Source organism: Pseudonocardia oroxyli (assembly GCF_900102195.1).
GTDB lineage: Bacteria > Actinomycetota > Actinomycetes > Mycobacteriales > Pseudonocardiaceae > Pseudonocardia > Pseudonocardia oroxyli.
This window is the reverse complement of sequence record NZ_FNBE01000021.1, coordinates 1-111,476: the sequence shown is the minus strand read 5'-3', so window position 1 is coordinate 111,476 and position 111,476 is coordinate 1. Positions and strand designations below refer to the sequence as shown.

The window sequence follows — 111,476 nt, the reverse complement described above, 5'->3', positions numbered from 1 at the left end:
GAGCTTCCACTGACCTTCGCCGCGCTTGCGCTTCGGCTGCGCGGCAGGTGTCGCGGCAGGTGTCTCCGTAGACATGGTGGGGGAGCTCCTGAGGGCTCTCGAGGCACGGTGGCGCGACGTTCGGGAGTCGGCCCGGGCCGGGTGACGACGAGGGGCGGTGGGGGACTGCTACCGCCGACAGAGGGCGCTGTTCACCCGGTGCAGGTCCACATGGCGCCGGGCCACGAGGCGCAGGGTGAGCGCAGACATGCCGTTCAGGGTGCCACGCTGTCCGGACGACCCACCACCCCGTGCCCGCATGCTGGGAGTGGATTCACACCCCGGCCCGGCGCGGGTGCTCGTCGCCCCGGTGACCGACGAGGGCTTCGGCAGGCAGCAGCAGCTCCGCGCACCGGGCGGCCCGCTGGTCAAGGTGAACGAACTGGACCCCGGGCTCTTCGGCTGACGGGTTCCGCCCACTCCGAGCGCCCCCGAAGAGCGGAGTGCGCTGGTCCGATCGCTGTGTCAGGGTCTGCCCGACAGGGTGAACGCAGCAGCGGACGGAGCGGCATGGCGCGGCACACACCGGGAGGCGGACGCACGCCCGTCGCCGCGTTGCTGCAGGCCACCGGCGAGCGCGGGACCGCGCGGCGCGGGCTGCTGACCGTGCTCGCGCTCGTGGGGATCCTCGGGATCGGCGGGGCGGCGGGATGGGCGATCGTGGCGCACGAGCGCACCGAACGGCCTGCTGCGGTGGCGCTGCCCGCCGAGCCGACGGCGTCGCCGGTGATCCCCGTGCCGACGATCACGCCCGCCCCCGTACCGCCCGCCCCGGCGCCGGAAGGCGACTCCGAGCTCTCCGGCGGTTCGGCAGGGCACGGTCCGGGACCGGTCGCGTCGCACGCCGCGAGCGCCGCCGCGGCGACCGGGTCCGGGGGTGTCGGCCCGGCCGCCGACCCGCCCGCACCACCGCAGGCGGCGCCCCCCGCCGCGCAGGCCCCGGCGGCCGTGCCGGCCCCGCAGGCCGCACCGACCGCACCGACCGCACCGACCGCACCGACCGCACCGACCGAGCCGCCTGCGCCGCTGCAGGAGCCGGCCGTGGTCGATCCGCGTGCGCTCGGGCCGCAGATCCGGGCCGAGGTGCGTCGTGAGGTGGCGCAGGTCAGGGCCGAGGCGGACCGCCGCCGTCAGGATGCCCGGGACCTGGCCGCGCAGGCGCGCGCCCGCGCGGGGGCGCTCGGCCGCTGACCGGCCCGCTGCGGGCGGCCGCGGTTCCGTAGCCTGGTGGGGTGAGCAGGCCACCGTTCGGGATCTACGTGCACGTGCCGTTCTGCGCGTCCCGGTGCGGCTACTGCGACTTCAACACCTACACCGCCTCCGAGCTGCAGGGATCCGGGTCCTCGCCGGACACGTGGCTGGAGGCGGTCCGCCGCGAGCTCACCCGGGCCCGCGCCACCGTGGGCGACCGCGCCGTCGACACCGTGTTCGTCGGCGGCGGCACGCCGTCGCTGATCGGCGCCGAACGCCTCGGTGCGGTGCTCGCCACGATCCGGTCCGAGTTCGGCCTCGCGCCGGGCGCCGAGGTCACCACCGAGTCCAACCCGGAGTCGACCTCGCCCGAGTTCTTCGCCGGGCTCGTCGAGGCCGGGTACACACGCGTGTCGCTGGGCATGCAGTCGGCGGCCCCGCACGTGCTCCGGATCCTCGACCGCCGGCACACACCCGGCCGCGCCGTCGACGCCGCGCGCGAGGCCCGCGCCGCCGGGATCGCGCACGTCAACCTCGACCTGATCTACGCCACACCCGGGGAGACCACGGCGGACCTGCGCGGGTCGGTCGAGGCGGTGCTGTCGGCGGGCGTGGACCACGTGTCGGCGTACTCGCTGATCGTGGAGGACGGCACGGCCATGGCGCGCAAGGTCGCGCGCGGTGAGCTCCCGGCCCCGGACGACGACGTCGCCGCCGAGCGCTACGAGCTCATCGACGACCTGCTCTCCGCGGCGGGCCTGCAGTGGTACGAGGTCTCGAACTGGGCGAGCTCGGCCGGGGCCCGGTGTCGGCACAACCTCGGCTACTGGCTCGACGGGGACTGGTGGGGCGTCGGTCCCGGCGCCCACTCCCACCTGGCCGGGCGCCGCTGGTGGAACGTCAAGCACCCCGCCCGGTACGCCGCCGCCCTGGCCGAGTCCGCCGACCCCGAGGCCGACCACGAGGTGCTCACCCCCACCGAGCAGCACACCGAGCGCGTGATGCTCCGGCTGCGCCTGGCCGAGGGCCTCGACCTGGACCTGCTCGACGCGCCCGCCCGCGCCGAGGCCGACCGCGCCGCCGCCGCGGACCTGCTGGAGCTGCGCGGGGGCCGCGCGATCCTCACCCGCCGCGGCCGCCTGCTGGCCGATCGGGTGGTCCAGGACCTGCTCCTCGCGAGCGAGACCGCCCCCGCGTGAGCGGGCTGCGCCGCACCCGACCTCGGGGGGACCGATGAGTCCGCGGCGGCGGATGCTGGCGGCGGTCCTCGCCGGGCTCGTGGTGCTCGCGGCCGTCGTCCTCGGGGTGCGGCTGCTCCCGGGCGGCCCGGCCGTCGACCCGGACTCGCGGCCCGCGCCGGACCGGCCCGGCACCGTGCTCCTGGTGCCCGGCTACGGCGGCGGCCGCGACGGGCTGCTGCGGCTCGCGGCCCGGATCGAGGCGACCGGGCGCACCGCCGAGGTGCTGACCCTCGTCGGCGACGGCACCGGCGACCTCGGCGCCCAGGTCCGGGTACTCGACGACGCCGCGGACGCGGCGATCGCGGCGGGTGCACCCTCTGTCGACGTCGTCGGGTACAGCGCCGGGGGCGTTGTCGCCGGCCTGTGGGTGGCGAGGGACGACGGCGCGGCGAAGGCCCGCCGCGTCGTCACCCTGGGCTCCCCGCTGGGCGGCACCACCCTCGCCGCGCAGGCCGCGACCCAGGCGCCCGACGCGTGCCCGCAGGCCTGCCGCCAGCTGGCGCCCGGCTCGGCGGAGCTGCGCGAGATCGCGGGCGTGGGGGCGGACCTGCCCTGGTTGTCGATCTACACCGCGGACGACGAGACGTCCACCCCGCCGGAGACCGCGGTGTTCGCGGGGGCGACGAACGTCGAGGTCCAGCAGGTCTGCCCCGGCGCGCGCGTGACCCACTCCCAGCTGCCGACGGACCCCACGGTCGCGGGCCTGGTCCTGCGCGGCCTCGACCGGGCCCCCACCGACCTGACCGGGGCCGGCTGCGTCACGTCGTGACGTCCTTGGTGGAGAAGTTGGCCCAGGCCGCGCCGAACGCGACGACGACGTACCCCAGCTGCACGAGCGCGCCCTCGCGGACGTCCGCCCAGAGGATCGGGTCGCGGAAGAGGTCGATCCAGGCCAGCCAGTGGGCGGTCGGCAGGAAGGGCTCGATCGCCGCGGCGGCGTCCAGCGGTTGCACCGCGGCACTCGCCACGACCAGCGCCAACACCCCCAGCGCGGCCGCCAGCGGGGAGTCGGTGAGGGTGGAGAACAGCAGCCCGACGGCGCCCAGCGCCAGCATGCACAGCGCCAGGTAGCCGACGGTGGTGGCGGTCCGGAACACGACGTCCGCCGGGCTCAGCTCCACCCCGGACAGCGACGGGATCGCGCCGCCCCCGCCCAGCGACGCGTCGGGCCCGAAGCCGAAGGCCACGACGCCGACGGCATAGGACACGACCGTCACGAACAGCACCGCGAGCAGCACGAACACCGCGACCGACACGAGCTTCGCGACCAGCAGGCGCAGCCGCCCGACGGGGCGCACCAGCAGATAGCGCAGGGTCCCCGCCGAGGACTCGCCGGCGATGGTGTCGCCGGCCACGATGGCGACCGTGATCGGCAGGAACACCGGCACGACCAGCGCCAACGCCGCCGCCGGGAAGATCTGCCCGTTGCTCACCACGGCGGACAGGAACGCGCCGCCGCGGCCCGGGGGAGGCGCCAGCCGGGTGGTCGCGAGCAGGACCGCGACCAGCGTCGGCAGCGCGCACAGCAGCAGCCAACACAGCCACACCCGCCGCTTGCGCAGCATCAACCGCAGCTCGACGAGGATCATCGCGGCCCCTCCGAGCGAGCCCGGTCCACCCGGTCGCTGCCCGCGCCGGTGATCTCCAGCACCACCTGTTCGAGGCTGCGCTGCTCCAGCACCAGCCCGCTGACCGGCACCCCGCGCGCCACCAGCTGTGCGTTGACCGCCACCGGGTCCGTCCCCCGCACGGTGACGAGCTCACCCGCGCGGCCGAGGACCTGCCCGTCGAGCACGCCGACGACGCCCGCCGGGTCGGGCGTCCGGACGAGGATCCGGCCGGTCGGGGCGCGGAGCGCGTCGAGCGAGGAGGTCAGGGCGAGCCGCCCGCGGTCCATGACGCCGACGTCCGTGCACAGCGCCTCCACCTCGGTCAGCAGGTGCGAGGACAGGACGACCGTGGTGCCCGCTGCGTTGAGGTCGGTGAGCAGGGCGCGCATCTCCTGGATGCCCCGGGGGTCGAGGCCGTTGGTGGGTTCGTCGAGGAGCAGCAGCTCGGGCTCGCGCAGGATGGCCGCGGCGATGCCGAGGCGCTGGCGCATGCCGAGCGAGTAGGCGCGGACCGGGCGGCGGTCCACGCCGCCGAGCCCCACCCGGTCCAGGGCCTCGTCGACCCGGTCGGCCCGGCGACGTCCGGCCCGGCCCCTCCCGGCCGCGTCGAGCAGGCGGAGGTTGGCGCGGCCCGAGAGGTGTCCCCAGGCGGCCGGACCCTCCACCAGCGCGCCGACCCGCGGGAGGACCGTCGCCGCCCGCTTCGGCATGGGCTCGCCCAGCACCTCGATGTGGCCCGACGTCGCGTGCACCAGCCCGAGCAGCATCCGCACCAGCGTGGTCTTGCCGGACCCGTTGGGCCCCAACAGCCCGAACCGGACGCCGCGCGGGACCTCCAGGGACACCCCGGACACGGCCACGACCCGGCCGAACCGCTTGGTGAGGTCACGGGTGGCCAGGATCACGGTCGCCGCCCCGGGAGCTCGCGCAGCGCCTGGTCCAGCACCGCGGGCGCGACGGTGCCCGCCACCAGCACCCCGCCCCGCCGGATCCCGCCGCGCGCGGCGACCGACAGCAACGGGGTGGTGAGGATCGCGGCCCGCCCGACCGGCACGTCGACCACGGTCCCGCCTGCGGCGGGCGCCCCGTCGATCACCCGGTCCGCGATCCCGCGCGAGGCCGGGACCAGCACGAACCCCGACACTCCCGCGCCGTAGACGCCGACGCCGGGCAGGCCCCCCGCGAGCGGGACGAGGTCGCGGCCCGCGAGCCGCGGCGGGGGCGGGGCGGCGTCGAGCTGGCGGAGCGCACCGGCGAGGTCCGCGGCCTCGGCGGTCACCTCGCCCGCGCCCGGCGGCGCCGTGGGGACGGTGATCTCGGGCGTGCTCAGGGAGACCTCCCGGAACTCGGTGAACAGCAGGGCCTGGTCCGCGCCGCGTGCGGCGACCTCCACCCGCAGGGGCAGGGCCGACGCGGGGTCGCACCACACGTCGATGCGGCCGACGGTGGTGTCCGGGTCGGCCGGGGTGATCCGGAGGCCCGCGGCGTCGAACCCCGCGACCCGACGCGCGGGGAGCGCGGAGACGGGGTCGGCGCGGGTCAGGCTCGTGAGCCTGCGGGCCAGCTCGGAGGGCACGAGGTCCGCGGCGCGCGGCAACCGGACGGGCGTCTCCCCGGAGACGACGGTGAGCTGGTTCGCCCCGAAGTCCCAGACGTACTCCCGCCCGCCCAGCCGGTAGGTGTCGCGTTCGCCGGCCGGGGTCAGCTCGTCGACCCGCCAGGCCTCCGGCCCGGCGTAGCGGGTACGCAGCCGCGTCACACTCGTGAACAGCGCTGTGACCTGCTCCAACGCGGCGATCTCCGGCAACCCGAGCCGCCCGGTGCTCTCCGCGTACCCGACGTGGGGTGGGAGCCCGGCCAGGATGCGTGTGCGGAGGTCCTCCGGGTCCGCCGAGGCCGTCGCCGGCAGGGTCACCGCGGCCGCCCCGAGCAGTACCGCCGTCCCGGCACCCACCAGCACCCACCGCCGCGTCACCCGGGAGTCGCCCATCTCGCGGCCCAGCCTGGCGGGCGAGAGGTGAAACGCCGGTGTGCCGAGAGGGCGGGTGGGAGGTGAACGGCGGTGCTTCGGGAGAGCGCGTGGGAGGTCAACGGTGGTGCGGGGGGAGGGCGGGTGGGAGGTGGAACGGCGGTGCTTCGGGAGAACGGGTGTGCCCCCGCCCGCCCTTTGCAGTGACAGCGGATCCGCACGTGCGGCGCGCGGCGCGCGCGTGCGGATGCGCGGGTAGAGCCGCTCTGTCGGCGGATGCGCACTTCGGAGGGTGTGCGGATGCGCGGGCAGAGCGGCTCTGTCGGCGGATGCGCACTTCGGAGAGGGGTGCGGATGCGCTGGCACTGCAAAGGGCGGGCGTGCGTACGTACCGGCCCGGCACTGCAAGCGCGGCCGTGCGTATCGGCCGGCAGTGCAAGGGCAAGGGTGCAGATCCCCTGGCAGTGCCAGAGCGAGCGTGCAGATCCGCTGGCAGTGCAAGAGCAAACGTGCGGATCCGCTGACACTGCAAAGGGCGCGCGCTCAGGCACCTCCCCGCAGGTAGGACTCGCCGCGCGGGGACAGCCGGTACCCGACCTCCAGTGACTCGGTCAGGCCCAGCTCCTTCAGCTTCCGCACGTCCCGCTTGAACGGCAGGGTCTCCCGACCCAGCTCGGCGGCCAGGTCGGGCGCCCGCACGCCGGGTCTGGCGTCGATGAGGGCCAGCGTCGCCGCGGTCCACGGCGTCACCCGGTCCATCCGCGCCAGCCGCGCGGCGACCGAGTCCCGCTCGTCGGGGGTCAGCGGCTGCGCGCGCAGGGCGACCCGCGGGTCCTCGCCCGCCGCGACCAGCTCGATCCGCCACACCGGGCCGGTCCCGCGGGCGAGCAGCGCGCGCAGGTCCTTCAGCGTCTGGCCCGCCGCGGCCGCGTCGGCCGCCCGCAGCGCGGACACACCCACCCGCGACACCCCCGTCACCTCGACGAGGCCGATGCGGGTCCGCATCCGCGTCCCCGGCACCACCCGGGGGCGCTCCCACCGCCGGAAGGCACAGGTGATCCGGCCTGCGGCGATCCCGTCGAGCGTCTCCTGGCGCAGCAGCACCGGCCCACCTCACCGGGCGCACGGTCGACTGCGCAAGCTCCGTCCCAACCTTGAGCCGACCCGACGCAAGAGTCACAAGCGCGCTCGCGACCCGAGCACCTAGACTGGAAAACCGACGACCGGGAGGAGCCGCGATGAATGCCGACGAACGCCGCTTCGCGGTCCTGCAGGCCATCGTGGCCGACTACGTCTCGACCCAGGAGCCGGTGGGCTCCAAGGCGATCGTGGATCGGCACAACCTCGGCGTCTCCTCCGCGACGGTCCGCAACGACATGGCCGCGCTGGAGGAGGAGGGGCTGATCGCCCAGCCGCACACCAGCGCGGGCCGGATCCCCACGGACAAGGGCTACCGGCTCTTCGTGGACCGGGTCGCGCAGGTCAAGCCGCTGAGCAAGGCCGAGCGCCAGGCCGTGCAGAGCTTCCTCGAAGGCGCCACCGACCTGGACGACGTGCTGCGCCGCAGTGTCCGGCTGCTCGCGCAGCTGACCCGGCAGGTCGCCGTCGTGCAGTACCCCACGCTGACCCGTTCCACGGTCCGGCACCTGGAGGTCGTCCAGCTGACCCCCGCGCGGCTGATGCTGGTGCTGATCACCGACTCCGGCCGGGTGGACCAGCGGATGGTGGACCTCGGCCAGGTGGTGACCGACGAGGACACCGCCCGGCTGCGCAGCATGATCAACGGCGCGTTGGTGGGGCAGCGGCTGGCCGAGGCCTCGGCCCGGGTGGCGGAGCTCCCGAACTCCGCGCCCGCGGAGCTGCGGGACGTCGTGCTGACCCTGTCCACGGTGCTGATCGAGACGCTCGTCGAGCATCCCGAGGAGCGCCTGGTCCTGGGCGGCACGGCCAACCTCACGCGCAGCACGGCGGACTTCCCGGGGTCGCTGCGGCAGGTGCTGGAGGCGCTGGAGGAGCAGGTCGTGGTCCTCAAGCTGTTGGCCGCCGCGCGCGAGCCGGGGCTGGTCACGGTGCGGATCGGCGAGGAGAACGAGTCCGCGGACCTGCACACCGCGTCGGTCGTGTCGATCGGCTACGGGCCGGGCACGGTCGTCGGTGGGATGGGCGTCGTCGGGCCGACGCGGATGGACTACCCGGGCACCATGGCGGCGGTGCACGCCGTCGCCCGATACGTCGGTGAGATCCTGGCGGGACGCTAGGTGGGCACACGAGCAGAAGGATTCATGGGGAACCAGCAGGTGGCACGCGACTACTACGGCATCTTGGGCGTCGAGCAGGGCGCGGACGCCGCCGAACTGAAGCGGGCCTACCGTCGGCTCGCCCGGGAGTTGCACCCGGACGTCAACCCCGATCCGGCGGCGCAGGAGCGCTTCGCCGAGATCAGCACGGCGTACGAGGTGCTGACCGACCCGGAGAAGCGCCGGATCGTCGATCTGGGCGGCGACCCGTTGGACAACGGCCGCGGCGGCGGTGGCGGAGCGGGCGACCCGTTCTCCGCCTTCGGTTTCGGCGACATCATGGACGCCTTCTTCGGCGGTGCGGGCGGCGGGCGCGGGCGCGGTCCGCGCAGCCGCGTGCAGCCCGGGGCGGATGCGCTCATCCGGATGCAGCTCACGCTCGAGGAGTGCGCCACGGGGGTGCAGCGCGAGCTGACCGTGGACACGGCGGTGCTGTGCGACCAGTGCGGCGGGAACGGCTGCGCCCCGGGGACCTCCCCGCAGGGCTGCCCGACGTGTGGGGGCCGCGGCGAGGTGCAGAGCGTGCAGCGCTCGTTCCTGGGCCAGGTCGTCACCTCGCGACCCTGCCCCGAGTGCCGCGGGCTCGGCGAGATCATCCCGGACCCGTGCCGGCAGTGCGCGGGCGACGGGCGGGTGCGCGCGCGGCGCAGCGTCGGCGTCCGGATCCCGGCGGGCGTGGCGGACGGCATGCGCGTCCGGCTGGCCGGGCAGGGCGAGGTCGGTTCGGGGGGCGGTCCGGCCGGAGACCTCTACGTCGAGGTCGAGGAGATCCCGCACGAGGTCTTCCAGCGGGAGGGTGCGGACCTGCACGTCCGGCTGCCGCTGCCGATGACCGCGGCGGCCCTCGGCGCGACCCTGCCGCTGCCGATGCTCGACGGGACCACCGAGGACCTGCACATCGAGCCGGGCACCCAGAGCGGCACGCTGCGCACGCTGCGGGCCAAGGGGATGCCGCGGCTGCGCTCGACCGGCCGGATCGACGGCCAGGGCGACCTGGTCGTGCACGTCGAGGTCACGGTGCCGACGAAGCTCGACAAGGAGCAGACCGACCTGTTGCGCCAGCTCGCGAAGCTGCGCGGCGAGGAGCAGCCGGACCTGGCCCAGAAGAACGGGCACGGGCTGTTCGGTCGGCTGTTCCGGCAGTGAGGCCGATGACCGAGCCCCCGAACGGCTCCGCGACCCCGTGACCGAGGCGCTGTGACCGAGGCGTTGTTCCTGGTCGACGAGCTGGGCGAGCGGGTCCTCCTCGACGGGCCGGAGGGCAGGCACGCGGCCGCGGTCAAGCGGATCCGGGTGGGCGAGACCGTCCGGCTGTCCGACGGCCGGGGCGCGCTGGCCCGGGCCGAGGCGGTGGCCGTCGGCAGGGACACCGTGGAGTTCGCGGTGCTCTCCCGCGAGCACCACCCCGCGCCGCCGCTGCGGATCACGCTGGCCCAGGCGCTCGTCAAGGGCGACCGCGGCGAGCTCGCCGTGGAGACCGCCACCGAGGCGGGGGTCGACGCGATCCTGCCGTGGCGGGCGGCCCGCTGCGTCGCGAAGTGGGAGCAGGGCCCGCGCGGCGACAAGGCGCTCGCCCGGTGGCGGGCGACCGTGCGCGAGGCCGCCAAGCAGGCGCGGCGGCCGTGGGTGCCCGCGGTGGGCGAGCCGGTCGACACCCGGCGACTCGCCCGGCACGACGGTCCGATCCTGGTGCTGCACGAGTCCGCCACGGACGTGCTGGCGGCCACGGACCTGCCGGTCTCCGGGGACGTGCTGCTGGTCGTGGGCCCCGAGGGCGGGGTGTCGGACGACGAGCTGGACCTGCTGGTCGCGGCGGGTGCGAAGGCCGTCCGGCTGGGTCCGGAGGTGCTGCGGGCCTCGACCGCGGCGGCGGTGGCCCTCGGCGCGATCGGAGCCCTGTCCGCACGGTGGTGTGACCGGGCCCACGCAGCACCGCCTTCGTGACTGCGCAAACATCTGAGCTAGGGTCAGCACCGGCTCACCCACCCCCCTGGTGAGCACGGGATCCCCGGGCTCCGCTCGGGGACGCCGCCGGGTTCGCCCGCGGCCGCGTCGCGGTGGCCATCCCCCCGGTCGCCGCGGCGCGTTCCTCGTCGGCGCGGAGGCGGTTACTCGCGTGTCTTCTGTCGGTGGGCGGCGGTAACATCCGGGCGGAATCACCGCAGAGCCCCCTCGGTTCGCGAACGACAGGAAGCAGGCGACCAGAGCACGTGACCCAGCCGGACCCCGTCCAGTCCCGCATGGCAGTCCCGGACACCGCGCTGCTCGCGCTGCTCGGCTCGCGTGACGAGTCGCTGCGCACCGCCGAGGAGCTCCTGTCCGCGGACGTGCACGTGCGCGGCAACGAGCTCACCCTCACCGGCGACCCGGCGGACGTCGCGTTCGCGGAGCGGGTCTTCGCCGAGCTGATCACCCTCGCCTCGCGGGGGCAGCAGGTCGGCGCGGACACCGTGCGCCGCACCGTCGAGATGCTCGGCGAGGCGGACCCGGCGGTCGCCGCGCTGCAGGGGGAGACCCCCGCCGAGGTGCTGTCGCTGGACATCGTGTCCCGGCGCGGGAAGACGATCCGCCCGAAGACGCTGAACCAGAAGCGGTACGTCGACGCGATCGACGCGCACACCATCGTCTTCGGCATCGGCCCCGCCGGTACGGGCAAGACGTACCTCGCCATGGCGAAGGCCGTGCAGGCGTTGCAGGCCAAGCAGGTCAACCGGATCATCCTGACCCGGCCCGCGGTCGAGGCGGGGGAGCGGCTCGGGTACCTGCCCGGCACGCTCTACGAGAAGATCGACCCGTACCTGCGCCCGCTGTACGACGCGCTGCACGACATGATCGACCCCGAGTCCATCCCGAAGCTGATCGCGGCGGGCACGATCGAGGTCGCGCCGCTCGCCTACATGCGCGGCCGCACGCTGAACGACGCGTTCATCATCCTGGACGAGGCGCAGAACACCACGCCCGAGCAGATGAAGATGTTCCTGACCCGGCTCGGTTTCGGCTCGAAGATCGTCGTGACGGGTGACGTCACGCAGGTCGACCTGCCGGGCAACACCCGCTCCGGCCTCAAGGTCGTCCAGGAGATCCTGTTCGGCGTCGACGACGTGGCGTTCCCCGAGCTGACCAGCCAGGACGTGGTGCGCCACCGCCTGGTCGGCGAGATCGTGGACGCCTACGCCCGGTTCGACGCGGACCAGCAGAACCGCCCCCAGCTGCGCAGCGCACCCCGCACCGGCCCGCCCCAGAACCGCGCGGCCCGCCGCTCACAGCGCTGAGCGGCGCCGCCGGAGTTCAGGCCGTCGCGGACTCCTCGGCGAACCGGGGCGGCCAGCTGCTCGCGCCCAGCTCCCGGCTGATCCCGCGGGCGGCGCGGCGCAGCGCGTCGAGCGTGGCGGGGGCCGGGGGCCACGCGCCCGCGGGCACGACCAGCCCGACCGCCCCGCACACCTCGTCGGCGGTCGCCACGGGTGAGGCCGCGCCGCACTCGCCGAGGACGGCCTCCTCGACCTCGTTCGCGAGACCTGTCCGGCGCACCGTGCCCAGGTCCCGCGGGGGGAGCTGGGTCTCGCCGGTCATCGGACGCGGGTCCGTCACGGTGCACATCCCGTACGCCAGCAGGACCTTGCCCAGCGCGCAGGCGTGCGCCGGGACCACGATCCCCACCTCGTCGGGGGTCGGCGCGGCGGCGACCACCACGACGTCTCCCCCGAGCGGGACGGCCACCCGCACCCCGCACCCCGTCTGCGCCGCGAGGTCGGCGATCCACGGTTGCGCGTGCGCCCGCAGCTCGAGGTTGTCCAGGTAGACGTTGCCGAGCTTGAGCGTCGCGGGGCCCAGGCGGTAGAGGCCGGTGTCGCGTTCCTGCACGACCATGCCGTGCGCGAGCAGCGTCCGGACGATGCCGTGCACCGTCGACGGGGCGAGGCCCATGGCCGCCGCGATCTCGCCGAGGCTGCGCCGCCGCGCACCCTGCAGGACCGCCAGCACGCGCAGCGCACGGTCGACGGACTGGATCACGGCGCACTCCTTGTGGTGTGAGTCGGGTCATACTAGCGTTCGGCATCGCCGAATGGTCTTCGAAGGCGGAGCCTGCGGAGCCGACCCTCAGTGCCGATGGGGAGGGCCCATGAAGAAGCTCATCAACGATCCGGATTCCGTCGTCGCCGAGGCGCTGCGCGGGATGGCCCTCGCGCACCCGGAGCTGCGGGTGGACCACGAGAACCGGATCGTCTTCCGAGGCGACGCGCCGGTCCGCGGCAAGGTCGGGCTCGTCTCCGGTGGCGGGTCGGGGCACGAGCCGATGCACGGCGGTTTCGTCGGCCCCGGAATGCTGGACGCGGCGTGCGCGGGCGAGGTGTTCACCTCACCGGTCCCCGACCAGATGGTCGCGGCGACCCAGGGGGTGGACGGCGGCGCGGGCGTCCTGCACATCGTGAAGAACTACACCGGCGACGTCATGAACTTCGAGATGGCCGCCGAGCTGGTCGAGACCGAGGTGGCGACGGTCGTCGTGGACGACGACGTCGCCGTCCAGGACTCCCTCTACACCGCGGGCAGGCGGGGCGTCGGCACCACGGTGCTGCTGGAGAAGATCGTCGGCGCGGCCGCGGAGCAGGGGCGCCCGTTGGCCGAGGTGGCGGACCTGGCCCGGAAGGTGAACGACCGCGGCCGCAGCATGGGCATGGCGCTGACCTCGTGCACCGTGCCGGCGGCGGGGCAGCCGACCTTCGACCTCCCCGAGGACGAGATGGAGATCGGGATCGGCATCCACGGCGAGCCCGGGCGGCGTCGGGTCCCGCTGGCGCCCGCCCGCGAGATCGCGGAGATGCTGGTCGAGCCGGTGCTCTCGGACCTCGACTTCACGTCCGCGCCGGTGATCTGCTTCGTCAACGGGATGGGCGCGTCGCCCCTGCTGGAGCTGTACCTGATGTACGGGGAGGTCGCGGCGCTGCTGGAGAAGGCGGGCGTGCGGGTCGCGCGGTCGCTGGTGGGGCCCTACATCACGTCCCTGGACATGGCGGGCTGCTCGGTGACGTTGCTCCGCGCGGACGACGACCTGCTCGCCCTCTGGGACGCCCCGGTGCGCACCCCCGGCCTCCGGTGGGGCGCATGACGTCGCTCGACTCGCTCGTCTCCTGGCTCCGGGCCTTCGCGGCGTCGGTCGAGGAGCAGAAGGACGCGCTCACCGCGCTGGACTCCGCGATCGGGGACGCCGACCACGGCGCCAACATGGCGCGCGGCATGGCGGCGGTGGTCGCGGCACTCGACGCCCAGTCGTTCGACTCGGTCGGCGCGCTGTTCAAGAAGGTCGGGATGACGCTGGTCAGCACGGTCGGCGGGGCGAGCGGCCCGCTCTACGGCACGCTCTTCCTGCGGTTCGGCACCAGTGCCGGGGAGGTCTCCGAGCTCGACCCGCAGGCGCTCGCGAAGGCGCTGCGGGCAGGCCTGGAGGGCGTGGTCGCCCGCGGCAGGCCGGAGGCGGGCGACAAGACGATGTTCGACGCCCTGTCCCCGGCCCTCGACGCCCTGGACGCCGCCCTGTCGAGCGGCGCGTCCCTGGCGGACGCCCTGACCGCCGCCTCGCGGGCCGCCGACGCCGGCCGGGACGCCACCGTCCCGATGCTCGCGCGGAAGGGGCGCGCCAGCTACCTGGGCGAACGCAGCGTGGGCCACCAGGATCCCGGCGCCACCTCCACCGCGCTGCTGGTCGCGGCGGCGGCGCGCACCCTGGCCTGATCGGTGTCGGACACGGTCGGGCTGGTCGTCGTCTCGCACAGCCGGGCGCTGGGCGAGGCGGCGGCGGAGCTGGCCCGGGAGATGGTGCCGGGGGACGCGGTCCGCATCGAGGTGGCCGCGGGCCTCGACGAGCACACCCTCGGCACCGACGCCACCGCCATCGCCGAGGCGCTGACCAGGGCGGACGGCGGGGCGGGCGTCGTCGTGCTGATGGACCTGGGCAGTGCCGTGCTCTCCGCCGAGCTGGCGCTGGAGTTCCACGACGACCCGGACTCGGTGCTGCTCTGTCCGGCGCCCCTGGTGGAGGGTCTGGTCGCGGCCGCGGTCGCGGCGGCGGGCGGTGCCGATCGCGTGACCGTCGCCGCCGAGGCCGGCCAGGGCACCGCCGCCAAGCGCGCCCAGCTCGGCGAGGAGCCGGTGGCGCCGAGCGGCCCCGTGGCGTCCCGGCCGGACCGGGTGGAGCGGTTCACGGTGACCCCGCCGCACGGCCTGCACGCCCGGCCCGCCGCGCTGCTCGTCCGCGCGGTCGCCGGGTTCGACGCCCGCGTCGAGCTCGTCGACCTCACGACCGGGCGCGGGCCGGTCTCGGCGGCGGGACTCACCGGGGTGGCCGCGCTCGGGGCGGCGTCGGGGGACGAGATCGAGGTGCGGGCGACGGGTTTGCAGGCAGGCGACGCGGTGGCGGCGCTGCTCGACCTCGCGGCCGGGGGGTTCGGCGAGGGGGGCTCCGCCGCCCGTGCGGACGCCGATGATCCACCCGTGGGGAGCGATGCGGTCGCCGAGCGACCGCCGCCCTCCCCGCTCGTGGATCACGGTCCGGTGGCCGGGTCGCCGGGGATCGCGCTCGGCCCGGCCCGCGTGCTCCGGCCCACCGCGCTCGCGGTGCCCGCCGAGCCCGCGGGCACGCCGGCCGCCGAGCGCGCCCGGCTCGCCGCGGCGGTCGCGGCGGCCAGGGCGTCGATCACCGCGGTCCGCGACGCCACGCCCGGCGCGGAGGCGGCGATCTTCGACGCCCATCTCCTGATGCTCGACGACCCGGCCCTCGTCGACGTCGCGAACGCCGGCATCGACGCAGGTCGCAGCGCTGCCGCGGCGTGGGCGTCGGCCGCCCGGGACGCCGCGGCGCAGCTCGCCGCCCTGCCGGGCGAGTACCTCCGCGCCCGCGCCGCGGACGTCCGGGCCGTGGGGGACGATGTCCTGCGCGCCCTCGCCCACGCAGACCGCGAACCCGACGGTGCGGAGAGCGCGGTGCTCCTCGCGGCCGACCTGACGCCCGCCGAGGCCGCCACCCTCCCGGCCGCCGGCGTGGTCCTGGCCGGCGGGAGCCCCACCGCGCACGCCGTGATCATCCTGCGCGCGCGGGGGATCCCCGCGGTGCTCGGGGCGGGGAAGGAGGTCCTCGACACCCCCGACGGCACCCTCGTCGCCCTCGACGGCGACACCGGCGAGCTGCAGGTCGACCCGCCGGACCCGGACCGCTTCCGGGCGCGACGGGCCCGGGCGCGTGCCCGGGAGCGGGCCGCGGAGGACCGTCGGCACGAACCGGCCGTCACGCCGGACGGCACCCGCGTGCTCGTCGGCGTCAACCTCGGGGCGGAGCCGGCTTCCGAGCCGGGCGCCCCCGACCCCGCCCCGGGCGCCGACCTCGCGGGCCTGGTCCGCACCGAGTTCCTGTTCCTCGACCGGGGCCGCGCCCCGTCGGTCGACGAGCAGGAGGCCGCCTACCGAGCCGTGGCGCGAGCCATGGGCGGGCGCCGGGTGGTGCTGCGCACGCTCGACGTCGGGGGCGACAAGCCCCTGCCGTACCTGCCGCAGCCGCCGGAGGCCAACCCGTTCCTCGGTGTCCGCGGCCTGCGGCTCGCCCTGGCGCGGCCCGACCTGCTCGACGACCAGCTGCGCGCGATCGTCCGGGTGGCCCGCGACCATCCCGTCAGCGTGCTGTTCCCGATGGTCACCGTGCCCGCCGAGCTCGACGCCGCCCGCGCCGCGCTCGCCCGCGCCCAGGAGCGGGAGGGGCCCGCCGCGCTGCAGGTCGGGATCATGGTCGAGGTCCCCGCCGCGGCGCTCACGGCGGCCCGGTTCGCCGCGGGCGTCGACTTCTTCAGCATCGGCACCAACGACCTGACCCAGTACACCCTCGCCGCGGAGCGCGGGAACCCGCGGCTGGCCCCGCTCGGCGACGCCCTGCACCCGGCGGTCCTGCGGCTGGTCCGGGAGGTCTGCGACACCGGCGTGCCGACCGCGGTGTGCGGGGAGCTGGCGGCGGACCCGCGGGCCGTCGGGCTGCTCGTCGGGCTGGGGGTGCGGGAGCTGAGCGTGGCGCCGCCCGCCGTGGCGCGCGTCAAGCAGGCGGTCCGCGAATCGGCGGGCTTGCCGCCCGACCTGTGGACAACTCGGGACGCGGAGGCGGTCCGCGCACTGCTCCCGGAAGGCTGACGACTACCCTCGACGCCACCGACATCCGAGGGGAAAGCGTGAGCATCGAGGTCGTCAACGAGTCCGGCGTCGCCGTCGACGAGTCACTGATCGTGTCCGTCGCGCGCTATGCGCTGGACAGGATGCGGGTCAGCCCCGCCGTCGAGCTCGCGATCACCGCCGTGACCCTGGACGCCATGTCCGAGCTGCACGAACGGTGGATGGACGAGCCCGGCCCCACGGACGTCATGGCCTTCCCGATGGACGACCTGGCCGAGGACACCCGCCGTCCGGACGCACCCGACATCGGGCCCGCGCTGCTCGGGGACATCGTGCTGTGCCCGGCGTTCGCCAAGGACCAGGCGGTCAAGGCGGGCCACACGATGGACGACGAGCTGCACCTGCTCACCGTGCACGGCTGCCTGCACCTGCTGGGCTACGACCACCACGAGCCGGAGGAGGAGCGCGAGATGTTCGCGCTGCAGAACCGGCTGCTGCACGACTGGCGGACCGAGCGCGCCGAGAGCGCGGCGCGGGAGGCCCAGCGCCGCAGCGACGCGAAGCTCCTCGGGACCGTGGGGTTGGACGCCGAGGAATGAACGCCGTCGGGCTGCTCGTCATCGCGATCGTGCTGATCCCGGTCGCAGGCGTCTGCGCCGCGGCGGACGCCGCGTTCACCTCGGTGTCCAGCGCGCGGGTCGCGGACCTGGTGCGGGCCGGGCGCCCGGGCGCGCGCGCCCTGGCCCGGGTCGTCGAGGACCGGGCGCGCTACCTCAACCTGCTCATCCTGCTCCGGCTCATGGGCGAGACCGTGGCCACCGTGCTGCTCACGATCGCCCTCGCGAGCTGGATCGACCCGCCCTGGCTCGGGGTGCTGCTCGCCGCCGCGATCATGGTGGTGGTCAGCTACGTGCTGATCGGGGTCGGACCGCGCACCCTGGGCCGCCAGCACCCCTACGCCCTGGGCATGGCCGTGGCGGCCCCGATCCGCGTGATCGCCACGCTGCTCGGCCCGATCACCTCGCTGCTGATCCTGGTCGGCAACGCGATCACCCCGGGCCGCGGCTTCCGCGAGGGCCCGTTCTCGTCCGAGGTCGAGCTGCGCGAGCTCGTCGACATGGCGGGCACGGCGGGCGTCGTGGACGAGGGCGAGCGCAAGATGATCCACTCGGTGTTCGAGCTGGGGGACACCATCGTCCGGGACGTCATGCAGCCCCGGCCGGACGTGGTGTGGGCCGAGCGGGACACCCCCGTCCAGAAGGTCGTGCGGCTGGCGCTGAAGAGCGGCTACTCGCGCATCCCGGTGCTGGGGGAGGACATCGACGACATCGTCGGGATCGCCTACCTCAAGGATCTGGTCGGGGTCACCTGGGACCGGCCGTCGGCCACGCTGGTCGAGGTGGTGCGCCCGCCGGTGTTCGTGCCGGACTCCAAGCGGATCGACGAGCTGCTCAGCGACATGCAGCGCACCCGCAACCACATGGCGATCGTGGTGGACGAGTACGGCGGCACCGCGGGCCTGGTCACGATCGAGGACATCCTCGAGGAGATCGTCGGGGACATCTCGGACGAGTACGACACCGCCGAGGTGCCCGAGGTCCAGCGGCTCGACGGTGGCACCCTACGGCTCGCGGCCCGGCTGCCCGTCGAGGACCTGCAGGAGCTGTTCGCGGGGGAGTTCACCGGCACCGAGCGCGAGGAGGAGCTCCGCGAGGCGATCGAGGAGGCGGACGTCGACACCATCGGCGGCCTGCTCGCCCAGCGGCTCGGCAAGGTCCCGCTGCCCGGGGCGGAGGCCGAGGTCGAGGGGCTGCTGCACCTGAAGGGCGAGGGCGGCAAGGACGCCCGCGGGCGCGTGCGCATCACGTCGGTGCTGGTCACACCCCTCACGCGGCCCGAACCCGAGGACGAGAACGAGCACCAGGCGGAGCGCGAGCCCGTGCCCGCCGCACAGGAGGAGACCGATGTCCGGCAGTGAGACCCCGCCCCTCGGCGCCGAGGACGCCAAGATCGTGACGTTGGCGCGGTCCTCGCGCGCCCGCACGGGCGCGGCCGAGGGCGCCGCGGTGCGGGACACGGACGGGCGCACCTACGCCGCGGCCGCCGTGGACCTGCCGTCGCTGCGGCTCACGGCCCTGCAGGCCGCCGTCGCCGCCGCGGTCTCCAGCGGCGCGGAGGGCATCGAGGCCGCCGCGGTGGTCCTCGACGGCGAGCCGGACGAGGCCTCCGTGGCCGCGGTCCGGGACCTCACCGCGAGCGCGCCGGTGATCGTCGCGAACGCGAAGGGCGAGGTCGTCTCGGTCCTGGTGCCCGCCTGATGAGCACCCCGACGTACGACGTCGTGGTGGTCGGCGGCGGGATCGTCGGCCTGGCCACCGCGCACGCGGTCGTCCGCAGCGGCCGCACGGTCGCCGTGGTCGAGCGGGAGCCGCGGCTGGCGGACCACCAGACCGGCCGCAACTCGAACGTGATCCACTCCGGGCTCTACTACGCCCCGGGCGGCTACAAGGCGCGCCTGGCCGTGGCGGGCTGCGCGGAGACCGTCGCGTTCTGCCGCGCGCACGACCTGCCGCACCGGGTGTCGGGCAAGCTCGTCGTGGCCACCGAGCAGGAGGAGCTCCCCCGGCTCGCGGAGCTGGAGCGCCGGGGCCGGGCGAACGGCGTCGAGACCCACCGGCTCGATGCGGCGGGCATGCGGGAGCGGGAGCCGCACGTCCGCGGCCTCGACGCGCTGTGGGTGCCGTCGACCGGGATCTGCGACTACCGCGCCGTCGCCGAGAAGATCGGCGAGCTGCTGGTCAAGGAGGGCGGCGAGATCCACCTCGGCCGCACCGTCACCGGGCTCGCGCCGCGGGACTCGGACGTGGTCGTCCGCACGGGCTCCGGCGACCTGCTGGGCGCGCAGGCGGTCGTCTGCGGCGGCCTGCGCAGCGACGAGCTGGCCCGCGCCTCGGGTGTCGATCCCGGGGTCCGGATCATCCCCTTCCGCGGCGAGTACTCGGGCTTCACCGAGGAGGCCGCGGAGCTGGTCAAGGGCCTGATCTACCCCGTGCCGGACCCGGCCTTCCCGTTCCTCGGCGTGCACGCCACGCGGGGGGTCGACGGGCACGTGCACGCCGGACCGAACGCGGTGCTCGCGCTGGCCCGCGAGGGCTACGACTGGACCACGGTCAAGCCGAAGGAGCTCCTCGGGAGCCTGCTGTACCCGGGCATGGTCCACGTGGCGCGCACGCACTGGCGCTACGGGCTCGGCGAGGTGCGCCGCTCGCTGTCGAAGGCCGCGATGGTGACCCAGATCCAGCGGATGCTGCCCGAGGTCCGGGCGCACCACCTCGTGCCTGCGGGCGCGGGCGTGCGGGCCCAGGCGGTCACCCCGGACGGCACGCTGGTGGACGACTTCCTGTTCCGGCAGCAGGGCCGCATCCTGCACGTGCTCAACGCGCCCTCGCCCGCGGCCACGGCCGCATTCCCGATCGGGCGCGAGATCCTTCAGAAGCTCACCGGCGAGACCCTGGGGCCCCTGTGAACACCTGGCCGGACGACTTCCGTTCCGGGTTCGCCTGCTTCGTCGGCAGGCCGAACGCCGGCAAGTCCACCCTGACCAACGCGCTGATCGGGCAGAAGATCGCGATCACCTCGTCGCGCCCGCAGACCACGCGGCACGCGATCCGCGGGATCGTGCACCGGCCGGACGCCCAGCTGATCGTCGTGGACACCCCCGGCCTGCACAAGCCGCGCACCCTGCTGGGCTCCCGGCTGAACGACGTGGTCCGCGAGACCTGGGCGGAGGTGGACGTCGTGGGGTTCTGCGTGCCGGCGGACCAGCCCGTGGGCCGCGGGGACGAGTTCATCGCGGGGGAGCTGAAGTCCGTCGCGGGGCGCACCCCGGTGCTCGGGATCGTCACGAAGACGGACAAGGCACGCCCGGAGCAGATCGCGGAGCGGCTCACCCAGATGTCCGAGCTGATGGAGTTCGCGGACATCGTGCCGTGCTCGGCGAAGTCCGGCGACCAGGTCGGGCTGCTCGCGGACCTGCTCGTCGACAAGCTGCCGGAGGGCCCGCCGCTCTACCCGGACGGCGAGCTGACCGACGAGCCGGAGGAGACGCTGGTCGCCGAGCTGGTCCGCGAGGCGGCCCTCGAGGGCGTCCGGGACGAGCTGCCGCACTCCATCGCGGTCACCGTCCAGGAGATGATCGAGCGCGAGGACCGTCCGGCGGACGATCCGATGCTGGACGTCCACGCCACCATCTTCGTGGAGCGGCAGAGCCAGAAGGGCATCGTGATCGGCCGCGGCGGCGAGCGGCTGCGCCAGGTCGGTACGGACGCCCGTCGCCAGATCGAGGCGCTCCTGGGCGTGAAGGTCTACCTGGACCTGCACGTCACGGTGGCGAAGGACTGGCAACGGGATCCTCGACAGCTGCGGAAGCTGGGGTTCTAGGCCGGGGGCTGCTCCCGATCAGCGCGTTCGCCCAGTGTGCCCGGGGGTCGACGTCGACGAGCAGGACCTTGGCCAGCAGGGTCAGCGGGGTGGCGAGGACGGCGCCGATCGGGCCGAGCAGCCACCCCCAGAACACCAGGCCGACGAGCACGACCGTCACGCTCAGGCCCACGGCGTCGCCGATGAAGCGTGGCTGGATCAGCGAGGTCAGCACGAAGTTGACCACCAGGTAGATCGCGACCACGGTCACCGTCAGCGGCCACCCGCCGACCAGCAGCGCGAGGACCATCGGCGGCACCAGCCCGACCCAGAACCCGACGTACGGGATGTAGTTGGTGATGAACGCCAGCAGCCCCCACAACAGCGCGAGCGGCACCCCGAGCAGTGCGAGCGCGATCGCGTCGACGGCCCCGACGAGCAGGCCGAACACCGTGTTCACGGCCATGTAGCGGCGGGTGCCGCTCGCGAACCGGGTCAGGGCGGCGGCGGCCTCGGCGTGGTCTTCGGCCAGCAGGGCCCGCCTGCGGTCGACCCCGGCGGCCTCGAAGGACAGGAACAGCAGCAGCGACAGCAGGAAGACGAGGTTGCCGAGCAGCCCCGTCAGGCCGAGGAGCAGCCCGCTGACCAGCCCGACCAGCCGCGAGGTGTCCAGCGAGGCGGCGAGCGCGCGCAGCTGCTCGGGCCCCACGCCGAACTCCGCGAGCCGGCCGAGCGCACCGCTGAGCAGCCCGTTCGCCTCGGCGGCGTACCCGGGCAGGACGGTCGCGAGCCGGGCCGCCGACACCACGATGGTCCCGGCGAGCACCAGCAGCACGCCGTAGACGCACAGCAACAACACCCCGGACGCGGCCCAGCCGGGCAACCCGAGCCGCACCAGCCTGCCGTGCACCGGGTGCACGGTGATCACGATGACCAGGGCCAGGAAGAGCGGGCCGACCAGCCAGGCGACGCCCGCGATCCCGGCCACGACGATGACCACCGACGCCGCGGCCAGCAGCACCACGAGCGCCCGCGGCAACCCGCCCTCCGCAGCCCGGGCGGCACTCTCGGGACCCGACTCGTGCCGCTCGGGGCTCGCGAGGGGGGCGTCCGCCTCCATCAGGCGGACGTGGCCAGCGACCGGACCCGGAAGGCGAGCACGGCCAGCACGATCCCGCCCGCGAGCGCGAAGATCCCGACCAGCCAGAGCAGCGCGAGGATGCCGGACGCCGGCCAGACCAGCAGCAGGACACCGAAGATCACGTCGAGGGCGCCCTTGGCGAGGGTCCAGCCCCAGCGGTCGTCCGTGCGGCGGGACCGGATGCCCTCGGCGATGGTGCTGACACCCAGCACGATCGCCCAGAACGCCACCACGAACAGCAGCGAGAGCGCGGTGGCCGCGGGCCAGACGAGCGCGATGATGCCCGCCAGCACCGAGATCACGCCCTGCGCCACGATCCAGCCCCAGGAGGGCTCGGTCCCGCGGGCCTTGATCCCCAGGTAGACGGCCGTGACGCCGTCCATGATCGCGTAGACACCGAAGACGATGATCAGCGCCTGCAGGGCGATGCCGGGTGCCGCGAGCACCAGGACGCCCCAGATCACCAGAAGCACGGCGCGCAGCAGCACCAGCCACCAGGCCGTCTTCGCCATGTCCTTCAGCTCGCTCGCGATCGGCGAGTCCCCGGGCGGGGTGTCGGCGGGCGGTGTCGCGGACGTCTCGGTCATGGGTCTCCTCGTTCGATGCCTGATCAGCGCACGGGTCCGAGCCGCAGCTCGGACACGCGCCCGTCGATGAAGTCGGCCTCGGCGCGCCCGAGGCCGTCGCGCAGCCGCAGTGTCCACATCGCACGATCACCGGCGACGTGCTTGCGGGTGGGGTCGATCTGTGTCCCACCTGCGAGAACCGTACTCAGATGTGCGCGCAGCGGAACCCCGGCGCGTGGCCGGAACGGGTGGTCCGAGTGGAGCACCGCGTCCTCGGTGGTCGCGGCGCGCAGCGCCTCGGCGTCACCGCCGCGCACCGCGCGCTCGAACGCGAGCGCGCCCAGGAACCGGTCGGCCTGGTCCCGGCCGCGGCGCTGCAGGCCGTCGAGGAACCGCACGTCGCGATTGAGCTTCGACGCCGATCCCAGCACCCGCGACCGCCACGAGCCGGGCATCTCGATCACCCGCACGGTGACGTGCTTGTACCCCCGGTCCGCCCGCAGGTCGCCCGCCGCGAGCATCCGGTCGACGGTCTCGATGAACCCGAGCTCCTGGTGCAGCGAGAGGTTGCCGGCCAGCCCGTTGCGCCGGTCGGCGATCTCGACCGGGGTGCGGGGCTCGCGGTCGACGGCGGGGGCGTTGATCTGGATGACCCAGAGCTCGTCCGGCGCGGTGGCGAGCAGGTCGTGGACGGGTGGGTTCTGCGAGAACAGGCCGTCCCAGTACGTCCCGCCGTGGGTCCGCACGGCGCGGAACAGGGTGGGGATCGCCGCCGAGGCGAGCACACAGTCGGCGGTGATCCGGTCCGTGCGGCTGTCGAAGGCGCGGAACTCGCCGGTGAGCACGTCCACCGCGCCGAGCAGCAGCATCGGCGCGTCGGGATCGGCGGTGATCCCGGCGAAGTCGACGTGCCTGCTCAGCAGGGAGGTGAACTGGTCGACGCCGCTGAGGAACCGGGGGAGGGCGTAGGGCGTCCCCGCGGGCAGGAGCCCGAGGCCCTGCAGCGCACCGGCGCCGACCATGCCGACGTTCTGCAGCCGGGTGAGCGGGTTGCGGGCGGAGTTGTCCCGCCAGAACGCCTCGAGCAGCTGCGCGGCCCGCTCGCGATCCTCGGCGCGCAGCCCCTCCCAGGCCAGCAGCGCGCAGATGGCGCCACCGGAGGTCCCCGACAGGCCGACGATCTCGTGTCCCGCCAGCTCGGGGGCACGCAACAGGCGGGCGAGCACACCGGCGGTGAAGGCCGTGTGGCTGCCGCCCCCCTGGCAGGCGATCGCGATTCGACTCATGATCGCAGGACGCTAGCCGTCCACACCGGATCGGATCAGGGCCGAACGGCTCGCCGCCGTCCGGGTGCCGGGGCGCGCCGGGTCGTGCGTCGCGGGGTCGTGACGCGACCGTCCGGGTGTCGCGGCGCCCGCGGGGCCCGCAGGTCGTAGGCTCATCGGGTGAGCACCCTGTACCGCGACACCGGCGTGGTGCTGCGCGTGCAGAAGCTGGGCGAGGCGGACCGCATCGTGACGTTGCTGACCCGGCGCTGCGGCAAGATCCGCGCGGTGGCGAAGGGCGTGCGGCGCACCCGCTCGCGGTGGGGGGCACGGCTCGAGCCGTTCAACCACGTCGACGTCCAGTGCTACACCGGGCGCAGCCTCGACGTGATCACCCAGTGCCAGACGCTCGACGCGTTCGGCTCCGGCGTCGTCTCCGACTACGCCCGGTACACGGCGGGGTGCGCCATCCTGGAGACCGCGGACCGGCTGGTGTCCGAGGAGGGGCACGGCGACTCGTTGCGGGTCTACCTGCTGCTCGTCGGGGCCGTGCGGGCGTTGGCGGGCCGCGAGCGGGATGCCTCGCTGATCCTGGACGCCTTCCTGCTGCGGGCGATGAGCCACGCCGGGTGGGCCCCGTCGATCACGGAGTGTGCCAAGTGCGCGGCGCCCGGGCCGCACCGCGCGTTCAGCGTGCAGGGCGGCGGCGCGGTCTGCGACGTCTGCCGTCCCCCGGGTTCGGTCCTCCCCGGTCCGGAGACCTTCGCCCTGCTCGACGCGCTGCTCCACGGCGACTGGCCGGTCGCGGACGCCGCGGACGCCCCCACCCGCCGCGACACCTCCGGCCTGGTCGCCGCGCACCTGCAGTGGCACATGGAGCGGCAGCTGCGATCGCTCCCGCTGGTGGAGCGCGTCAGCCGCCCGTGAGGATCGCGCGAGTGATCCACGATCGGGGAGCAGGCGGGTCGGAGATCGACCGCCTCGCTCCCGAGGAGTGGATCACGGGGCCGGAAGCCGTCGCCGAGTCCGGCCCGTCCTACGCTGCGGCGTGCGCACCCGCCTGATCCGTCCCCTCGACCTCGCAGGCACCGCGCTGTTCGCGCTGCAGGGCGGGGCCACCGCGGCGGCCGCGGGCCTGGACGTGTTCGGGGTGCTCGTCATCGCGTTCGTGACGGCGGTGGGCGGCGGCATCGTCCGGGACGTCCTGCTCGGGGCCACCCCGCCCGCGGTGTTCAGCGACCTCGCGTACCCCGTCGCGGCCTTCGGGGGCGGGCTCGTGGTGGTCCTGGTCTACCGGCTGGTCCGGGCGGTCCCGCCGGAGGTGCTGCTCCCGCTCGACGCGGCCGCGCTCGCGCTGTTCGCGGTCGTCGGGGCGGCGAAGGCGGTGGACCACGGGATGTCGCCGCTGCTCGCGGCGCTGTTGGGCGCGGTGTCGGGGACGGGTGGCGGGGTGATCCGAGACGTCATGCTGGGCCGGGTGCCCCTGATCCTGCGGTCGGACGTCTACGCCGTGGCCGCGCTCGCGGGCGCCGCCGTCGTCGCGGTGGGCCTGCGCTACGGCCGCCGCCGCGCCCTGGTCCTCGCGGCGGGCTTCGTGGTCTGCTTCCTGGTCCGCATGCTCGCCGTCTGGCAGGGCTGGAACCTCCCGCGAGTAGCCGGGTGACCCGCACTGGGGAGCCACAACCGTCGGATCGGGGCCCCGAAACGACAGTTGTGGCTCCATGATGCGTGGCGGGGTCGGGTTCAGGCCGCGGCGTGCGCGCGGGCTGCCTCCGCGGCGCGGTCGGTCGCGGCCTCGTGGGCGGCCTGGGCGGCCGCGGTCGCCGCGTTCACGGTGTCGGGGTCGAAATGGCCTGCGATGGCCTCCTGGACGGCGATCTTCGCCCGGATCACCGGCTTGCGGTAGGTCTTCTCGCGGTAGACCGCCTTGGCCATCTTCTTCGGACGGGTGGCGTAGCGCCACCGCGCCCACGGCGAGTGCGGGCGCCCCAGTCGCACCGCCGTGACCAGCAGCAACGGCCCGAAGAACAGCCCGACGAGCCCGCTCCACACCTTCCCCTTCGCCAGCGTGACCACCGCCAGCAGCAGCTGCAGGACGAAGAAGGCCACGACCAGCACGACCTCGACCGCGTCCGCCTGGGAGAGCCCGTCGAAGTCGCCCTGGAACCCCAGCGGATGGATGCCCAGCAGGAAGAACGACGTGATCGTGAAGGCGACGAACACGGCGTCGATCGAGGAGCGGCCCTCCTGCGTCCAGTACACGTCGGACAGGTGCAGGAGCAGGGCCCACTCGTCGAGCACCAGCGCGGTGCCGATGCCGAACAGCACGGCGCACAGGATGTTCGGCACCGGCGTGTCGAACGAGGCCAGCGCGATCAGCACGAAGCCGGCGATCAGCATCATGACCAGGCCGAACACCATGTGGTGGATGTGCAGCCCGCCCGGGGTGACGTTGCCCGGCCACCACCGCACCTGCGCGCGGATCATCCGCACCGAGAACCGGATGAACAGGAACGCGACGAGGAAGGCGCAGAGGAACGAGAACAGCGGCAGCCTGCCCGTGTCGACGATGGTCTCGGTGAACCACATGAGCAGTGACTACTCCGTAGGGGCGCGCTCGTCCAGGCACGTAGGCTCCCGGACCGTGCCTTTCGAGAGTCCCGCGCCGCACCCGTCGGGAGCCCGGCCGCCGGTGATCCCGGCGGAGCTGGTCCCCCGCCACGTCGCGCTCGTCATGGACGGCAACGGCCGCTGGGCCAACGCGCGCGGGCTGCCCCGGATCGAGGGGCACCGCCGCGGCGAGGCGTCCCTGATGGACGTGGCCCGCGGGTGCATCGACATCGGCGTGAAGTGGCTGTCCGCCTACGCCTTCTCCACCGAGAACTGGAAGCGCAGCCCGGACGAGGTGCGGTTCCTGATGGGCTTCAACCGGGACGTGATCCGGCGCCGGGTGGACGAGATGCACGCCATGGGCGTGCGGGTCCGGTGGGCGGGGCGGCGGCCGCGGCTGTGGCGCTCGGTGATCAAGGAGCTCGAGGTCGCCGAGGAGAAGACCCGGCACAACGACGTCCTCACCCTGACCATGTGCGTGAACTACGGCGGGCGGGCGGAGATCGCCGACGCCGTGCAGCAGATCGCCCGGCTGGTCCAGGAGGGCCGGATCAAGCCGGAGAAGATCGACGAGCGCACCATCGCGAAGTACCTCGACGAGCCGGACATGCCGGACGTCGACCTGTTCGTCCGGTCCTCCGGCGAGCAGCGGACGTCGAACTTCCTGTTGTGGCAGAGCGCCTACGCCGAGATGGTCTTCCTGGACACGCTGTTCCCGGACTTCGACCGCAGGCACATCTGGGAGGCGATCGAGATCTACGCCCGGCGGGACCGCCGGTTCGGGGGAGCGGTGGACAAGGCATGAGTCTCGAGATCGCGCGCAAGGCGCTGGAGCGCTACCACGACGTCGAGGTGGACGCGGACGGCGCGCTGACCTTCGCCCACGGCGGCGTGCTCTGCGTGGTGCAGGGGACGGAGCTGGAGGAGGGCCTGCCGGTCCTCAACCTGACCTGCGTGGTCGCCTGGGACCTGACCGCCGAGGACATCCCCGCCCGGGTCGCGCTCGGGGTGGGGGAGGGCCTGTTCGGCACCCCGCGGGTGATCAAGGGGGAGCGCGGGTGGGACGTGACCCTGCGCTACGCCTTCCCCGCCGTCGGCCTGGAGGAGGGGCCGATGGGCACCCTGCTGATGCTGGTGGTGAGCAGCGCGTCGAGCATGCGGGCCGAACTGGTCCCGTGAGTGGCGATAGTCGCTCTGGCGACTATCGCCACTCACGGGTTCGTCAGGCGGGGACGGGCACGACCGGAGGCTCGACGGCGACGGGGGTGGGCCGCCGCCCCGGCAGGAAGAGCGCCCCGACTGCCCCCACCGCCACCACACCGGCGGCGATCCACACCGCGGGCACCAGGCCGTCGACGAACGCCTGGCCGCCCGCGTAGCTGCCGTTCGCCGTGAACACCGCGGTCAGCACCGCGACGCCGAGCGCCACGCCGAGCTCGCGCAGCGTGGAGTTGGCGCCGGAGGCCTTGCCGTGGTCGGCGTCCGATACGCCGGTGATCACCGCGGTGGCGATCGGCGCGAAGGTCAGGCCCATGCCGACCCCGGCCAGCAGGAACGGCGGCACGAGGGTCCCGTAGGACACGTCGACGGTGGTGACCGCGGCCAGCCAGGCGAGCGCGCCCGCCTGCAGCACCATGCCGGCGGCGACCAGCGGACGGGGTCCGACCCGCCCGGTGAGGATCCCCGCGATCGGCGCCACGACCATCGGCGCGAGGGTCCAGGGCATGGTCCGCAGGCCCGCCTCGAACGGCGAGAGACCCTGCACCACCTGCAGGAACTGGGCGAGCAGGAACACCGCGCCGAACATCCCGAACGAGAACCCGACGGCGGTCGCGTTGGCCGCCGAGAAGCCGCGGGACCGGAACAGCCGCAACGGGAGCAGGGGCGCCGCCGCCCGCCGCTGCCAGGCCGTGAACCCGACCAGGAGGGCCGCGCCGAGGACCAGGCCGCCGATCGTGCGGGCCGAACCCCAGCCTTCGGCGTCGGCCCGGACCACGGTGTAGACCACGGCGAGCACCCCGACGGCGGAGAGCAGCAGGCCGAGCGGGTCGAGCCTGCGGTCCGGGCCCCGCGACTCGCGCAGCACGACGAGCGCCAGCGGCACCGCCAGCACCCCGAACGGCACGTTCAGCCAGAAGATCCACTGCCAGGCCAGTCCGTCGACCACCGCGCCGCCGACCAGCGGCCCGACCGCGACCCCGAGGCCGGACACCCCACCCCAGATCCCGATCGCGAGGGCGCGCCGGGCGGGCGGGACCGCCGCGGCCAGCAGGGTCAGCGACAGCGGCATGACCGCCGCCGCACCGACGCCCTGGACCGCGCGGGCGAGGATGAGCGTGGTCGCGTCGGTCGAGAGGGCCGCCGCGGCGGACGCCGCCGTGAACAGCACGATCCCGCCCACGAAGACCCGCCGCCTGCCGATCCGGTCGCCGAGGCCGGACGCGGTGAGCAGGAGCGTGGCGAAGGCGAGGGTGTAGGCGTTCACGACCCACTGGAGGGTCTCCAGCGAGCCGCCGAGCTCGGTGCGGATCACCGGCAGCGCGCCGGTGACCACGAGGTTGTCGAGGGTCGCCATGAACATGGGCAGCGCCGTGGCGAGCACGACGAGCCAGACGGGACGGGGACGCATGGGCTGCTCCGGAGAAGGCATCGACTGATTACTAGCGACCGTAAGGCATCGACTGATAACTTGGCAACGTGCCGCCCAGGATGTCCGCCGAAGACCGTCGCGACCAGGTGCTCGACGCGGCGGTCGCCGCCTTCGCCGAGGGCGGCTACACGGGGACCACCACCGACCAGGTGGCGCGGCGGGCGGGGGTGTCCCAGCCGTACGTCGTGCGGATGTTCGGCACCAAGCAGGCGCTGTTCCTCGCCGCCCACGAGCGCGTGATGGCGCGGCTCGGCGAGGCGTTCGCCGAGGTGGCGCGTGCGGGGGGCGACCAGACCGCGCACGAGCTGGCCACGGCCTACGTGCAGCTGATCAAGGACCAGGACCTGCTGCGGGTGATGCAGCACGGGTTCAGCCTCGGCGCCGACCCCGACCTCGGGCCCGCCGTGCGCGCGTCGTTCCTGCGGGTCGTGCGCCAGATCCGTGAGCTCACCGGGGCCACGGTGGAGGAGACCCGGGACTTCCTCGCGCAGGGCATGCTGATCAACGTGCTCGTGGCGCTGCAGCTGCCCGAACACGCGGGCGACGACCCCGACGCCGCCGCCCTGATCTCCTGCGTGCTGGAGAAGAAGGGCTTCTAGGGCGAAGTCCTAGTGTCCCACCGGCTCCTCGGACAGGTGCACGATCGGCAGCTCGGCCAGCTGCGCCGGGGTCATCGAGCGCGCCGCCTCCAGGACCCGGGCCTGGGACTCCTGCATCCGGCCGTCGATCAGCCCGGACAGGGCGTAGGAGATCCGGCCGAGCACGCGCACCGTGGTGTCGTCCACACCCGGGCGCGGGGTCGAGACGATCGCGACGCCCGTCGGGTGCCCGTCGTTCGCCTGCGCGATCCCGATGGTGAACGCCTCGCGCGGGTTCACGTGCCGGGACGCGTAGTGGTCCCGCAGGGTCGAGAAGTTCTTGTGGAAGGCCTTGACCTCGTCCTCGAGCTCGAGGCCCTCGACGTCGGTGTCGGTGAGGATCTTCGTGCGGCCGGAGAAGCAGCGCACGTAGCCGACGACCGCGCCGGTCCACAACGCCTCGACCAGCACCGGGTCCGGGCGCGGCACCGCCAGGGCGTTGACCAGGTTCTCACAGCACCGGAGCACGTACTGGAGGTCCTCGAACACCGCCGAGAGCTGCGCGAGCTCGCCCGACTCGGGGGTGTCCAGTCTGCGTACGGCGGAGACCTGCTGCTCGTCGGACATGGCGCGACAGTAACGTCGGTCACAGAGCCCGTGAATCTCGATCTGAGACACAATGCAGATGCATCACCGTTGCTGCGGAAGGAGCGTTCATGGACATCACGGGTGCGTCGGCGATCGTCACCGGCGGGGCGTCGGGGCTGGGCGAGGCCACGGCGCGGCTGCTGGCGCAGCGCGGCGCGAAGGTCGTGGTGCTGGACCTGAACACCGAGCGGGGCGAGAAGGTCGCCGCCGAGGTCGGCGGGGTGTTCGCGAAGGCGGACGTCGCCGACGAGGTGCAGGTCAAGGAGGCCGTCGAGGCGGCGTCGGAGCTCGGACCGCTGCGGATCCTGGTCAACAGCGCGGGCCTGGGCAAGGCGGGCCGGGTGATCGGGCGCGACCTCGAGCCCATCCCGCTGGAGACGTTCGAGTTCGTGATCCGCGTGAACCTGACCGGCACGTACAACTGCACGCGGCTCGCGGCCTCGGCGATGGCCAAGACCGACCCGCTCGCCGACGGGACCTCGCGCGGCGCGATCCTCAACACGGCGTCCGCCGCGGCGTTCGACGGGCAGATCGGCCAGACCCCGTACTCGGCCTCCAAGGGCGGCATCGTGGGCCTGACCCTGCCGCTGGCCCGCGACCTCGCCCGCCACGGGATCCGGGTCAACACCATCGCCCCCGGCCTGATCGACACCCCGATCTACGGCAGCGGCCCCGAGGCCGAGGCGCGCAAGGCGGGGCTGGGGCAGAGCGTGGTCTACCCGAACCGGCTCGGGAGGGCGGAGGAGTACGCGAGCATGGCGGTCGAGGTGCTCACCAACGACTACATGAACGGCGAGACCATCCGGCTCGACGGCGCGATCCGGATGCCGCCGAGCTCGCCGCGCTGAGGGTGGGGGCGCTCGGGGCGCTCGGGGCGCCGCGGGTGGGCCGGCTGACGCTTGGGACGCCCAAGCGTCGCCGGGTGGTGCTTGGGACGCCCAAGCGTCGGGTGAGCGCGTGCTGGAGTGACGCTTGGGACGCCCAAGCGTCGCCGGGTGGTGCTTGGGACGCCCAAGCGTCGGGTGAGCGGGTGAGGGGCTGACGCTTGGGAGGCCCAAGCGTCGCTGAGCGGTGCTTGGGACGCCCAAGCGTCAGTCGGCGCGCGTCAGCAGGCGAGCGTCCCGCTCGCGAGAGTCAGGCTGCGGTGCAGGCCCGGCACACGCCGAAGATCTCCACCGTGTGCGTGATCTCGGTGAACCCGTGCCGCTCCGCCATCTCCCCGGCCCACTGCTCCACGGCGGGCGCGTCGATCTCCTCCGCGGCCCCGCACCGCCTGCACACCAGGTGGTGGTGGTGCTCCGCAGACTCGCAGCGCCGGTAGACCGCCTCGCCGCCCGCGCTGCGCAGCACGTCCACCTCGCCGCCGTCGGCCAGGTTCTGCAGGGTGCGGTAGACCGTCGTCAGGCCGATGCCCTCGCCGCGGCGGCGCAGCTCCTCGTGGATCTCCTGGGCCGAGCGGAAGTCCGGCAGTCGGTCCAGCAGCTCGGAGACGGCGGCGCGCTGTTTCGTCGCCCGGACCGCCTTGGTCATGCGTCCTCCTGCACGTGCTCCACCGCGTCGACGACGATGTGGGCGAGATGGTCGTCCACGAGGGAGTACATCACCTCGCGGCCCCTGCGCTCGCCCTCCACCACCCCCGCGGACTTCAGGACGCGCAGGTGCTGGCTGATCAGGGGCTGGGTGACGCCCAGGGCGTCGACCAGGTCGTGGACGCAGCGCGGGGAGTCCCGCAGCTGCATCACGATCGCGATCCGGACGGGGGCGGCGAGCGCCCGCAGCAGGTCCCCGGCCGCGGTCAGCGTGCGCGGGGGGAGCGGCGGGGTGGGCTCGGCGACGGGGCACAGCACCCCGGCGTGCTCGCGGGTCGCGGTCATGCGCCCATGATAGTGGTTTTCATGTAGCACCGGTCGGAACCCGCCGGCCCCCGCTCGATACCCTCTTATGCGCCGCCCCGCATCCGGCGGGGATCACCCGTTTCCCAGGAGTACCCCCGTGGCAAGCAAGCCGACCTCTGCCAAGATCGAGACCATCGTCGCGCTGGCCAAGCGCCGCGGATTCGTCTTCGCGTCGGGGGAGATCTACGGCGGTACCCGCTCGGCGTGGGACTACGGGCCCCTGGGCGTGGAGCTCAAGGAGAACATCAAGCGGCAGTGGTGGAAGACCATGGTCACCGGCCGGGAGGACGTCGTCGGGCTGGACTCGTCGGTCATCCTGCCGCGCCAGGTGTGGGTCGCCTCCGGCCACGTCGGGGTGTTCAACGACCCGCTGGTCGAGTGCCTGTCCTGTCACAAGCGGTTCCGCGCGGACCAGCTGGCGGAGGAGTACGTCGAGCGCACGGGCAAGGCGGCGACCGAGGACGACCTGTCGGACGTGCCCTGCCCGAACTGCGGCACCCGCGGCCAGTACACCGCCCCGCAGGACTTCAACATGATGCTCGAGACCCACCTCGGCCCGGTGAAGACCGAGGAGGGCCTCGCCTACCTGCGCCCGGAGACGGCGCAGGGCATCTTCGTGAACTTCCTGAACGTGCAGACCACCGCGCGCAAGAAGCCGCCCTTCGGCATCGGCCAGATGGGCAAGAGCTTCCGCAACGAGATCACGCCGGGCAACTTCATCTTCCGCACGCGCGAGTTCGAGCAGATGGAGATGGAGTACTTCGTCGAGCCGGGCACCGACGAGGAGCTGCACCAGTACTGGATCGACGAGCGCACGCGCTGGTACACCGACCTGGGCATCTCGGCCGAGAACCTGCGGCACTACGAGCACCCCAAGGAGAAGCTCTCCCACTACTCGAAGCGGACCGTGGACATCGAGTACCGCTTCCAGTTCACCGGCCAGGAGTGGGGCGAGCTCGAGGGCATCGCCAACCGCACGGACTTCGACCTGACGACGCACTCCAACCACTCGGGCGTCGACCTGTCCTTCTACGACCAGAACACCAAGGAGCGCTACCGCCCCTACGTGATCGAGCCCGCCGCCGGTGTGGGCCGCTCGATGATGGCCTTCCTCATCGAGGCCTACCACGAGGAGGAGGCGCCGAACGCCAAGGGCGGCACCGACAAGCGCGTCGTGCTGCGGCTCGACCGGCGCCTCGCCCCGGTCAAGGCGGCCGTGCTCCCGTTGTCCCGCAACGCCGACCTCTCGCCCAAGGCGCGCGAGCTCGCGGCGGCGCTGCGCAAGCACTGGAACATCGAGTTCGACGACGCGGGCGCCATCGGCCGCCGCTACCGCCGTCAGGACGAGATCGGCACGCCCTTCTGCATCACCGTCGACTTCGACACCCTGACCGACGACGCGGTGACCATCCGCGAGCGGGACAGCATGAGCCAGGAGCGAATCCCGCTGGCCGAGGTGGAGAGCTACCTGGCGACCCGCCTGCTGGGCTGCTAGGTCGCCGGCGCCCTGACCGCCGTCTGTGGCGGTCAGGGCACCGAAGCATGTTCAGGCGGGCAACAGCCGGTCCACGACGTCCTGCATCGTGACCAGACCCAGGAGGGTGCCCCCCGAGGTGACCAGCGCGAGCTGGCCGCGCTTCTCGCGCATCGTGCCGAGCGCCGCGAAGACGGGGGTCTCCGCGTCGAACGAGAGCACCTCCCGCAGCAGGTCGCGCGCGGTCGTGGTCTCGGGCCTGCCCAGGGTGTCCCGGACGTGCACGAACCCGACGACCTCGGCGCCGTTCCACACCACCAGCCGCAGGTGGCCCGACCGGCGGGACACCTCCCGCACGGTCTCGACGGTGTCGGTGCACTGCACCCCGGCGGGGTCGCCGTGCACCAGCGACGAGATCGGCGCCCGGTCCAGCTCCAGTGCCGTGACGAGCTGGGCGCGCCGCTCCTCGTCGAGCGCACCGGCCCGCGCGGAGTGGTCGACCAGCTGGCGCAGGTCGTCCGGGTTGCGGCCGCCCGCCATCTCGTCGACCGGCTCCACGCCCACGCGGTGCAGGCACCAGTTCGCCATGCCGTTGAGCGTCACCAGCAGTGGCCGGGTCACGAACATGAACGCGCGCATGGGCAGCGCCAACAGCGTGGCGGACTGCTCGGGGTGCGCGATCGCCCAGGACTTCGGGGCCATCTCCCCGACGACGAGGTGCAGGAACGTGACGAACACCAGGGACAGCACGAAGGACGCCACCCCGGCGGCCGCGGCGGGGATGCCCCAGCCCAGCAGGACCGGCTCCAGCGCGTAGTCCACGGCGGGCTTGGTGATCGCACCGAGCGCCAGCACGCAGAGCGTGATGCCGAGCTGCGACCCGGCCAGCAGCAGCGAGATGTCCTTCGCGCTGCGCAGCGCCGCCCGGGCCGAGGCGGACGTGTCCGCCATCTCCTCCAGCCGGTACCGGCGTGCCGCGACCAGGGCGAACTCGATGGCCACGAAGAACGCGGACGCCGCGATCAACGCGATCGAGACGACGATCTCCACCCAGCTCACGACTGCTCCTCCAGGACCGCCGGGCGGATCCGCACCTGCTCCGGCACCCGCCGCTCCACGGCCAGCACCTCGATGTCGACGGCCCGGTCGGGCTCGTCGTCCTCCGCGCCGGCGTGCCGGGGAAGGACCACCCGCACGGTGTCGCCGGGCTCGGGCAGCCGCTGCAGCTCGGCGATCACCAGGCCGCTGATGGTCTCGTACTCACCCTCCGGGAGGTCGGCGTCCAGCAGCCTGCCGACCTCGTCGACGTGCATGGTGCCGGGCACGCGCCACCCGTCCGCCACGTCGAGCGGCTGGTCGGTGAGCGCCGGGTCGTGCTCGTCGGTGATCTCGCCGACGAGCTCCTCGGCGATGTCCTCCAGCGTGACGACGCCCGCCAGGCCGCCGTACTCGTCGACGACGGCGGCGAACTCGTCGTCCGCCTCGCGCAGCGCCTGGACGACGGCGGGCAGCGGCAGCGACGCCGGGACGACCACGGCCCGCCGCATCACCGCCGAGACCGGGGTGGTCGACGTGTCGCCGGTGAGGGCCAGCAGGTCCCGCAGGCAGATCACGCCCACGACCTCCTCGCCCGACTCGTCGAGCACCGGGTAGCGGGAGTGGCCCGCGGCCATGGCGTCCGCCAGCTCGGGGATGAGCAGGTCGGACTTGACCGAGGTGACCCGCGGCCGCGGGATCATCGCCGCCCGCACCGGGCGGTCGGAGAAGTCCAGCACCCGGTCGAGCATGATCGACAGGTCGGAGCGCAGGTCGCCGCTGTCCCGGGACTCGTCGATGATCGCCTCGAGGTCGCGCGGGGTGGCCGCGTGCTCGACGTCGTGCACCGGCTCGATCCGCAGCAGCTTGAGCAGCAGGTTGGACGCGGCGTCGAACACCGTGACCAACCAGCCGAACACGGCCAGGTAGAGGTTGGTGGGCACGGCCAGCCTGCGGGCGACGGGCTCGGGCCGGGCGATGGCGAGGTTCTTCGGGAACAGCTCGCCGAACACCATCTGCACGCCGGTGGAGATCAGCAGCGCGAGCACGGTGCCGAGCGCGACCGCCCAGCCCGCGCCGCCGAGCAGCTCGCCGACGCCCGCGCCGATCAGCGGTTCGGCGACGTAACCGACCAGGAGGCCGGTCACGGTGATGCCGAGCTGGGCGCCCGAGAGCATGAAGGAGGTGCGGTCGGTGACCGTCAGGGCGCGTTCGGCGCCCTTGTCACCCTGTGCCGCCCGGGCTTTGAGCCGCGAGCGGTCCACCGCCATGTACGCGAACTCCTGGGCGACGAAGAAGCCGGTCAGCGCGGTGATCGCGACGACGACCAGCAGGCCGAGGAGGATGCCGAGAACTGTCATCAGCATGGGGTCCGTCCGTGCGGGACGGTGCCGGTACTACAGGAGGGGTCCATGGCTCCGGGTATGTGAAGAAGGTCCGTTTCTCGAACGGCTCAACGGCGATGATGCCGAATCCGTTCCCGAAACGCATCCTGATGTCGGTCACCGGTCCCTCGAGGCGGGACGGTTCACCCGGCAGGGGGCCCGATCGACCGCGGTCGAGGATACGGGAGGCGCGCCGCCGGGCGTGTGCCGGTGCCCGCCGGGCGACGCGGCGGGCTCGCGGGTCCGCGGTCCGCGCACCTGTCGGTGGGCGTGGCTACCCTGACGCCATGAGCACCGATCCGCGTCGTGAGCTGGGCGCCGCGCTGCGGCGGTGGGTCCGCGAGGGGGTCGGCTCCGTCGGGGTCGTGCGAGTGCTGGACCGACACGGGTTCGGCACCGTCGAGTCGGGCCAGCTGGTCGCCGCCGCGGGGGGTGAGACCGCGGGGCTGCTCTACCGAGGCGCCCTGGACCCGGCCGCGCTGCCGCTCGCGGCCGCCGCGGCGCAGACCCCCGAGACCCGCAAGGCGCATGTCGCGGAGCCGGACGCGCTGAGCGCCGGGCTCGCCTGCGCCGGCGGTGCCACCCTGCTCGGGCACCCGCTGCCCGCGGCACTCGCCGAGGTCCTGGGCGCGGCGCTGGAGCAGGCCCGCCCGGCCGCGCTGCTGAGCACCGTCGACGGGTCGGCCACCGCCGTGCTGACCGGCCCGGACCTGCAGGAGCAGGTCGGGGACCCGGTGGCCGAGGAGGCCGTCGAGGCCGCCCGCGGATGGCTGCGGCGCGGCGCCACCCACACCGAGACCGTCGCGGACGTGCTGGTCGACCTGTGGGTCCCGGTGCCGTCGGTCCTGGTCGTGGGCGCGGGCGCGATCGGCGAGGCGCTGCTCGCGCAGGGGGCGCTGCTGGGCTGGACCGGTCGCACCGTCACCGAGCTCGACGAGGCGGTCGCGGCGGTGGAGGCGTTCACGGATGCGGACGTCGTCGTCCTGCTCGACCACGCCCCCCGGTTCGACGCGATGCTGCTGGCCGGGCTGCGGCACGGCCGCGGGTTCCTCGGCGCGCTCGGCTCCCGCCGCACCCAGGCCGCCCGCCGCGAGCGGCTGCTGGCCGCCGGGGTCACCGAGGACGAGCTCGCCGCGATCCACGGGCCCGTCGGGCTCGATCTGGGCGCCCGCACCCCGGCGGAGACGGCGGTGTCCATCGTCGCCGAGGTCCTCGCGGCCCGGTCCGGGCGCGCCCCCGCCGCACTGGCCGCGTCGGGCGGGCGGATCGGCGGGTGAGCGTCCCCACGCGGCGCCCGCCCGAGCCGCCGACCGAACCGCTCCGCCGGGAGCCCCGCCGCCGCGCGCGCACCGGGCTGGGGTGGGTCGCCCGCGCCGTCGTGGGCACGCTCCTGGTCGGGGCGATCATCCTGGGCGGCACGCTGTTCCGGGTGTGGCAGACCGCGCGGGTGGACGGGGACCGCCCGGTCGACGCGGTGATCGTCCTGGGCGCCGCGCAGTACGACGGGCAGCCCAGCCCGATCTTCGCCTGGCGCCTCGAGCACGCTGCGCAGCTGTACAAGGAGGGTCTGGCCCCGCGCGTCGTCACGGTCGGCGGCTCCCGGGTGGGGGACGAGTACACCGAGGCCGAGGCCGGCACCCGCTACCTGGTCCGGCAGGGCGTCCCCGCGAGCGCGATCACCACGGTCGCCGAGGGCCGGGACACACTCGGCAGCCTGCAGGCCGTGGCCGCCCGGGCGCAGCGGGACGGGTGGGAGACCGCGCTGATCGTCAGCGACCCGTGGCACTCGCTGCGGGCCCGCACCATGGCCCGGGACTCGGGGCTGGAGGCCTGGACGTCGCCGACCCGCAGCGGCCCGGTCGTCCAGACGCGGGAGACGCAGGCGAAGTACATCCTCCGCGAGACCGCCGCGCTGCTCTACTACCGGGTGACCCACGCCTCGGCGGAGACCACGGACACCGGACTGGGATGAGCTACTCGGACCACGACCGGGAACGGCTGCGGCCCGAGCCGCCGAAGGGATCCGGGATCGGGCGGCGCAGCGCGTTCTCCCGCGACCGCGCCCGGGTGCTGCACTCCGCCGCGCTGCGCAGGCTGGCCGGGAAGACGCAGGTCGTGGGGCCGGGGGAGGCCGCGGACATCACCGGCATCCCGCGCACCCGGCTCACCCACTCCCTGGAGGTCGCGCAGATCGGGCGGGGCATCGCCGAGGAGCTGGGCTGCGACCCGGACGTCGTCGACACCGCGGGGCTGGCCCACGACATCGGGCACCCGCCCTTCGGGCACAACGGCGAACGCGCGCTGGACGAGATCGGCGCGGCCTGCGGCGGATTCGAGGGCAACGCGCAGACGCTGCGGATCCTCACCCGGCTCGAGCCCAAGGAGACCGACGGGGGCCTCAACCTCACCCGCGCCACCCTCGACGCCAGCTGCAAGTACCCCTGGCTGCGCCGCGGGGACACCCGCAAGTTCGGCGCCTACGCCGAGGACGCGGAGGTGTTCGCCTGGGTCCGGGAGGGGGCGCCCGCCGAGCACCGCTGCCTCGAGGCGCAGGTCATGGACTGGTCGGACGACGTCGCCTACTCCGTGCACGACGTCGAGGACGGGATCCTCTCCGGCCGGATCGACCTCGCCGCCCTGGGCTCCCCGGAGGAGCGGGCGATGCTCGCCCAGCTCGCGGGCACCCACTTCGGCGCCGATCCCGCGGCGTGCGAGACCGCGGCGGAGGTGCTCGCCAAGCTGCCGGTCGTCGAGGCGGTCATGGGGTTCGAGACGGCGTCGGCGGCGGTCCAGGCCCACGTCGCGCTGAAGCGGCTGACCAGCGAGCTGGTGGGCCGGTTCGTCCGGGCGGCCACCGACGCCACGCTGCACGCCGTCGGCGGCGGCCCCGTCCCGATGGCCGACTCCGCACGCTCCGTCTCGGTACGCCGCTACACCGCCGACCTGATCGTGCCCGCGGACTCCGCCGCCGAGGTCGCGCTGCTCAAGGCGGTCGCGCTGCGCTACGTCATGCAGGACCCGGAGCGCCGCGCCATGCAGACCCGGCAGCGCGACCTGCTCACCGAGCTCGCCGAGGCCCTCCTGGCGGGCGCCCCCGGCACCCTGGACCCGGTGCGGGCGGGGGAGTGGGCCGCCGCCCCGGACGACCGCGCCCGCCTGCGCGTCGTCGTCGACCAGATCTCGGTGCTGACGGACGCCGGCGCCGTCGCCTGGCACCGCCGCTTCGCGGCCCGTGCGCGGTAAGTGGTGCCAGAGCACCACTTACCGCGCACGACCGCCGGAGGCGCGGATCACCTCACGTTTCCGGCGGCCGCGTCGTCTCCCGGGTGAGCGACGCTCCCCGAGCGTCACCGAGTGGGCGCCGGCCCGTCCCGTGCGCCCGAGGAGGAGCCATGGCCCGGATCCCCGCCGTCCCCGAGAGCGAGGCCGGTGTGCTCGGCCGGTTCGTGTACCGCCTGGCGCGCAAGCGGTTCGGGCTGGTGCCCGAACCCGTCGCGATCGCCCGACACCACCGCGGGCTGTTCTGGTCGGGGCTGGTCGCCGAGCTGGCGCTGGAGAAGGCGGCGACGCGCCTGCCCGCCCGGGTGCGGGAGATCGCCGTCTACCGGACGGCGACCGTCGTCGGCTGCGCGTGGTGCGTGGACTTCGGCACCATGCTGCAGCGGCTGGAGGGCCTCGACGTCGAGCGGCTGCGGCGCATCGCCGACTTCGCGACCGACCCGACCTACACCGACGCCGAGCGCCTCGCCATCCGCTACGCGGACGCCATGACGGCCACACCCACCACCGTGACCGACGCGCAGGTCGCGGAGCTGGAGGCGGAGTTCGGCCGGGCCGGGCTGCTGGAGCTGACGCAGGTGATCGCGGTCGAGAACCAGCGGGCGCGGGCCAACCACGCCCTCGGCATCGTGGACCAGGGCTTCGACGCCGCCTGCGCCGTCCGCTAGGGCGGCGTCGTCGGGTGAGGCGGCGTCGTCGGGTGGGGCGGTGTCATTCGCTGGGGCAGTACGCCGCGGTCGCGGCCTCGACGAGCAGCCGGGCGTCCCGGGTGGTGAAGCCGGCCGAGACCGCGTCCGACACCAGCTCGCTCCGGGACGACCCGTCCGCCAGGGCCGCGCAGACGCCGTGGCCCAGGTCGATCAGGACGTCCTCGGGGATCGCGTCGAACGACGGGCGCGCGGCCAGCGTGCCGAGGAAGACCCGGTCCCCGGTCGTGGCGGCCGTCGGGTCGGAGCGGGCGTCCGGCCGGGCCGCCGAGAGCGCCGCCGCGCCCACCCCGACGATCCCCGCACCGGACAGCACGATCACCGCGCACAGCGTGGCGGGCAGCACCCAGGCGGGCACCCGGGTGCGTGGTACGTCCGGCATCGGCGGGAGGTACGGCGGCGGGGGTCGGAGCGCGTGTCGCGGTCCGACGACCGGCGTCGGGTGACCCGTCGGCCCCCCGACCTGCGCGGGCCCCCGCTCGACGGGTGGGCGCGGGCCCGGGATCGGCGGGACCGGTGCGGCGTGCCGGGGACCCGGCACCCACGGATCACCCGCGGTGTGGCCCGGCCGCGGCGACCGGGCGGGCGGCGCGGCCCGGTGTCGCGGCGCTCCCGCCGCGGGCGGCCCCTCGTGCTCGGTCATCGTGTCCCCCCGGACCTCGTTCCCCACCCGACTCATCGCCCCCCGGCGGTCGGGTCTTACGCCCCGGTCGAGTGAACCCCGGGGATCCCGTCCGCGTCCACCGGGAGCGGCTCGCCCGGGCAGCCTGCCAACACGCGGGCGACGGCGTCGTGCTCGGCCTGGGTGACCCAGAGCGCGTACTTGGCCTTCACCGCGACCTGCCGGGCGACGTACGCGCACCGGTAGTCACGGTTCGGCGGCAGCCAGGTGGCGGCGTCCCCGTCGCCCTTGCCGTTGTTGGTCGGCCCGTCGACGGCGAGCAGGTTGAGCGGGTCGTTGCCCAGCCGCTCCCGGGCGTCCGGGTCGAGCTGCTGGGCGCCCTTCTGCCAGGCGTCCGACAACGCGACGACGTGGTCGATCTGCACCGCCGAGCTCGTGTCGGCGCCGCGGGTGAACAGTAGGTTCCTACCGGTGTAGGGGTCCGCGAGCAGGCCAGTCAGCACCACGCAGTCCCGTGTGCCCGGCTTGAAGGTCTCGTCGGTCATGTCCCGGGCGAGGACGTCGTTGCGCTGGTCGCAGCCGTTGCGGTCGACGTCCGCCCAGCGCTGGCCGAACTCGTCGCGGTCGTAGCCCGTCTTGGGCGCGCGCCCCTTGACCGGCAGCGTGGCGAGGGCGTCGGCGGCGGAGCCGACCGGCTGCGCCTCGGGCAGCGCGAGGTACCGGTCGGCCAGGGAGCCGCAGCCGGACAGCAGGAACAGGGAGAGCAGGAGGGGGACGAGAACGCGCACCGGACGATCCAACCCGCTGCGCCACGTGTCACCACGCTGACACGCCGTCACCACCAGGGGCGAAGCTTGTCCGGGTTCATCACCTGCCGCGCGGCCGTGATCCGGCCGTCCGCGTCCACGGTGAAGGCGGTCACCGACGCGGCGACCCCGTCCGCGGCCGGCGTCGCGAGGCCGGGCTCGCCGTTGACCAGCACGGTCGTCCAGCCGCTCACGTCGAAGGAGTACTTCGCGGACAGCCCGGCGAGGAAGCGGCCGACCTTGTCCGCTCCCGCCAGGGGGCGCAGGGCCGTCGCGACCCGGCCGCCACCGTCGCTGGTGAACGTGATGTCCGGGTGCAGGAGGCTCACCACCGCCTGCCAGTCGCCCCGGGCCAGCGCCGCACCGAACTCGGCCAGCACCCGCTGCTCGGTCGCGGCCGGGGCCCGGGCGGGCACGGGAGCCGAGGCGAGCGAGCGCCGGGCCGCGGCGGCGTGCTGTCGCGCCGCGTCCGCCGAGCAGCCCAGCACCTCGCCGATCTCGGCGTACCGCGTGCCCAGCGCCTCGTGCAGCACGAACGCCACCCGCTGGGCGGGGGTCAACCGGTCCAGCAGCAGCACCGCGGCGAGGCGCACGTCCTCGCCGCGGACGACGGCGGCGAGCGGCCCGTCGTCGTCCGGCGCGGTCACCAGCGGCTCGGGCAGCCACGGCCCCACATAGGTCTCCCGGCGCGCGGAGGCGGACGTCAGCCGGTCCAGGCAGATCCGGGCCACCACCGTCGTCAGCCACGCCCGGGGCTCCCGCACGTCCGAGGCCCGCGACCACCGGAACCAGGCCTCCTGGACCGCGTCCTCGGCGTCGGCCAGGCTGCCGGTGATCCGGTAGCCGACCCGCAACAGATGGGAGCGGTGTTCCTCGAAGTCCGTCGCCACAGCGGGTCACCTTGTCACTCGTCCGAATGACGGAGAACTTCTTACCCCCGTCCGATGTAACGCTCAGGTCCGCGGAGGAGATTCGTGAGGCATGAACATCCTCTCGGACGTGGTGACCGTCGCCGGTGTCAGCGCCGGGATCGTGCTGCTCCTCGCGCTCGCCGTCGCCCCGTGGCTGACCGAGCTGCCCGCCCCGCGCAAGCGGGACCTGCCGACCGACGCGCAGGGCTCGCTGCCGCGCACCGAGACCGCGGAGCCGCAGGTCGCGCTCCCCGCCCAGGGTGCGGCGCGCGGCACGGTGGCCGTGCGCGAGGCGCAGATCGTCCTCCCCGTGCAGCGCACCGCCGTCGCGATCGCCCTCCCCGGCCAGCGGGCCGCCACCCACCTGAGCTGACGGCCTAGACTCGCCCCCATGGCGGGGCGGATCCGGGACAGCGACATCGCGGAGGTCCGTGACCGCACCCGGATCGAGGACGTGATCGGCGACTACGTCGCCCTCCGGCCTGCGGGTGCGGGCTCGCTGAAGGGCCTGTGTCCCTTCCACGACGAGAAGACCCCGTCGTTCAACGTCCGTCCCGGGCGGGGCATGTTCCACTGCTTCGGCTGCGGCGAGGGCGGCGGCGCGATCGACTTCGTGATGAAGATCGAGCACGTCGGGTTCGTCGAGGCCGTCGAGCGGCTCGCGGACAAGTGCGGCGTCCAGCTGGTCTATGAGGGCGGCGGCGCGAGCGTCCAGAAGGACCGCGGCACCCGCTCCCGGCTCCTCGAGGCGAACAAGAAGGCCGCGGAGTTCTACGCCGCGCAGCTGCGCACCCCCGAGGCCGCGCAGGCCATGCAGTTCCTCACCCAGCGCGGGTTCTCCTCCGCCGCGGCCGAGCAGTTCGGCAACGGCTACGCGCCCTCGGGCTGGGACACGCTCACCAAGCACCTGCTGGCCCAGGGCTTCTCGCTCGACGAGCTGGAGAAGGCGGGCCTGTCCAAGCCCGGTCAGCGCGGGCACATCGACCGCTTCCACCGCAGGCTGCTCTGGCCGATCCGGGACCTCGGGGGTGACGTCGTCGGGTTCGGGGCCCGCAGGCTGTTCGACGACGACCGCATCGAGGCCAAGTACCTCAACACCTCCGACACGCCGGTCTACAAGAAGTCCAGCGTGCTGTTCGGCCTGGACCTGGCCAAGCGCGAGATCGCCAAGCGCCGCCAGGTCGTGGTGGTCGAGGGCTACACCGACGTGATGGCGATGCACCTGGCGGGCGTGCCCACCGCCGTCGCGTCCTGTGGCACGGCCTTCGGCACCGAGCACGTGAGCGTGCTGCGCAGGCTCATGGGGGACGACTCGTTCGACCGGGGCGAGGTCATCTTCACCTTCGACGGGGACGCGGCCGGGCAGGCCGCCGCGATGAAGGCCTTCGAGGGCGACCAGGCCTTCGTCGCGCAGACCTTCGTCTGTATCGCACCGGACGGGCAGGACCCCTGCGAGCTGCGCCAGGCCCACGGCGACACCGCCGTGCGGGACCTGGTGGCGCGCCGCGAGCCGATCATCGAGTTCGCGATCCGGACCAAGCTCAAGGCCTTCGACCTGGACACCCCGGAGGGCCGGATCAAGGCGCTGCAGGACATCGTGCCGGACGTCGCGAAGATCAAGCGCGAGGACCTGCGGGACGACTACGCGCGCCGGCTGGCGGGCTGGGTCGGCTGGGACGACATCGCCATGGTCGTGCGCCGCGTGCGCGAGGAGGCCGGGGGAGGGGCGCCGCGCCGGCGCCGGGCCGCCCCCGCCGCCCCCCGGCGGGACGATCCCCGCCTGCACCTGCAGCGCGAGGCGCTCAAGGCCGCCCTGCAGATCCCCGCGATCGCGGGCGAGGCGTACGACGAGCTGCCCGAGCAGGTCTTCACCCACCCGGCGTTCGCGTCCCTGCACATCGCGATCACCAAGGCGGGCGGGGTGTGCGCGGGCATGGACGGGGGAGAGGGCGGCGCGTGGGTCGAGGCCGTCGGCGCGGAGTGCACGCCGGAGGAGCGCAAGCTGCTCTCGGAGCTGGCGGTCGAGCCGCTCGAGCTGCCCCGCAAGCTCGGGGACGAGGTCCGCTACGTCGCCTCGGTGCTGGCCGGGGTGAAGCTCGCGCTGGTCGAGGCGCAGATCGCCGAGGTCAAGTCGCGGCTGCAGCGCACCAACCCCACCGAGGACCCCGAGCTGTACCACGAGCTGTTCGGCGACCTGGTGCCCCTGGAGCAGTACAAGATCGCGCTGCGGGAGCAGGCGAGCGGGGCGCACCGATGAGGTGGGCCTTCTGGCGGGAGGCGCTCCCGGAGGGGTTCGAGGGCGAGCTCGATCCCGAGGAGCACGTCGTCGCCACCGCGGACGTCCGGTCCGGGGGGCACCTCGTCGTCACCAACCGGGGGGTGTGGTTCCCCGGGGCGGACGAGCGCGTGGGCTGGCACCTGGTGTCCAAGGCCACCTGGACGGACGGCGCGATGATCTTCGTCGTCGCGACCGAGGAGGACCTCGGCCGGGCCTTCCTCCTGCACGACGGTCCGCCCCGCCGCTACGTGCTCGGCGAGCCCGGCAAGGTGCCCAAGGCGGTGCACGACCGCGTCACGCAGTCGATCGTGTCCCGGGAACGCGCCCGCATGGCGGACGGTCGCGAGGCCTGGATGCTTGAGCGGCGCATCGCCGGGCGGGACGGCACCGTCCGCCAGATCCGACCCGACCACCCCCTGTGAGCGGCGATGAGGGCTCTGGCGACCATCCCCGCTCACGACCGCTGAGCTGGGAGGACGCGTGACCACCACCTGGGACCCGGCGCTCTACCTGGACTTCGACGACCTCCGTGCCCGGCCCTTCCGGGACCTCGTCGCCCGGATCCGGGCCGAGGACCCGCGCCGGGTCGTCGACCTGGGCTGCGGGCCCGGGAACATGACGGCCACGCTGGCCGCCCGCTGGCCCGAGGCGATCATCGACGCGATCGACTCGTCGGCCGAGATGGTGGCCGCCGCCCGCGCGAACGGCGTCCCCGCCGAGCGTCGGGCCGTCGAGGACTGGACGCCCGCGCCGGACACCGACGTCGTCGTGACGAACGCGGTGCTGCAGTGGGTGCCCACTCACCGGGAGCTCATCCCGCGCTGGCTCGCCGCGCTGCCGCCCGGCGCGACCTTCGCCTTCCAGGTGCCCGGCAACGGTGCCGCCCCCTCGCACGCGCTCACCCGCGCGCTCGCCGCGCAGCGCGGCGTCACGGTGCGCGGCGAGCCGGACGTCGCCGCGCCCGCCGAGTACGCCGAGCTGATGTCCGCTCCCGACCTCGCCGCCGAGGTCGACGTCTGGGAGACCACCTACCTGCAGCGGCTCACCGGCGAGGACCCCGTGCTGCACTGGCTCGGCAGCACCACCCTGCGCCCGGTCCGGGACGCGTTGTCGGCCGAGGACTACGCGGACTTCACCGCCGAGCTCGCCCCGCAGCTGCGGGCGGCCTACCCGCCGAGCGCGGACGGCACCACCTGGTTCCCCTTCCGGCGGATCTTCGGAGTGGCCCGCCTGCCCAGGTGAGCTCGGAGCACCTGGTGATCATGCCGCGTGGTGATCAGCAGGCGCTGAGGGTCGGATGATCACGACAACTCAACCCTGAGCGCCTGATGATCACCCCCGCAGCATGATCATCAGGCGCTGAGGGCTCTCGCCTCCGCCGCCCGGTGCGCCCGCAGGCCCGTCTCGCCCGGCGCGACGTGCGGGTGCAGCTCGAGCGCCGCGTAGTCCTGCCGTTCGGGGCGGTAGGGGATCGGCGGATCCGACGCCACGCCGGCCAGCCGCGCGACCAACGCGTCACCGGCGGCGTCCGCGTCCGCGGCGGAGTACCGGTCCGCGCCGGCCACGAGGTGCGGCGCGAGCACCGTGGCCCCGGCGTAGAAGAGCGTGCCGTGCAGGATCGGGAAGAGCACCTCCTCCAGCTCCCCGTTCACCCCGCGGGGCCCGAACGCGGCGGCGGGCCCGCCCGCGGAGGTCACGACGAGGGCCCGCTTCCCGGCCAGGATCCCGTCGCCGTAGCGGCGGGTCCGCCCGTCCGGCCCGCGCACGCCGTACCCGAAGCCGCTCACGAACACCCGGTCGACCCAGCCCTTGAGGATCGCGGGCATCCCGAACCACCACAGCGGGAAGTGCAGCACCAGCAGCTCGGCCCGGCGGATCTTGTCCTGTTCCGCCCGCACATCTGCCGGCAGTGTGCCCGCCGCGTACGCCGCACCCGCCGCCTCCGACACGAACAGCCGGTCGGAGACGCCGTAGTCGGCGGCCGTGACCACCGGGTCCCACCCCATGGCAGGCAGGTCCGACACCTCCACAGCGTGTCCGGACGACCGCAGCGCGGCGACCCCACGGGCGGCGAGGGTGGCGGTCAGCGACTGCGGATCCGGCGGGGCGACGACCCAGAGAACGTCCATGTCGTCGATCCTGCGCACCCCGTCCACGCCGGACAATGGCCTGACGGACAGCATGTGCGAACATCGGGCCATGACCCACCGCGTGGCCGTCTTCGTGCGCGACGGCGCCCTTCCCATGGAGATCGGCATCGTCCACCGCATCTTCGGGCAGGCGGGACCCGGCCTCTACGAGGTGCTGACCTGCACCGTCACCCCCGGCCCGGTCCGCACCGACGCGGACTTCTCGATCAACGTCGAGCACGGCCCCGAGCTCCTGGAGACCGCGGACACGGTCGTGGTCCCCGCCTCGAAGCCGGACGACGAGGCGCGCCCGATGACCCCGGAGATCGCCGCGGCGTTGGCGCGCATCCGACCCGGGGTCCGCATCGCCTCGGTCTGCACCGGCGCCTTCACCCTCGCCGCCGCCGGTCTGCTCGACGGGCGCCGCGCCACCACGCACTGGCGCTCCGCCGACCGCTTCCGCGCGCTGTTCCCGCAGGTCCTGCTCGATCCGGACGTCCTCTACACCGAGGACGGCGGGATCCTGACGTCTGCGGGCGTGGCGTCCGGCATCGATCTCTGCCTGCACATGGTCCGCTCCGACCACGGGGCCGCCGTGGCCAACGAGGTGGCCCGCGGCACCGTCGTCCCGCCCCACCGCGACGGCGGCCAGGCCCAGTTCGTCCGACGTCCGGTGCCCGAGCCCGCCGTCTCCTCGACCGGGCGGGCGCGGGAGTGGGCCCTGGCCAACCTGCACCGCCCCGTGTCGCTGCGCGAGCTCGCGGCCCGGGAGTCGACCAGCACCCGCACCTTCACCCGCCGCTTCCGCGACGAGATGGGCACGTCGCCGGGGCGCTGGCTCTCCCGCCAGCGCATCGAGCGGGCGCGGGCCCTGCTGGAGGAGACCGATCTCCCCGTGGACGACGTCGCGGAGCGCGCGGGGTTCGGCACCGCCGCGTCCCTGCGGCTGCACCTGCAGACCGAGCTGGGGGTCTCGCCCACCGCCTACCGGCGGACCTTCCGGGCCGAGCGGGTCTGAGCCTACTGTCGGGGGACATGGGCGACCTCACCGATCACCTGGTCCACTTCTCCGGCCGCGGGCAGTTCAGCCCGGACGTCATCGCGCGCGCCGCGGGCAGCATCGTGGTGACCGAGGACGGGCGTGAGCTGCTGGACTTCACCTCCGGCCAGATGAGCGCGATCCTCGGCCACTCCCACCCGGAGATCGTCGAGACGGTGCGGGAGCAGGTCGGCACGCTCGACCACCTCTACAGCGGCATGCTGAGCCGCCCGGTCCTCGACCTGGCCCGCAGGCTCACCGAGACCGTGCCCGCGCCCCTGGACAAGGCGATGTTCCTGTCCACGGGCGCCGAGGCGAACGAGGCCGCGCTGCGGATGGCCAAGCTCGTCACGGGTGGGCACGAGGTGGTGTCCTTCGCCCGTTCCTGGCACGGGATGACCGGCGGCGCGGCGGGCGCGACCTACAGCGCGGGACGCGTCGGCTACGGGCCGGGCGCGCCGGGCAACTTCGCGCTGCCGGTGCCGGACGCCTTCCGCCCGCCGCTGACCGACGCCGACGGGAACCTGGACTGGCGCCGCCAGCTCGACCTCGGCTTCGACCTGATCGACGCCCAGTCCGTCGGCGGTCTCGCGGCCTGCCTCGTCGAGCCGATCCTGAGCTCCGGCGGCGTCGTGGACCTGCCGCCCGGATATCTCGCCGCGCTGCGGGACGAGTGCCACGAGCGCGGCATGCTGCTGATCCTCGACGAGGCGCAGACCGGCCTGTGCCGCACGGGGGACTGGTACGCCTTCGAGCGCGACGGCGTGGTCCCGGACATCCTGACCCTGTCCAAGACCCTGGGCGCGGGGCTCCCGCTGTCCGCTGTGCTGACCAGCGCGGACATCGAGGAGCGTGCCCACGAGCGTGGCTTCCTGTTCCTCACCACCCACGGCAACGACCCGCTGGTCGCCGCCGTCGGCCTCACCGTCCTGGACGTCCTCGTTCGCGACCGACTGGACCTGCGCGCCCGCGAGCTCGGCGCCCGGCTGCGGGCGGGTCTCGACGAGCTCGCCACCCGGCACCCGGTGATCGGGGACGTCCGCGGCCGCGGCCTGCTCGTCGGACTCGAACTGGTCCCGTCCGGGGCCTGGGAGGACGCGGACGCGCTCGGTGCCGCCGTCACCCGCCGCTGCGCGGAGCTGGGCCTGCACATGAACATCGTCCAGCTGCCGGGGATGGGCGGCACCTTCCGCATCGCGCCGCCGCTGACCGCGAGCGAGGCCGAGATCGACCGCGGGGTGGCGCTCCTCGACCAGGCGCTCGCCGACACGGTCTGATCGACGTCCGGGACGCCGGGCGGGTCGACGGGCGCCTTCAGAGGAGGTGGCGCAGGGTCGCCGCCGGATCGGCGAGGAACTCGCGGGTGGCCCGGACCGGCAGGCAGTCGTCGTAGGCGACGGTGTGCAGCCCGCCGTCGGCGTCGATCTGCAGGATCCGGGCGCCGGGCAGCGCCGGGAGGATCGGGCTGTGCGTGGCGATCAGGAACTGCGAGCCGCCCCGGGTGAGCTGATCGATGCGGGTGAGCGCGGCCAGCTGGCCCTGCGGCGACAACGCGGCCTCCGGCTCGTCGAGCAGGTAGAGGCCGTTCGGGCGGAAGCGGTGGGTGAGCAGGTCGAGGAACGACTGGCCGTGGGAGCGCTCGTGGAGGGAGACCCCGCCGTACGGCGCCAGCTCCAGTTCGCGGGCCTCGATCTCCGAGGCGACGTTGTAGAAGGTCTCGGCGCGCAGGAAGAAGCTCGACCGCTCCCTGCCGGGGGCGCGGGAGACGGTCAACGCTCCGCCCAGCTCCGACTCGGTCGACCGGGTCGTGAACCGGAAGTGGCGTGAGCCGCCCTCGGGGTTCAGCCCGGCCGCGACGGCGAGCGCCTCGATCAGCGTGGACTTCCCGGACCCGTTCTCACCCACCAGGAACGTCACCCCGGGCCCGAACTCCAGCCGGCGTCCGCGCAGGGCGGCGACGACCGGGAGGCTGAACGGGTAGCGGGCCCAGTCGGCGACCTCGTCGTCGACCGCGACACGGCGCAGGAAGATCCCCGCGCCGCGCGGGGGTCGCGGGGCTCTCAGCGCTCCTGGCGCGGGCCGCTGAGGACCTCCTCCACGCGCGCCCGCACCACGCCGGCCGCGCCCTGCACCGCGGGGTGGTCGGCCACCCGCTGATAGGTGCGGTGCAACTGCTCGTAACGCTCGTGGCCGGCCTTCGTGCCCAGCACGTAGCCGATCGCGGCACCCAGCAGGAACTTGAGCATGGCGGCCCTCCGGTTCGACGTCTCACCCATCCTGCCGCAGCCACCCCCACCGGCGCCGCGCGCGGGCGGGGAGGGGGCCCCGAAAGGGGTCCGCGGCGGTGTTGTACTGTTCCTCTCGCCGGTTGAGCGGGGCACCGCCACCGGCCGAGCGGTCCTCCGTAGCTCAATTGGCAGAGCATGCGACTGTTAATCGCAGGGTTACTGGTTCGAGTCCAGTCGGAGGAGCTTCTTCCCAGGTCAGCGGCACATGGACCGGCCCACGTACGCGGATTTCACCGGCGCGGGTGACCATCGACTCGTGAGTCGGATTCCGGAGCCTGAGCGTGTTCGCCGGTTGGTGGAGCGTTTCGCCTTCGGTGCGGTGGCGTCGGACGCTCCCGGCGCCCCCGTCTGCCCTGACGCGGTGGGTGCGGCGTTGTTGGCCCAGCAGCCCGGTGGGGTGGAGCCGCCGGATCTGGGTGCGCCGCCGGCGGTGGATGCGAAGGACCCGGCGGTGAAGGCCGCGGCGGAGAAGGCGTTGTCGGCGCAGAACTCGCTGGCGGTGCGCTGGTGGGTGGATCGGATGGTGTCGAGCCCCACTCCGTTGGTGGAGAAGGTGACGTGGTTCTGGCACGGGCATTTCGCCACCGGAGCGGGGATGGTGCGCAGCGCGGGGCTGATGGTGGCCCAGAACCAGACGTTGCGGGCGCTGGGGCTGGGTGGTTTCGAGCCGTTGGCGCAGGCCATGGTGGTCGATCCGGCGATGGTGGTGTGGTTGAACGGCAACCAGAACCGTGCGGGCGCGCCGAACGAGAACCTGGGGCGCGAGCTGATGGAGCTGTTCGTGCTGGGCGTGGGCAACTACACCGAGCCGGACGTCAAGGAGGCGGCTCGGGCGCTGACCGGGTGGACGGTGGACAGGGACCGGATGCGCGCGGTGGTGGACCCGAAGCGGTTCGACGCCGGCCCGAAGACGGTGCTGGGTGCTCCGGTTTCGGACGCGCACTCGCTGGTCGCGATGGTGGTGGCTCGGCCGGAGTCCGCGCGGTTCGTGGTGGCGCGGGTGTGGGCGCGGTTCGTCTCGGACACCCCGCCGCCGCCGGACGTGGTGGAGCGGCTGGTGGCGGCCTTCGGGGCCGGACGGGACGTCCGGGCGCTGCTGGGCGCGGTGGTCGCCGAGCCGTTGTTCGCCGATCCCGGCTCGCAGCTGGTGAAGCAGCCGGTCGAGTGGGCGGTGGGGCTGATGCGGGCGGTCGGGGTGCGCCCGGCCGAGCTGGCGGACAAGGACTGGGCCGGGGTGCAGGACGCGTTGGGACGGTTGGGGCAGGTGCCGTTCCAGCCGCCCAGTGTCGGGGGTTGGCCGGTGGGGCAGGCGTGGCTCACCACGGGGGCGGCGTTGGCGCGGTTGAGTCTGGCTCAGGTCGTGGCGAGGAACGTCGGTGAGCCGCCGCGCACGATCGAGGAGGCGGGCGCGATGCTCGGCGTCGCTGCGTGGTCGCCGCGGACGAGGGCGGCACTCGACCACGTCCGTACGGACCCGCGGGCGCTGCTGGCCGTGGCGGCGACGTCGCCGGAGTATGTGGTGAGCCGATGAGGGATCTGACACGCAGGCGGTTCCTGCAGTTCAGCGGGGTGACCGCGGCGGCGGTGCTCGCGGCGGGCGGGACGGCGGTGGGTGTCGACCGGTTGTTGTCCGCGCCGCCGTCGGGGGACTCCGTGCTGGTGCTGGTCACCCTCTACGGCGGCAACGACGGGTTGAACACCCTGATCCCGGCGCAGGACCGGGCGTATCAGGACGGCAGGCCGGAGCTGGCGTACGCCCCCGAGCAGGTCCTGGCCCTCGGTGAGGGTCTCGGGCTCAACCCGGGCCTGCGGCGGCTGCACGGCTTGTGGGAGCAGCAGCGGCTGACGGTGGTGCGCGGGGTCGGGTACCCGCGGCCGGACCACTCGCACTTCCGGTCGATGGCGATCTGGCAGACGGCGTCACCGGACACGTCCGTGCGGACCGGGTGGCTCGGGCGGTGGCTCGACCACGCCCACACCGAGCACGGTGCCGACCCGTTGCGGGCGGTCAGTCTCGAGCCCACGCTCCCGCCGTTCCTGGCCGGGGAGCGGACCGCGGGGGCCACGATCCGCCCGGAGGGGCTCGCCCTGCCGCAGAAGTCGCTGGCCGAGGCCTATCGGGGGCTGGGTGTGGCGGACGGGGGTGACTCGCCGCTGCAGGCGCGGGCGGCGGAGTCGGTGACGGAGCTGTTCACCGTGGCGCAGGCGGTGAACGGGGCGCTGACCCCGGGGACGCCGAACACCCTCGCCGCTCAGCTCGGCGCGGTCGCCGCGCTGGTGCGCGCGGGTGCGCCGCCGCGGGTCTACTCGGCGTCACTGGGGGGTTTCGACACCCATGCCGACGAGCGCGGCACGCAGGAGCGGTTGCTCGGCGAGCTCGACGCGGCCCTGGGTGGGTTCGTCGACGCGCTCGCGGGGGTGTCGCGCCGGGTGGTCACCGTCGTCTACTCGGAGTTCGGGAGGCGTGTCCGGGCGAACGCGGGGCAGGGGACCGACCACGGGACCGCGGCGCCGGTGTTCGTCCTGGGGGAGCGGGTGCGCTCGGGGTTCCTGGGGGAACAGCCCTCGCTCGAGGACCTCGACGACGGCGACCTCAAGTACACGGTGGACTTTCGGGACGTCTACGCCTCGGTGCTCGAGGACGTGCTGGGAGCGGACGTGGAACCGGTGCTGGGGACCTGGAAGGGACGAGCGGGGTTCGAGACGACCACTCCGTGACAGTGCCGCCGGTGGGCGGTGCGCGCCAACGCTCCGGCCTACCGCGGCCGGACCTCGTCAGCACCCTCCCGGTCGCCCCGCAGTGCCGCGGTGACACCGTCGAGCACGCGGGCGAGGCCGAACTCGAAGAGGTCCTCGCCGTCGTCTGACGGCGCTCTGCTCAGGACCCGGGTGAGCAGTGGGAGGTCGCGTCCGGAGGCCTCGATGTCCGCGACGGCCGGGGCGCGGTCGGCCGTGGGGGTCGCCGCGCCCCGGACGTAGCCGTTCACGAGGTGCAGGATCCGCAGGGCGGTGGGCAGGGTCGCGCCCGAGCCGACGATCAGGGCCGACGCCGTCTCGGCCCACGTGCATTCGGCGGGGCCCATCCGCCGCGGGCCGGTGACCAGCGGGAGCGTCCAGGGGTGGGCCTGCAAGACCGCGCGGTTGGCCCGGGTCCACGTGGCGAGCCCGTCCGGCACGGAGGTTCCGACGAGGCCCGGCGGTGCCCCGATCGCGTCGTCGAGCATCAGGTCGACCAGGGCGTCCTTGTGTGGCACGTGCCGGTAGAGCGACATCGGTGCGGCCCCCCGCTCGCGCCGGGCGGGGCATGGTGGATCGGGTTGTCCACCAGCAGGCTCAGGTCGAGGGGGAGCGCGCCGAACACGTAGGCGCCGCTCGGCTCCGGCGGCTCCGAACCGCCGCGGAGACGCTCGTGCAGGCCCCGCCGATCGAGCATCCGCACCACCTGGCCGACCAGCCCGTTCGCTCTCGGCTCGGTGCTGATCGTCGGCAGGCGGTCCAGCACGATCGGCCGGACCCCGGCCAGGCTCAACTCGCAGGCCACCATGAGTCCGTTCGGTCCCGCACCGGCGATCACGACATCGGCAACGGCATCCGTGGTCATTCGAACGTCCTCCTGTGCCCGGGGAAGGGCATGACCGGTCGATCCCGTCCTCGCGGCGGGGCTCGAACCTCGTGGAATTCCTACGGTGTGCTCGGTGCAGGCAGCCCGGCCGCGAGCTGCGCGAACGCGTCACGCAGTAGCGTCGCCATCGGGATGGGCGGGTTCGCGCGGATCCAGTGGTCGGAGGCGACGGTGATCGCTCCACCGACTGCTGCGGCGACGAGGTGCGGGTACACGTCGGTCTCGACATCGGTTCCGTGCGTTCGGCGATCGCCGCGGCCAGTTCGGCCTGTGCCGCCACGGTGGCCTTCAGGTACTCGCCCTGCAGAGTCGGTTCGGTGAGCATGAGCCGGACACCGTCGGCCCACCGCCGCCCGGGTGGTTGATCGCCCTCGTCCTCCTGCCCCGGTGCGGACCGGGCCAGGACCGCCTCGGTGATCGCTTCCCACAGCGACTCGCCTGCGGGCCGCACGCGCAGTTCGTCGCTGATCTGCAACGCGCGGTCGAGGTGCCTGGCGGCTATCGCCTCGGCCTTGTTGGAGAAGTAGTCGCGACTGGTCCGCGCCCGGCGCCACGGGCCACGTCGGATGCCTCGCCCAGGTCGCGGATGCGGTCGTCGAGCTCGTCGATCCGGGCGCGGGCGGCGGCGAGTTCGTCGGTGCGGGTGCGGAGGTCCGCGCGGGCGGTGTCCAGCTCGGCGACGGCGTGGTCGCGGGCGTCGTCCGCGCGCCGGCGGGCCTGGTCGGTGTCGTCCAGGCGGTGTTCGAGATCCATGATCGCCTGTGCCGAGACGAGGGTGTGTCCGGCGTCGAGGAGCCTGCGCAGCCGCGCGGCGACCCGGAGCTGGCGTCGGGAGTAGCGGCGGTGTCCGCCGCCGGTGCGATGGGGCTGCAGGACCCCGGTCGTGTCGAGGCTGCGCAGGAAGGCAGGCTGGACGTCGAGGAGCTCCGCGGCCTGTCCCATGGAGACGGCCGGGTAGTCCTCGTCGTCCAGCCTGCCGAGGTCGTCGGTCAAGGGTTATCGGTCTCCGCTGTGGTCATCGTCTGTCGTCATCGTCCTCCCGCGGGGTCGTGGAAACCGGGGGTCGTCGGCCTTCCGGCGCCGGTCGCGGCCGGTCGGCCGGTGCGCCGGAAGGCTCAGGGGCCGGCCGCGGTCAGTCCGGACCGTTCCGGCTGCCCGCTCGAGTCGTCGGGGGAGGCGTCCGCGGGCCCCGGATGCAGGGCGGTCCGGTCGCCGGCGTGGCTGATCTCGATCTTGCGCGGCTTGGCCCGGGCGGCGACCGGGATGGTGATCGCGAGGACGCCGTCCCGGTAGGTCGCGGTGAGTCGGTCGCCGTCGAGGTCGCGCCCCAGCATGAGGCGCCTGCTGAACGAGCCCCGCGGTCGTTCGCGGGTCAGCCAGTCCCCGCCCTCGTGCGGGGTGCTGCGCTCGGCGCGCACGGTCAGCGCGTTGCCCTCGACGGTGACGTCGATGGAGCCCGGGTCGACGCCGGGGAGGTCGAAGGTCGCGACGAAGTGGTCGTCGAGGCGCTGGATGTCCATCGGCATCCCGGTGGGCATGCCGGTCTGTCCCGCCACCTTGTCCAACAGCCGGACGGCGTCGGCGAACGGCTCGTAGTTCAGCAGCATCGTGATCTCTCCTTCCGTGGTGCTGCCTTCCGGAGGGGGCATGAGAATTTGTAGCGCGCACTGGAGGTTTGCGCAAGCCTCGACTGAGAGAATTTCTGTCGGGCGGTGTGGAAGTCGGATGCGCGCTCAGCCCTGGGCGCCTGGTGATCGTCCGGCGCGGTGCCCACCAGGCGCTGGCGGTCCGCGCTCGCCCGGGTGCCGGCCCGCCTCGGCGACCTGGACACCGCGCGCGTCGTCCACGGCTCAGCTCGCGGTCGGCGGAGCGGTTCCTGTTCTCTCGCTTCGACATCCGGGAGTGGACCTGCCCGACGTGGGCGGGACCGGGCGGTGCGCTCCCCAGGCACCGCCCGGCCCCTCGCGGGACCCGGACGCGTCCGGCTCGTGGTTTCGGGTGGTCGCAGACATCGTGGGAGGGCCGTCGATCGGCGGTCCGGCGACGGCGTGAAGAATAAGCACGCGCAGGTGTCGTCCGCGTTCGGCCGAACGGGTCCTCTTCCTGCACGTCGCGGGCGCCAGGGTCCTTGGTCCCGGGTGTGTCCCGGATCCGCCCGGCCCGAGTGCGGTCGTCCGGCCGGATCGGGGTGCGGCAACCGTGCCTAGCGTTCGGATCCGTGCACGGTCCGGTCGACCGTCGGGGCGGGGTTCCGACGGCGCGCGCACCGGGACGGCGCCCGCATCGCCCCCCGCCGGGCGTCGTCCCGGCCCCGTTACCCTGGACGCCGTGGTGGAACAGGGTGGCAACCCCGATGGGGCACGGGTCCTGGCGGAGGCCGGGCGCAGGCGGTCGTTCGCCGTCATCTCCCATCCCGACGCGGGCAAGTCGACCCTCACCGAGGCGCTCGCGCTGCACGCCGAGGTGATCGACTCGGCCGGTGCGGTGCACGGGAAGTCGGGCCGCAAGGGCGTCACGTCCGACTGGATGGAGATGGAGCGCCAGCGCGGCATCTCCGTGTCGTCCGCGGTGCTGCAGTTCGAGTACGGCGGCGCCGTGATCAACCTGCTGGACACCCCCGGTCACGGGGACTTCTCCGAGGACACCTACCGCGTGCTCGCCGCGGTGGACGCCGCCGTGATGCTGCTCGACGCCGCGAAGGGCCTCGAGCCGCAGACCCTCAAGCTGTTCGACGTCTGCCGCTCGCGCAAGATCCCCGTGATCACGTTCGTGAACAAGTGGGACCGCCCGGGCCGGGAGGCCCTGGAGCTGCTCGACGAGGTGGAGCAGACCATCGGGCTGCGTCCGATGCCGCTGACCTGGCCGCTCGGCATCGCCGGCGCGCTGAAGGGCCTGATCGAGGTCGAGACCGGCGAGTACACGAAGTTCACCCGGGCCGCGGGCGGTGCCACCCGGGCCACGGCCGAGGTCGTCCCCGCCGAGGTCGCCGCCGCGGACGAGCCGGAGTTCTGGCAGACCGCGCAGGACGAGATCGCGCTGCTCGAGGAGATCGGCGCGACCTTCGACGAGAAGGACTTCCTCGCGGGCAGCGCCACCCCGGTGCTGTTCGGGGCCGCGCTGTCCAACATCGGCGTCGCCCGGCTGCTGGACGCGCTGGTCGCGCTCGCCCCGCCGCCCGGCGAGCGGGAGGACGCGGAGGGCCGCCCCCGCGAGCTCGACGCCCCGCTGTCCGGCCTGATCTTCAAGGTGCAGGCGGGCATGGACAAGGCGCACCGCGACCGGATGGCCTTCCTGCGCATCAACTCCGGGCGCTTCGAGCGCGGCATGGTGCTCACCCACGCCGCCACCGGCAAGCCGTTCGCCACCAAGTACGCGCAGTCGGTCTTCGGCAACCAGCGCACCACCGTCGAGGAGGCCTTCCCCGGCGACATCGTGGGCCTGGTGAACGCCAACGCGCTGCGGCCGGGGGACACCCTCTACGCCGCGCGGCCGGTGGAGTACCCGGCGATCCCCAGCTTCGCCCCGGAGCACTTCTCCGTCGCGCGCTGCGCCGATGCGGGCAAGACCAAGCAGTTCCGGCGCGGCATCGAGCAGCTCGACGGCGAGGGCGTCATCCAGGTGCTGCGCTCGGACCGTCGGGGGGACCAGGCTCCGGTGCTGGCCGCCGTCGGCCCCCTGCAGTTCGACGTCGTGGCGGCCCGGATGGAGTCGGAGTTCAACGCGCCGATCCGCCTGGAGGGCCTGCCCTACCAGATCGCCCGGGTGACGAACGAGGCAGGCGAGGCCGCGCTGTCGAGCCAGTCCGAGTGCGAGGTGTTGACCCGCAGCGACGGTCTGAAGCTGGCGGTGTTCAGCAACAAGTGGCGGATGGACGTGGTGATCCGCAAGTTCCCGGACGTGCCCTTCGAGCCGCTGCTGGCGGGCACGGTGCAGTGAGCTGGTCCAACTGGGCGGGCAACCAGCGCACCACCCCGGTGCGCACGGTGCTCGCCCGGTCCGCCGCGGAGGTCGCGGCCGCCGTGGTCCGGGCCGCCGACGAGGGGCACCGGGTGAGCGCGCTCGGCTCCGGGCACTCGTTCAGCGGGATCGGCGTGCCGGACGGCGTGGCCGTGCGGCCGCCGTCGGGTCCCGGGATCGTCGTCGAGGGCGACGTGGCGCACGTGCCCGCGGGCATGACCCTGCGCACGCTGAACGACCTGCTCTGGGAGCACGGCCGCGCCCTGCCCAACCTCGGTGACATCGACGCCCAGACGATCTCCGGCGCGCTCGCCACCGGCACCCACGGCACCGGGGCCGGGTACCGGGGGATCGCCGCGCAGGTCCGCGGGTTCGAGATCGTCCTGGCCGACGGCTCCGTGGTGCGGGCGGACGGGGACCTGCTGCGGCTCGGCCGGATCGGGCTGGGCGCGCTGGGGGTCGTGACGAGCGTGACCCTGGAGACCGTCCCCGCCTTCGCGCTGCGCGCCCGGGAGCGGCTCGTCCCGCTGGAGCAGGCCCTGGAGCTGGCGGCGCTCGACGCGGACCACGCCGAGTTCTACTGGTTCCCGCACACCGAGCACGCGGTCCTGAAGTCCCACACCCGCACCGCATCATGGAGCCACAATGTCGATATCGGGGCGCGAAAACGGCGTTATGGATCCTTAATGCGGGACGAGGTGCTGGGGAACGGCGGGTTCGCGCTCGTGTGCGCGCTCGGTGATCGCGTGCCCGCGCTCGTGCCCCGGCTGAACCGGGTCTCGTCGCGGCTGATGCCTGCGGGGGAGTACACCGACCGCTCGTACCGCGTGTTCTGCTCGCCGCGGCGCGTGCGGTTCGTGGAGATGGAGTACGCCGTGCCGCTCTCCGCACTGGGCGCGGCGTTCGCCGGGCTGCGGTCGGCGGCCGAGCGGCACGCGCGGGCCGTCACGGTGCCGGTCGAGGTCCGGCTCACCGCCGCGGACGACGTGCCGCTGTCGATGGCGTACGGGCGGGAGTCCGCCTACCTGGCCGTCCACGTGCACGCGGGGCGGCCGTACGAGGCCTACTTCGCGGCCGTCGAACAGGTGATGACCGGGCTCGACGGGCGGCCGCACTGGGGCAAGGTGCACACCCGCACGGCCACCGACCTGCGCACCGTGCACCCGTGTCTCGACGAGTTCAGGGCGCTGCGGCAGCGCCTCGATCCGGGCGGTCTGTTCCGCAACCCGCATCGCGAGCGGGTGCTCGGATAGCCGGGGAGATCCCCGTCTCACACTGAGATTCTCCTTGTTTCGTAGGCTCGCCGCGGGGCACCATTAGACATGGCTAACGCAGGACCGGTAGCTCGGGAGTTCCGCACCCAGACGCTGGCCTGCCTCGTGGTGCCGAGGCGGACCCGCGTGGTCCCCCGCCCCCTGAACGTCCGGCTGGTCGCCGTCGGCGCCGCCCTGATGGTCCTGCTGGCGGTCGCCACGATCGTCGCCGTCACGCTCGGGGCGCCGCCCGCGGTCTTCCTGCCCCTCGCGGCTCTCGCCCTGCTCGTCCGCCCGGCGATGGTGCTGCACCACCGGCGGAGTCGTCAGAACTGACGATGCGCCGGGGGAGGGTTCCCCGGACGACCCGCCGACGTCACGCTCCGTCCTGTTAGGAGACGTGAACGTCATGTGTCGGCAACCCGTTCGGGTGTTCGGCTCCGCAGGCTCAGGCGCGAGACCAGAGCCCCGAAGCAGAGGACCGCCCCATGAGTGGAAATGCCGCGCGCCTGCAGGCGATCTCGGCCGTCGAGGCCTATGTGCCGCCCGCCGTCAGCTTCGTGGCGGGAGAGGCCCCGGGGGAGATCTTCGGCGAGAACGTGTTCAGCCGGTCGGTGATGCAGAAGCGGCTGCCGAAGTCCGTGTTCAAGTCGGTCACGGCGACGATCGAGAAGGGCGCCAAGCTGGACCCGGTCGTCGCGGACGCGGTCGCCTCGGCGATGAAGGACTGGGCGCTGGAGAAGGGCGCCACGCACTACGCGCACGTCTTCTACCCGCTCACCAACCTCACGGCCGAGAAGCACGACAGCTTCCTGGAGCCGACCACGGACGGCATGGCGCTCGCCGAGTTCGCGGGCAAGACGCTGATCCAGGGCGAGCCGGACGCGTCGAGCTTCCCGAACGGCGGCCTGCGCAACACCTTCGAGGCCCGCGGCTACACGGGCTGGGACGTGACCAGCCCCGCGTACGTGCTGGAGAACCCGAACGGCAACACCCTGTGCATCCCCACGGTCTTCGTGTCGATGACCGGTGAGGCGCTGGACCACAAGACCCCGCTGCTGCGCAGCCAGCAGGCCATGGGGCGCCAGGCCGAGCGGATCCTGACGCTCTTCGGGCACGTGGCCCCCGAGCACGTGGTCAGCTTCTGCGGGCCGGAGCAGGAGTACTTCCTGGTCGACCGGCACTTCGCGGTGGCCCGGCCGGACCTGCTGAACGCGGGCCGCACCCTCTTCGGCGCCCCGCCGCCCAAGGGCCAGGAGTTCGACGACCACTACTTCGGCGCCATCCCCGAGCGCGTGCTCGGCTTCATGATGGACACCGAGCGGGAGCTGTTCAAGCTCGGCATCCCGGCCAAGACCCGGCACAACGAGGTCGCGCCCGGCCAGTTCGAGGTCGCGCCGATGTTCGAGCGCGGCAACGTCGCGAGCGACCACCAGCAGCTGCTGATGACCACGTTCAAGACCCTCGCGCGCAAGCACGGCCTGGAGATCCTCTTCCACGAGAAGCCGTTCGCGGGCGTCAACGGGTCGGGCAAGCACGTCAACTGGTCGCTCGGCAACTCCGAGCTCGGCTCGTTGCTCGTGCCCGGCGACACCCCGCACCAGAACGCCCAGTTCCTCGTGTTCTGCGCCGCGGTCATCCGGGCGGTGCACCAGTACGGCGGGCTGCTGCGGGCCTCGGTGGCCAGCGCCACCAACGACCACCGGCTCGGCGCCAACGAGGCCCCGCCCGCGATCATCTCGATCTTCCTCGGCGACCAGCTCGCGGACGTCTTCGAGCAGATCGCGGAGGGTGAGGCCACCTCGTCGAAGGGCAAGGGCGCCATGCAGATCGGCGTCGACACCCTGCCGGTGCTGCCGACCGACCCCGGCGACCGCAACCGGACGAGCCCGTTCGCCTTCACCGGCAACCGCTTCGAGTTCCGCGCGCCGGGCAGCCAGCAGACCGTCGCGGCGCCGATCGTCACGATCAACACGATCATGGCCGACTCGCTGGACTACTGCGCCACGGTGCTGGAGCAGGCCGAGGGCGACTTCGACGCCGCCGTCCAGGCCCTGCTCAAGCAGATCATCACCGACCACGGCGCGGTGATCTTCAACGGGGACGGCTACTCCGAGAAGTGGCAGCTGGAGGCGGCCGAGCGCGGCCTGCTGAACCTGCGCACCACGCTGGACGCGCTCCCGCAGCTCATCACCCTCGAGGCGATGGCCCTGTTCGAGAAGTACGGGGTGTTCAACGAGCGCGAGATGCACTCGCGGTACGAGATCGCGCTCGAGCAGTACGCGATGACCGTCAGCGTGGAGGCCAAGCTCACGGCGGAGATGGGCACCACCCAGATCCTGCCCGCCGCCGTCCGCTACCAGACGGAGCTGGCGCAGAACGCCGCCACGCTCAAGGCCGCCGGGATCGACCCGGACCTCGGCGCCCTCACCGAGGTGACCGAGCAGGTCGCCGCGCTGCGGTCCGCGTTGGCCACGCTGAAGGCCGAGCTCGCGGACGACAGCGCCGAGAGCACCGTCGCGGAGGCCGAGCACGCGGGGGAGAAGCTGCTGCCCGCCATGGCCGCGGTCCGCGCCGCGGCGGACGCCCTCGAGGGAATGGTGGCGGACGACCTGTGGCCGCTGCCCACCTACCAGGAGATGCTCTTCATCCTCTGACCGAACCCGTGAGTGGCGATGGTCGCTCTGGCGACCATCGCCACTCACGGGTCGGGGTGGGCACTACCGTGCCGGGGTGCCCCGCAAGCCGCGTACGACCAAGACCGCACCCGACCGCCCCGACCTCCCGCCCCGCTTCGACCCCGCTCCGGCGCCCGAGGACGGGGCGGTCTGGGACGGGGTGGAGGCGGGGCCGGACACGGAGTTCCCCGAGCACGTCGCGGACCTGCGGCTGCACGAGTGCCGGCTGCGCGGGGTGACCCTGTCCGGGCGCACCCTGTCCGGCCTGCACTGCCGGGACACCGAGTTCGTGAACTGCGACCTCTCCGGCGCGGTGCTGGACGACGCGGTGTTCACCCGGGTCACCTTCACCGACTGCCGGTTCACCGGCGCCGAGCTGAACGGGGCCGGCCTCACGGACGTCCGCATCGAGGGCTCGCGCGCCGACCTCGTCCGGCTGCGAATGGCCAAGGGCACGTTCCTGCACGTCGAGGACACGGTGCTGCGCGGTGCGGACCTCTACCGGTTCACCGCGAAGGACTGCGCGCTGCGTCGCTGCGACCTCACCGACGCCGTGCTGGACGACGCCCGGCTGGCGGGCACCGACCTGCACGGCTCGACGTTGGACTCGATCCGCGGCCCGCTCGCCCTCGCCGGCACCCGGATCGGGCCCGACCAGCTCGTCTCCGTGGGTGCACTGTTCCTCGCCGCCCACGGGGTGCAGGTCACCGAGGCGGGCTGACGGCCCGGCTCAGCGCGAGTCGGACAGGATCGCGGAGACCCGCTGGCGGCTCACCCCGAACAGCTTCCCGATCCGGGTGATCGAGACCTGCTCGCGCTGCAGGGCGCGTGCCTCCTCCCGCCGGAACCGCCCGCCGACGGCGCCGAGGTCGTCGAGCGCGCGGGCGAGGGCCTCGACGATCAGCGGCCGGTCCTCGCGTTCGACGATGGCGTGCCAGCTCGTGCCCCCGGCGCGCAGCCGCTCCAGCTCCGCCACGCGCTCGCGGGCCTGCGTCAGCTCGGCCATGGTGCGGTCGAGCTGCGCGCCGAGCGCACGCAGGGCACCCAGGGCGGGGTCCGCGGTCTCGCTCACCGCAGTGCGGTCAGCGCGTCCGCGACGGGCTTCCACCGCTCGACGTAGGCCGCCAACTCCGGGCCGTCCCACGCCGAGTCGACGAGGTAGAGGCCGGGCAGCGCGCACGTGCCGCCGATCTCGGAGAGCACGGGCTTGAGCGTGAGGTCCGGGGCGAGGAAGTGCGTCGGCCCGCCGCCCAGCATCAGCGGGACGGCCACGACGTCCTTCAGCCCGGTCCCGCCCTCGAACTGGTCGAGGAACAGCTTGAGCAGGCCGGTGTAGGTGGCCTTGTACGTGGGGCTGGCGAACACCACCAGCGAGGACGCCTGGACGGTCTTCTTCGCGGCGCCGACCGCCTCGTCACCCCACCCCAGCAGGCCGGGGCCCAGCTCGGCCAGCTCGATCACGTGGTCGGGGGCGGCGCCGGTGAGCTGCTCGGCGAGGGCGGTGCCCGCGGCGGTGGTGCGGCCTCCGGCCTTGGGGTTGCCGACGACGACGGTGACGGTCACTGCGGTGCTCCTGACTCGGGAGTGCTCGGACCCCGTCAGCATTCCATCCCGAGGGCGCCGCGGAGCCGTCCGCCGACGCACGCCACGCGCTCGTCGCAGCACCTTCGGTGGGGCCCGCTCCCGTGACCAGCGGCGGCGCTGCGGGCGACACACCCGGGAGTCGGCGCCCGACCAGCGCCGTCCTCCGCTCGGCGCGCCGGGACGGGCCCCCGCGTGCGGGCTCGTCACCCGTTTGAGAACGTGGTCGGGCCAGCCCCCCTCGGACAGCGCAGGAGACATGCACGTGAAGAACATCGGACGCGCCCTCGGCAAGTTCAGCTCCGGGCTCCTCGGAGCCCTGGGCGTCCTCGGCGGCTGGAACCGCGGCCGCCGGGCGAGCTCGCGCTGAACCGGTTCCCTCCGAAGGCCCCGCGGCATCCGCCGCGGGGCCTTCGTCGTCCTCGGGGCCGCCCGCGGTCGGGGCCGCGCTGAGCCGATCGGACCAGCGCCGTATTACCTCTGCTTTTCCGAACCGGACAGATGGGTTTCGGGCGCGCGGAACCTCTTGACAGCCTCCCCCCGTGGGCCTCACCGTGTTGCGTGTCGTGCTGAGCGTTTCGCACTACGCACTGACACCCCGTCTGTCACACCGGCATCACGAGGACGCGGCACCATGATCTACGCCTGCCAGCTCACCGACCTCCCCCGAGGCGGATCCCTGCAGCTCAGCGACCTCGCCGGCAGCCCGCCGGTGGCGTTGTTCCACACCGAGGACGGCGAGCTGTTCGCCGTCGACGACACCTGCACCCACGCGGACGCCTCGCTCGCCGAGGGCTTCGTCGAGGACTGCGCGGTCGAGTGCCCGCTCCACGCGGCGATCTTCGACCTGCGCACCGGCGAGGCGGACGGGATGATCGCGACCTACCCGGTCCGCACGCACACCGTGGTGGTCTCCGACGGGCAGGTGTACCTGCAGCTGTCCGATTCGTCGCCGGCCGTCCCGCACCTGCCCCTCTCGGCGCGCCGCGCGACCGCCTCATGAGCTCCCCACGCGTGGTCGTGATCGGCTCCGGTGTGGTCGGGGCGGCCGTCGCGGACGAGCTGACCGAGCGGGGCTGGACGGACGTGACGGTCCTCGACCGCGGGGCCCTGGCCCTGCCGGGCGGGTCCTCCTCGCACGCCCCCGGCCTGGTGTTCCAGGCCAACCCGAACCGCACCATGGGCCGGTTCGCCCGGTACACGGTCGAGAAGCTCTCCGGGTTGGACGTCGACGGCCTGTGGTGCTTCAACCAGGTCGGCGGGCTGGAGGTCGCGACCCTGCCGGAGCGGGTCGACGAGCTGCACCGCCGCCAGGGACACCTCGCCTCGATCGGTGTCCCCGCGCAGGTCGTGGGGCCGCAGGAGTGCGCGCGGCTGCACCCGCTCGTCGAGCAGGACGCGGTCCTCGCGGGGCTGCACATCCCGACCGACGGCCTGGCCAAGGCGCCGCGCGCGGTGGAGGCCCAGGCCCGGCGCGCGACGGCGCGCGGAGCCCGGTTCCTCGGGGAGCAGCGGGTCGTCGAGATCGTGCAGGCGGGCGGGCGGGTCACCGCGGTCCGCACCGAGACCGACACCTTCCCGGCGGACTTCGTGGTGCAGTGCACCGGGTTCTGGGGCCCGCTGACCGGCGCGCTGGTCGGTCTGCCCACGCCGCTGCTGCCCATGGCGCACCAGTTCGCCCGCACCGCGCCGGTGCCGGGGCTGGCGGACCTCGGCACACGCGAGGCGGCCGCGCCGATCCTGCGCCACCAGGACAAGGACCTGTACTTCCGCGAGTTCGGCGCGCGGCTGGGCATCGGCTCCTACGCGCACCGGCCGATCCCGGTCGACCCGGCGAACCTGCCGACGCACACCGACATGCCGTCGTCGCTCGACTTCACCCCCGAGGACTGGGCCCCGGCCTACGCCGACGCTCGGGCCCTGCTCCCGGCCCTGCAGGGCGTCGAGATCGAGCACGGGTTCAACGGCGTCTTCTCCTTCACCGCGGACGGCATGCCGCTGCTCGGCGAGCACCCCACGCTGTCCGGGTACTGGGTCGCCGAGGCCGTGTGGGTCACGCACTCCTGCGGCGTCGCCCGGGCGCTGGCCGAGTGGATGGTGGACGGCCACCCGTCGCTCGACGTGCACGCCTGCGACCTCAACCGGTTCACCGAGGCCCAACGCTCGCCCGCCTACGTGGAGCAGCGGGCCTCGCGGAACTTCGCGGAGGTCTACGACATCCTCCACCCGCTGGACCCGCCCGCGGCCCCGCGCCCGATGAGCACCTCGCCGTTCCACCCGCGCCACGCGGAGCTCGGCGCGGTGTTCGGCGAGATCGGCGGCTGGGAGCGGCCGCTGTGGTTCGCCTCCAACGCCGCCGCACCGGCACCCGAGCGGGACGCGTGGGCCGCGAAGCACTGGTCGCCCATCGCGGTCGGGGAGGCCCTCGCCACCCGCGAGACGGTGGCGCTCTACGACATGACCCCACTGACCCGCGTCGAGGTCTCCGGACCCGGGGCCTGCGCCTTCCTCGACGGCCTGACCAGCAACGCGGTGGACGTCGCGGTGGGCAGGGTGGTCTACACCCTCATGCTGACCGCCGCGGGCGGGGTGCTGTCGGACCTCACCGTGACCCGGCTCGGCGCGGAGCTGTTCCAGGTCGGCGCGAACGGCGAGGTGGACGTCGACCGGCTGCGCAGGCTCGCCCCGGCCGGGGTGTCGGTCCGGGACGTCACGGCCGGGACCTGCGGAGTCGGCCTGTGGGGCCCGCGCGCGCTCGACGTCCTGTCCGCCGTCTCGACCGACGACCTCACGTTCGGCTACTTCCGCGCCCGCACGATCCACGTCGGCGCGATCCCGGTGCTGGCCCTGCGGGTGTCCTACGTCGGGGAGCTGGGCTGGGAGCTCTACACCTCCGCCGACCAGGGCCTCGCGCTGTGGGACGCGCTGTGGGCCGCCGGTGCCGAGCACGGCATGATCGCCGCGGGCCGCCACGCCTTCACCAGCCTGCGTCTGGAGAAGGGGTACCGGGCCTCCGGCGCGGACATGACCAGCGAGGACACCGCCGTCGAGGCGGGGCTGACCTTCGCGGTGAAGCCGGGGGAGTACCCCGGTGCCGCCGCGACGCTCGCAGAGCCGCGGCGGCGGCTCGTCCCGCTCCAGCTCGACCCCGCCCACGCGGTGCTGGGGAGCGAGCCGGTGTTCGCGGGCGAGGCGTGCGTCGGGTACGTGACCAGCGCGGCCTACGCCCCATCGATCGACGCGTTCCTCGCCTACGCCCGGGTGCCGACCGCCCTGGCCGAGTCGGGGACCGCGTTGACCGTGCAGTACGTCGGGGAGCGGCTGCCCGCCGTCGTCGTCTCCGAGCCCGTGTTCGATCCCGAGGGGAAGCGGCTGCGCCCATGACCGAGACGGAGCTCGCGGAGTCGACCATGACAGAGACGGAGCTTGCGGAGTCGACCAGGAACACCGCCGCGCTCGAACGGCCCGCCGCCAGCCTCGTCCCGACGCTGGCGGGCCACTGGTACACCGATCCCGCGATCTTCGCGGCGGAGCAGGAGCGGATCGTCGAGGCGGGGTGGGTGTGCGTCGCGCTCGCCGCGGACCTCGACGCACCCGGCGCCTACCGCACCGTGCAGGTGGGGCGGGAGTCCGTCGTCGTCGTGAAGGGGCGGGACCGGGCCATCCGGGCCTTCTTCAACGTCTGCCGACACCGCGGCGCGCAGCTGTGCGTGGAGCCCGCGGGGCAGGTGCGGAACAAGCTCCAGTGCCCCTACCACGCCTGGACCTACGACCTGACGGGCAAGCTCATCGCCGCCCCGAACCTCACCGAGATGCCGGACGTCGACCGCGTCGTCAACGGCCTCGCCGCCGTCGCGGTGCGGGAGTGGCTCGGCTACGTCTGGGTGTGCGTGGCGCCCGAGCCGCCGTCGTTCGAGGACGAGGTGATCGGCGCCGTGGTCACCCGGCTCGGCGACGTGGAGTCCATCGACCACTACGGCGTCGAGAACCTGCGGCTCGCGCGGCGGATCAGCTACGACGTGAGGTCGAACTGGAAGCTGATCGTCGAGAACTTCATGGAGTGCTACCACTGCGCCACGATCCACCCGGAGCTCACCGAGGTGCTCCCGGAGTTCGCGGACGGCTACGCCGCCCAGTACTACGTGGGCCACGGCGCGGAGTTCGGCGCCGCGGTGGAGGGCTTCACGGTCGACGGGTCCGCGGGCCACGCCCGCATCCCGACCCTCGACGACGCGCAGGACCGCAAGTACTTCGCCATCACGATCCGCCCCGGCGTGTTCGTGAACCTCGTGCCGGACCACGTGATCGTCCACCGGATGACCCCGGTGGCGGCGGACCGCACGCTGGTGGAGTGCGACTGGCTGTTCCTGCCCGAGGTGGTGGAGTCCGGCGCGGACGTCGACCGCTCCGTCGAGCTGTTCCACCGGGTCAACAGCCAGGACTTCGCGGCCTGCGAGCGCACCCAGCCCGCCATGAGCAGCCGGGTGTACGCGAACGGCGGCAACCTCGTGCCGAGCGAGCACCACATCGCCGAGTTCCACCACTGGGTGCGGGCCCGCCTCTCCCCACCGAGATGAACCTCAGGCCTGTTCGATCATGGTCGGCATCGCCCTCAGGTTCATCTCGGGCTCAGTGGTGGGCGCGCTTGCGGGGGAGCAGGTGCAGCACGGCGACGACGATCGCGCCCACCACCGCGCCGACGACGGCGGAGAGGGCGGTGTTGGTGAGCCAGCCGAGGACGCCGCCGAGCGGGCCGGTGGCGTCGTGCACCAGCAGCTCGACGTGGTGGACCAGCGCGTAGGGCGGGTGGAAGCCCAGCTCGTCGACGCCGACGAGCAGGATGTGCCCGCCCACCCACAACATCGCCACCACGCCCACGACCGACAGCACGGCGAGCACGATCGGCATGGCGCGCACCAGCCCGCGGCCCAGCGCGCTCACCGCGGCCGACTCGCGGTCGGCCAGCAGGAGCCCGAGGTCGTCCATCTTCACGATCAGCGCGACGACGCCGTACACCAGCGCGGTGATCCCGATGGCCACCGCGACCAGGATGATCGCCCGCGCGAGGAAGGCCTCGGTCGCCACCTCGTTGAGCGCGATGACCATGATCTCGGCCGAGAGGATGAAGTCGGTCCGCACGGCGCCGGAGACGACCTTCTTCTCGTGGGCGACCGGGTCCGCCGCGGCCTCGGCGTTCGTCTCCTCCGGTGCCGGGGCGTGCCCGGAGAGCTTCTCCCAGATCTTCTCCGCGCCCTCGTAGCAGAGGTAGAGCCCGCCGCACATCAGGATCGGCGTGAGCAGCCACGGCGCGAGCCAGCTCAGCAGCAGCGCCGCGGGCACGATGAACAGGAGCTTGTTGCGCAGCGACCCGACGGCGATCCGGCGGATGATGCTCAGCTCGCGCTGGGGCTTGAGGCCCTGGACGTAGCGGGGGGTCACGGCGGCGTCGTCGACCACGACGCCCGCCGCCTTCGCGCCGGCCCGCCCGGCCGCGCCCGCGATGTCGTCCAGCGAGGCGGCGGTGAGCCGCACGAGCGCGGCCACGTCGTCGAGGAGTGCGAACAGCCCGCTCAACGCTCTCCCCCGCTGCGCGGGCTCGGCGCTTCGCGCAGGCGCTGCGCCGATGATTCGCTCGCAAGCTCGCTCATCGAAGCTCCGGATTCGTCACGAAACGGAGCCTACGGGGTGGATGCCCGCTTCACTCCCACCAACCCATCCGGCGCGAGACCTCCGCGGCGGCGCCGACGACGGTCGGGGCGAGGTCGTCGATGCGGGCGGGCGGGAGGCGGTAGGCGGGCCCGGCGAGGGACAGCGCGCCCACGACCCCGCCCGTCTGGTCGCGGATGGGGGCGGCGACGGCGTTGAGGCCGATCTCGTACTCCTCCAGCACCGTCGCGTACCCCCGCGCGCGCACCTGCTCGAGGTCGACCTCGAGCGCGTCCCGGCTGGTCAGCGTGCTGTCGGTGAAGCGCTCCAGCTCCAGGTCCTTGAGCAGGGGCCCGAGGTCGGCGGGGTCGAGCCAGGCGATCAGGGCCTTGCCGCTGGACGTGCAGTGCAGCGGGGTGATCCGACCGATCCAGTTGTAGGACAGCACCGTCGACGGCCCGCGGGCCTGGTGGACGTTGACCGCGTACCGCTGCTGCAGGACGGCGATGTTCACGGTCTCGCCGAACTCCAGGGCCAGCCGCTCGCACGCGTCCCGGCCCATCCGCGTCACGTCCAGCCTGCCGGACACCGCACCGGCGAGGGGCACCAGCCCGAAGCCCAGCCGGTACTTCCCGCGGTCGGTCGCCTGCTCCACCAGCCCGCGTTCCTCGAGGGCGCCGAGCAGCCGGAAGGCCGTGGACTTGTGCACGTCGAGCTCGCCCGCGACCTCGCTGACCCCCGCCTCACCGCGGCGCGCCAGGATCTCGAGCACCGTGATGGCGCGGTCCACGGACTGCACGCCCCCGTCCCGCGCGCGCTCCGTGTTGCTCATGGCGAAACTATACGCAGCGGTAACGGGGATCCGCTTGACCGGGCACGGAGATCAGGAGGACTCTCACCGCGTGCCCGATCTGTTCATCGACGGTGTGTGGACCTCCGGCTCCGGAGGGTCCGCGCCGGTGGTGAACCCGTTCGACGCCTCGGTGGTGCGCACCGTGGACCAGGCGGGCGAGGTGGACGTGGACCGGGCGGTCGCGGCGGCCCGGCGGGCGTTCACCGGGCCGTGGCGGGCGGTCGAGGCGCCCGAGCGCGGCGCGTTGCTGCGCCGGATCGCGGACCTGCTGGTGCGCGACAAGGAGGAGATCGCGCACACCGAGACCCTCGACACCGGCAAGACGCTGACCGAGAGCCGGATCGACGTCGACGACGTCACCGCCGTCTTCCGCTTCTACGCCGACCTGGCCGACAAGGACGCCGGACGCCTGGTGGAGACCGGGCAGCCCGCCGTGATCAGTCGGGTCGTGCACGAGCCGGTGGGGGTGTGCGCGCTCGTCACGCCGTGGAACTACCCGCTGCTGCAGCTGTCCTGGAAGGTCGCGCCCGCGCTGGCCGCGGGCAACACGATGGTGATCAAGCCGTCCGAGGTCACCCCGCTCACCTCCCTGCACCTGGTGACGCTGTGCGCGGAGGCGGGGGTGCCCGCGGGCGTGGTCAACATCGTGCTCGGGGACGGGCCGTCGGTCGGCGCGCCGCTCACGGCGCACCCGGACGTCGACATGGTCAGCTTCACCGGCGGCCTGGCCACCGGGCGGGCGATCATCCGGGCGAGCGCCGAGACGGTGAAGCGCACCGCGGTGGAGCTGGGCGGCAAGAACCCGAACATCATCTTCGCGGACACGGACTTCGAGCTGGCCGTGGACTACGCGATGCTCGCCGTGTTCCTGCACTCCGGCCAGGTCTGCTCGGCGGGCGCGCGGCTCATCGTCGAGGAGCCGCTGGCGGAGCGGCTGGTGGACGAGATCGCCGCGCGGGCCTCCCGGATCCGGCTGGGCAACGGCCTGGAGCCGGGCGTCGAGGTCGGCCCGCTGGTCTCCGAGGCCCACCGCGCGAAGATCGAGGCGTTCGTGGCGAGCGCCCGCGAGCAGGGCGCCACGGTCGTCGTCGGTGGTGCCCGGCCCACCGACCCGGCGCTGCAGAAGGGCTTCTTCTACCTGCCGACCGTGATCACCGACGTGCGGCGGGACATGCGGGTGATCCGCGAGGAGACCTTCGGCCCGATCCTCACGGTGGAGCGGTTCACCACCGAGGAGGAGGCCCTGGAGCTGGGCAACGACACCGAGTACGGCCTGGCGGGCGCGGTGTTCACCCAGGACATGGGCCGGGCGCAGCGGGTCGCCGCGGGCCTGCGCCACGGCACGGTGTGGATCAACGACTACCACCCGTACGTGCCCGGGGCCGAGTGGGGCGGGATGAAGCGCTCGGGGAACGGGCGCGAGCTCGGGCCCACGGGACTGCACGAGTACCAGGAGATCAAGCACGTCTGGCAGAACACGGCGCCGACGCCACAGGGGTGGTTCAGGGGGTAGGAATGTCGCAGGGCAGCACCGACGACGGTCTCTCCGAGTTCGGCTACAGCCAGTCGCTGGACCGGAGCATCGGAAGGTTCGCCAGCTTCGCCGCCGGGATCAGCTACATCTCGATCCTGACGGGCACGTTCCAGCTCTTCTACTTCGGCTTCGCCTTCGGTGGCCCCGTCTACTGGTGGTCGTGGCCGGTGGTGTTCGTCGGGCAGCTCATGGTCGCGCTGTGCTTCGCCGAGCTGGCGGGCCGCTACCCGGTCGCCGGATCGGTCTACAACTGGTCGAAACGCCTCGCGGGCCCGACGACGTCCTGGCTGGCGGGCTGGATGATGTTCACGGCGTCCGTGGTCACCGTGACCGCGGTGGTGCTGGGCTACCAGCTCACGCTGCCGCAGATCTGGTCCGGCTTCCAGTTCGTCGGGGACGGCACCGGGGAGAACGACTACCAGCTCAACGCGGTGATCTGGGGTGCGGTCCTGATCCTGTTCACCACGCTGGTCAACGCCTTCGGCGTGAAGCTGATGACCCGGATCAACTCCGCCGGGGTGTTCATCGAGCTGATCGCCGCGGTGCTGATCGTGATCGCGCTGGGCGTCAACATCGTCAACCCGCCGTCGGTGCTGTTCGACACCGGCGGCATCGGCGAGGGCGCCCCGGGCGGGTACTTCGGCATGTTCCTCATCGCCGCCCTGGCCAGCGCGTACGTGATGTACGGCTTCGACACGGCGTCGTCGCTGGGGGAGGAGACGGTGGACCCGCGCCGGACGGCGCCCTCGGCGATCCTGCGCGCGGTGATCGCCAGCTTCGTCATCGGCGGGCTCATCCTGCTCTTCGCCATCCTGGCCATGCCGAACCTCGCCGACCCGGCGCTGGGGGAGTCCAGCGGCGGGCTGCAGCTGGTCATCCTCACCGTGCTCGGCGGGCCGATCGGCACGCTGTTCCTGATCTGCGTGGTCATCGCGGTGACCGTCTGCGCGCTGGCCGTGCACACCGCCGGGATCCGGCTGATGTTCGCCATGGCGCGGGACAACGCGCTGCCCGGCGGCGCGCGGCTCGCCCGGGTCGACCCGAAGCGCAAGACGCCGGTGGTGCCCGCCGTGCTGATCGGCGTCGCCGCGGTCGTCATCCTGCTGATCAGCGTCGGGGTGCCGGAGATCTTCACGGCCGTGACGTCGGTGGCGATCATCATGATCTACATCGCGTACCTGCTGGTCACGGTGCCGCTGCTGGTCAAGCGGCTGCGCGGTGAGTGGTCCGGTGGGGAGGGCGGCTACTTCTCGCTGGGGCGCCTCGGGCTGCCCGTGAACATCATCGCGGTGCTGTGGGGTGCCGCGATGGCGATCAACCTCGCCTGGCCCCGCGCGGACGTCTACGGCGAGGGCTGGATCAGCTGGATCGCCTTCATCTTCATCGGGCTGGTGATGGGGATCGGGCTGCTGTGGTTCCGGCTGCGCGGGCGGCACCGGCTGGGCACGCTGCCCGAGCACGTGGCGAAGCAGATCGAGCAGGAGGCTCCGTGAGCGAGGGTACGACCCGGGAGTTCGACTACGTCGTCGTCGGCGGGGGGTCGGCGGGCTGCGCGCTCGCCGCCCGGCTGTCGGAGGACCCGTCGGTGCGGGTCTGCCTGCTGGAGGCCGGCCCGTCCGATGTGGACGATCCCGCGATCCTCCGGCTGGAGGACTGGATGTTCCTGCTGGACAGCGGGTACGACTGGGACTACCTCGTCGAACCGCAGCAGCACGGCAACTCGTTCCTCCGCCACGCCCGCGCCAAGGTGCTGGGCGGCTGTTCCTCGCACAACTCCTGCATCGCCTTCTGGACCCCGCGCGAGGACCTCGACGAGTGGGCCGCGGGCGGCTGCGAGGGCTGGTCGGCGGACGAGTGCTGGCCGCTGATCCGGCGCCTGGAGACCAACGACGGCCCGTGGGAGGGGCACGGCCGCAGCGGACCCGTGAACCTGCGCCAGATCCCGCCGGAGGACCCCTGCGGGGTGGCCGTGCTGGAGGCCTGCGCCGGCGTCGGGCTGCCGACGGTGCGGTTCAACGAGGGCGTCACGATCACCGAGGGCGCCGGCTTCTTCCAGATCAACGCCCTCCCGGACGGCACGCGCTCGTCGGCGTCGGTCAGCTACCTGCACCCCGTGCTGGGCTCGCGCCCCAACCTCGAGATCCACACGGACTGCTGGGCCTCGCGCGTGCTGTTCGACGGGACCCGGGCCACCGGCGTCGAGTTCCAGCGCGGCATCGGGCCGGGCCGCGAGACGGTGACCGCCCGCCGCGAGGTCGTCCTCTCCGCGGGCTCCATCGACACCCCGAAACTGCTCATGCTCTCCGGCATCGGACCGGCGGAACACCTGCGGGACTTCGGGATCGACGTCCTGGTCGACGCGCCCGGCGTCGGCGCCAACCTCGACGACCACGTCGAGGGCCTGGTCATGTGGGACGCCGCCCGCCCCATGGTCACCCGCTCCACCCAGTGGTGGGAGATCGGGCTGTTCCACCGCACCGAGCCCGGCCTGGACCGGCCGGACCTGATGATGCACTACGGCTCGGTGCCGTTCGACCTCAACACGGTCCGCTGGGGCTACCCCACCACGGACAACGGCTTCTGCCTCACCCCGAACGTCACGCGCGGGCGGTCCCGCGGCACGGTCCGCCTGCGCAGCCGGGACTTCCGGGACCGCGCCCGGGTCGACCCGCGGTACTTCACCGACCCCGAGGGCCACGACATGCGCGTGATGACCGAGGGGATCCGGCTCGCCCGCCGGATCGCCGAGCAGCCCGCGCTGAAGGAGTGGATCGCCACCGAGCTGGCCCCCGGCCCGGACGCCGTGACCGACGACGAGCTCGAGGACTACATCGTCAAGACCCACAACACCGTCTACCACCCGGCCTGCACGGTGCGGATGGGGCCCGCGACCGACCCGCTGGCGCCGCTGGACCCGCAGCTGCGGGTCCGGGGGGTCGAGGGGCTACGGGTCGCGGACGCCTCGGTGCTGCCGTTCCTCCCGGCCATCAACCCCAACATCACCACGATGATGGTGGGCGAGAAGTGCGCCGACCTCCTCCGCGCCTGAGCGGACACTAGGCACGGGCGAGGCGGAGGTGGGTGATCCGGCGGCCCTGGAAGTCCGCCTGGGCCACGCACTCCTGCGCCCGGCCCTCGCCGCTCAGCCGCAGGGTCCAGGTGACCCGGTCCTGGGCGATCTGCTTGCGGGAGCTGTCGATGCGCAGGTCGCGGGTCAGCAGGTCGGACACGAAGGCGTGCAGCTTCGCCGGGTCCCGCTCCCGCCCGTCGAAGGGTGGGAACGGCGGCTCGGCGAGCAGCGTCGCTCCCGGCGCGGCGAGGGCGAGGATGGCGGTGGCGTCCCGCGCGGCGAAGGCCCGCTCGAACTCCAGCGCCCCGATGAACCGGTCCGCCTGCGCCCGCCCCTCCGCGATCAGCCTGCGCAGGAACCGGTCGTCCCGGTTCATCTTCGACGCGGGCCCGAGCCGCCGGGGCAGCACCCGGCGCGGCAGCTCCAGCACCCGCACCACGACGTGCCGGAACGGGCCTCCGGGGCGCAGCCTGCCCTCGTCGAGCAGGCGGTCGGTCTGCTCGATGAAGGCCAGCTCCTGGTAGAGGGACAGGTTGCCCGCCAGCTCGTTGCGGCGGTCGGCGATCTGGACGATGGTGCGCGGCTCGTGCTCGATGGCCGTCGGGTTGATCTGGATGACCCAGATCTCGTCCGGCTCGACCTCGAGCAGGTCGCGCACCGGCGGGTTCTGCGAGAACAGCCCGTCCCAGTAGGTGCCGCCGCCGGTGCGCACCGCCCGGAAGAGCTGCGGGATCGCCGCGGAGGCGAGCACGCTGTCCACGCCGATCCGGTCCCGGCGGCTGTGGAAGGCGCGGAAGCGGCCGGACAGGACGTCGACGGCGCCGAGCACGAGCAGCGGGAGCGCACCCTCCCGGTCGGTGCCGATCGCCTCGAAGTCGACGTGTCGGGAGACCAGCGCACGGAACACGTCGGCGCCGCCGAGCGCCTTCGGAACCAGGTACGGGCTGATCCCGGGGAAGAGGTCGAGGTTCTGCAGGACGCCCGCCGACACCAGGGCCGCGTTCGCCATCCGGTCGACGAGCCCGCGGGCGGCGTTGTCCCGCCAGAACCGCTCCAGGCGCCTGCCCACACCCGCCCGGTCGCCCTCGGTGAGAGCCTGCCAGGCCAGCAGGGCGCAGATCGCGCCGCCGGAGGTCCCGGACAGCCCGACGACCTCGTAGCGGCGCAGCTCCTCGGCCTCGAGCAGGCCGCCGAGCACGCCTGCGGTGAACGCCGTGTGGCTGCCCCCGCCCTGGCAGGCGATGGCGACGCGGCGCGGCCTCCGGGAAACCGTCACGTCTGGTTCCTACCGGGTCCCGGTCACCCCTGGGCGGCGGAGAGACGCAGCGCACGCGGGAGAACGGTGGCCGCCTCCACGAGCGAGGGCCCGTACCAGGTCAGTAGGCGCCCGCTGACCAGCACGGACGGCGCGGCGAAGGCCTCCGGGCCGTCCTCGGCGGTGAAGGTGTACGGCTCGTCCGGGAGGATCACGAGATCGTGCGGGGGCAGGTCGTCGGGAGTGAACCGCGGGTAGCGCTCGGGGGAGTCGGCGAGGACGTTGTCGACGCCGAGGCGGGCGAGGACGGCGCCGGTGAACGTGTCCGAGCCGCAGGCCATCCACGGCTTGCGCCAGATGGGGACGACCGCGCGGAGCCGCCGGGTGGGCTCGGGCAGATCCCACCGCCTGCGGGCCTCCTCCAGCCACGGGACCGCGTCGAAGCCGCAGGCCGCGAGCATGCGGCCCAACGAGTCCAGCCCGCCGTCGACCGTGCGGATGTCCGTGACGTACACCGCGAGCCCCGCCGCGCGCAGCGCGGCGATGTGCTCGGGTTTGTTCTCCTCCTGGTTGGCCAGCACGACGTCCGGTGCCAGGGAGACGATCGCCTCGACGTCCGGGTTCTTCGTGCCCCGGATGCGCGGGACGTCGAGGTCGGCGGGGTGCGTGCACCAGTCCGTGGCGGCCACCAGGCGCGTGCGGTCGGTGGCCCCGATCGCCTCGGTCAGCGACGGGACCAGGGACACGATCCGGTCGGCGCGGGGGATCCGGAGCGCGGTGCCCTCGTCGTCGGTCGCGGAGATCACCATGGGCTCCACGGTAGGCCACGGTCGCGGACGAAGTCGGCGAACGTCCGGGCGGGGGTGCTCGGCTCCCGCTCGCGGGAACGCACCAGCCCGATGGTCCGGACCGTGCGCGGCGCCGTCACCCGCAGCTCGACGACGCCCGGGGGCGGCCCGTGGTGGGACACCGGCACCAACGCCACCCCCAGTCCCGCCCCGACGAACCCGCGGACCGTCGCCGAATCCGCCGACTCGAACGCGGGCCGCGGGGTGAACCCGGACTCGCGACACCAGCGGTCGACCGCCGCCCGCAGGCCGTTGCCCGGCAGGAACCCGATGAGCCGCTCGCCCGCGATCTCCCGCAGCGCCACCCCGGGCCGCGCGGCGAGCGGATGGTCCGCCGGGACGGCGAGGCGCAGCTCCTCCTCGCCCAGCGGGTCCGCCGCGAGCCCGGTCTCCGCGGGCAGCGGCGAGGTCAGGGCGAGGTCGGCCGCATCCTCCCGGACCCAGTCCAGCAGCGTGTGGTGCGGGGCCTGCCGCAGCTCGAAGCGGATGCCGGGCGCGGTGGCGCGGAACTCGCCGATCAACCGGGGCACCACCTCCGTCCCGAGGGTGGGCAGGAAGGCGAGCGTGACCCGACCGGTCACCCCGTCGACCTCCCCGGCCAGCTCGCGGGCGCCGGTGGCCAGCTCGGCGAGGGCGCGTTCGGCGTAGCGCAGCAGGCCGCGGCCCTCCCGGGTGAGCCGCACGGCCCGCCCCGAGCGGGCGAACAGCGGGGTGCCGATCTCGGCCTCCAGCCGGGCGATGCCGCGGGAGAGCGTCGACTGCGGGACCCCGAGCTCGTCCGCCGCCTGCGTGACGTGTTCGGCCCGGCCCACCGCCACGAACCACCGCAACCGCGGGACCAGGGCCGCCATCACCCGCTCGTCATCCATTTCTGCATGATGACACCTCTGAACATGCATTGGACGCATGCTGGCCGGGCTCGTACGGTCGGTGAGCGATGACAACGACCTCGACGACGATCCTGCTGCACGAACGCGGCACCACCGGCTTCCGACGGCTCGGCCTCGCCATGTGGTGCACCGGCCTGGCCACGTTCGTGCTGGTCTACGCAGTGCAGGGCCTGTTGCCCACGTTCGCCGCGGAGTTCGGGGTGTCGTCGGGGACCTCGAGCCTGGCGCTGTCGGCGACCACGCTGACGCTCGCGCTGGCCGTCGTCCCGCTGTCGGCCGTCGCCGAGTCCTGGGGCCGGGCGCGGGTCATGACGGCGGCGCTGACCGCCTCGGCGGTCCTGGGCCTCGTCGCGCCGCTCGCCCCGACCTTCGGCGTGCTGGTGGCGGTCCGGGCGCTGCAGGGGATCGCGCTGGCGGCCCTGCCCGCCCTGGCGATGTCTCACGTCAGCCGCGAGGTCGCGCCGCGACACCTGGGCGGGGCGATGGGCCTGCTGATCGCGGGCAACACGATCGGCGGGCTGTCCGGGCGGCTGATCGCGACGGCGGTGGCCGACCTGGCCGGCTGGCGGGTCGCCCTGCTGGTGGTGGGGCTGGTGTCGTTGGCGTGCACCGTCGCGTTCCGCCTGCTGCTGCCGCCGTCGGTGGCGCCCGCCGTGCCCGCGCGCCGCCCCGACCTGCGGCTCCACCTGCGCGACCCGGGGCTGCGGTGCCTGTTCGGCATCGGGTTCCTGCTGATGGCCGCGTTCGTGACGGTCTACAACTACCTCGGCTTCCGGCTACTCGCCGCGCCCTTCGGGCTGCCCGCCACGGTCGTCGCACTGATCTTCCTCGGCTACCTGGCGGGATCCTACGCCTCGACGGCGGCGGGTCGGCTGGGTGACCGGTTCGGCAGGCCGCGGGTGCTGTGGGCGGGCATCGCGGTCGCCCTGCTCGGGGCCTGGGCGACGGCGCCATCGTGGCTGCCCGCCGTGCTCGCCGGCCTGGTGGTGCTCACCGTGGGCTTCTTCGCCGGACACTCCCTCGCGAGCAGCTGGGTGGGGCGGCGCTCGTCCCTGCTGGAGGGCGGGTCCCCGGCGGTGGCGGCCTCGCTGTACCTGTTCGGCTACTACGCGGGCAGCAGCGTCGGCGGCACGGTCGGCGGGATCGCGTACGACCACCTCGGCTGGGCCGGGGTGGTGGGGTACGTGACGGTCCTCCTGCTGGGCGCGCTGGCCCTCGCCCTCCGCCTCACAACCCGTGAGCGGCGATAGTCGCCAGAGCGACCATCGCCGCTCACGGGTGGGGGCGCGCTGACCAGGCGCGGGTCCTACATGTTCCGGCGGTACTGGCCACCGACCTCGAAGAAGGCGTCGGTGAGCTGGCCCAGGGAGCAGACGCGCGCGGCCTTCACGAGCTCGTCGAAGACGTTCCCGTCCCCGGTGGCGACGTCCTGCAGCCTGCGCAGCGCCTGCTCGGCCTCGGCCTTGTGGCGGGACTGGAAGTCCGCCAGGCGCTCCAGCTGGGACTGCTTCTCCGCCTCCGTGCCGCGGGCCAGCTCGATCTCCAGCGGCTCCTCCTCACCCTCCTTGCGGAAGGTGTTGACGCCGATGATCGGCAGCTCGCCGGTGTGCTTGCGGTGCTCGTAGAGCATCGACTCGTCCTGGATCTTGCCGCGCTGGTAGCCGGTCTCCATCGCGCCGAGCACGCCGCCGCGCTCGGAGATCCGGTCGAACTCGGCCAGCACGGCCTCCTCGACGAGGTCGGTCAGCTCGTCGGCGACGAACGAGCCCTGGAGGGGGTTCTCGTTCATCGACAGGCCCCACTCCTTGTTGATGATCATCTGGATGGCCATCGCGCGGCGCACCGACGACTCGGTGGGGGTGGTGATCGCCTCGTCGTAGGCGTTGGTGTGCAACGAGTTCGCGTTGTCGTAGAGCGCGCAGAGGGCCTGCAGCGTGGTCCGGATGTCGTTGAAGTCCATCTCCTGCGCGTGCAGCGACCGGCCCGAGGTCTGCACGTGGTACTTCAGCTTCTGGGACCGCTCGTTCGCGCCGTACTTCTCGCGCATCGCCACGGCCCAGATCCGCCGCGCCACCCGGCCGATGACCGTGTACTCGGCGTCCATGCCGTTGGAGAAGAAGAAGGACAGGTTGGGCGCGAAGTCGTCGATCGCCATGCCCCGCGCGAGGTAGCTCTCGACGAACGTGAACCCGTTGGACAGCGTGAAGGCCAGCTGGCTGATGGGGTTCGCCCCGGCCTCGGCGATGTGGTACCCCGAGATCGAGACGGAGTAGAAGTTCCGCACCTTGTGCCGGATGAACCACTCCTGGATGTCCGCCATCATCCGGAGCGAGAACTCGGTGGAGAAGATGCAGGTGTTCTGCCCCTGGTCCTCCTTCAGGATGTCCGCCTGCACCGTGCCGCGGACGTTCGCGTAGGCGAACGCGGTGAGCTCCTCGCGCTCCGCCGCGTCCGGCTCGCGGCCCTCCTCGTCGACGAAGCGCGCGATCTGCTGGTCCACGGCGGTGTTCAGGAAGAACGCCAGGATCGTCGGCGCCGGGCCGTTGATCGTCATGGACACCGACGTGCTGGGGGAGCAGAGGTCGAAGCCCGCGTAGAGCTCCTTCATGTCGTCCAGCGTCGCGATCGAGACGCCGGACGTGCCGACCTTGCCGTAGATGTCGGGGCGGGTCGCCGGGTCGTGCCCGTAGAGGGTCACCGAGTCGAACGCCGTCGAGAGCCGCTTGGCCTCGGAGTCCGCGGACAGGTACTTGAAGCGTCGGTTCGTGCGGAACGGGTCGCCCTCACCCGCGAACATCCGCGCCGGGTCCTCGCCCTCCCGCTTGAACGGGAACACGCCTGCGGTGAAAGGGAACCTCCCGGGCAGGTTCTCCTTGCGCAGGAAGCGCAGCAGCTCGGCGTCCTCGGTGTACTTCGGCAGCGACACTCGCGGGATCTTGTTGCCGGACAGGGTCTCCCGCGTCAGCGTGGTCCGCAGCTCCTTGTCGCGGACCTTCGTGACGAGCTCGTCCCCGGAGTAGTCCTCGACGACCTGCGGCCAGGTGTCGACCAGCTCCGCGGCCTCGCCCGAGAGGTCCTGCTCCGCCTTGTGCAGCGCCTCGTCGACGCTGGACCCGACGATCTCCTGCGCCGTGCGCAGGTGCTGGCGCACCCGGGCCTTGGTCGCCTCGGCCTCGGTCTGCGCGTGGTACCCGCGGACCGTCTCGGCGATCTCCGCCAGGTAGCGCACCCGCTCCGGGGGGATGACCGCGGCGTGGGTGTGCGAGGTCTTCGTGTCGACCTTCGGCAGCCGCCCGTCGTGCAGGACCAGGCCGTTCTCGGCGAGCAGGGTGCCGAGCTCCTGGTAGAGCGCGGTGACGCCGTCGTCGTTGAACGTGGCGGCGGAGGTGCCGAAGACCGGCATGTCCTCCCAGCTCGCGCCGAACTCCTCGCGGTTGCGGACGAGCTGGCGGCCGACGTCCCGGCGGGCGTCCTCGGCGCCGCGGCGCTCGAACTTGTTGATCGCCACGACGTCCGCGAAGTCCAGCATGTCGATCTTCTCGAGCTGGGACGCGGCGCCGAACTCCGGCGTCATCACGTACAGCGAGCGGTCGACGAACGGGACGATGCCGGCGTCGCCCTGGCCGATGCCCGGGGTCTCCACGACGACCAGGTCGAACGCGGCGGCCTTGAGCACGGCGATGACGTCGCCCAGGTTCTCGGGGATCACGCCGTCGTTGCCGCGGGTGGCCAGCGAGCGGAAGTAGACCTGGTCGCCCTTGAGCGAGTTCATCCGGATCCGGTCGCCCAGCAGGGCGCCGCCGCCCTTGCGGCGGGTCGGGTCCACGGCCAGGACGGCGATCCGGAGCTTGTCCTCCTGGTCGAGGCGGAAGCGGCGGACCAGCTCGTCGGTCAGCGAGGACTTGCCCGAGCCGCCGGTGCCGGTGATGCCGAGCACGGGGACGGTGCGCTCCGGGGCGCGCGCGAGCACGTCCGCGGGCAGCCGACCGGCCTCGGCCAGGGTGATCGCGCGGGCGAGCGTGGCCGTCTCACCGGTGAACAGCCCGTCGTAGGAGGCCGGGGGCTCGGCCGCCAGGTCGACGTCCGCCTCCCGGATCATCGTGTTGATCATCCCGGGCAGGCCCAGGCGCTGGCCCTCCTCGGGGGAGAAGATGTGCGCGACGCCCCGGCTGTGGAGGAGGTCGATCTCCTCCTGCACGATCACGCCGCCCCCGCCGCCGTAGACCTTGACGTGGCCCGCGCCGCGCTCGCGCAGCAGCTCGACCAGGTAGGAGAAGTACTCGACGTGCCCACCCTGGTAGGAGGACAGCGCGATGCCCTGCGCGTCCTCCTGGATGGCCGCGGTGACGACCTCGTCGACCGAGCGGTTGTGTCCCAGGTGGATCACTTCGGCGCCCTGCCGCTGCAGGATGCGCCGCATGATGTTGATGGCCGCGTCGTGTCCGTCGAACAGGCTCGCGGCGGTCACGAACCGGATGGGGTTCTTCGGGACGTACAGCTCGCTCGCGTCAGCACTGGCCATGGATCCTCCTGCACACCGTCGGACGTCATTTAGTTTGACGTCCTAGTATCTCCGGTGCAAGCGGTCCCGCTGTGACGTACGCGGAACCCGTGAGTGGCGATGGTCGCCATGGCGACCATCGCCACTCACAGGAGGGTGTCGAGGGCGGCGTGGACCTCCGCCAGGCTCGGACGAGACGACGGGTCGACGAGCAGGCAGCCGTCCAGCACGCTCGCGACGCGGACCGGGAGCCTGCGCCGCGAGCGCAGGCGCGGGGCGGGCTTGAGCAGCTGCGGGTAGACCCGCCCGAGGTCGGCGCGCGGGTGCGTGGTGTCGGTGCGGGACAGGCTGTGCGAGCCCGTGGCCTCGCGGTCCTCCACCCCGTCGGGGAACGGCCGCACGCCCGCCGCCGCCTCGTGCAGGACCACCCCGACCGCCCAGACGTCCGTCGCCGGGGTGACCGACCCGCCGACCACCTGCTCGGGGGCCATGTAGCGGGCGCTGCCCACCTCGGCGGGCGCCGGTCCGGGCGCGCGGGCCAGGGCGAGGTCGATGACCCGGGTGACCCCGGCGCTGATCACGATGTTGCTGGGCTTGACGTCGCAGTGCACCCGGCCGCGTTCGTGCAGGTAGCGCAGGGCCGAGCCGAGCTGCTGGCCGAGGTGCGCCAGCGCGGTCTCGGGGAAGCGGCCGTAGCCCTCGATCGCGTCCGACAGGGTGCCGCCGGGCAGCGACTCGAGGACGAGGACGGGGGCGGGTCCGCGCTCGTCGACCAGGTCCAGCAGCCGGACGATGTAGGGATGGCGCAGCGAGCGCAGCAGCTTCGCCTCGCGCAGCAGGCCGCGCTTGGTGCGCGGGTCCCCGACGAGGTCCGGGCGCAGCACCTTGACCACGGTGTGGCAGTGGTGGATGTGGCTCCACGCGTCGTAGGTGTCGTAGTCCTCGCCGCGCCGCAGGTGCTGGACCACGGTGTACCCCGGCGCGATCTCGCCCCCCGCGGTGATCGGCGGCGGTCCGTCCGGCACGAGCACCGGCGCGGCCGCGTGCCTGCCGATCGGCTCCTCGACGGCCTCCACCGCGTCCGGTTCGGACTGCGCGGGCGCGGCGTGCCGCGCAGGCGGCTGGACTGCCGCGGCGCTCACGGTGCCCACCTCGGCACTCGCCGGAGCGCGCACCGGTTCCCGACAATTCCCCCCATGCCCGCGATCCTCCCCCGTGCGGACGGCCCCGGCACGCCGGGAGGCGCCGGGAGCGCGCCGAGACGTCGCCCGGATGCGCCGGTCGGAAGAGTGTCATCGGGGAGGCCGCGCCGGGCCGGGGCGCCGCGGGTTCGCGTCGGGTCCACCCGAAAGGGCGTCACGCGGCCCGGGGCGACGGATCGACCTCGACGACGGTGCCCGGGACCACCGGTCCGCCGCCGCCCTCGGGGAGTGCCGCGGGCCTGCCGGCCGCCCGGTGCAGCAGGATGCGCCGATGCAGCACCCGGGCCGCCACCGTCGCCACGATCCCGAGCAGGGCCAGCCCGGCCCCGGAGGCGACGATCGGGACGATGCCGGCGTCCGGCAGGACCGCCATCAGGACGAACGACAGGAACGGCCACCACAGCAGGAACCGTCCGGGTCCACGTCGGGTCCACTCCGGGTGCTCGGCCGCCATGAGTCGGCTTTACCCCCTGCGGATGTACTTCAACCCGACACCAGCCTCTAGCGTGACGACCATGTACCGGGAGGCTCTCATCGCCGAGAACGCTCGCTTCGCCGCACTGGTCGGCGAGGTCGACCACGCCACGCCGATCCCCACGTGCCCGGGATGGGACGTGGTCAAGCTGCTGCGCCACCTCGGCCGCGGACACCGCTGGGCCGCGACCATGGTGGAGAACCGCGCCACCGAGGCCCTCGACCCCCTCGAGGTCCCGGGCGGCAAGCCGCCTGCGGACCTCGACGGCACGGTCGCCTGGCTGCGGGAGAGCGCCGCGGCGGTGCCCGCGGCGGTCGACGCCGTGGGCCCGGACGCTCCGGTGTGGACCTTCACCGGCCCGAAGCCCGCCGAGTGGTGGATCCGGCGCCGCCTCCACGAGGAGACGGTGCACCGCGCGGACCTGCAGCTCGCGGTGGGGCGGGAGATCGACCTGGCCCCCGAGCTCGCCGTCGACGGGCTGTCCGAGTGGCTGGACCTGCTGGTCGAGCGCGGCGGCGTGGGCGCGTCGATGTCGGCGGACCTGCACCTGCACGCCACCGACACCGACGACGGCGCGGGGGAGTGGACGATCCGGCCCGACGGCGGGGGACTGGCCTGGGAACCCGGGCACGGCAAGGCCGCCGCGGCCGTGCGCGGCCCGGCGGCCCTGCTGTTCCTCGCGCTCGTGCGGCGGGTGCCGCTGGAACGGCTGGAGGTGTTCGGCGACCGGACGGTGGTGGAGGACTTCCTGGCCGCCACGCCCTTCTAGCCGAGCTCCTCGGCGAGCAGGTCCATCAGCAGGCCGTCGTGCCAGGTGCCGTCGGGGCCGCGTTCGTAGCGGCGCAGCACCCCGACCCGCCGGAACCCGACGCGCTCGTAGCTGCGGATGGCCTTGACGTTGTCCGCGGCGGGGTCGATGGCGATGCGGTGGTGGCCGCGGTCGACGATCAGGTGCCGCGCCAGGGTCCGCACCGCGTCGGCGCCGAGCCCGCGCCCGTGCGCGCTCGGGGCCAGCGCGACGTCGATCCCCGCGTGCCGGTACTCCGGGTCGTCCTCCTCGTCGAAGCAGATCAGCCCGACGGTCTCGCGGAACGCCTCGATGGCGAAGCACTGCGCGCCGATCAGCTCGCGGGCCACCCGCTCCCGGTCGTAGCCCGGCCACCACCGCGCCACCTCCGGCTCGGTGAGGATCGCGAGGAACTCGTCCACGTGACGCTCCTCGGTGGGTCGCAGCACGACCGTCTGGCCGGCGAGGGCGCCGGAGTCGTCCGTCGCGTCCTCGCTCAGGGTGTGGCCCATCGCGCTCACAGCGCCTCCAGGGGGTAGCGGGCCTGCGCGGCGAGGGTGGACGCCGAGCGGGGCTTCTCGAACACGACCTCGGCGCGCCGGTCGGCGACGTCGAGGGTGGCGATGAGGTTGCCGAACAGCGGCCCGCCGAGCTTGGTCCAGCTCATCGCGGGCTCCGGGACCCCGTCGTGCCGCACCCACGCCCGGGTGGCGGCGGTCGCCGCGCGCGACCAGGCGAGCCGGAACGCGACCCGGATGGCGGCGGGCACCTGGTTGTGGACGGGCGAGCACACCAGCTGGTGGACGGCCGCGCCCGGCAGGTCGACGCGGGCCGCATAGCTGTGGTGCACATCACCGGACAGTACCGACACGGTGGCGGGGCCGGATGTCGCAGCCCGAGACACCAGCGCCCCCAACCGGTCGAAGGACTCGCGGAACGCGGGCCAGTGCTCCATGTCCGCCTGCTGCCGGATCCACTCGCCGACGCGGCCTCGCAGACCGGGCCGGGCCGCCGCCACCTCGTTGATCGTCTCGACGTCGCCGAGGGCGGGGGCCAGCAGCCACGGCACGGACGTCCCGAGCAGCAGGTGGTCGACGTCTCCGGGCGCGCCGACCTGCTCCTCCACCCACGCGAACTCGGAGTCACCCAGCATCAGGTGCCTGCCCTCGTCGAGGATCCGGCCGTTGCGCGAGTCGATCATGACCAGCCGGGTGCGCCCCATGTCCCAGCGGAAGCTGAACCGCACGCCCTTCGCCCCGTCCACCTCGGCGTCCGCGCGGTCGGCGAGCTCCACCAGCAGCGGCCACACGTCGCCGTCGGCGGCGCGGACCCGCTGCCAGTCGGGGTCGGCCGCCAGCTCGTCCGGGGGGAGGTTGCCCAGGTGCTGGTAGACCCAGTAGGAGCCCAGCGCGGAGCGGATCCGGTCCCGCCACCAGGGGGTCCGGTCGATCTCCTCGCGCCAGGCGGCGGAGGTGTTCCAGTCGTCCCGCACGTCGTGGTCGTCGAAGATCATCGCGGTGGGGACGGTGGACAGGATCCAGCGGATCTCGGGATCGACCCAGGAGTCCCGGTAGAGGCCGACGTACTCGTCGTAGCCCACGATCTCGTCGTCCGGCCAGCTCTCCGGCCGCTCCCGGCGGCCCGCGATGCGCCTGCGGGTCTGCGGGGTGAGCTCGTCGGCGTAGACCTGATCGCCCAGCAGGAGCAGCGCGGTGGGCCACTCCTCCGGGGGCAGGCCCGCCATCCGGGCGGCGTAGGCGTCGAGCGCGTCGATGCCGTAGGCCGCGGCGGACTTCGGGTCGGCCAGCTTGACGTAGCGGCAGGACCCGAACACCACGCGCGCCCGGCCCGCGGTCCGCGGTCCCCGCGTCGGGATCACGGAGGCGGGGAACGGGCTGTGCGGCACCGGCCACACGACCGCGCCGTCCACCCGCACCTCGTACGGGATCCGGGAGTCCGGCTCCAAACCGGTCACCGGAACGACGGCGTAGTGGTGGCCTGCGACCTCGAACGTGCGGGTCGTGGCGCCGAGGATCTCGACGGTCGCCGCGGCGCCCGTCTGGACCCAGACCGTGGCGGTGGTCTCGCCGACGTGCCGCAGGACCGGCCCCAGCACGAGCGGGGCGGTCCCCGGGCGGGTCACGACAGGGCCAACAGCGCGGCGCCGATCTTCCCGGCGTCACTGCCGAACGTGCTGGGCAGCACCGGCGGGAGCGGCCGGACCTGCGGGGCGTAGGCGAACTCGGCGGCGGCCTCGCGCGCGGGGGTGAGCAGCAGGTCCCCGGTCTCGACGACGCCCCCGCCGATCACGACGGCGTCGAGCTCGAAGATCGTGGTGACGGTGGCGATGCCGATCCCGAGCCAGCGGGCCAGGGTCTGGAACAGCGCGACCGCCGTCGGGTCGCCCGCCTGGGCGGCCTCCGTGACGATCTGCCCGTTCACCGGGACGCCGCGCTCGCGGGCGAGGGACGCGATGACGCCGTCCGGGTCCGCGGCGGCGGCCTCCCGGCCGGTCCTGGTCAGGGCACTGCCGCTGGCCACGGCCTCGAGGCAGCCGCGCTTCCCGCAGCCGCAGCGCGGCCCGGCCGGGTCGACGACGATGTGCCCCAGCTCCGCGGCGAAGCCGCGCGGGCCGCGGTAGATCTGCCCGCCCAGCACGATCCCGCTGCCGACGCCGGTGCCGACCGTGATCAGCACCATCTCCCGGTAGAGCGTGTCGCCGAGCAGCGCCTCGGCGAGACCCGCGACGTTGGCGTCGTTGTCGACCACGGCCGGGAGGCCGGTCGCGGACTCCAGCTCGGAGCGGATGTCCCAGTCGCGGTAGGAGTTGTTGGGGGCCCAGAGGATCCGCCCGCTCGGCCACTCCACGGTGCCCGCCGCGCCGACGCCGATGGCCTCGACCTCGGGTTTCTTCGTCCGCAGTGTCTCGGTCATCCGGAGCAGCAGCGCGGACATGGTCGCGGAGTCGGACGTCTCGGGGGTCGGCTCGGTCAGCTCGGCGACCACCGTGCCGTCGTCGGCCACGACGGCGCCCGCCACCTTGGTCCCACCGATGTCCAGCCCGATCGCGTGTCTCGCCACAGGGCGAATCCTGCCGGCTCGTGTTTGCCGGCGGGGGCTCCGGGGAAAGCCGCGCCATGCCTCTGTTGCGTCGCGTGGCCCGGCCCATGCTGGCCGGCCTGTTCATCTACGGCGGAATCAACTCGCTGCGCAACCCCGCTGCGCATGTCGAAGCCGCCAAGCCCGTGCTCGACTACGCCGCTCCGGCGATCGACAAGGCCGTCGAGGCGTCGCCGCTGGAGAAGCGGCCGGACAACGAGACCCTGGTCAAGATCGACGGTGCGGTGAAGGTCGCCGCGGGGACCCTGCTGGCCCTGGGCAAGTTCCCGCGCCTGTCCTCCGGCGCACTCGCCGCGAGCCTCATCCCCACCACCCTCGCCGGCCACCGGTTCTGGGAGGAGACCGACCCCGCGGCCAAGCAGGCCCAGCAGATCCACTTCCTGAAGAACACGGCGCTGCTGGGCGGATTGATGATCGCGGCGGCGGACACCCACGGGAAGCCGTCGGTGGCCTGGCGCTCCCGCAAGGCCGCCGAGGCGGCGTCCGCGGCGATCTCGGCGCAGGCCGGGGCGCTGTCGGACTCCGTCTCGCACGCCACGGACTCGGTGTCCGGCCTGGTCTCCGGGCTCGGCGGGTCGAGCGCGTCGACGGGCTCGCAGCTCGCCGACCGGGCGTCCGCGCTCGGGGACACCCTCGCCGCGAAGGCGCCGGTCGTGAAGGCCAAGGCCGCCGAGCTCGGCTCCGTCGCCTCGGACCGGGCGGCCGAGCTCGGCGCGGCCGCGACCGCCTTCGGCGCGGTGGCCTCCGACAAGGCCGCCACCTGGGGTGCCGCCGCGTCGGAGCAGGCCGCGACGGTGGGGGAGGACCTGTCGAAGCGGGCCGCCAAGGCCGCGAAGAAGGCCGAGAAGCGCGGCGCCGCGCTCCAGAAGGAGGTCGACAAGCGGTCGGCCGCCTGGCAGAAGGAGCTCGACAAGCGCGGCAAGGCGTGGGAGAAGCTCGCCGACAAGAAGGGCGAGGAGTGGGCCGAGGGCGCCGCGCGCAAGCGGGCCGCCTTCGAGAAGGCCGCCGACCGCAAGCGCGCGGAGTGGGAGAAGTCCGCCCGCAAGGCCGCGAAGAAGGCACGCAAGCGGGCGCCGGGCTACGTGGACCAGCTGTCCGCGCTGGCCGCGCAGGCCTCCGAGCAGGCCGCGAAGTTCGGTGGCGACGTCGCGTCCCGCGCGTCGGACGCCGAGACCGCCGTCGAGGGCATCGTCCGGGACGCCCGCAAGCGCGCGGCCAAGGTCGTCGCGCCCTGAGCTGAGCCCGGCCGAGCGACTCCGACCGGCCCGCCGTTCCCGAACTCGGGCGGCGGGCCGGTTCGTGTCACGGGTCGTGTCACGGCTCTCGTATCACGGTGAGATCGGCGACGGTGCGGACCACGCTCCGCGTCCGTACGGTGGCCGGATGACCGGAGCCACCGAGGAGGACTGGGCGGACTGGGTCGCCACGCAGGCCCCACCGGCCACGGACGCCCCCGACGGCCCCGACACCTACTGGTTCGTCGGCGGCCCGCTCGACGGTCGGGTCCGCACCCGCCCGGCGGGCCAGGAGCCCCCCGCCGTGGTCCGCCACGTCCACCTGCACGGCGGCCCCAAGATCGTCCACCACTACGACCTCCACGAGGTCGCGGGGCACGGCGGCGAGTACCGCTTCCGCGAGGACTGACCGTCCGGCGAGGGTGCCGGTCGACGTCCTCGCCGCTGCTGGGGTAGGAATCGTCCACGCCCTGGTCGCGCCGAGCGGGGCCGTCGAGTACGTCGTCACGAAGGAGTGACCATGCCGCGTCCGTACGCCAGTGGGGTCGTCGCCGCGCCCGCCGACAAGGTCTGGGCGGTGGTGCGGGATTACAACGGTCTGCCCGGCTGGCTGACCGCGATCGGGCACAGCGAGCTCGTCGAGGGGGTGGACGGGCAGGTCGGCGCCGTGCGGCGGCTGGTCCTCGCCGACGGCGGGGACCCCTTCGACGAGAAGCTGATCCACCTCGACGACGCCGACCGCACCCTCACCTACGCCTTCACCGGCGCCAACCCGTTCGACGTGGCCCGCTACGTCTCGACGATCCGGGTCGCGCCCGTCACCGACACCGACCAGTCGTTCGTCGAGTGGTGGTGCGAGTACGACGCGGACGTGGCGCGCCACGCCGAGCTCACCCAGACCTTCGCCGACGGCGTCTACGCCGGTGGCATCGCCGGGCTGCGGAAGGTGCTCAGCTCGTAGGCGTCAGCGCCAGCAGGAACTCCACCTGGCCGGTCGGGTCGACGCGGACGAAGTCGCCGATGCTCGGCGGCTCGATCCCGAAGTCGGTGAACGTCACCGGGATCGACCCGGAGACGTCGATGCCGGCGCCGTCCCGCACGGCGGTCAGCGGGAAGCTCACCTCACGGGTGACGTCCTTGACCGTGAGCGTGCCCGCGGCGGTCACCGTGGCCTGCCCGCCGTTCGCGAAGTCCGCGCCCAGGTCGATCGGGCCGGTGAGGGTGAACGTCGACGTCGGGTACCTCGCCGTCTCCATGATGTTCCCGGTGAACTGGCCGTCCCGACGCCCCTGGTCGCTGGTCACGGTGCTCATCTGCACCGTGACCTCGCCCGCCGTGACCGCGGTGCCGGACAGCGAGACGGTCCCGCTCACCTCCGGCGTGCGCCCGACCGCGTCGACCCGCTGCCCACCCAGCAGCTCCCCGACCCGATACCCGGCCTCCGACCCCGCGCCCACGGTGTAGGCGCTCGCCAGCTCACCCGTCGGCGCCGCGACCTGTGGCGACCCCACCGCCAGCGGCGCCGCGGCCTCCGGCGCGATCCACCGGCTGTAGACGAACGGCCCCCCGACCGCCAGCACCACCACCAGCGCGACGACCCCGATCACGTAGGCCTTCCAGTGCTGCCGCAGCTTCATCTCTCTCCCGCCGACTCGATTCAACGTTCAACGACATGAACCGTACCGGCCGAACGGACGAACCGGGCAGACTCTCAGCGTCCGCCCAGGGAAGGCCCCCGAAACCCGGCCCGCTAATCTGCGAGCAGGGGGGCAGTAGCTCAGTTGGTCAGAGCAGCGGACTCATAATCCGTCAGGTCGTGGGTTCGAGCCCCACCTGCCCCACAGCGAGCCCAGATTGTCGCAGCTCAGCGGTATGGTACGTCCTGAAGCGTTCCCATAAGCAAGATCATGTGGGACGGAAACGGGACGGAAACCCGAGGAGCCGTCGTGGCGCGACCACCGCTGATGATGGGCACGCACGGCAGCATGTCGGCGAAGTGGAGCGATGATCGCAAGGTCTACGTAGCCGTGGCTCGGTTTCGTGACTTCGACGGTGTCACACGCCGCGTCAAGCGCACTGGAAAGACGAAGACCGCGGCTCTCGGTGCGCTCCAGGACGAGATCAAGCTCCGGATGGGTTCGCCGGCGCAGCCGCTCCGGCCGACCGACACGGTGGCTCGAGCCGCGGAGATGTGGCTCGCCAAGCTCGATGCTCAGGTCGCCGAGGGCACCCGTGCAGCAACGACGGCTGACACGTACAAACAGCGTCTGAACTCGGTGGTCCTACCGGGGATGGGGCAGTGGCGTCTCCGCGAGTGCACTGTCGGACGCCTCGATGCCTTCTTCGCGGGCTTGGTGCCCACGCACGGCGCTCAGTCCCGCAAGACCGTCCGTACGGTCGTCTCTCAGATCCTGCGCCTGGCGGTGAAGCACGAAGCGCTCCGCGACAACCCTGTCCGCCACCTGGACCCTATCGAGGGCGGCTCGAAGCCGCCGCGCGCGCTCACAGCCGAGGAACGCCGCCGGTTCCTGGCATGGATGGCCGGGAAGTCGGACAACAAGGAGGAGGCCCGCGCCCAGGCGAGCGCTCGCCGCCGAGACCTCCCTGACATCGTGACCTTCATGCTCGGCACCGGTGTCCGCATCGGCGAGGCGCTGGCCGTGCGCTGGTGCGACGTCGACCTCGACGGCGTCCCGGTCGTGGAGGGCGAGGAGATTCGGGCGGTCCCTATCGTCGCGATCACCGGCAACGTCGTGCGTCACCGCGGCCAGGGCCTGCACCGCCACAGCGGCAAGACCGCGTCGTCGCTGCGGATCGTCCCGCTTCCGCAGTTCGTCGTCGAGATGCTCAAGCAGCGGTCGGTCGACGGTCCCGAGGTCCCGGTCTTCCCCGCCGCAGGCCGCAACGGCTTGAGCTGGAAGGACCCGAACAACATGTCGACCTACATTCGCGACGCCCGCCAGGCCGCCGGGATGACCTGGCCGGTCACGAGCCACACGTTCCGCAAGACGGCCGCGACGATCTGGCACGACTCGGGCATGCTCACCGACCGTCAGAAGGCCGACCTCACCGGCCACGCCAAGATCAGCACCCTGACTGATATCTATGTTGCGCGAGGTGAGTTGCATGCAGCCGGCGCAGCGGTAATGGATGCAGCCTGGCTGGATCGTTGATCACGGTCCTACTTGAGGGGAGCTGCGCAAACTAGGCCAGGGCGGGCGGACTGTCGTCGTCCACACCATGGAGACTGAGAGCAGAACCGGATTCGCTGCATCAACGTGTGAGCTGCGAGGTTTGTAGCGAAGAAGGGGGCAGCGAGCACCCCGTCGCTGCAGTGCGTGCTGTCGCTCGTGGAGTCGAGTACTACACCCCGCCGTCGCTGAACGGGTCAATCCTCGCTGACGACGATCGCGGGCGCTCGTCCCTTTCGACCCGAGAGATTGAGCCGCAGCGGGTTTGGTTCTCTTGCGGCTCAGAAGAGATGGAGGAAGTGGTGCTTGGGACTAGGCCTAAGAAGTGGACGGTTACCTCAAACGAGTCCGAGTGAGACACTGCAGGTCGAACTGTGAGACCGCGAGCGCTCTGTTCCGGTGCGCGCTCAAGTATGGCCTGATCAGGGTGGGACGACCTCGGCTGACTCTGAGAATGGCGGTACCGGCCCGGTGATGTGGGTCGGTGCGCGACGACAGCAAGTGGGGCATCCTCTGACCTGATTATCGTGCGGGTTCCGGTGTCCCTCGTTGCCGCCGTAACGAGGACCCCCGCCTGATCGAATGATCTGGCATGTCTCGGCGAGTGCTGGTCTCGGGGCTCGCCGCTATCGGCGTGCTGGTTGTAGCTGCGGTCCTCTTTCTCTTATTTGGTCCAGGGCCGACCGGAGGACCGGGTGTCGGGCAGACAACGAGCTTCACCGCCCAGCAGGCCACCGCGCTGCAGGACGCGCTGGGTTCGGGCGATCCCCAACGGGCCTCCCAGGCGGTGGCGTTGGCCGACGGAGACGAGTTGGACCCGACTTTCGTTCGTGAGGTCGCTGCGCTCGCGCTGACCATCGACCCGAGCTCGGTGTCCGACGACAACGGCACCGACGCCCTCGTCCGAGCGACAGCGGGTGGGAAGTCGTGGCTGCTCCACATCCGAAGAGGCGGCGAACTCGGATGGCAGATCGTCTCGACAGCACCCGTGCCATGAAGGCGCTTGCGACCGCTGTCGCGGTGCTCCTGCTCCTGTTCGTCGGACCCACCGCGGAAACCGCTCACGCCGCCGAGAGCTGCACGGTGCAGACCGACGTCGTCGGAACTCCGGTGGTCCTGGTCCACGGCTGGACGTCGGACTCGGACGGCATGATCGGGACCGCCAACGGGCTTGACCAGCGCCTGCCGCGCGGGCAGTACACCTACCTCCGGTTCGACTGGGGACCGAGCGCCACCACCTGGCCCGATTCCAGCAGTAGAACCCCTCAGTGTCTGGCCGACTACATCGTTTCCGCGTGGAGGAAGGGCGGACAGCGACAGAAAGTCGTCGTCGTCGCACATTCCATGGGTGGGATAGCCTCCAGGTTCGCTTCCACCCTGAGCTCGACCGTCGACGGGACCCCGGTCTCCGACGCCATGTCGGGGCTGGTGACGCTGTCGACGCCACACCTTGGGAGCCCCTGGGGAAACACCGGTTTCGCCACATTCGTCGAACGCTGGGTGAAACGCGCTGTTCCCGTCCAACCCGACGGGATGCCCGCCCGCGAGTGCCTGGCGGCGCCCGGCTTCCAGCCCAAGGGCTGTGAGGTTCCTCCATACATGCCGCCTGGCATCACCATCGACGAGATCGGCACACAAATCACGATTAGGCGGACCCTCTTCGGGCTGGGGCCCATAAAGCTCGGCCCGTCCGCCGAGATCTCCGCCTGGGGCGACGGCATCGTCCCCGCCGACTCCGCAAGCGGCTACCTCACCTCCGTTCCCGGCACGAAGCCACCACGGGTCAAGGCCACCCTGAACACGGTGCCATGCACCTACGACACGGACTACCTGATGGCTCAGGTGGTAGGCGGCCGGTCACCGCTTGGTCTCGCCACGGCGACCTTCGGGAACGTGCTCCTCGACAGCGCGGCCCTCGACGACCTAGCCGCAGGCAGGCCGAGCGCCGCGACACTGGAGATTGCCGCCTACACCGCGTTCACACCCTGCTTCCACACCGAGATCGACCACGCGACATCGGGCATGCCGGTCGAACCACGGGTCCTCGATCTGGCCGCTGATGCCGTGCGCAACGCACGCGCCACCACCAGCGTTCCGACGAGCCGTGTCAACATCAAGCCGGTCGACAGCACCGGCCGCGCCGCCGCGGGATGGAAAATCACTGACGGGGCGCTGACCGTCGACTGCGGATACCCTTCACCGGCCGCCGTCAACAACGCGATCCACGTTTGCGCTCCCGCCGCTGCCGGTGCGGACGCCTGCTGGTCCGAACCCGGCCAAAGGTCGGTGCTTTGCCTACCCTCCCCGTGGGAGAGGACCCTGACCCGCTTCCCCGCGACTAAAGCGAACTTCGAGGTCGAAGCCGGACCGAACCCCTCTCCGCTCGGACTTGAGCTCGTCGACGGCTCGCACTGTCGACTGCGAAACGGCGGATCATGGTCCGGGCGGTCGGATGACCCGAACGCCTACGGCACGTACTCGTGCGACAACGGCCCCGGCTTCGTCGCCCTCTGGGGGACGAAGGGCCAGCCCGACATCGACACCTCAAAAGCCGCATGGACTGTGCGCAAAGGCAGCGCCGACGGGCCACTCAGCACCATTGGTGTGCAAACCGCCTACTACGTCGCCACCGCAACCGCACCGAACACCCCGCCCGCCCAGGCTGCGGGCTCCTACCCAGCGGGGACCTGGTCCGGTCGAGGCAGGACGCTGCAGCTCGGCAGTGACGGCACCGGCACAGCGATGTATCTGATCCACGGGCCGGCGGGCGGTTGCACGAACGAATCGGCAAGCCCACAGCCCTGCTACTACAACGTCCAGTTCAAGCTCAACGGCGGTTCCGATCCAGAATTCACCGGAAGTGTCACCAATACGTGGTTCTCGGAGGGGAGTGTAATGACCCACTCAAGCGACTATGGCATCAATCTCCCCTCCCCGGGCACAGCTATGTCCATCCGCTTCGACCATCCAAAGGACGTCGCCTACTACCAGGACAGCCACGGAACAACCGATGCATGTGGGCCGAACCCGACCGCGCCCAGGCAAGGCTGTTCATAGCCAAAAAAGAAAGTCTTCCGGTTATGGATCCAGGTCAAGTGAGCGTCGCAAATCACGGCGACTCAAATGAGCAGGAATGCCCGTAAGGACCCAAATGACGAAAGAACTCGGTCTTGCGAAGGCCATGCTCATAGTAGGGCTCGCCTTCGTTAGCGTGGCCGCATGCAGCTCATCTCCGCCGGGGAGCAGCTCTCAGTATGAGGCGACGTCGAGTCGGTCGTCTCCCCCTCCCACTGCAGACACGACAAGTGCCTCACTGAATGCCTGCGCCATCGACGAAGCGGCGATGTCAAGCGCCACAGGTATCCCATGGACTGGGTCCACCCAAGTTTCCGATACCGAGGGGCTGCTCTGTACGTACAGTCCATCGGGGACTCTCCCTGACGACAATAGCCAGCCCGCTGTAATCGTTCTTACCACTCGAATTCGCCCCCCGGCGACAGCTGGCGACAAGGTGCGGCACAGGAAAAACTTGGGATGCGTTGCAGGTACCGTCAAAGAGGTTTCGCGCGATGACGGAACAGGCATTGTCTGCACCGATAAGATCAACGGAAAACCGATCGCGACAGTCATCACGAAGAACGTCGCTGTAAACATTGCTTCTGTGCGAGTAAATGAATCGCTCTATCCGGCCTTGATGGCGGAGTGGGAGCGACAACTCTCCACGCTTGTCGTGCCCACATTATCGTAGGGACGATGCCGCTGTCTTCCCGACGTCCTCGGACGATGGGCTACCGAGTGGACAGGCGGTTCGCGATCTTCCTGGCGCAGGGTGAGGACGGGGCGCTTTCGGTGGCGGTATACAACTAAAGGCCGTGGGCGTTGAGCCGGACGACGAGATTCCGCAGCTCGTGTCCTCGAGTGGCGCAGACGCGGGAACCGGCGGGGCCCGCGCGCGGTGACCTTGTCCCATAGGGTGCGCCCGTCCGCGCTCAACGTCCAGTTCGAGAAGTTGACGAGTTCGGCCCGGGTGGTCGCCAGGGTCACGCGTGGGGCGGAGGCGGCCGCTCCTCAGGGGTCGCCTCCGCGAGAGGCCTTGCGCGATCGCGCCGACGTGGTCCTCCCAACGCTCGGCAAGGTGCCGGTGCACGCCGTGGCCAAGGGCGTCTGGGTTCGGAAGCGGTAGAGCTGGCTACTTCTGGCACCGGCAAAGCGCGGTGAGTAGGCGCCCTTGCTGCTGGTTCACGCGAGCCAGGAGGAAAAGCTCGCAGCCCTACCGATGACGCTCAGGAGGCTCCAGGTCGGCGAGCGTGACCAGACCGTCCTCAAGCGCCCGCTTCACCATCTCAGCTTTGCTCCGGGCGGGGCGACCGCGCGCCGCATACTTCATGCGCGCCCTGTCGATGTAGGTGTGGATGGTGGCCGGCGCGACGCCCATTGCCTCAGCCGCCATACCCTTCGACCGCGAGGTGAACCAAACGCGCAATGCCGTGATCTCTTGGACCGACAGTTCAGGACGCGTGGGGTCGGTGTCCCCGGCAAGCGCACCTCCGAGGTTCGGCGGCGTGTAGGGGTTGCCTGCAGCAGCAGCGCGGACTGCTTCGATCAAATGCTCTTCAACCTCGGGCTTGGTCACGTAGGCGAGCGCTCCGACGTCTACACATCGGACGGCCAGCGCATCATCGACGAACTGGGTGTACACCACGACGCGTTTGCCTGCGTCGATCAGCCGTTGCAAACCGTCAAGCGTGGGGCGGCCTGGCACAAGCTGGAGGTCGAGCACGACGACGTCGGCGTCGGCGCCGGGGCCGGTGCCCAGGGCGATGTCGACGGTCGCCCCATCCGCTATGACATCGAGCCCTGGGGTAGCGCTGCCGAGCAGGCTTCTCAGGCCCCTTCGGGCGATGGCGTGGTCGTCGATGACGGCGACCGTGGCTCGTCCGTCCAGGTCGACTCGATCCACGTCTGGTCCTCCGTGCTGACGACGATGTGGGACACGCTGGGGTGAGTCCGCAGCGGCGGGGCCCAGTTCCCGCCGTCTGCGGTAACGCTTACAGAGAGCCTCGGGCCGATTCCGATTACTGACACTCTGGCTCGTCTTCGAGCCGCGGTGAGGCCCGCGAGAATCCCGTCGGCGAGGGCAGGCCGAGCGTCGTCGGGAGGGGTTGGCCACCTACCCGCCCTCTCGAACTCGACGAGGACATTGCGCCGTTCGGCAACGTCGGCGCCCTGACGGAGCTCGTAAAGTAGTCGGTCATCCGCATCGTCCGCGTCATCCGCCTCGGCCAGGAATCGGCGCATGCGTGCCGCTTCCAGGTCACAGGAACGCCGGACCTCGGGGTCCTCCGGATCGAGCTCGCCGCTCGCGAGCCCGCGCAACAGCTGCTCGACTCCAATGTCGAGGCGGGCTAGTCGTGTTTCGCGGGCCTCGAAAAGGCCGGTAGCGACCGCTTCCGCCGTGCGGATCTCCGCTGCCCGTGCAGAGGCCTGCTCGGCACTGTCGGCGATGCGGCGGACGACGGTGGAGGCTATCCCGCAGGCGAGCGGGAACCCGACCGTCCCGACGGCACCGGCGGTCAAACCGAGCAGGATGTCAAGGTTGGCGCCGTGCACGGCTAGCACACGAGTCACCGTGATCGCGAGGTTGAGTGCAAGGAACGTCGCCAGCTCCGGCAGCGGACGGCCGAACAACAGAACCACCCCGAGCCAGCCACTGGACCCGAAAGACCAGTCAGTAGAAGTGAGCAGGTACTCAGGTGCGAGCGACCAGGTGGAGAGCGCGGAGGCGCCGAGTACCAGGACGAGCATGGGCAGGCGAGCGCGGTTCCAGTCCCGCCGTTGCACGATTCCGACGATCTCGGCGCCAAGCAGGGCGACGAGCACGCCGTATGCGACCAGCTGCGGCGCGAGGGGCGCATGGATCTCGAGCTTGCGGGGCAGGCTCGCTGTGAGGAGAACAGCTCCCGCTACCGTCGCCGCCGCGATCCGAAGGCCAGCAAGCAACTGCTGGGCAGTCGTGCGGGCCGGCGTCGCCGAGGTCGTCATCGAGGCCACCTCAGGCGTACTGTCGTCCCCTGCCCGACCGCGGTAGCCACCTCGGCTATCCCGCCGACCGATGCCACCCGAGCAGTGATCGACTTGCGAAGTCCCCGTCGGGTCGGGGCCACGTGGGCCGGCTCGAAGCCCCGGCCGCGGTCGATGACCTCCACGACTACCCCAGCACCGGACGGGGTCACCCGTACGACGGCGGTCGTCGCCCCCGAGTGTCGTGCGACGTTGGTCAGTGCCTCCCCGGACGCCTCGACGAGCGCGTGCACGACACGCGGTGAGAGCTGAACGACGGGATCGGAGATCTCCAACTGAACCGAAAGGCCACTGCGAGCGGTGAGAGCCGTGAGGACGGACGAGAGTTCCTCCGGCGCCGACGGCCGGCCCTCGCGGACGGATCGGATCGTCTCCAGGTCGCGGCGGGCACGTTCACGGAGGGCCTGACCTGCGCCCCCGGTCTGGCCCAGAGCGACCATCAGCAGTGTCGTGGATGCGGTGTCGTGCAGAGAGTCCGAGATATCGCGCTGCTCCTGACGGATCCGTTCCGAAACCGCCTGTTCGCGGCTGACCCGGTCGGTCTCGGCTGCAGTGGCATCGGCCTTGCGCGCCGCCCGGGTGAGCAGGCTGAAGAGGAGCCGGGCGAGCATCGGGACTAGGTTGGACCACACAACGGTCACGATCACGTCCGGCCCGATGGGCTGGTTTTGCGCGGCGATGGCGCTTAGAACCGCAGTTGTGCAGACGGCGAGACCCAGCAGTACGCCCACTCGCCAGCGGATCGAGTACTGGTAGCCGACGGCGGCAAACATGACGAAGGGCCTGATCCAGGTCCGGCTCGTCTCCAGCCATGCCGTCGACGTCACCTGACCGGTGATGAGGCCGAGCCCACACAAGACCAGGGCGTCGAGCATGCCAGCGAGTGTGGCCCTCTGAGAGCGGACCAGAACTGCGTAGAGCGCGCTCCACGCCACCAGGAAGCAGACGACGGCAATCGCTCCCGTACGGACCCCAGGACTCTCGGCTGCGGCTATCGCGACAACTGCGATCGGGATCAGCGTGACGGCCCGGATGCCGACGGCGTACTGCCTACCGAGGTGCTCGACGCGCAGTTCGGCTTCGCCACGCTCATGGACGCCTTGGGCCAGATTGGGGTTCATCGTGGCCACCCGACGCCCGATTGAGCGTGCGGATCGTCCACGTCAATCCCGTCTGGGGGAAATGTGGGTCGATCACGGGACGCGGCCGGACAACTGCTCTCCCCATACTTCCGGCGGGTGATCACCGGCGGCGAGCCAGGCTGGAGGGGGGCTCGGGTCGCCGCCGGTCGGTCGCCGCCGAGGAGACCGGCACCGTCAACGAGGGGGACTCAGCGTGCAGGATGCCGTGGTGTGGCGCCACAGCAGCTTTAGCCAGGGATCGGACCAAACATGCGTCGACGTCTCCATCGGGACAGGTGCCGTACGCGTGCGCGACTCCAAGGATCCGGAGGGCCCAACTCTGCTTTTCACCGAGGTCGAGTGGTCGGCATTCCTCCGCGGAGTGGCCAACGGCGAGTTCGACCTGCCGAACCGGTGACGTGGTCAATGCAGAGCCTCTATTCGCTCGGTGATCAGCGCACGCGACCCCACCGCGTCCAACGCGGCGACTCCACCATCCACTATGGAGGAACGGTATACAGCCACCTCGTCAGGTTCGTCAATGAAGGTGTTGCGGGACAGGTGTTCGGTGAACACCACGGGCGTAACGCCGACGGCGTTGAACTCGAACACAGTGAAGCCGACTCCGGCTGGCGAGTAGGCGCCCGCGGAGAAGGGAACGACGCGGAGGTCCACTGCGGACCTCTGAGAGAGATCGAGGAGGTGGCGGAGTTGGTCACACATCACCACCGAGCCGCCGATCCTCCGGTGCAGCACGGCCTCGTCGAGCAAGACGGTCGTCGCGGGTGGATTGGGCCGCTGCAGCAGGAGCTGGCGGCGCATTCGCAGCGCGACCCGGCGTTCCATCGTGTCCTTCGATACGCCGGATACCGATGCGACCAGACTCCGGGCGTAGGCGGCGGTCTGGAACAGCCCGGGAATCAGACCGACGCTGTGGTGCGATACGCGCGCCGCGCCGTCCTCAAGTCCGTAGAAGGTGGCCGATCCCGCAGGCACCACGTCGGTGTAGTCGTGCCACCAGCCTCGGCTGCGCGCTTCCCGCACGAGGCGTGTCAGGCGCTCGGTCTCGGAGCCGTCGAGCTGGTAAAGGTCGGCGGCCATCCGCACGTCTCCCAGCCGGACCCCAACCGCAGCCGTCTCCATCCGACTCACCTTCGCCGGCGAGCACCCGAGTGCCGACGCGGCATCCTCGAGAGTCAGGCCTGTCCGGTGGCGATGCTCACGTAGACCGGCTGCAAGTCCGAGGCGGGCGAGTACCGCATTCCCGGACACTGCTGCCTCTGACTCTGACGCCACGACGTACACCCTACCCAGTCAGCATCTTGCGAGATGCAAATTGCAGAAGCGAGTTCTCATGAGCGCACAGGACCGTGCCCGGCTTCACCTCACGGCTACTACGACCGCCAACGGCGAGGACGTGCTGAAGCACGTCAAAATGGCCGCCTCGCGGGTGAAGGGCGGAGGGGCCAGCCTGCTGACCACGGGCGCACAGAACATCGGCGCCCAGGTCAACGTCGAGAAGGAGACCGCGGAGGGGCTCAGCCTCTCGATCACCAGCGGGCGCAGGCTGGTCGAGTTGTGCACCTTCGACGCCGTGGTCACCTCGACTGAGAGGGGCGCGAGGCTGACGGTCGGAGGGCTTCAGACCTACAAGACGACCCAATCGACGGTGATGGGGTTCATCCCCGTCGGCCCGAAGGCGATCGCCGGCTATGCGCCTTACAAGCGGCTGCTCGACGAGGTCGCCGCCGAGCTTCGCTCGATCGACCCTTCCGCTGAGGTGACGATCGGATGAGCGGGGTGATCGGAACCTTGATCGGCATCCTGCTTGTCGGCGCCGCGGTGTACGGGCCGGTGCGAGTGCTGCTCTCCCGTCGATACCCGCGCAAGCCTGGGGGGACAAGTGAGTACATCGACGGGGCCCACTGAAGGTGTGGGCGAGAGCGGAACCCGGTCATCGCCGACGCCACCGACCCCGACTAACCAGTTTGCGATTCTGAGCCTCGTCTTCGCGTTCGTCGTCGCCCCGCTCGGGATCATTTTCGGCGTGATCGCGCGGAAGCAGATCCGCTCGCACGGCGGGAACGGGCAAGGCATGGCGACCGCGGGGCTAGTGATTGGGTCGATTCTCACCGGCCTCGGCGTGCTCCTCGTCGTGGTCCAGATCGTCGCGCTCGCGAGCCTCACCTCCGCAGTGTCGAGCGCCTCCCGATCCGGTGCCTACGATGTGACCGCCACAGCTGCTCAAGTGCCTGCCACCGCGCCTCGGACGGTTGCCGCGCAGGCGCCGCGAGCTGCCTCGCGGGTTGCTGTTCCGGCTGAGTTTCACGGCACGTGGACGGGGACTGCGACCCACTCGGGGTATCGCCGCTCCGCTGTGTCCATCGTCGTCTCCCCGACCGGGGGCGATCTCAGCTACCGGTTCACCGAGCTGAGTTGCACAGGAACGATGCGGCCAAGCTCGGCAAGCGGATCCCGCCTCACCGTCACCGAGACCTATGTCGCCGGAACCGGCCAGACAGCGTGTCCCAACGGCTCGACCGCGACATTGACTCTGAGTTCCGACGGATCCGTACTCTCGTACACCTCCCGCAGCGGTGCTACTGCTGAGCTCACGAAGGCGACGCCATGAAGTACACCCGAATCCTCACAGTGGGCGCATTGATGGCGAGCCTCGCCGCGTGCTCTGCAGGACCCGCTGGCAAGGCTGAGCTGTGCGAGAGCTTCGACCAGCTCGGCACGCAGCTTCTCAGTGGCAACGGAATCGGCAACCCTCTGTTCCGTGCGGCCGATTCTTTGGGAGATGTCGCCGAACGCTACTCGGCGCAGAACCTCGGCTCCGATGCGAAGAGCCTGCACGCGATCGCGGACTCCGACGGTACTGACAGCAACGAGCTCCGGAACGCCACGATGAACATCGCCAAGATCTGTGGCCATCCCCTCGGTCTGGGATGAGGCGGAGATGACGACGCGACCCGAGGCGGACGACTCCGCGAGCTACTGGTCCTCCACCTACGACAGCCATGAGTTGCGCGCGAGCCTCCCTGCGTCTGAACCGTCTCGGCCACAGGGCAAGCGGGAGCGCGTGTCCAAGGCAACGCCGCACCACGTCCCCGAGCTCGTGCCCAGGCGCCAGCCGAGCGCGGCGGCCAGCACGAACGGCGTCGCGATCGCCGCTCTGATCTGTGCGTTCCTGATCGCGCCGCTTGGCGTCATCCTCGGTCTCAAGGCTCGTAGGCAAATCCGTGGTGGAGAAGGCGAGGGCGAAGGTCTGGCCACCGCCGCGATCGTCCTGGGGTGGGTGCTGACCGGGTTCGGCGCCCTCTGGATCGTCCTTCAGTTGGTTGCCATCGCTGCGATCGCGAGGGCGGTGTCGTGAAAGTCGGGTTTCGTATTGGGGTCATTGCAGCCGCGCTTGTGGTGGTGGGCGCCTGCTCTGGACCACCAGCGTGGGATCCGAGCGCGTTCAGGCCGCTCGACCGCGAGCGGCCGTGGTGCAGGATGGACCTTGGCTACGTCTCCGCAACCACCGGCCTCGACTGGGAGATCGCCGAGGGATCGCCGGTGGGCTCGCATTGCGTCTATGGTCTCGCGGGGAAGCGCAAGGCGAGCGACGACATCATCTTCTCGACGAGTGTGGAATCCGCTCCCACTCTCTCGTCGCTGTCGCCCGCCGCGGTGCAGGCGGCGCTCGGCTGCGATCCAGAGAGCGTGGACCCACTGTCGGTGGCGTTGCACGCCTTCTCATGTACAGATCTGGCTCGACCCGAGTGGGTGTACGCCTTCTACCCGGGGGGCGACCGCTACCTCGTCGTGCGAGGCCTCGTCCCCGAGGGCGACCTTCGCACGGCGTTGCTGCAGAGCTGGGAACCGCAGCTCCCCTGGCTGATCGCCGCCTGACCGTCGAGTCATCAGAGTTCCCACGAGCAGGAGAGCATGTCAATCGAGAACGACGAGGAGACGTCTGTCCCCGCACCTCGTCCGGCCCGCCGGTGGCGTCGTCGGGCGGCGGTGGGCGGGGTGCTCGTGCTGGGGCTCGCGGCTTCCTTCGCCGGTGGCGCGGTCGTCGGGTGGCGCGAGGCGCTCCGGACCGATTCCGGCCGGGCGCCCGAGACCGTCACGGTGGCGGTCGGTTCGGCCGCAGCTGTGGGCGGCGCAGCCGTGGTGCCGGACGTGCGGGGACTGAGCAGGGCCGCGGCTGAACAGGCGCTCGCAGACGCCGGGGTGCCTCTGGTGGCGGTCGACCTCGCCGAGGTGCCGTCGGCGCTGCTGCCCGGGACGGTGTTGCGGCAGGACCCGCCGGGGGGAGCGCCGTTCGGCGGGACCGTCGCCGTCGATGTCGCCGCCCCGGGCGTAATGCCGCAGGTCGGCGGGCGTCTCCTGACCGAGGTGCGCGCCGAGCTCGAGCAACTCGGGGCCGAGGTGCTCGTAGATTTCGACTACGCCGACGGTGCCCCAGCGGGCACGGTGCTGGCCGCGGAGCCCGCGACGGGTCTGCCACTCACGCCGCAGGTCCGGCTGCGGGCGGCCCAGGCTCCCGCCTCGGTGTTCCTTTCCGAGCTCGTCGCCCTTACCGGTGGCGGCAGCGGCGGCAAGACCTCCTTGAACGGCTCCGACTACGACCAGTCGGTGCAGGTGGGGAGCAAGGCCGAGTTTCTTCTGGATCGAGGTGTACAGCGGCTCACGGCCACCGTCGGGATTCCGGATCGCGCGAACGCCGACTCTGCTGCGACCGTCGTGGTCAGTGGCGACAGGCGGGAGCTGCGGCGCGTCACGGTTGGCTACGGCCGCCCTCAGCCACTCGACGTCGACCTGACCGGCGTCCTGCGCCTGACCATCGAGGTGGACGGGGACTCCGTCGTGCTCGCCGATCCGCTCGTCCTCGGCCGACCCGAGGTGCTCGACCGACTGGAGCGCCGGTGAGACGCGCCATCGTGGGGGCAGCCGTCCTGGTCCTGCTCGCCGGAGCCGGCGCGGTCGCGTGGCTGCTTCTGCGAACGGAGGCGGTGACCCCCGCGGGCGAGCTCGTCGCTGGTGTACCCGCGCAGGTCGTCACCACCGTGCCAGCAGAGGAGGACCTCGCTGAGGCGATGGCGCTGCTCACCGATCTGCCGAGCAGCGGGCTCACCGCTCTCACGCCCGAGGCCCGCTCGCTCGTCGAATCGAGCGGGACACGCACGGTCCTTGCAGTCGACTCCCGCGTGACCGTGGATCCGGCGACGTGGGCTGACATCGGTGCGGCGGCGACGGTCGAGGTGACCGTCGACGGAACAGACCGCTACGTCGCGTCGCTTGTGCGAGTCGCTGAGGGCTGGCGACTCGTAGCTCTGACTCCGGAGACGTCGTGATCCGGCCGCCCGCCGCGCTACTCGTCCTGGTGACGCTACTGCTGATGCTGCCAGGCCCAGCGGCGCTGGCTGCAACGCCTGGCCCGGGGGTAGGGGATCCCTACTCGTGCGGGCAGCTCCTCGAATCGTCCGGCGCACTCGGGCCAGGCCAGCTCCGCACTCTGGGCGAACGCCGGTCCGGCATCGACCTGGTACCCGTCCTGTTCGTGCACGGCTTCAACTCCTCCGATGGGGTCTGGCGGCGTGACCCTTCGAATCCGGCGAACGATCCGGTGCTCGACCAGGGCGTCAGCGTCGCGCCGGACCTGAGCACGACGTTCGCGGAGCGAGTTCTCGCCGTGCAGGGGACTGTCGGGTTCAGCTTCGACTACAGCGCCGCGGCTCTGCAGTGGGTGACAGATCCGGCGATCGCCCCCGCGCTCGGCACTGTCATCGACTGCTTGGCGAGGACGACCAGCAATCGGGTCGTGGTCGTCGCGCACTCGATGGGGGGGCTGGCCACCCGGCTGGCCCTCGCCACGCCGGAACGGGCGGCGCGGGTGTCCACTGTCATCACATTGGGGACTCCGAACACCGGATCCGTCCTGGCCGGGGTCGGAGAGGTAGCTGGACAGGCGGTGCCCACCGCGGCCGCCAAGACGGCCCTGGACCTTGTCCTGGCCTCCTGTACCCGGAACCTCACGCATAGTGGTTCCGACGGCTGCGGGTGGCCGGGACTGAAGAACCTCGCTGCAGGGAACACACCGGCGGGTCTCGCGATGCGGCCCGGCACTCTGGAGCTGGCCGCGCTGCCTCCCTGGCCGGACTCCGTCCGGGTCGTCGCGATGGCAGGCCGGGTCACGCTGTCGGTGGGAGCATTGGTGCCCGGCGTCCCGCTGGTCGACACCGGTGCCATCGGCCTCGGTATCGACGCCGAGATCGGCGACGTCGTGGTCGGCGTCGATTCCGCCGTAGCAGGGGCGGACAGCGAGCAGGTCTTCGACTGTCGACCTGGCGGGCTCAATGCGCTTCTCCGGGCCCGCGCCGCGGCCGGATCTCCCTGCATGCATACCAACCTCCCGAGGTTGGCGGACGCCGCGATCATGGCGGCGTCGGCCACCAAGCGCGCCGTCCTGGCGGAGTTGGCCGACACCGACCCGGTCGTGGTCCCACGGCCGCGGACGGATCCTGGTCCACTCGTCTTCCTGGTCGACACTTCGAGCTCGATGGCCGAGAAGGACGCCGCGGGCGCCGTGCGGCTCGAAGCAGCGCAGACGAGTCTGCTCAACCAGATCCGGACGATCTCCGATCGTAGGGCTGCTGCGCTCTGGACCTACCCGGCGTCGGGGGGCAACTGCTCGGCCGGCGGGTATCGGCTCCCGCCCACACTCGGCGCGGCACCGCGGCTCGACGCCGAGATCCGGGCACTGCGTCCGAGTGGCGACACTCCTACTGGACCCGCGCTGCGCGCTCTGGTAGCGAGCCTGCAAGCGGCGGGGGAGTCGAGGGCGACCATCGTGCTGGTTTCGGATGGGGAGAGCAACTGCTCCGTGGACCCCTGCACGGTCGCCGAGTCCGTGCGCGCGCAAGGCTTCGACCTCCAGGTCGACACCGTCGGCTTCCAGATCTCGGAGAAGGGCCGCGCCGAACTGGAGTGCATCGCGGGCCGGACCGGCGGCAGTTACCTCGACGTCGACGACGGGGACACGCTGGGCGAACGGCTCCGGACCACCTCCCAACCAGTCCTCGACCCGGTCCTCAGCGCACCGACCACGGCGAGCCCCGGCACCGAGGTCACCGTGGAGGCCAGCCTGACCAACGCCGGAGCCGTGACCGCCACGGACGTCAACATGACGCTGCGGGCCGAGCTCGTCGGCCCCGACGGCGCCGTCACCGGCTTCACCTCTGTGCGACGCCCCGCCGTCCGGCTCGGCAACCTCGCAGCGGGCGCAGGGGGTCGGTACGCCTGGACGGTCACCATGCCCACCGACCCGCGTGGTGGATCCCTTCGTGTCGTACTCGTCACGACTTCTGAGGAGACCGCTACCAGGAGCACGTCCGTAACCCTGACCCTCCGGACGGGCCTCACCTCGGCAGATCTCGGGCCGATCCTGCGTGACGCTGCGGCCAAGGGGACCGCCGTCGTCCTCGGCGACTCCTTCAGCGCGGGGGAGGGAGCGGGGGACTACGAGCAAGGCATCGTGGGTGTCCCCGATCTCTGCCACCGAAGCCCGCACACCTACGCCGAGGACCTGTTCCCGAACGGCCGGGTGGTACTCGCCTGCTCTGGGGCGCAGATCCCAGCATTGACCACTTCGCAATGGCAGGAGGGTGATCCCGTCCTGCCTCAGTTGCGGCAGCTCGAGGACCTGCCCGACTCGATCGGACCAGTGTTGCTGACAATGGGGGGCAACGACATCGGGTTCGCAGGGATTGTCAAGCGCTGCGCTGGCCCGGGGGACTGCATCGCCGAAGACGAACGCACGAGCGAGCTTCTCGACGGACTGGCTGAACGCTTGGCGGGTGCCTACGCCGACATCGACCGGGTGGCTAACAGCGCCGACCGACGGGCCCAGCGCGGGGGCTCGATGACTCCCATCATCGTGCTCGCCTACCCCCAGTTGGTGACCCGACAGAATTCGAACCGCTGTCCCGCCTTGAGCCGCAACGAGGCTGATCAGGCCGTTGCGCTCGTGGACAAACTCAACGCCCAGATATCAGCCGGGGTCGAGCAGGCCCGCGCCGTGGGGGTACCGGTACTGTTCGCCGAGGATGTGTCGCAGGCCCTGTTGCCCACACACACCGTCTGCTCGGACGAGCCTTGGGCGAACCCCATCTATGATCTTCGCGATCCGCGGCTGTACACGCAGCCTGCCTTCCGCAATGAGAAGATGCATCCCACAGCGGAGGGGTACCGCGCTTTCACGGCCGCGCTGATCCGTTGGTCGCAGCGTCCTCAGGTGGCCCTGCCCGATCGGCTCGCCAGCGGTTCAGCCACCCTTGTCACTTCGACGGAGACTGGCGCCGAGCTGCAGCTTGCCCCCGACACCACCCGGGTCCGACGGGGGGAGACGGTCACGCTGGCTGCCGCGGGCTTCGCTCCAGGAAGTGATGTCCTCGTAGTCCAGAGGTCGGTGGTCGCAGCCCTTGGGGCCGGCACAGCCGACAACGGCGGTGTTGCACACCTCACGGTGACGCTCCCGGCCAGCGCGGCGGTGGGCGGTCACCACGTCGTCGTGGTGGGCATTGACCCGGACGGTCGCCCACACGAGGTCGCCGCCGCCGTGCACGTGTCAGGTGAGGCACCGCTGTGGCTCTGGCTAGCGGGCGGTGGCCTGCTGACTGCCGCGCTCGCGGGCTTGGTCCTGCTCGCCGTCCGGCGAGCCCGCTCGGACAGCACCACGTCGATGGAGGCGAACGGATGAGGGTGGCAGTCGTCGGTGCCGGAATCGCTGGGCTCTCGATCGCGCACTACCTCTCGGCATCCCCGGACGTACAGGTCACCGTCTTGGAGGCAGCAGAACACCCGGGCGGCCGGGCCGATGTCACCCCGGACGGAGGCGAGCACTGCACCCGCTACTTCCTAGACGACTACCTGTATCTGACCGAGCTGATGCAGGAGATCCCCTTCGACCGTGGGTCGGTGTTCGATCTACTGCAGCCTGTCCAGCGAATGGCGCCGCGCAGGCAGGGCGGGTGGAGCGAGAGCCGACACCTCTACCCGCTGCTAGACCGCAGCCTGCCGCTGCGGGACAGGTGGGCGATCTCCAAGGGGAACCGGGTGTCGCTCTTGGTCGCGCGGCGGAGCCCGGACTCGTCCAACGTGTTCGGTGCGGCGGCGAACTTCTCGTTGCGGTCCCTACTCGACGCCGTCGCCAACATGCGGCAGAGCGTCAGCGGCAGCGTCCTGCCAGGCAGCACCGCGCAGTACTTCGTCGAGCCGTGGGTAGCGCATTTACAGGCCCGTGGGGTGAAGATCCACTGCGGTCGGGAGGTGACGCGGCTGACGGTCGCCGACGAGGGGGTGGAGCTCGGCACGGGCGAGTCGAGGGAGGCTTTTGATGTCGTCGTCGTGACCGCGTTCGCTCACGATCTGTACGCCCTGCTCGACCGATCCGGCCACGCCCGCAAGCTCGACTGGCGGACTCACACTCACTGTAAGGCACTGACTATCGACCTCGACCCGCGCGAACCGATCCTGACAGACCCGCGGCCGCGCACCTACTCCAAGGACGGCACGACGACGCTCCTCCAACCTGCTGCGTCCCGGTGCGTCGCGGTCCCGTTGCTCGCCAGGTCGACGGTGGACGCGGACGTCCTGGGGCAGATCCGCGACCACCTAGGCCTGCGATTTCCACCGCTGCGGGTCCGCTCGCGGACGAACCTGCGTCCGGGCGAGGCCGTCTTCGTCGGCGAGCACGTCCGTGCCGAGGCGCTGACGACCGCTCTGGCCGGCGCTCGGGGAAAGGTCTACTTCGCAGGCAGCTACATCGCGAACAGCTACCGGGTCGATTCCGCGGAGAGTGCCTGTCGTTCGGCCTACGCCGCCATACAGGACATGGCAGCGGTTCACTGCGAGATTGTGCCTGCGTTGCGGATGCATACCGTCCCCGCTGCGCGTGAGCTATCCGGGACAGTCAACCTTCCTCATCCCAACACGGCACCGTCCGAACGTGCTCGAGCGAGGCTCTGGCGGCTTGCGCAGTGGGCGAGCATCGCGACCTGTGGGCCGATCGCCCGGCTCGACGTCGTCGGCGATGCCCGGGTCGACGGGCCCGCGGTGTACGTGGCGAACCATCGATCGATCTTCGACGTGGTCGCCGGCCTCCTGACCTTCCGGCACCTCGGAGTCCAGCCAGTCCTGGTCGTCAACGAGCGGTACTTCACCGGCCTGGCGGGCAAGCTGCTGGAGCTGGTCGGCGCCATCCCCGCCCTCCGCGGGTCGGACGCGACGATCCGTGCGGCCGAGGCTGCAGTTCGAGCTGGCAGCTCAGTCGCCTTCATGCCGGAAGGGCGCATCATCGACGAGGCGGCGGCACCGGCTGCCCGCTACGGACGCGGGGCCTTTGAGGTCGCCGAGTCGACCGGCCGCCCCGTCATTCCACTCGGGTCGTGGGGGACGGGCGCCCTCTGGCCGGACCATCGGCCGTGGCCGCTCGTCCGGGTCCCCCGGGCTCGGGTCGTGGTAACCGTCGGTCGCCCGATCTGGCCGAGGGACTCGGCCGACCTAGAAGGGGAGGTCCGCGCAGCCGTCGAGACCGGGGTCGAGTCGTCCCGGGTCCGGGCCACGACGAGGTGGTGGCGATGACCGTGCTTGCCGCACTTCCCCGACCCATGGCCTTCGTCCTGGGCGGTGGGGCAGGTTCCGCTGCAGCACAGGTCGGGATGCTGCGTGCGGTGACCGAGGCGGGGGTGTTCCCGGACCTCGTCGTCGGGACGTCCGCGGGTGCGCTGAACGGCGCGGTCCTCGCCGAGGACCCTGACGGCGCCGCCCAGCGCCTGTCCGCGATCTGGACCGGCCTGCGCACCCGCGTCCTCATCCCGGACTCCCGAGTGCAGCGGCTGCGCAACCTCGGCGGTCGCCGTCACCTCTATCGAGATGTCGGGCTTCGCCGGTTGTTCGAACAGACCCTGGCGTCGACGACCTTCGACGCGCTTCCGACGCCGTTGGCCTGCGTCGCGACCGACCTGGACTCGGGCGAGCCCGCGGTCCTGCGGGAGGGGCCGCTGGTCAGCGCCCTCCTCGCGAGCTGCGCGGTTCCGGGCGTCTTCCCCATGGTGCTGCGCGACGGTCGCCGACTTGCCGACGGACTCTGCGTGGCGAACCTGCCTGTGCGTCAGGCCCTCGAACTCGGTGCCGCCTCCATCGTCGCCTTCGACGGACGCCCAGCCGTTCAGCCGCCGCATCGCCGAGGGGACGTCCGCGACACCGTGTCCGCAGCGTTCGCCGCCACGGTCACCCACCAGACGCGGTGTGACCTGGCGCATGCACGCGCCGCGGTACCGACTCTGATTCTCCCTGGCCAACCCCAGCAGCGGCAGAAGGCCTTCGACTTCAGTCGGAGCGCCCAGACCATCGAGAACGCCCACCACGCCACCTGCCTCTTTCTTCCTGGAGATGTCGATGTCCACGCGCTCACGCCAGCCTCAATCCCCTCGGGGTCGGCTCCTGCTCATCCTCGCGATCGGGCTGTCGGTGGTCGCGAGCGCGTTCCTCACGGGCAGCGGCAGCAGTAGCTCGCCCGAGCTCGTCGCGTATACCCGAGCGGACCGCGACGAGCAAACGCGCTACGCGTACGAGACGATAAACCTGGATTACAAAGCGTTCATTGCTCGCAAGCGGGACTTCACGAACGCTGGCTGTCGGATCGAAGACTACGAGAACAACGGGTTCGCCTATCCCGGATGTCGCAAGCCCTCGCCGTATAATGCCTTCAACTGGACGGACGACGGGTGCAGTGGTCGCGAGCAGTTCGGGATCGTGGGTCGCGTCGTCTCGAATGTGTACCGAGACCTCTTCAACGAGCCCTGTCAGCTACACGACTTCGGTTACCGCAACTTCGGCAAGGGTCTGACGCTCGGTCGGATGGAGTCCGTCAGAGAGACCATCGACAACCGCTTCCACGCGGAGATGTACCGGCTCTGCAGTGACAGATATGGAAATATTCTTCAGCGTTATGCCTGTGAGGCGAACGCGGACAACGTTTGGATCGCGGTACGAGCGAAGGGTGGAGATTGGAATACGCCAGCTGAGACTCCCCTTGCGCCGTTGGCGCCGGATCAGCCCGTAGGCGGATCCACGCCACCGGCCGGCTCGTCGAGCTCTAACGCTGTGACGAACAACCCGAGCTCATTAGGCAACTGCACGTTCACTGATGCTGGCAATGCTGCCCGCATCGATGTGCCTCGCGGTGCGACGTTTAGCGACTCTCGCGGTATCGCATACCGCGCTGATAACAACTGTGGGCTCGCCGAGTTGCCGAAGCCTGCCTGTTCCTACAGTGATGCGGGGAACGGGAAGCCCATTGA

The 111,476-nt window shown here is 72.4% G+C and carries 109 protein-coding genes, 2 tRNA genes and 2 pseudogenes (1 of these 113 running past the window's edge); 68 read left to right on the top strand and 45 right to left on the bottom strand.

Annotated features, from left to right (window positions below; translation table 11 throughout):
* Positions 1-75 carry the 5' portion of a nitrite/sulfite reductase gene (locus BLS43_RS26335; RefSeq protein WP_093089393.1) on the bottom strand. The gene continues 1,617 nt to the left of window position 1, outside the view, so the window shows 75 of its 1,692 coding nt (coding positions 1-75); its start codon is at positions 73-75; the stop codon falls past the left edge of the window.
* A 223-nt stretch (positions 76-298) separates the two neighbouring features.
* Here BLS43_RS26335 and BLS43_RS30250 point away from each other — a divergent pair, with 223 nt between their 5' ends.
* From BLS43_RS30250 to BLS43_RS26320, 4 genes are all read left to right on the top strand, one after another.
* Positions 299-445: a hypothetical protein gene (locus BLS43_RS30250; RefSeq protein WP_176921559.1), complete on the top strand. Its 147-nt coding sequence runs from the start codon at positions 299-301 to the stop codon at positions 443-445.
* Positions 446-549: 104 nt separating this feature from the next.
* Entirely contained in the window at positions 550-1,230 is a 681-nt protein-coding gene (locus BLS43_RS26330; RefSeq protein ID WP_093089392.1) for a hypothetical protein, read from the top strand.
* Positions 1,231-1,271: 41 nt separating this feature from the next.
* The gene (hemW, locus tag BLS43_RS26325) at positions 1,272-2,429 is read left to right on the top strand and encodes a radical SAM family heme chaperone HemW (RefSeq protein WP_093089391.1); all 1,158 of its coding nucleotides are present in this window, start codon (positions 1,272-1,274) and stop codon (positions 2,427-2,429) included.
* A 34-nt stretch (positions 2,430-2,463) separates the two neighbouring features.
* Complete coding sequence (locus tag BLS43_RS26320) at positions 2,464-3,240, top strand: esterase/lipase family protein (RefSeq protein WP_093089390.1); 777 nt, start codon at positions 2,464-2,466, stop codon at positions 3,238-3,240.
* Here BLS43_RS26320 and BLS43_RS26315 read toward each other — a convergent pair.
* From BLS43_RS26315 to BLS43_RS26300, 4 genes are all read right to left on the bottom strand, one after another.
* Positions 3,230-4,060, bottom strand: coding sequence for an ABC transporter permease (locus tag BLS43_RS26315; protein WP_093089389.1), 831 nt, complete (start codon positions 4,058-4,060; stop codon positions 3,230-3,232). The genes BLS43_RS26320 and BLS43_RS26315 overlap by 11 nt on opposite strands.
* Entirely contained in the window at positions 4,057-4,986 is a 930-nt protein-coding gene (locus BLS43_RS26310) for an ABC transporter ATP-binding protein (protein ID WP_245707835.1), read from the bottom strand. Before BLS43_RS26310 ends, BLS43_RS26315 begins: the two co-directional genes overlap by 4 nt.
* Positions 4,983-6,071, bottom strand: a complete 1,089-nt coding sequence (locus tag BLS43_RS26305) for a LolA-like protein (protein WP_093089388.1) — start codon at positions 6,069-6,071, stop codon at positions 4,983-4,985. Before BLS43_RS26305 ends, BLS43_RS26310 begins: the two co-directional genes overlap by 4 nt.
* A 522-nt stretch (positions 6,072-6,593) precedes the next feature.
* Positions 6,594-7,154 carry a hypothetical protein gene (locus tag BLS43_RS26300; protein ID WP_093089387.1) on the bottom strand — a complete coding sequence of 187 codons (561 nt, stop codon included), beginning with the start codon at positions 7,152-7,154 and terminating at the stop codon, positions 6,594-6,596.
* A 134-nt stretch (positions 7,155-7,288) separates the two neighbouring features.
* On the opposite strand from BLS43_RS26300, the gene hrcA reads away from it, so the two are divergent.
* The 4 genes from hrcA (at position 7,289) to BLS43_RS26280 (ending at position 11,619) form a co-directional block, all read left to right on the top strand.
* A complete protein-coding gene (gene hrcA, locus BLS43_RS26295; RefSeq protein ID WP_093089386.1) occupies positions 7,289-8,308 on the top strand; it encodes a heat-inducible transcriptional repressor HrcA in 1,020 nt (339 codons plus the stop codon).
* Between the two features lie 39 nt (positions 8,309-8,347).
* The gene (gene dnaJ / locus BLS43_RS26290) at positions 8,348-9,493 is read left to right on the top strand and encodes a molecular chaperone DnaJ (protein WP_093089435.1); all 1,146 of its coding nucleotides are present in this window, start codon (positions 8,348-8,350) and stop codon (positions 9,491-9,493) included.
* 51 nt (positions 9,494-9,544) lie between these two features.
* The gene (locus BLS43_RS26285; protein WP_093089385.1) at positions 9,545-10,291 is read left to right on the top strand and encodes a 16S rRNA (uracil(1498)-N(3))-methyltransferase; all 747 of its coding nucleotides are present in this window, start codon (positions 9,545-9,547) and stop codon (positions 10,289-10,291) included.
* Between the two features lie 296 nt (positions 10,292-10,587).
* Positions 10,588-11,619: a PhoH family protein gene (locus tag BLS43_RS26280; protein WP_093089434.1), complete on the top strand. Its 1,032-nt coding sequence runs from the start codon at positions 10,588-10,590 to the stop codon at positions 11,617-11,619.
* A 16-nt stretch (positions 11,620-11,635) separates the two neighbouring features.
* Here the strand turns inward: BLS43_RS26280 and BLS43_RS26275 are convergent, their stop codons facing one another.
* The gene (locus tag BLS43_RS26275; RefSeq protein WP_093089384.1) at positions 11,636-12,361 is read right to left on the bottom strand and encodes an IclR family transcriptional regulator; all 726 of its coding nucleotides are present in this window, start codon (positions 12,359-12,361) and stop codon (positions 11,636-11,638) included.
* Positions 12,362-12,470: 109 nt separating this feature from the next.
* Between BLS43_RS26275 and dhaK the strand changes: the two genes are divergently transcribed.
* From dhaK to era, 8 genes are read left to right on the top strand one after another with little or no spacing between them, the layout of a single operon-like run.
* Entirely contained in the window at positions 12,471-13,457 is a 987-nt protein-coding gene (dhaK, locus tag BLS43_RS26270) for a dihydroxyacetone kinase subunit DhaK (RefSeq protein WP_093089383.1), read from the top strand.
* Positions 13,454-14,080 carry a dihydroxyacetone kinase subunit DhaL gene (gene dhaL / locus BLS43_RS26265; protein WP_093089382.1) on the top strand — a complete coding sequence of 209 codons (627 nt, stop codon included), beginning with the start codon at positions 13,454-13,456 and terminating at the stop codon, positions 14,078-14,080. Before dhaK ends, dhaL begins: the two co-directional genes overlap by 4 nt.
* Before the next feature lie 3 nt (positions 14,081-14,083).
* Positions 14,084-16,516 carry a phosphoenolpyruvate--protein phosphotransferase gene (gene ptsP, locus BLS43_RS26260; protein ID WP_245707834.1) on the top strand — a complete coding sequence of 811 codons (2,433 nt, stop codon included), beginning with the start codon at positions 14,084-14,086 and terminating at the stop codon, positions 16,514-16,516.
* 38 nt (positions 16,517-16,554) lie between these two features.
* Positions 16,555-17,094, top strand: a complete 540-nt coding sequence (ybeY, locus tag BLS43_RS26255) for an rRNA maturation RNase YbeY (protein ID WP_093089381.1) — start codon at positions 16,555-16,557, stop codon at positions 17,092-17,094.
* On the top strand, positions 17,091-18,473 hold the full coding sequence (locus tag BLS43_RS26250; protein ID WP_093089380.1) for a hemolysin family protein: 1,383 nt from the start codon (positions 17,091-17,093) through the stop codon (positions 18,471-18,473). Before ybeY ends, BLS43_RS26250 begins: the two co-directional genes overlap by 4 nt.
* Positions 18,460-18,813, top strand: a complete 354-nt coding sequence (locus BLS43_RS26245) for a hypothetical protein (RefSeq protein ID WP_093089379.1) — start codon at positions 18,460-18,462, stop codon at positions 18,811-18,813. The genes BLS43_RS26250 and BLS43_RS26245 overlap by 14 nt, the downstream gene beginning before the upstream one ends.
* Positions 18,813-20,021, top strand: coding sequence for an L-2-hydroxyglutarate oxidase (gene lhgO / locus BLS43_RS26240; RefSeq protein ID WP_093089378.1), 1,209 nt, complete (start codon positions 18,813-18,815; stop codon positions 20,019-20,021). Before BLS43_RS26245 ends, lhgO begins: the two co-directional genes overlap by 1 nt.
* Positions 20,018-20,935, top strand: a complete 918-nt coding sequence (gene era / locus BLS43_RS26235) for a GTPase Era (RefSeq protein ID WP_093089377.1) — start codon at positions 20,018-20,020, stop codon at positions 20,933-20,935. Before lhgO ends, era begins: the two co-directional genes overlap by 4 nt.
* Here era and BLS43_RS26230 read toward each other — a convergent pair.
* Genes BLS43_RS26230 through BLS43_RS26220 form a run of 3 tightly spaced genes read right to left on the bottom strand, consistent with a single transcriptional unit; the run spans position 20,877 to position 23,907 of the window.
* Positions 20,877-22,034: an AI-2E family transporter gene (locus BLS43_RS26230; protein ID WP_093089376.1), complete on the bottom strand. Its 1,158-nt coding sequence runs from the start codon at positions 22,032-22,034 to the stop codon at positions 20,877-20,879. The genes era and BLS43_RS26230 overlap by 59 nt on opposite strands.
* Positions 22,034-22,642: an HdeD family acid-resistance protein gene (locus tag BLS43_RS26225; RefSeq protein WP_093089375.1), complete on the bottom strand. Its 609-nt coding sequence runs from the start codon at positions 22,640-22,642 to the stop codon at positions 22,034-22,036. The genes BLS43_RS26230 and BLS43_RS26225 overlap by 1 nt, the downstream gene beginning before the upstream one ends.
* Positions 22,643-22,665: 23 nt before the next feature.
* On the bottom strand, positions 22,666-23,907 hold the full coding sequence (locus tag BLS43_RS26220; protein WP_093089374.1) for a patatin-like phospholipase family protein: 1,242 nt from the start codon (positions 23,905-23,907) through the stop codon (positions 22,666-22,668).
* Between the two features lie 159 nt (positions 23,908-24,066).
* Between BLS43_RS26220 and recO the strand changes: the two genes are divergently transcribed.
* Both recO and BLS43_RS26210 read left to right on the top strand, forming a co-directional pair.
* Positions 24,067-24,813: a DNA repair protein RecO gene (gene recO / locus BLS43_RS26215; RefSeq protein ID WP_093089373.1), complete on the top strand. Its 747-nt coding sequence runs from the start codon at positions 24,067-24,069 to the stop codon at positions 24,811-24,813.
* A 121-nt stretch (positions 24,814-24,934) separates the two neighbouring features.
* Complete coding sequence (locus BLS43_RS26210; RefSeq protein WP_093089372.1) at positions 24,935-25,549, top strand: trimeric intracellular cation channel family protein; 615 nt, start codon at positions 24,935-24,937, stop codon at positions 25,547-25,549.
* A gap of 80 nt (positions 25,550-25,629) precedes the next feature.
* Here the strand turns inward: BLS43_RS26210 and BLS43_RS26205 are convergent, their stop codons facing one another.
* Entirely contained in the window at positions 25,630-26,475 is an 846-nt protein-coding gene (locus BLS43_RS26205; RefSeq protein ID WP_176921558.1) for a hypothetical protein, read from the bottom strand.
* Positions 26,476-26,530: 55 nt separating this feature from the next.
* Between BLS43_RS26205 and BLS43_RS26200 the strand changes: the two genes are divergently transcribed.
* Together BLS43_RS26200 and BLS43_RS26195 are read left to right on the top strand one after the other, a co-directional pair.
* Positions 26,531-27,301 (top strand): isoprenyl transferase, encoded by a 771-nt coding sequence (locus tag BLS43_RS26200; RefSeq protein WP_093089371.1) that lies wholly within the window; start codon positions 26,531-26,533, stop codon positions 27,299-27,301.
* Positions 27,298-27,675, top strand: a complete 378-nt coding sequence (locus BLS43_RS26195) for a hypothetical protein (protein ID WP_093089370.1) — start codon at positions 27,298-27,300, stop codon at positions 27,673-27,675. The genes BLS43_RS26200 and BLS43_RS26195 overlap by 4 nt, the downstream gene beginning before the upstream one ends.
* Before the next feature lie 43 nt (positions 27,676-27,718).
* On the opposite strand, the gene BLS43_RS26190 is transcribed toward BLS43_RS26195, so the two are convergent.
* Positions 27,719-29,125 (bottom strand): DHA2 family efflux MFS transporter permease subunit, encoded by a 1,407-nt coding sequence (locus BLS43_RS26190; protein WP_245707832.1) that lies wholly within the window; start codon positions 29,123-29,125, stop codon positions 27,719-27,721.
* Positions 29,126-29,205: 80 nt separating this feature from the next.
* Between BLS43_RS26190 and BLS43_RS26185 the strand changes: the two genes are divergently transcribed.
* Positions 29,206-29,745: a TetR/AcrR family transcriptional regulator gene (locus BLS43_RS26185; RefSeq protein WP_093089368.1), complete on the top strand. Its 540-nt coding sequence runs from the start codon at positions 29,206-29,208 to the stop codon at positions 29,743-29,745.
* A gap of 9 nt (positions 29,746-29,754) precedes the next feature.
* Here BLS43_RS26185 and BLS43_RS26180 read toward each other — a convergent pair whose 3' ends face one another.
* Complete coding sequence (locus tag BLS43_RS26180; RefSeq protein ID WP_093089367.1) at positions 29,755-30,351, bottom strand: hypothetical protein; 597 nt, start codon at positions 30,349-30,351, stop codon at positions 29,755-29,757.
* Between the two features lie 89 nt (positions 30,352-30,440).
* Between BLS43_RS26180 and BLS43_RS26175 the strand changes: the two genes are divergently transcribed.
* Positions 30,441-31,220: an SDR family NAD(P)-dependent oxidoreductase gene (locus BLS43_RS26175; RefSeq protein WP_093089366.1), complete on the top strand. Its 780-nt coding sequence runs from the start codon at positions 30,441-30,443 to the stop codon at positions 31,218-31,220.
* Positions 31,221-31,506: 286 nt separating this feature from the next.
* Here the strand turns inward: BLS43_RS26175 and BLS43_RS26170 are convergent, their stop codons facing one another.
* Both BLS43_RS26170 and BLS43_RS26165 read right to left on the bottom strand, forming a co-directional pair.
* Positions 31,507-31,902, bottom strand: a complete 396-nt coding sequence (locus BLS43_RS26170; protein WP_093089365.1) for a Fur family transcriptional regulator — start codon at positions 31,900-31,902, stop codon at positions 31,507-31,509.
* A complete protein-coding gene (locus tag BLS43_RS26165) occupies positions 31,899-32,246 on the bottom strand; it encodes an ArsR/SmtB family transcription factor (RefSeq protein ID WP_093089364.1) in 348 nt (115 codons plus the stop codon). The genes BLS43_RS26170 and BLS43_RS26165 overlap by 4 nt, the downstream gene beginning before the upstream one ends.
* Before the next feature lie 118 nt (positions 32,247-32,364).
* Here BLS43_RS26165 and BLS43_RS26160 point away from each other — a divergent pair, with 118 nt between their 5' ends.
* Positions 32,365-33,762: a glycine--tRNA ligase gene (locus tag BLS43_RS26160; RefSeq protein WP_093089363.1), complete on the top strand. Its 1,398-nt coding sequence runs from the start codon at positions 32,365-32,367 to the stop codon at positions 33,760-33,762.
* 51 nt (positions 33,763-33,813) lie between these two features.
* Here BLS43_RS26160 and BLS43_RS26155 read toward each other — a convergent pair whose 3' ends face one another.
* Together BLS43_RS26155 and BLS43_RS26150 are read right to left on the bottom strand one after the other, a co-directional pair.
* Positions 33,814-34,800, bottom strand: a complete 987-nt coding sequence (locus BLS43_RS26155) for a hemolysin family protein (protein ID WP_093089362.1) — start codon at positions 34,798-34,800, stop codon at positions 33,814-33,816.
* The gene (locus BLS43_RS26150) at positions 34,797-36,143 is read right to left on the bottom strand and encodes a hemolysin family protein (RefSeq protein WP_245707830.1); all 1,347 of its coding nucleotides are present in this window, start codon (positions 36,141-36,143) and stop codon (positions 34,797-34,799) included. Before BLS43_RS26150 ends, BLS43_RS26155 begins: the two co-directional genes overlap by 4 nt.
* 305 nt (positions 36,144-36,448) lie before the next feature.
* Between BLS43_RS26150 and BLS43_RS26145 the strand changes: the two genes are divergently transcribed.
* The 4 genes from BLS43_RS26145 (at position 36,449) to BLS43_RS26130 (ending at position 40,108) form a co-directional block, all read left to right on the top strand.
* On the top strand, positions 36,449-37,438 hold the full coding sequence (locus tag BLS43_RS26145) for an XdhC family protein (RefSeq protein WP_093089361.1): 990 nt from the start codon (positions 36,449-36,451) through the stop codon (positions 37,436-37,438).
* Positions 37,439-37,515: 77 nt separating this feature from the next.
* A complete protein-coding gene (locus tag BLS43_RS26140) occupies positions 37,516-38,133 on the top strand; it encodes a YdcF family protein (RefSeq protein ID WP_093089432.1) in 618 nt (205 codons plus the stop codon).
* Entirely contained in the window at positions 38,130-39,404 is a 1,275-nt protein-coding gene (locus tag BLS43_RS26135) for a deoxyguanosinetriphosphate triphosphohydrolase (RefSeq protein WP_093089360.1), read from the top strand. Before BLS43_RS26140 ends, BLS43_RS26135 begins: the two co-directional genes overlap by 4 nt.
* Positions 39,405-39,553: 149 nt before the next feature.
* Positions 39,554-40,108 (top strand): carboxymuconolactone decarboxylase family protein, encoded by a 555-nt coding sequence (locus BLS43_RS26130; protein WP_093089359.1) that lies wholly within the window; start codon positions 39,554-39,556, stop codon positions 40,106-40,108.
* 43 nt (positions 40,109-40,151) lie between these two features.
* Here the strand turns inward: BLS43_RS26130 and BLS43_RS30245 are convergent, their stop codons facing one another.
* The 3 genes from BLS43_RS30245 to sigJ form a co-directional block, all read right to left on the bottom strand.
* Entirely contained in the window at positions 40,152-40,529 is a 378-nt protein-coding gene (locus tag BLS43_RS30245) for a DUF732 domain-containing protein (protein WP_176921557.1), read from the bottom strand.
* 317 nt (positions 40,530-40,846) lie between these two features.
* Positions 40,847-41,557, bottom strand: a complete 711-nt coding sequence (locus BLS43_RS26120; RefSeq protein WP_245707829.1) for an HNH endonuclease family protein — start codon at positions 41,555-41,557, stop codon at positions 40,847-40,849.
* Between the two features lie 47 nt (positions 41,558-41,604).
* Positions 41,605-42,465, bottom strand: a complete 861-nt coding sequence (gene sigJ / locus BLS43_RS26115; protein ID WP_093089357.1) for an RNA polymerase sigma factor SigJ — start codon at positions 42,463-42,465, stop codon at positions 41,605-41,607.
* Positions 42,466-42,556: 91 nt separating this feature from the next.
* On the opposite strand from sigJ, the gene BLS43_RS26110 reads away from it, so the two are divergent.
* From BLS43_RS26110 to BLS43_RS26095, 4 genes are read left to right on the top strand one after another with little or no spacing between them, the layout of a single operon-like run.
* Positions 42,557-42,859 (top strand): hypothetical protein, encoded by a 303-nt coding sequence (locus tag BLS43_RS26110; RefSeq protein WP_176921556.1) that lies wholly within the window; start codon positions 42,557-42,559, stop codon positions 42,857-42,859.
* 18 nt (positions 42,860-42,877) lie between these two features.
* Positions 42,878-44,743, top strand: coding sequence for a DNA primase (gene dnaG, locus BLS43_RS26105; RefSeq protein ID WP_093089355.1), 1,866 nt, complete (start codon positions 42,878-42,880; stop codon positions 44,741-44,743).
* Positions 44,740-45,186 carry a hypothetical protein gene (locus tag BLS43_RS26100; RefSeq protein ID WP_093089354.1) on the top strand — a complete coding sequence of 149 codons (447 nt, stop codon included), beginning with the start codon at positions 44,740-44,742 and terminating at the stop codon, positions 45,184-45,186. The genes dnaG and BLS43_RS26100 overlap by 4 nt, the downstream gene beginning before the upstream one ends.
* Before the next feature lie 58 nt (positions 45,187-45,244).
* A complete protein-coding gene (locus BLS43_RS26095; protein ID WP_245707828.1) occupies positions 45,245-46,006 on the top strand; it encodes a trans-aconitate 2-methyltransferase in 762 nt (253 codons plus the stop codon).
* 110 nt (positions 46,007-46,116) lie between these two features.
* Here BLS43_RS26095 and BLS43_RS26090 read toward each other — a convergent pair whose 3' ends face one another.
* The gene (locus BLS43_RS26090; RefSeq protein WP_093089429.1) at positions 46,117-46,893 is read right to left on the bottom strand and encodes an NAD(P)H-dependent oxidoreductase; all 777 of its coding nucleotides are present in this window, start codon (positions 46,891-46,893) and stop codon (positions 46,117-46,119) included.
* Between the two features lie 70 nt (positions 46,894-46,963).
* Here BLS43_RS26090 and BLS43_RS26085 point away from each other — a divergent pair, with 70 nt between their 5' ends.
* Together BLS43_RS26085 and BLS43_RS26080 are read left to right on the top strand one after the other, a co-directional pair.
* A complete protein-coding gene (locus BLS43_RS26085; protein ID WP_245707827.1) occupies positions 46,964-47,911 on the top strand; it encodes a GlxA family transcriptional regulator in 948 nt (315 codons plus the stop codon).
* A 17-nt stretch (positions 47,912-47,928) separates the two neighbouring features.
* Positions 47,929-49,209 carry an aspartate aminotransferase family protein gene (locus BLS43_RS26080; RefSeq protein WP_093089352.1) on the top strand — a complete coding sequence of 427 codons (1,281 nt, stop codon included), beginning with the start codon at positions 47,929-47,931 and terminating at the stop codon, positions 49,207-49,209.
* A gap of 37 nt (positions 49,210-49,246) precedes the next feature.
* On the opposite strand, the gene BLS43_RS26075 is transcribed toward BLS43_RS26080, so the two are convergent.
* Together BLS43_RS26075 and BLS43_RS26070 are read right to left on the bottom strand one after the other, a co-directional pair.
* Positions 49,247-49,957, bottom strand: a complete 711-nt coding sequence (locus BLS43_RS26075; protein WP_281245872.1) for an AAA family ATPase — start codon at positions 49,955-49,957, stop codon at positions 49,247-49,249.
* A gap of 35 nt (positions 49,958-49,992) precedes the next feature.
* Positions 49,993-50,178 (bottom strand): hypothetical protein, encoded by a 186-nt coding sequence (locus BLS43_RS26070; protein WP_093089350.1) that lies wholly within the window; start codon positions 50,176-50,178, stop codon positions 49,993-49,995.
* 152 nt (positions 50,179-50,330) lie between these two features.
* On the opposite strand from BLS43_RS26070, the gene BLS43_RS26065 reads away from it, so the two are divergent.
* From BLS43_RS26065 to BLS43_RS26055, 3 genes are all read left to right on the top strand, one after another.
* Positions 50,331-50,403: transfer RNA gene (locus BLS43_RS26065), tRNA-Asn, on the top strand.
* Between the two features lie 112 nt (positions 50,404-50,515).
* Entirely contained in the window at positions 50,516-51,751 is a 1,236-nt protein-coding gene (locus BLS43_RS26060) for a DUF1800 domain-containing protein (RefSeq protein WP_245707843.1), read from the top strand.
* Positions 51,748-52,938, top strand: coding sequence for a DUF1501 domain-containing protein (locus tag BLS43_RS26055; RefSeq protein ID WP_093089348.1), 1,191 nt, complete (start codon positions 51,748-51,750; stop codon positions 52,936-52,938). Before BLS43_RS26060 ends, BLS43_RS26055 begins: the two co-directional genes overlap by 4 nt.
* A gap of 38 nt (positions 52,939-52,976) precedes the next feature.
* Here the strand turns inward: BLS43_RS26055 and BLS43_RS26050 are convergent, their stop codons facing one another.
* From BLS43_RS26050 to BLS43_RS26030, 5 genes and pseudogenes are all read right to left on the bottom strand, one after another.
* Positions 52,977-53,474, bottom strand: coding sequence for a TetR/AcrR family transcriptional regulator C-terminal domain-containing protein (locus BLS43_RS26050; protein ID WP_176921554.1), 498 nt, complete (start codon positions 53,472-53,474; stop codon positions 52,977-52,979).
* 44 nt (positions 53,475-53,518) lie between these two features.
* Positions 53,519-53,821, bottom strand: a pseudogene (locus tag BLS43_RS26045) (FAD-dependent oxidoreductase); the annotation flags it as partial.
* 80 nt (positions 53,822-53,901) lie between these two features.
* A pseudogene (locus tag BLS43_RS32185) lies at positions 53,902-54,293 on the bottom strand (acyl-CoA-like ligand-binding transcription factor).
* A gap of 47 nt (positions 54,294-54,340) precedes the next feature.
* Positions 54,341-54,835: a helix-turn-helix domain-containing protein gene (locus BLS43_RS31905; protein WP_342741205.1), complete on the bottom strand. Its 495-nt coding sequence runs from the start codon at positions 54,833-54,835 to the stop codon at positions 54,341-54,343.
* 122 nt (positions 54,836-54,957) lie between these two features.
* Positions 54,958-55,449 carry an Hsp20/alpha crystallin family protein gene (locus tag BLS43_RS26030; RefSeq protein ID WP_093089345.1) on the bottom strand — a complete coding sequence of 164 codons (492 nt, stop codon included), beginning with the start codon at positions 55,447-55,449 and terminating at the stop codon, positions 54,958-54,960.
* A 712-nt stretch (positions 55,450-56,161) separates the two neighbouring features.
* Between BLS43_RS26030 and BLS43_RS26025 the strand changes: the two genes are divergently transcribed.
* The 5 genes from BLS43_RS26025 (at position 56,162) to BLS43_RS26005 (ending at position 62,451) form a co-directional block, all read left to right on the top strand.
* Positions 56,162-57,778 (top strand): peptide chain release factor 3, encoded by a 1,617-nt coding sequence (locus BLS43_RS26025; RefSeq protein WP_425438575.1) that lies wholly within the window; start codon positions 56,162-56,164, stop codon positions 57,776-57,778.
* Positions 57,775-59,052, top strand: a complete 1,278-nt coding sequence (locus BLS43_RS26020; RefSeq protein WP_176921553.1) for a D-arabinono-1,4-lactone oxidase — start codon at positions 57,775-57,777, stop codon at positions 59,050-59,052. The genes BLS43_RS26025 and BLS43_RS26020 overlap by 4 nt, the downstream gene beginning before the upstream one ends.
* A 69-nt stretch (positions 59,053-59,121) precedes the next feature.
* Positions 59,122-59,388 (top strand): hypothetical protein, encoded by a 267-nt coding sequence (locus BLS43_RS26015; RefSeq protein ID WP_143030231.1) that lies wholly within the window; start codon positions 59,122-59,124, stop codon positions 59,386-59,388.
* Positions 59,389-59,540: 152 nt separating this feature from the next.
* Positions 59,541-61,709, top strand: coding sequence for a glutamine synthetase III family protein (locus tag BLS43_RS26010; protein ID WP_093089341.1), 2,169 nt, complete (start codon positions 59,541-59,543; stop codon positions 61,707-61,709).
* Positions 61,710-61,785: 76 nt separating this feature from the next.
* On the top strand, positions 61,786-62,451 hold the full coding sequence (locus tag BLS43_RS26005) for a pentapeptide repeat-containing protein (protein ID WP_093089340.1): 666 nt from the start codon (positions 61,786-61,788) through the stop codon (positions 62,449-62,451).
* A 9-nt stretch (positions 62,452-62,460) separates the two neighbouring features.
* Here the strand turns inward: BLS43_RS26005 and BLS43_RS26000 are convergent, their stop codons facing one another.
* A complete protein-coding gene (locus tag BLS43_RS26000) occupies positions 62,461-62,802 on the bottom strand; it encodes a hypothetical protein (RefSeq protein WP_093089339.1) in 342 nt (113 codons plus the stop codon).
* Positions 62,799-63,293 carry an NADPH-dependent FMN reductase gene (locus BLS43_RS25995; protein ID WP_093089338.1) on the bottom strand — a complete coding sequence of 165 codons (495 nt, stop codon included), beginning with the start codon at positions 63,291-63,293 and terminating at the stop codon, positions 62,799-62,801. The genes BLS43_RS26000 and BLS43_RS25995 overlap by 4 nt, the downstream gene beginning before the upstream one ends.
* A gap of 652 nt (positions 63,294-63,945) precedes the next feature.
* On the opposite strand from BLS43_RS25995, the gene BLS43_RS25990 reads away from it, so the two are divergent.
* From BLS43_RS25990 to BLS43_RS25980, 3 genes are read left to right on the top strand one after another with little or no spacing between them, the layout of a single operon-like run.
* Positions 63,946-64,314 carry a bifunctional 3-phenylpropionate/cinnamic acid dioxygenase ferredoxin subunit gene (locus BLS43_RS25990; RefSeq protein ID WP_093089337.1) on the top strand — a complete coding sequence of 123 codons (369 nt, stop codon included), beginning with the start codon at positions 63,946-63,948 and terminating at the stop codon, positions 64,312-64,314.
* Entirely contained in the window at positions 64,311-66,695 is a 2,385-nt protein-coding gene (locus tag BLS43_RS25985) for a GcvT family protein (protein WP_093089336.1), read from the top strand. The genes BLS43_RS25990 and BLS43_RS25985 overlap by 4 nt, the downstream gene beginning before the upstream one ends.
* Positions 66,696-66,721: 26 nt before the next feature.
* Complete coding sequence (locus BLS43_RS25980) at positions 66,722-67,888, top strand: aromatic ring-hydroxylating oxygenase subunit alpha (RefSeq protein ID WP_093089427.1); 1,167 nt, start codon at positions 66,722-66,724, stop codon at positions 67,886-67,888.
* Between the two features lie 52 nt (positions 67,889-67,940).
* Here BLS43_RS25980 and BLS43_RS25975 read toward each other — a convergent pair whose 3' ends face one another.
* Positions 67,941-68,885 (bottom strand): DUF808 domain-containing protein, encoded by a 945-nt coding sequence (locus tag BLS43_RS25975; RefSeq protein ID WP_093089335.1) that lies wholly within the window; start codon positions 68,883-68,885, stop codon positions 67,941-67,943.
* A 124-nt stretch (positions 68,886-69,009) separates the two neighbouring features.
* Positions 69,010-69,789: an IclR family transcriptional regulator gene (locus BLS43_RS25970; RefSeq protein ID WP_218130017.1), complete on the bottom strand. Its 780-nt coding sequence runs from the start codon at positions 69,787-69,789 to the stop codon at positions 69,010-69,012.
* Between the two features lie 70 nt (positions 69,790-69,859).
* On the opposite strand from BLS43_RS25970, the gene BLS43_RS25965 reads away from it, so the two are divergent.
* The 3 genes from BLS43_RS25965 to BLS43_RS25955 are packed head-to-tail and all read left to right on the top strand — an operon-like array spanning position 69,860 to position 74,393.
* Complete coding sequence (locus BLS43_RS25965) at positions 69,860-71,323, top strand: aldehyde dehydrogenase family protein (RefSeq protein WP_093089334.1); 1,464 nt, start codon at positions 69,860-69,862, stop codon at positions 71,321-71,323.
* A gap of 2 nt (positions 71,324-71,325) precedes the next feature.
* Positions 71,326-72,837, top strand: coding sequence for an APC family permease (locus tag BLS43_RS25960; protein WP_093089333.1), 1,512 nt, complete (start codon positions 71,326-71,328; stop codon positions 72,835-72,837).
* Positions 72,834-74,393: a GMC family oxidoreductase gene (locus BLS43_RS25955; protein WP_093089332.1), complete on the top strand. Its 1,560-nt coding sequence runs from the start codon at positions 72,834-72,836 to the stop codon at positions 74,391-74,393. The genes BLS43_RS25960 and BLS43_RS25955 overlap by 4 nt, the downstream gene beginning before the upstream one ends.
* Positions 74,394-74,400: 7 nt before the next feature.
* Here the strand turns inward: BLS43_RS25955 and BLS43_RS25950 are convergent, their stop codons facing one another.
* From BLS43_RS25950 to BLS43_RS25940, 3 genes are read right to left on the bottom strand one after another with little or no spacing between them, the layout of a single operon-like run.
* Positions 74,401-75,690: a patatin-like phospholipase family protein gene (locus BLS43_RS25950; RefSeq protein WP_093089331.1), complete on the bottom strand. Its 1,290-nt coding sequence runs from the start codon at positions 75,688-75,690 to the stop codon at positions 74,401-74,403.
* Positions 75,691-75,713: 23 nt separating this feature from the next.
* Positions 75,714-76,478 (bottom strand): helical backbone metal receptor, encoded by a 765-nt coding sequence (locus BLS43_RS25945; protein ID WP_093089425.1) that lies wholly within the window; start codon positions 76,476-76,478, stop codon positions 75,714-75,716.
* A complete protein-coding gene (locus BLS43_RS25940) occupies positions 76,472-77,386 on the bottom strand; it encodes a LysR family transcriptional regulator (protein ID WP_176921552.1) in 915 nt (304 codons plus the stop codon). The genes BLS43_RS25945 and BLS43_RS25940 overlap by 7 nt, the downstream gene beginning before the upstream one ends.
* 68 nt (positions 77,387-77,454) lie before the next feature.
* Here BLS43_RS25940 and BLS43_RS25935 point away from each other — a divergent pair, with 68 nt between their 5' ends.
* Complete coding sequence (locus tag BLS43_RS25935) at positions 77,455-78,657, top strand: MFS transporter (protein ID WP_245707823.1); 1,203 nt, start codon at positions 77,455-77,457, stop codon at positions 78,655-78,657.
* A gap of 56 nt (positions 78,658-78,713) precedes the next feature.
* Here the strand turns inward: BLS43_RS25935 and icmF are convergent, their stop codons facing one another.
* The 3 genes from icmF to BLS43_RS25920 form a co-directional block, all read right to left on the bottom strand.
* Positions 78,714-81,929, bottom strand: coding sequence for a fused isobutyryl-CoA mutase/GTPase IcmF (icmF, locus tag BLS43_RS25930; protein WP_093089329.1), 3,216 nt, complete (start codon positions 81,927-81,929; stop codon positions 78,714-78,716).
* A gap of 125 nt (positions 81,930-82,054) precedes the next feature.
* Entirely contained in the window at positions 82,055-83,050 is a 996-nt protein-coding gene (locus BLS43_RS25925) for a serine/threonine-protein kinase (RefSeq protein WP_176921551.1), read from the bottom strand.
* A 214-nt stretch (positions 83,051-83,264) separates the two neighbouring features.
* Positions 83,265-83,564: a hypothetical protein gene (locus BLS43_RS25920; protein WP_093089327.1), complete on the bottom strand. Its 300-nt coding sequence runs from the start codon at positions 83,562-83,564 to the stop codon at positions 83,265-83,267.
* Positions 83,565-83,625: 61 nt separating this feature from the next.
* Between BLS43_RS25920 and BLS43_RS25915 the strand changes: the two genes are divergently transcribed.
* Complete coding sequence (locus BLS43_RS25915; RefSeq protein ID WP_093089326.1) at positions 83,626-84,354, top strand: maleylpyruvate isomerase family mycothiol-dependent enzyme; 729 nt, start codon at positions 83,626-83,628, stop codon at positions 84,352-84,354.
* Here the strand turns inward: BLS43_RS25915 and BLS43_RS25910 are convergent.
* Genes BLS43_RS25910 through BLS43_RS25900 form a run of 3 tightly spaced genes read right to left on the bottom strand, consistent with a single transcriptional unit; the run spans position 84,351 to position 87,453 of the window.
* Entirely contained in the window at positions 84,351-84,884 is a 534-nt protein-coding gene (locus BLS43_RS25910; protein WP_093089423.1) for a GNAT family N-acetyltransferase, read from the bottom strand. The genes BLS43_RS25915 and BLS43_RS25910 overlap by 4 nt on opposite strands.
* A 5-nt stretch (positions 84,885-84,889) precedes the next feature.
* Entirely contained in the window at positions 84,890-86,515 is a 1,626-nt protein-coding gene (locus BLS43_RS25905) for an alkaline phosphatase D family protein (protein WP_093089325.1), read from the bottom strand.
* Entirely contained in the window at positions 86,512-87,453 is a 942-nt protein-coding gene (locus tag BLS43_RS25900) for an ROK family protein (RefSeq protein ID WP_237190706.1), read from the bottom strand. The genes BLS43_RS25905 and BLS43_RS25900 overlap by 4 nt, the downstream gene beginning before the upstream one ends.
* A gap of 56 nt (positions 87,454-87,509) precedes the next feature.
* Between BLS43_RS25900 and BLS43_RS25895 the strand changes: the two genes are divergently transcribed.
* The 3 genes from BLS43_RS25895 (at position 87,510) to BLS43_RS25885 (ending at position 89,688) form a co-directional block, all read left to right on the top strand.
* On the top strand, positions 87,510-88,727 hold the full coding sequence (locus tag BLS43_RS25895) for a DoxX family protein (protein ID WP_093089323.1): 1,218 nt from the start codon (positions 87,510-87,512) through the stop codon (positions 88,725-88,727).
* Between the two features lie 148 nt (positions 88,728-88,875).
* Positions 88,876-89,136 carry a hypothetical protein gene (locus tag BLS43_RS25890; protein ID WP_093089322.1) on the top strand — a complete coding sequence of 87 codons (261 nt, stop codon included), beginning with the start codon at positions 88,876-88,878 and terminating at the stop codon, positions 89,134-89,136.
* A 111-nt stretch (positions 89,137-89,247) separates the two neighbouring features.
* Positions 89,248-89,688 (top strand): SRPBCC family protein, encoded by a 441-nt coding sequence (locus tag BLS43_RS25885; protein WP_093089321.1) that lies wholly within the window; start codon positions 89,248-89,250, stop codon positions 89,686-89,688.
* Here BLS43_RS25885 and BLS43_RS25880 read toward each other — a convergent pair.
* The gene (locus tag BLS43_RS25880) at positions 89,678-90,364 is read right to left on the bottom strand and encodes a YceI family protein (RefSeq protein WP_093089320.1); all 687 of its coding nucleotides are present in this window, start codon (positions 90,362-90,364) and stop codon (positions 89,678-89,680) included. The two genes, BLS43_RS25885 and BLS43_RS25880, sit on opposite strands and share 11 nt — an antisense overlap.
* Before the next feature lie 129 nt (positions 90,365-90,493).
* Here BLS43_RS25880 and BLS43_RS25875 point away from each other — a divergent pair.
* From BLS43_RS25875 to BLS43_RS25860, 4 genes are all read left to right on the top strand, one after another.
* Positions 90,494-90,568, top strand: a tRNA-Ile gene (locus tag BLS43_RS25875).
* 105 nt (positions 90,569-90,673) lie between these two features.
* Positions 90,674-91,900, top strand: coding sequence for a tyrosine-type recombinase/integrase (locus BLS43_RS25870; protein WP_176921550.1), 1,227 nt, complete (start codon positions 90,674-90,676; stop codon positions 91,898-91,900).
* A 610-nt stretch (positions 91,901-92,510) separates the two neighbouring features.
* Positions 92,511-92,915 carry a hypothetical protein gene (locus BLS43_RS25865; protein ID WP_143030229.1) on the top strand — a complete coding sequence of 135 codons (405 nt, stop codon included), beginning with the start codon at positions 92,511-92,513 and terminating at the stop codon, positions 92,913-92,915.
* Positions 92,882-94,975, top strand: coding sequence for an esterase/lipase family protein (locus BLS43_RS25860; RefSeq protein ID WP_093089317.1), 2,094 nt, complete (start codon positions 92,882-92,884; stop codon positions 94,973-94,975). The genes BLS43_RS25865 and BLS43_RS25860 overlap by 34 nt, the downstream gene beginning before the upstream one ends.
* A gap of 1,213 nt (positions 94,976-96,188) precedes the next feature.
* On the opposite strand, the gene BLS43_RS25850 is transcribed toward BLS43_RS25860, so the two are convergent.
* From BLS43_RS25850 to BLS43_RS25845, 3 genes are read right to left on the bottom strand one after another with little or no spacing between them, the layout of a single operon-like run.
* Entirely contained in the window at positions 96,189-96,878 is a 690-nt protein-coding gene (locus tag BLS43_RS25850) for a response regulator (RefSeq protein ID WP_176921549.1), read from the bottom strand.
* A complete protein-coding gene (locus BLS43_RS30240; RefSeq protein ID WP_176921548.1) occupies positions 96,803-97,960 on the bottom strand; it encodes a hypothetical protein in 1,158 nt (385 codons plus the stop codon). The genes BLS43_RS25850 and BLS43_RS30240 overlap by 76 nt, the downstream gene beginning before the upstream one ends.
* Positions 97,957-99,120 carry a sensor histidine kinase gene (locus tag BLS43_RS25845; protein WP_143030228.1) on the bottom strand — a complete coding sequence of 388 codons (1,164 nt, stop codon included), beginning with the start codon at positions 99,118-99,120 and terminating at the stop codon, positions 97,957-97,959. Before BLS43_RS25845 ends, BLS43_RS30240 begins: the two co-directional genes overlap by 4 nt.
* Before the next feature lie 214 nt (positions 99,121-99,334).
* On the opposite strand from BLS43_RS25845, the gene BLS43_RS25840 reads away from it, so the two are divergent.
* Positions 99,335-99,538: a DUF397 domain-containing protein gene (locus BLS43_RS25840; protein WP_093089313.1), complete on the top strand. Its 204-nt coding sequence runs from the start codon at positions 99,335-99,337 to the stop codon at positions 99,536-99,538.
* Between the two features lie 5 nt (positions 99,539-99,543).
* Here the strand turns inward: BLS43_RS25840 and BLS43_RS25835 are convergent, their stop codons facing one another.
* Positions 99,544-100,392 carry a helix-turn-helix domain-containing protein gene (locus BLS43_RS25835; protein WP_245707841.1) on the bottom strand — a complete coding sequence of 283 codons (849 nt, stop codon included), beginning with the start codon at positions 100,390-100,392 and terminating at the stop codon, positions 99,544-99,546.
* A gap of 82 nt (positions 100,393-100,474) precedes the next feature.
* Here BLS43_RS25835 and BLS43_RS25830 point away from each other — a divergent pair, with 82 nt between their 5' ends.
* From BLS43_RS25830 to BLS43_RS25780, 11 genes are all read left to right on the top strand, one after another.
* Positions 100,475-100,915 carry a hypothetical protein gene (locus BLS43_RS25830; protein ID WP_093089311.1) on the top strand — a complete coding sequence of 147 codons (441 nt, stop codon included), beginning with the start codon at positions 100,475-100,477 and terminating at the stop codon, positions 100,913-100,915.
* A gap of 138 nt (positions 100,916-101,053) precedes the next feature.
* Positions 101,054-101,752, top strand: a complete 699-nt coding sequence (locus BLS43_RS25825; RefSeq protein ID WP_218130015.1) for a DUF4190 domain-containing protein — start codon at positions 101,054-101,056, stop codon at positions 101,750-101,752.
* Positions 101,749-102,075, top strand: a complete 327-nt coding sequence (locus BLS43_RS25820) for a hypothetical protein (RefSeq protein ID WP_093089310.1) — start codon at positions 101,749-101,751, stop codon at positions 102,073-102,075. The genes BLS43_RS25825 and BLS43_RS25820 overlap by 4 nt, the downstream gene beginning before the upstream one ends.
* Positions 102,050-102,499 (top strand): DUF4190 domain-containing protein, encoded by a 450-nt coding sequence (locus BLS43_RS25815; RefSeq protein WP_218130014.1) that lies wholly within the window; start codon positions 102,050-102,052, stop codon positions 102,497-102,499. Before BLS43_RS25820 ends, BLS43_RS25815 begins: the two co-directional genes overlap by 26 nt.
* Before the next feature lie 122 nt (positions 102,500-102,621).
* Entirely contained in the window at positions 102,622-103,020 is a 399-nt protein-coding gene (locus BLS43_RS25810; protein WP_093089309.1) for a hypothetical protein, read from the top strand.
* Between the two features lie 120 nt (positions 103,021-103,140).
* On the top strand, positions 103,141-104,043 hold the full coding sequence (locus BLS43_RS25805; RefSeq protein WP_176921546.1) for a PASTA domain-containing protein: 903 nt from the start codon (positions 103,141-103,143) through the stop codon (positions 104,041-104,043).
* Positions 104,040-104,468, top strand: a complete 429-nt coding sequence (locus BLS43_RS25800; protein ID WP_093089307.1) for an LbetaH domain-containing protein — start codon at positions 104,040-104,042, stop codon at positions 104,466-104,468. The genes BLS43_RS25805 and BLS43_RS25800 overlap by 4 nt, the downstream gene beginning before the upstream one ends.
* On the top strand, positions 104,465-107,872 hold the full coding sequence (locus BLS43_RS25795; RefSeq protein WP_093089306.1) for a GDSL-type esterase/lipase family protein: 3,408 nt from the start codon (positions 104,465-104,467) through the stop codon (positions 107,870-107,872). Before BLS43_RS25800 ends, BLS43_RS25795 begins: the two co-directional genes overlap by 4 nt.
* Positions 107,869-109,755, top strand: coding sequence for an FAD-dependent oxidoreductase (locus BLS43_RS25790; protein WP_093089305.1), 1,887 nt, complete (start codon positions 107,869-107,871; stop codon positions 109,753-109,755). The genes BLS43_RS25795 and BLS43_RS25790 overlap by 4 nt, the downstream gene beginning before the upstream one ends.
* A complete protein-coding gene (locus BLS43_RS25785) occupies positions 109,752-110,684 on the top strand; it encodes a patatin-like phospholipase family protein (RefSeq protein WP_143030227.1) in 933 nt (310 codons plus the stop codon). Before BLS43_RS25790 ends, BLS43_RS25785 begins: the two co-directional genes overlap by 4 nt.
* Positions 110,644-111,476, top strand: an 833-nt coding sequence (locus tag BLS43_RS25780) for a phospholipase A2 (RefSeq protein WP_218130013.1), incomplete at its 3' end; no start/stop codon positions are given. The genes BLS43_RS25785 and BLS43_RS25780, both read left to right, overlap by 41 nt.

What these genes read in the sequence shown, in the direction of transcription:
- BLS43_RS30250 (WP_176921559.1), top strand. Translation starts at nt 299, where the DNA reads ATGCTGGGAGTGGATTCACACCCCGGCCCGGCGCGGGTGCTCGTCGCC.
- BLS43_RS26330 (WP_093089392.1), top strand. Translation starts at nt 550, where the DNA reads ATGGCGCGGCACACACCGGGAGGCGGACGCACGCCCGTCGCCGCGTTG.
- BLS43_RS26320 (WP_093089390.1), top strand. Translation starts at nt 2,464, where the DNA reads ATGAGTCCGCGGCGGCGGATGCTGGCGGCGGTCCTCGCCGGGCTCGTG.
- BLS43_RS26315 (WP_093089389.1), bottom strand. Translation starts at nt 4,060, where the DNA reads ATGATCCTCGTCGAGCTGCGGTTGATGCTGCGCAAGCGGCGGGTGTGG.
- BLS43_RS26305 (WP_093089388.1), bottom strand. Translation starts at nt 6,071, where the DNA reads ATGGGCGACTCCCGGGTGACGCGGCGGTGGGTGCTGGTGGGTGCCGGG.
- hrcA (WP_093089386.1), top strand. Translation starts at nt 7,289, where the DNA reads ATGAATGCCGACGAACGCCGCTTCGCGGTCCTGCAGGCCATCGTGGCC.
- BLS43_RS26280 (WP_093089434.1), top strand. Translation starts at nt 10,588, where the DNA reads ATGGCAGTCCCGGACACCGCGCTGCTCGCGCTGCTCGGCTCGCGTGAC.
- dhaK (WP_093089383.1), top strand. Translation starts at nt 12,471, where the DNA reads ATGAAGAAGCTCATCAACGATCCGGATTCCGTCGTCGCCGAGGCGCTG.
- dhaL (WP_093089382.1), top strand. Translation starts at nt 13,454, where the DNA reads ATGACGTCGCTCGACTCGCTCGTCTCCTGGCTCCGGGCCTTCGCGGCG.
- BLS43_RS26250 (WP_093089380.1), top strand. Translation starts at nt 17,091, where the DNA reads ATGAACGCCGTCGGGCTGCTCGTCATCGCGATCGTGCTGATCCCGGTC.
- BLS43_RS26245 (WP_093089379.1), top strand. Translation starts at nt 18,460, where the DNA reads ATGTCCGGCAGTGAGACCCCGCCCCTCGGCGCCGAGGACGCCAAGATC.
- lhgO (WP_093089378.1), top strand. Translation starts at nt 18,813, where the DNA reads ATGAGCACCCCGACGTACGACGTCGTGGTGGTCGGCGGCGGGATCGTC.
- BLS43_RS26230 (WP_093089376.1), bottom strand. Translation starts at nt 22,034, where the DNA reads ATGGAGGCGGACGCCCCCCTCGCGAGCCCCGAGCGGCACGAGTCGGGT.
- BLS43_RS26225 (WP_093089375.1), bottom strand. Translation starts at nt 22,642, where the DNA reads ATGACCGAGACGTCCGCGACACCGCCCGCCGACACCCCGCCCGGGGAC.
- BLS43_RS26220 (WP_093089374.1), bottom strand. Translation starts at nt 23,907, where the DNA reads ATGAGTCGAATCGCGATCGCCTGCCAGGGGGGCGGCAGCCACACGGCC.
- BLS43_RS26205 (WP_176921558.1), bottom strand. Translation starts at nt 26,475, where the DNA reads ATGTGGTTCACCGAGACCATCGTCGACACGGGCAGGCTGCCGCTGTTC.
- BLS43_RS26195 (WP_093089370.1), top strand. Translation starts at nt 27,298, where the DNA reads ATGAGTCTCGAGATCGCGCGCAAGGCGCTGGAGCGCTACCACGACGTC.
- BLS43_RS26190 (WP_245707832.1), bottom strand. Translation starts at nt 29,125, where the DNA reads ATGCGTCCCCGTCCCGTCTGGCTCGTCGTGCTCGCCACGGCGCTGCCC.
- BLS43_RS26185 (WP_093089368.1), top strand. Translation starts at nt 29,206, where the DNA reads ATGTCCGCCGAAGACCGTCGCGACCAGGTGCTCGACGCGGCGGTCGCC.
- BLS43_RS26180 (WP_093089367.1), bottom strand. Translation starts at nt 30,351, where the DNA reads ATGTCCGACGAGCAGCAGGTCTCCGCCGTACGCAGACTGGACACCCCC.
- BLS43_RS26175 (WP_093089366.1), top strand. Translation starts at nt 30,441, where the DNA reads ATGGACATCACGGGTGCGTCGGCGATCGTCACCGGCGGGGCGTCGGGG.
- BLS43_RS26170 (WP_093089365.1), bottom strand. Translation starts at nt 31,902, where the DNA reads ATGACCAAGGCGGTCCGGGCGACGAAACAGCGCGCCGCCGTCTCCGAG.
- BLS43_RS26165 (WP_093089364.1), bottom strand. Translation starts at nt 32,246, where the DNA reads ATGACCGCGACCCGCGAGCACGCCGGGGTGCTGTGCCCCGTCGCCGAG.
- BLS43_RS26150 (WP_245707830.1), bottom strand. Translation starts at nt 36,143, where the DNA reads ATGCTGATGACAGTTCTCGGCATCCTCCTCGGCCTGCTGGTCGTCGTC.
- BLS43_RS26145 (WP_093089361.1), top strand. Translation starts at nt 36,449, where the DNA reads ATGAGCACCGATCCGCGTCGTGAGCTGGGCGCCGCGCTGCGGCGGTGG.
- BLS43_RS26135 (WP_093089360.1), top strand. Translation starts at nt 38,130, where the DNA reads ATGAGCTACTCGGACCACGACCGGGAACGGCTGCGGCCCGAGCCGCCG.
- BLS43_RS26130 (WP_093089359.1), top strand. Translation starts at nt 39,554, where the DNA reads ATGGCCCGGATCCCCGCCGTCCCCGAGAGCGAGGCCGGTGTGCTCGGC.
- BLS43_RS30245 (WP_176921557.1), bottom strand. Translation starts at nt 40,529, where the DNA reads ATGCCGGACGTACCACGCACCCGGGTGCCCGCCTGGGTGCTGCCCGCC.
- BLS43_RS26110 (WP_176921556.1), top strand. Translation starts at nt 42,557, where the DNA reads ATGAACATCCTCTCGGACGTGGTGACCGTCGCCGGTGTCAGCGCCGGG.
- dnaG (WP_093089355.1), top strand. Translation starts at nt 42,878, where the DNA reads ATGGCGGGGCGGATCCGGGACAGCGACATCGCGGAGGTCCGTGACCGC.
- BLS43_RS26100 (WP_093089354.1), top strand. Translation starts at nt 44,740, where the DNA reads ATGAGGTGGGCCTTCTGGCGGGAGGCGCTCCCGGAGGGGTTCGAGGGC.
- BLS43_RS26090 (WP_093089429.1), bottom strand. Translation starts at nt 46,893, where the DNA reads ATGGACGTTCTCTGGGTCGTCGCCCCGCCGGATCCGCAGTCGCTGACC.
- BLS43_RS26085 (WP_245707827.1), top strand. Translation starts at nt 46,964, where the DNA reads ATGACCCACCGCGTGGCCGTCTTCGTGCGCGACGGCGCCCTTCCCATG.
- BLS43_RS26080 (WP_093089352.1), top strand. Translation starts at nt 47,929, where the DNA reads ATGGGCGACCTCACCGATCACCTGGTCCACTTCTCCGGCCGCGGGCAG.
- BLS43_RS26070 (WP_093089350.1), bottom strand. Translation starts at nt 50,178, where the DNA reads ATGCTCAAGTTCCTGCTGGGTGCCGCGATCGGCTACGTGCTGGGCACG.
- BLS43_RS26055 (WP_093089348.1), top strand. Translation starts at nt 51,748, where the DNA reads ATGAGGGATCTGACACGCAGGCGGTTCCTGCAGTTCAGCGGGGTGACC.
- BLS43_RS26030 (WP_093089345.1), bottom strand. Translation starts at nt 55,449, where the DNA reads ATGCTGCTGAACTACGAGCCGTTCGCCGACGCCGTCCGGCTGTTGGAC.
- BLS43_RS26015 (WP_143030231.1), top strand. Translation starts at nt 59,122, where the DNA reads ATGGCTAACGCAGGACCGGTAGCTCGGGAGTTCCGCACCCAGACGCTG.
- BLS43_RS26010 (WP_093089341.1), top strand. Translation starts at nt 59,541, where the DNA reads ATGAGTGGAAATGCCGCGCGCCTGCAGGCGATCTCGGCCGTCGAGGCC.
- BLS43_RS25990 (WP_093089337.1), top strand. Translation starts at nt 63,946, where the DNA reads ATGATCTACGCCTGCCAGCTCACCGACCTCCCCCGAGGCGGATCCCTG.
- BLS43_RS25985 (WP_093089336.1), top strand. Translation starts at nt 64,311, where the DNA reads ATGAGCTCCCCACGCGTGGTCGTGATCGGCTCCGGTGTGGTCGGGGCG.
- BLS43_RS25980 (WP_093089427.1), top strand. Translation starts at nt 66,722, where the DNA reads ATGACAGAGACGGAGCTTGCGGAGTCGACCAGGAACACCGCCGCGCTC.
- BLS43_RS25970 (WP_218130017.1), bottom strand. Translation starts at nt 69,789, where the DNA reads ATGAGCAACACGGAGCGCGCGCGGGACGGGGGCGTGCAGTCCGTGGAC.
- BLS43_RS25960 (WP_093089333.1), top strand. Translation starts at nt 71,326, where the DNA reads ATGTCGCAGGGCAGCACCGACGACGGTCTCTCCGAGTTCGGCTACAGC.
- BLS43_RS25945 (WP_093089425.1), bottom strand. Translation starts at nt 76,478, where the DNA reads ATGGTGATCTCCGCGACCGACGACGAGGGCACCGCGCTCCGGATCCCC.
- BLS43_RS25940 (WP_176921552.1), bottom strand. Translation starts at nt 77,386, where the DNA reads ATGGATGACGAGCGGGTGATGGCGGCCCTGGTCCCGCGGTTGCGGTGG.
- BLS43_RS25935 (WP_245707823.1), top strand. Translation starts at nt 77,455, where the DNA reads ATGACAACGACCTCGACGACGATCCTGCTGCACGAACGCGGCACCACC.
- icmF (WP_093089329.1), bottom strand. Translation starts at nt 81,929, where the DNA reads ATGGCCAGTGCTGACGCGAGCGAGCTGTACGTCCCGAAGAACCCCATC.
- BLS43_RS25920 (WP_093089327.1), bottom strand. Translation starts at nt 83,564, where the DNA reads ATGGCGGCCGAGCACCCGGAGTGGACCCGACGTGGACCCGGACGGTTC.
- BLS43_RS25915 (WP_093089326.1), top strand. Translation starts at nt 83,626, where the DNA reads ATGTACCGGGAGGCTCTCATCGCCGAGAACGCTCGCTTCGCCGCACTG.
- BLS43_RS25910 (WP_093089423.1), bottom strand. Translation starts at nt 84,884, where the DNA reads ATGGGCCACACCCTGAGCGAGGACGCGACGGACGACTCCGGCGCCCTC.
- BLS43_RS25895 (WP_093089323.1), top strand. Translation starts at nt 87,510, where the DNA reads ATGCCTCTGTTGCGTCGCGTGGCCCGGCCCATGCTGGCCGGCCTGTTC.
- BLS43_RS25890 (WP_093089322.1), top strand. Translation starts at nt 88,876, where the DNA reads ATGACCGGAGCCACCGAGGAGGACTGGGCGGACTGGGTCGCCACGCAG.
- BLS43_RS25885 (WP_093089321.1), top strand. Translation starts at nt 89,248, where the DNA reads ATGCCGCGTCCGTACGCCAGTGGGGTCGTCGCCGCGCCCGCCGACAAG.
- BLS43_RS25880 (WP_093089320.1), bottom strand. Translation starts at nt 90,364, where the DNA reads ATGAAGCTGCGGCAGCACTGGAAGGCCTACGTGATCGGGGTCGTCGCG.
- BLS43_RS25865 (WP_143030229.1), top strand. Translation starts at nt 92,511, where the DNA reads ATGTCTCGGCGAGTGCTGGTCTCGGGGCTCGCCGCTATCGGCGTGCTG.
- BLS43_RS25860 (WP_093089317.1), top strand. Translation starts at nt 92,882, where the DNA reads ATGGCAGATCGTCTCGACAGCACCCGTGCCATGAAGGCGCTTGCGACC.
- BLS43_RS30240 (WP_176921548.1), bottom strand. Translation starts at nt 97,960, where the DNA reads ATGACGACCTCGGCGACGCCGGCCCGCACGACTGCCCAGCAGTTGCTT.
- BLS43_RS25845 (WP_143030228.1), bottom strand. Translation starts at nt 99,120, where the DNA reads ATGAACCCCAATCTGGCCCAAGGCGTCCATGAGCGTGGCGAAGCCGAA.
- BLS43_RS25830 (WP_093089311.1), top strand. Translation starts at nt 100,475, where the DNA reads ATGAGCGCACAGGACCGTGCCCGGCTTCACCTCACGGCTACTACGACC.
- BLS43_RS25820 (WP_093089310.1), top strand. Translation starts at nt 101,749, where the DNA reads ATGAAGTACACCCGAATCCTCACAGTGGGCGCATTGATGGCGAGCCTC.
- BLS43_RS25810 (WP_093089309.1), top strand. Translation starts at nt 102,622, where the DNA reads ATGGACCTTGGCTACGTCTCCGCAACCACCGGCCTCGACTGGGAGATC.
- BLS43_RS25790 (WP_093089305.1), top strand. Translation starts at nt 107,869, where the DNA reads ATGAGGGTGGCAGTCGTCGGTGCCGGAATCGCTGGGCTCTCGATCGCG.
- BLS43_RS25785 (WP_143030227.1), top strand. Translation starts at nt 109,752, where the DNA reads ATGACCGTGCTTGCCGCACTTCCCCGACCCATGGCCTTCGTCCTGGGC.